We start from the raw sequence: 113,363 nt of genomic DNA, 5'->3' as shown, positions 1-113,363 counted from the left end.
GCTGGGGCGACGAGTTCGAACGGCTGACCGGCCGGCTGTTGGCAGGTTTCGACGCCGCGGCGCGGCAACCCGTCGGCGCCACCGGAAAGGACGCGAGATGAACACCCCGAACATCGACGTGGGGTTGGCGCGGACCTCCGACTGGGCGTTCACCTCGGCGCTGGTGGTTCTGGTCGTCGCGCTACTGCTGTTGGCCGTCGAACTCGCCTACGCCCGCAGCCGGCGAGACGAGCGTCAGCTGGTCAGCGCGGGAGTCGCTGCCGACAGCACCACACCCGGCGTCGTGTTGGACGCGCCCCGACGGCCGTTCGACGAACGCATCGGCCGGGGCGGTCTGGCCCTGGTTTACGTCGGGATCGGGCTGCTGCTGGCCTGCATCGTGCTGCGTGGCCTGGCCACCGCGCGGGTGCCGTGGGGCAACATGTACGAGTTCATCAACCTGACCTGCTTCTGCGGCTTGATCGCGGGCGCGGTGGTGTTGCGCCGGCCGCAGTACCGCCCGCTGTGGGTCTTCCTGTTGCTGCCGGTGCTGATCCTGCTGGCGGTGTCCGGACACTGGCTGTACGCCAACGCCGCGCCGGTCATGCCGGCGCTGCAGTCGTATTGGCTGCCGATCCACGTGTCGGTGGTCAGCCTGGGCTCGGGGGTGTTTCTGGTAGCCGGCGTGGCCAGCATCCTGTTCTTACTGCAGACCTCGCGGTTCGGCGATCCGCAAACCGCGGGCGGATTGGCTCGCATGGTGCAGCGGCTGCCCGACGCGCAGACCCTGGACCGCATCGCCTACCGGACGACGATCTTCGGGTTTCCGGTCTTCGGCTTCGGGGTGATCTTCGGCGCAATCTGGGCCGAGGAAGCGTGGGGCCGGTATTGGGGCTGGGATCCCAAGGAAACTGTGGCCTTCATCGCCTGGGTGGTCTACGCCGCCTACCTGCATGCCAGGTCGACGGCGGGTTGGCGGGACAGAAAAGCCGCCTGGATCAACGTGGTCGGCTTCGTGGCGATGGTATTCAACCTGTTCTTCGTCAATTTGGTGACCGTCGGCCTGCACTCCTATGCCGGCGTGGGCTGACCTGCACCGCAGAGGTGTCGGGCGGCGCTGCGATATGTTCGTTAACAGGGCAAGTTGTTAAGAGTTATCCGAGCGGTAACAAGCGACCCGAGTACTGCAACGAGGGGAAGTTCACGTGTCTGAGCATCCAACCCCGGGCTCCGGAACGCCTCGAAGCCCCGAAGACCATCCGACAACGGAGTTGCCGCCCCAGCCCCACGCGGGTGAGCCGGACCCCAAGACCAGCGCGGCCGAGACGAAGGCCTTTGCGGGGTTCCGCACGGAGCGCCGCTTCAGCGAGAACCAAACGGTGGGCGGGATGGCCCCGGAAACCCGCGTCGAGCCGCGGGCGTGGGCGGCCACCCCGGCCAAAGGACTTCCCCGGGTGGTCGATTCACCCTCCTACGGCGGCTATCAGCCGGGGCAGGCCGGGCGAGCACCTGAGACGACGGGCAACACTGCGTTTCGCCAAGGGGGCACACCTGCGCACCACCCGCCGTCGCCGTATCCGGAGCTGTCCACCAGCACGCTGTTACGGCAGGTCAAGCCGCCGCCGTCGGAAGGCTGGCGGCGGTGGCTCTACGTTTTGTCGGGCCAGTTGATCAACGTCGGGGAAAGCCCGCGGGTCAATCGCTACAACGACCTGATCGTGCAGGTCAACCGGCCGTTGCGGGGCTGCTACCGCATCGCGATGCTGTCGTTGAAGGGCGGCGTCGGCAAAACCACCATCACTGCCACGTTGGGCGCCACGTTCGCGTCGATCCGTGGCGACCGGGTGGTGGCCGTGGACGCCAACCCCGACCGCGGCACGCTGAGCCAGAAGGTGCCGCTGGAGACGCCAGCCACCGTCCGGCACCTGCTGCGCGACGCCGAGGGCATCCAGCGCTACAGCGATGTCCGCAGCTACACCTCCCAGGGGCCCAGCAGGCTGGAAGTCTTGGCGTCGGAAAGCGATCCGGCCATGTCGGAGGCGTTCAGCGCCGACGACTACACCCAGACGCTGGAGATTCTGGAGCGGTATTACGGCCTGGTGCTCACCGACTGCGGGACGGGGCTTTTGCACTCGGCGATGGCGGCGGTGCTGTCCAAGGCGGACACGCTGATCGTGGTCAGCTCGGGATCGATCGACGGGGCGCGGAGCGCCTCGGCCACACTGGACTGGCTCGATGCGCACGGGCACGAGGATTTGGTGCGCAACGCTATCGCCGTCATCAACGCGGTCCGGCCCCGCTCCGGCAAGGTGGACATGCAAAAGGTGGTCGACCACTTTTCCCGGCGTTGCCGCGCGGTGCGGTTAGTGCCGTTCGACCCGCATCTGGAGGAGGGCGCCGAGATCAGCCTGGAGCGGCTGAAGCGGGAAACGCGCGAGGCGTTGATCGAGCTGGCAGCTGTTGTCGCCGATGGATTCCCCAACGACGAGCGGCGGAATACCGCCTTTATCTAGCGCTTGATCTAACGCGGGTTGTTATCGCCGTGGCTTAACCGCCACAGGAATTCCGGATCATCGTCGGGTCCGATGACGCGCGTCTTCGGCCGGTTCACCTGCGAACGTGCAGCCCGCCAGCCGATGTAGATCAGCGTCCCCAAAACCAGGACGAGGAGCAGGTAGAGCACTCAACACCTCCTTGGACCGAATATACCCGCGCCGTAGGCTCGAGCTGTGGCAGAAGGTCGAAGCTCCGCGGGCCGCGCTGTCGTCGACATCGTGCTGTACGCGGCGGCAAGGCTGATTCTGGTCCTCGTGCTCGCGGCTGGCATCTACGGGATGGCGCGGCTGCTCGGCGTGCACGACTTCCCGGTGGTCATCGCGGTGCTATTCGCGCTGGTGATCGCGATGCCGCTGGGCATCTGGCTGTTCAGCCCGCTGCGTCGACGGGCCACCGCCGGGCTGGAGGCGGCCACCGAGCGCCGTCGCCGCGACCGCGACCAGCTGCGGGCGCGGCTACGCGGCGAAGAGCCATCCGGCGACTGATCAGAGTCAACTGGCGACGGCCAATGCCACCGCGACGGCGATCGACCAGATCAGCATCGCCAGTCCGGTATCCCGCAGCACCGGAATCAGCTCGGCGCCCACCCGGCCCGATCGCACCGGCGCCACCGCCCGCAGCGCCACCGGCGTGGCGATCATGCCCAGCAGACACCACGGGGTGGCTGCTGCCAACACCAGCGTCAGCGCCGCGGCGAGCGCCAGCAACAGCTGGTAGAGCGCCCGGGTGCGGACTGCGCCGAGTCGCACCGCCAGCGTGATCTTGCCGGACTGCGCGTCGGTCGGGATGTCCCGCAGGTTGTTGGCCACCAGTACCGCCGACGACAGCGCGCCCGTCGCCACCGCCAGCGTCAATCCCACCCAGTCCACCCGCAACGCCTGGGTGTACTGAGTGCCCAACACGGCAATCAGTCCGAAGAACACGAACACCGCTGCTTCGCCAAAACCCGCATAGCCGTAGGGTTTCGAGCCGCCGGTGTACAGCCAGGCGCCGGCGATGCAGGCCAGTCCGACCGCGACCAGCCATAGCGCGCTCGCAAAAGCCAGCACCAGCCCGGCGATTGCGCCGACGGTCAGGCTCACCACGGCCACCGCCAGGACCGACCGCGGCGTTGCGAGCCGCGACCCCACCAGCCGCACCGGGCCGGCCCGGTCGTCGTCGGTGCCGCGAATGCCGTCGGAGTAGTCGTTGGCGAAGTTGACCCCGATAACAAAAGCGCAGGCAACCAATAACGCCAGCAGCGCCTTCCACCACACCGCGGCGTGTAACCACGCCGCAGCCCCAGTGCCCGTGACAACGGGGGCGACCGCGTTGGGAAGCGTGCGCGGTCTAGCGCCGGCGATCCACTGCGTAAGGCTGGCCACCCATCGATCGTTCCATGCGCTGTATGACAATGAGCAGGTGCTCGGAGTGATCGGCGGCAGCGGCTTCTATACGTTCTTCGGATCCGACGCGCGCCGCGTCAACCTCGACACCCCGTTCGGTGAGCCCAGCGCCCCGGTCACGGTCGGCACGGTCGGTGAGCACGAGGTCGCTTTCCTGCCTCGTCACGGGGCCAACCATCAGTATTCGGCGCACACCGTGCCGTATCGGGCCAACATGTGGGCGCTGCGCGCGCTGGGTGTGCGACGAGTCTTTGCGCCGTGTGCGGTCGGAAGCCTGACCACTGACCTCGGGCCCGGCTCGGTGGTGGTGCCCGATCAACTGGTCGACCGCACCCGCGGTCGCGCCGACACGTACTTCGACTCCGGCGGGGCACACGTGGCTTTCGCCGACCCGTACTGCCCGGCGCTGCGCGCCGCGGTCACTGGGCTGCCCGGCGTGGTCGACGGCGGCACCATGGTGGTGATTCAAGGGCCGCGGTTTTCCACCCGCGCGGAAAGCCAGTGGTTCGCCGGCGCCGGGTTCACTCTGATCAACATGACCGGCTATCCGGAGGCTGTGCTCGCTCGTGAGCTCGAAATATGCTATGCCCCAATCGCTTTGGTGACCGATCTGGATGCCGGCATCGAGGTGGGCGGGGGAGTGACGGCTATCAACGTGTTCAGTGAGTTTGAGAAGAACATCGAGCCGTTCAAGAAGCTGGTGTATGAGGCAATCAGTCAGGTCGACGGCGAGCGCACCTGCACGCAGTGCCTGTCGCAGAGCGGCGTCGAGCTGCCATTCGAACTGCCGTAAGAATCCGCTAGCTCGTGTCGTCGGACGCCCGAAAGATCTTGGGTCCTTTGATGCGTGGCGAGTCGTCGCCGCGGTAGATCCGCGGCGTTTCCTCGACGGCAACCGGCCGGGCAGTAGTGAGTGGCTGTCGTTGGCGCAGCCGACCGGTGCCGATCGCCACGGCCAGGATGCACAGAGCCAGCCCGCACAGCACGACGTCGAACGTGCTGGTGATCTGTTGTGCCAGATTGCTGCCGTAAACCGGGTTTGCGTCGACGGGACCGGCCAGCCGGGGAGCCAGTGCCACGCCTATCACGATCCGAGAAGCCGTGAGCACGACCAGAACTCCGCATAGTGATGCGATCACGGCCACCGGCAGCCTGCGGTTGACCAAGTTGAGATAGAGCCACACCGCAAGCACCGCGGTGACCAGATCGAATGCGGCCATCGCCGCGCTGTCGTAGGGCGAGTAGGGCAGGTTCAACACGACGGACACAACGATGTCGGTGAGTCGCATCAACACTGAGCCGATGCACCATACGATGATCAGCAGCAAGCCTTTTCGCGCAGTCCGCCGCCAAATACTTTGAGCGATCTGCTGGTCGGTCAGGATGCGCAGCAATGTCAGCGGTGCAACTATCGCTGCCGCGGCCGCCCACGCCAGATAGCCCTCGAATCCCACTCCGGCGGTCGAGGTGTTTTGTGCAATACCGTGAAACCCGTCGATGTCGCGGCCGATCGGCAGGCTCCACACGATCAGCCCAGCAACTAGCGTCGATGCTCCCAGCCCAACCACTGCCAGTCGAGAATCCGTGCTGCGCTGCAGAATCCATCGAGAAGCCACCACGACGGTGATCAACGCCACGACGCCATACACGATGGCCGTCGCGATGATTGCGAGGTTCTGTTTGCCAAAACTCGACGAGCCCGTGGGCAGCGCGGCTTTGATCCGCCAGAACAGGTTGAATACCACGCTCAACAGGGCGAGGGCTATCGATGCGTAGCCGACCAGCGGCGCGGAACGCAGCCAACCCTGCAACCTGTCGTCGTCGACAGTGCCGGTGATCGGCGGCTGCGCGCTCAACGCTGCGCCGGCGACGCCAAGCCATGCCCCCGGCCCCACACCGCCCGGCACCGTCGCGCTCCCGCCGTGTCGCACGGTCTGGACCACGTCGAAAACCACAAAGCCCAGCACCAGCAGCAGGTAGGGGACGTTGAGGGCGACCCGTACCGCAGGACCGACGCGTCGGCCGCCGGCGATAGCTGCCAGCGACAGGACGGTGCACGCGATCAGCAGCGCGAAGACAGCGCCGCGGCTATCGGGGACGGTGAGGCCGAAATACAGGTTCCACGGGAAAACCAGCGCAAGGAGCAACAGAACGGCGGCGGTCACCTCGCAGCTGATGTTCCACCGGCGGATCGACTTACGGCTCACCAGCGATCGCGGTGGTTGCTCAGCCGGTATGCGCGCAATCCTTGGTCCGCCGCTGTGACGGGCAGCAGGCGTGTCGTCGCGGCCGTTGCTCACGGAATCGACAGTACTTCGAAGCACGTTAGACGGTGTGGCCAGCTAACGGCGGACGTGCAGGTCCTAGAGCATCCCCGGTCAGATGTCGCAGGGATGGCATACGCTGGCTAACTCGGCGGGAGCGCAAGCCGGGCTTCGATCGTTGAACCTTTGTCGGCCGAACGGTTGGTGCCGCAGTGTCAGGAGAGGAGACCCGCGATGGACGTAGCTCTAGGCGTCGCGGTGGACGGTCCGGTTGCCCGCCTGACACTCGTCGGCGCGGGGGCCGATAGCGATGTGGTGATCGACGAGTCGGTGGTCGATGTGGGGGCAGACCCGATCGACAAGCTGGCCGAGACGGTGGTCGGCACGCATCGGCTACTGGCGGCAGAAGACCATCGGCTGATCGGGACTCGGCTGTGGTGGTCGGATCAGCGTCAAGCTGGTGAATTGCGCCAGACGCTCGACGACTCCGGTGTCGAGAATGTGACCTTATTGCCGGAGGCTGAGGCGGAGACGTCGCTGATCGCGTCCTCGGGTGCCGATCCTGACGCCGACGAGGTTGGAGCCACCTCATCGTTGCCGTCGGAGCTGTCCGACGATCCTGCGTTTGCGACGGCGCGGGCCGCTGCCGTGGCCGCGGGCTCGGCGACGATGACCCAAGCGGCCATACCAGCGCAAGACTCGACGATGCTGGCACCGGCAGCCGCGATGGCCGATGCGGCCACGCCCACCGACGCGACGACGATCAACGAGCCGCCGGTGGAGATGACGGGTTCTGGTCCGCAGCTGGCTTACTCGATGACTGACGACGACTCCGAGTTGCTGTCGATGGACTACGCCGGAGACGACGACGAGTACGACGACTACGACTACGACCAAACCGAGGCGATGGGCGTGGCAGCGCCGGTCGGCCGTGCCTTGCTGATCGGCAGTTCCGTCGGCGGAATCTTGGTCGCGGGATGTGCTGCGCTGGCCGTCGCGGTGACGATCGGTGTCCGCCCAACCGCGGCCAATCCGGCGCAGCCGCACGTGCAACCGCAGCAGCAGCAACAGAAGCCGGTGCCGGGAAACTTCATGCCGGTGTTGCCGGCGCCTAACGCGCCGAGTCCCCCAGTGCAGCCGCCGGCAGTCAGTCCCGGCGGTTCCCCGCAGGGCGTCTCGGGGCCTGCGTCGGCTCCGGCGGCGCCGCCGCCTGCGCCGGCTGCGCCTCCTGCGGTTGACCAAGCGCCGCCTGCCGCCCCGCCGGCACCCGGGTTCAACCCGGTTCCCATCCCGATCCCGATTCCGCTTCCCATTCATGTGCCGCAGGGACCGATCGGCATCGGCGGTAACCAAGGCGGCGGAAGTCAGAACGGCGGAAGTCAAAATGGCGGCGGTCAAAATGGCGGCGGCCAGAACGGCGGCGGTCAAAACAGCGGCGGCCAAAACGGTGGCGTTCAGAACGGTGGGGGTCAGAGCGGTGGTGGCCAAAACGGTGGTGGCCAAAACGGGGGCGGTCAGAACGGCGGTAGCCAAAATGGCGGCGGTCAGAACGGTGGCAGCCAAAATGGGGGCAGCCAGAACGGTGGCAGCGGGACTGGCGGCAACGAAAGCGGCTCCGGCGGTGCGGGTTCGGGCGGCGCCGGGTCTGGTAACACCGGCGGCGAGAGCGGCTCAGGTAGCACCGGGTCCGGCGGCACAGGATCGGGTAGCACCGGGTCCGGCGGCACAGGATCGGGTAGCACCGGATCTGGCGGCGCGGGATCAGGCAACACTGGCTCTGGCTCAGGCAACACCGGTGGCGGCAGCGGTTCGGGTAACACCGGTTCCGGCTCGGGTAGCACTGGCGGCGGAAGCGGTTCCGGCAGCACCGGCGGCGGTGGCTTCGGGTCCGGCGGCGAGAGCGGTTCCGGGAGTATCGGTGGCGGAAGCGGCTCTTCCAGCGGCGGCTCGGCGGGTTCCGGTGGCGGTGGGTTCGGGTCCGGTGGCGGAAGCGGGTCTTCCGGCGGTGGTTCGGGCAGCACCGGCGGCGGTGGCTTCGGGTCTGGCGGGTCCGGCTCAGGTAGCAGCAGCACCGGCGGCGGCGGGTTCGGATCGGGTGATTCCGGTGGCTTCGGCTCTGGCGGCGGTTCCGGCGGCTTCGGCTCCGGCGGCGGGTTCGGCTCTGGCGGCAGTAGCTCGGGGGGCTTCGGCTCTGGTGGAGGCTTCGGCTCGGGTGGTTCCGGATCGAGCAGCAGCGGTTCCGGTAGCGCAAGCACCGGTGGCTGACCCAGCTCGCGCACCCAAATTTTGGTGCTCTGACACCCTCTAGGGTCGCGATACGATACTTTCGCCGACCGAATATGACTCGGTTCGGACGCCAAAGTCGGCCAAAGTATTGGGGCTCTCATGGGTGAGTTGAAGGTAGATCCAGCCGCGGTGCACGCGTCGGGCGTCGAGTTGCACCAGGTAGCGCAGGCCTTGCACTCCGAACTATCCGCAGCCGACGAGCAGATCGCCGCATCGCACGCCGGCTGGGTCGGCCAGTCCGCCCAAGCGCTGGCGGCAAAGGCCGCTGAATGGCGCGAGGCGACCCAAACCCACCACAGCAATCTCACGACCCACGGTCACAACTTTGTACAAACCGCACGCGCCTACCGCGGCGTGGACGACGAGGCTGCCGACCAGGTAGAGGACGCCGGGTCGGCCATCGGCCCTGCAGCGGCTGACCCGCGCTAATCCCATGAGCTTGTCGATCGCCGACATCGATCGGTGGGACTCGGATGCGATCAACGCAGTCAGTCAGGCGAGCACCAACCGTGCCCAATCGACCACACAGGCAAGCGGCGCACTGGGCGGATTATCCGCATTCGATTCCTGGCAAGGTCCGGCGTCCACCGCCGCGCTGGCACGAACCCAGCTCCACGCCACCGGACTCGACACTCACGGCCAGGATGCCTCTGGAATCGCGAATGCCACCCGAGTTGCCGCCAACGAGGTCAACCAGATCAAGACCGAGCTGAGTTCACTTCGCGCTAGCGCTGCCAGTTGGGGAATTCGGATCGATCCGGAGACCAGTAGGGCGATTCCGCCGCCCAATCTCGACTCGCTGAGCGACGAGACCAAGCGGCTCGTGCAGAGCATGACGAAGAGCACGCAGGCCACGATCGATAGCTTGCGTACCGCCGCCGACAACGCAGACGGGCTGCTGGCCAGGGCCGTCAAGAACAGCAAGCACGAGGTGAAGATCCCGGTCAAGTCGGGTGACTGGGACGACCCTGACTATCGGAAGAAGTACAAGAAGGATTTCGGCGAAAACAAAGACAAAGATGCGAAGGACAAAAAGCCGAAGAAGCCGGAAGTAACGGTCGCCGAGGCGAAGACCAGAAAAGTTGGGGCAGTCGTCGACAAGGATCTCCTGAAGGGAGAGCACAAATTCGGCGAAAACGGACCCACCGTGAAGGGCAACGTCGGCATGGACGCCTTCACCGCCCAGGCGGGCGCCAACGCAAAAGCTTCGACGAACGGTATCTCGGCCGGTGCGAACGCCAACGCGACATTGGTCGGGGCAGAGGCAAAGGGTTCGGCTGACTGGGGTATCGCCCACGGCGACCTCGGTGGGCGCGCAGCCGTCGAAGCCAACGCCGAAGCCAAGGCATCCATCGGTAAAGGCGGAGTAAACGCCGGTGCTGAGGCATTCGTCGGTGGACGCCTCACCGGCGACGCCAACGTCGATGTGGGTGGCGTGGGTGTTGGGGCTCACGGTGAGCTGCAGGCCGGGATCGGCGTATCGGCCGACATCGATGCCGGCATCAAAGACGGGAAGCTGAAAATCGGCGGCTCGGTCGGTGCCTGTCTGGGCGTCGGTGGTAAGGGTTCGTTCAACGTCGAGATCGATCCGGGTAAGGTCACCAACACCATCAAGGACGGTGTCAAAAACGTCGGCAAGTGGTTCGGGTTTTAGGGGGTGACGTGGCAAGCGAGGGTTTCGAACTGACGGGATCCGTTCCAGATGGCTGGATTTCGGTCGAACCGAGCGTGGTGAACGAAGACGCCGCCTCCATCGTGCTGGTGAGAAAGGCGGATCTCGACAAGCCGTTCACGACCAACATCACCGTCGCGGAGCAGGCGATCAACGCCGGCGACGATTTGTCGCTGTTGGCTGCGGGCTATCGACAGAGCCTGGAGGGCCAAGCGGAGAGCATAGCTGTCCTGCGAGAAGGTCTGATTTCCGATGCACCGCCGCGCCAATACGCCCAGGAGCTTCGATTTACCGTCAACCTCGGCGGACGCCACGTGGACATCATGCAGTCTCAGTTTTTGTTCGAGGTTCCTACCGAGGAACCGGCGATACTTCTGCTGCTGCAACTTCTGTACAGCGCGCCCGTCGACGTCTATGACGTCGCGAAATCCGCGGTGATGGAATTCATGGACTCGATCAGTGCCGAAGTCGCCGGCACCGCGGCCGCTGCTCGGGAGCAGGCGCCGCCGGATCCGAATCAGCCTGGCGAGGTGTCGAAGGAGCAGCTTGAAATTCGGGTGAAGCAGCTTCTTGAGCAGTTCGTCGAAAAGAAGGTAGACGGGTTGGTGTGTAACGGCGGCCTGCCCGCACAGGTCGGTGCGATCCAGCGGTGCGCGTTGTCCGTCGGTGAGGACAAGCTCGGTGTCACCGTCAGTGTCGTCGACGTCGATGGCGGCGACGTCAAGTTCGACATTCAGGTCGATGAGCGGCCGATGGTGTGATGCTTAGCCGCCGGCGAGAACCCACGAGATTAGATAGGAACAGTTGAGCATGACGTCAATGAATGATTCGTATCGACGACGGGCTATCGCGGCCGCGATACTGACCGCAGCGACCCTTACGGGCGCATGCTCCACACATGCGGAAATCCATAAAGCACCGGCGCTGTCGAAGGACAAGTTGGCTGCCACCGTCAAGCAGAAGGAAGAGGCGCATGCGGGGGCGAAGGCCGATTCAGTCGTTTGCAATGGCGACCTTCCAGCCAAGGTGGGCGCGACACAGCGGTGCGTGCTGACGGTAGGCGACAGCAAGTTGGGCGTGACTGTGACGACTACCGCCGTCGAGGGTGACGACATCAAATTTGATATGCAGAACGACGAAAAACCCATGAATTGAGTTGTGTCGGATGGAATGTGGGGTGCTGGGCTGCCCAGGATGATTCTGACCGGCGCTGTGGTTGACTAGTCCGCATGGGACTTCGCGATCGCATACAGGGCATAACGAGGCCGGCCGACGACGTCATGCCCGTCGCCCCGGATGAGCTGCGTGTACGCCTGCTTCGGCTCAACGAACCTGCTGTCCCTTGGCATGTGATCGACGGCGCTCCTGAGGGCGTCGATGTAATGGTCGAGTGGAAGACCACTGACCCGTACTGGCAAAGCATCCTCAATGAAGTCGAAGTCAACGGAACCTTCAAGACCTTCTTGCGGTTCCACACGGACGTACACGAGGTCCGGTCGAGGGATCGTTGCTTTCGCTGGGAGCGATCCTTAGACGTCAACACGAACGACCAAGTTCATCAGGCGTGGGAAAACGGCCAGCTGCGCAGTACGGCCGAAGGTACCGTGAACGGTCAGCATTATCGGTTCGACACCAAAGAATTTAAGGACGTCCTCAAGAAGGCGGTCACCGAGGCTGGTTGGATATATCGGGCTGTCGTCGTGCGCAAGCTTTGACTGCGACGCTTGCGCCCGACGCTGTGATTGACTAGTCCGCATGGGATTTCGCGACCGTATGCGGGGGATCACCAGGCCCGATCCTGATGTCTTGGCTGTCGACCCGGAAGAGCTTCGCCTACGGCTAATGGGGTTGAATCAACCCTCCGCCGCATGGCAAGTACGCGACGGTGCGCCCGAGAAAGTCGACCTGGTGGCGGAGTGGAAGACAACTGACCCGCACTGGCAGGAAATCTTCGCCAAAGTCAGGCTCAACGAAACGTTCACTACCCAACTACGGTTCCGCCCTGACGCACACGAGGTTCGGTCGAAAGACCGCTGCTTTAGCGGAGATTGGTACACAGATTCCGACGGAAACTCCTCTTACCGCGAGGGCTGGAAGACCGGCCAGATGCACGACGCATCCGAACGCACGGTGAACGGCCAGCATTACCGTTTCGATACCAGAGACTTCAAAGACGTCCTGAAGAAGACCGTCCTCGAAGCTGGCTGGATCTACCGGGCTGTCGTCCTACGCAAGCTCTGACTGGGACGCTTGCGCCCGACGCTGTGATTGACTAGTCCGCATGGGATTTCGCGACCGTATCCGGGGGATCACCAGGCCCGATCCTGATGTCTTGGCTGTCGACCCGGAAGAGCTCCGGCTGCGGTTAATGGCGCTGAACCAGGCTACGTCCCCATGGCACGTGCGAGATGGTGCTGCCGAGAAGGTCGACCTGGTAGCGGAGTGGAAGACCACCGACCCCTACTGGAAGGACATCTTGACCGAAGTCGGGGTCAATGACACTTTCGCAATCCATCTACGGTTTCACCCCGACGCGAACGAGGTGCGATCAAGGGACCGTTGCTTAGGTTGGGAGACAACTACAGATAGTGATGGGTTCTCCAGCTCTCGGCAGACCTGGAAAGAAGGTTAGTTGCATGAGAAGGCCGAGGGCAAGGTGAACGGCCAGCTTTTCCGGTTCGACACCAAGGATTTCAAGAACACGTTGAAGGAGACGATCATCGGCGCGGGCTGGATCTACCGCGCCATCGTCGTACGGCGGCTTTGATGATTGTCACCCGTCGGTCAGGTGGTCGAGCAGTTCGTCGATCCGCTTCTGATCGGCCACCATTGAGGCCGATGCGGCATCTGTGGCGTTACGAAGCGCTTCGTTGAGACGCTGCTCGACGGTCTCTGCACCCAACCGCAGCAGGCCATCGCGGATCGCGACGCCGGTTAACTGACGATGCCCGTTGAGGGTGACCTCGACTGTCTCGGAGTCGTCGGCGGCTATGAATGTCGCACTGTTCATCTTGTGTAGCTGGTCGTCCATGATCGACACCAACCGCCGCGCATCCGTCAGCGGTGCGGCTACTTCGGGATGAATGTCGTCCGTCACGTCGTGTCAGAGTAGCTGCTGGCCCGCAAGCGCGGCGCCTAGTTGTATGAGGCCATGAGGTTGGTGACGCCTGCAGTGACCCGGGAGGCCGGTGGCTGCCCTCTAGCTGCGCTGTGCGGCCGGTGGTAGTTGTAGTGGATGTTCCATATGCCGAGGGCGGCAACTCGCTCTTGATCTGATGTCCACGGACGTGCGTAGAGGAACTCTTCGACGAGAATTCGGTTGTAGCGCTCCACTTTTCCGTTATGGCGTGAGGCCAGCGCTTTGGCGCAAGGGAATTAGGTGAACCACCTGTCGAGCGCATCCGGTAATCCCGCGGTTGAGCCGTCCGCCACCCAGGCGACGTAGCCATCGGGTCGGACCAGCACCGCATCCGGCGCCGCCACCTCGCCGATGACCGGGAGCTCCCACGCTCCGCTGTAATGCACGTCGAACATCGTCACTTGGTCCGACCAGGGCGTGGTGTCGAAGTCCCATGGTTGGCCACCGAACTTCAGCAGGACGCCATGGGCCTGGTGCAGGAGGGTGAACAGCCGAGTGGGACGGGAGGGGGTCTGCAGGTCTAGGTCTGGCACGCGGCGGCCGAGCAGCGGGTGTCCGTCGCCGAGGTCGTAATGGATATCCAGGCCGCACATCATGGCGGCAATCCGGGTACGGGGTTCGCGCATGGTGAGCAGCTCGGCCATGGTGTCCCGGAGGGCATCGATGCGTTCCCCAGGTCCATTGAGCGCGGTTTGGGCCATGGTGTTGTGCAGCACGCGCCCGGCGACGGGATGCCGTTCAGCGTGATAGCTGTCGAGGAGTCCTCCAAGCGCTGCGTTACGCGTGACCCGCGCGAGTTTCCAGCCCAGGTTAACCGCGTCCTGGATCCCGGTGTTGAGGCCTTGCCCACCGATCGGGAAATGGATGTGCGCCGCGTCGCCGGCCAACAGCACGCGCCCGGCTCGGTAGGCCACGGCTTGGCGGGTTGCGTCGGTGAACCGGGAAATCCATGTGGCACTGCGTAATCCATAATCTGTCCCGCGTGCAGCAATGAGCGCCTCGCTGACGTCGGCTAGGGTGGGTTCGGCGGTGTTTCCGACCTGCGGTTCGGTCACCATCACCCGCACGGTCTCTTCGCCGTCGAAGGTGAAGAACGAGTGGAACCCGCCGTGTCGATGCAGACCCCAAGGCGGCTCGTCGGTCAGGCGAACGTCGGCGACCAGGCAACTGGTCGAGGGCTCCCATCCGGGGAAGTCGATACCGGCCCTTTTCCGGACCACGCTGCGGCCCCCGTCGCACCCGACCAGGTATCCGGCCCGCAGCGTGGTCCCGTCCGACACGATGGCGTTGACGCCGGAGTCATCTTGGGTGAAGCCGGTGACCTCACAGCCGTAGTGAACGGGCACACCCAGTTCGGCGATCCAGTCGGCAAGGATCGTTTCGACGCGGTACTGCAACAGTCCGAGCCCGTAATTGTGCCGGGTCGGCAGATCGGAGACGTCGTAGAACAGCCCTGCGTAGTGGCTGTTTTGGCCGATGGTGCCCTCGTCGAGGAATCGATCGGCAATGCCGCGCTGATCGAGCACCTCAATCGTGCGCGGCGTCATGCCGCCTGCACGCGAACCCACCAGGTCACGACCGGTTCGACGCTCCATCACGGCAACGTCAGCTCCCGCTAGCGCCAGTTCGCCGGCCAGCATCAGACCCGTCGGACCCGCACCTGCGATCACTACCTGGTGCTCTGCCATCCCGCCTCCATCTGGTAAACAATGTTTACCACGGCAAGTTAGGGGTCACGCGACCGCTCTGTCAACAAACCCGCTCTACGCTGGCCTGCGATGGTCAAGCGTGGATTAACTCGTGACGCGTTGGTGGTGCTCGCTCACAAATACGTGGGCGCCAACGGGTTGGATGCGCTGACGATGCGGCGGCTGGCGGCAACTGCCGAAGTCACTCCGGGAGCGTTGTACAAGCACTTTCGGGATCGCAAAGACCTGCAGCGGGCGATGGCTGATGCGATTTACGCCACCATCGACCTCTCCGACATCGACACCGCAGTCCCATCAGTCAAACAGGTGAAGACCTGCTGCGGGCGTATGCGTCGTGCGATGCTGGCATTTCGGGACGGCGGACGCATCATCGCCGGCTCCTATGCCCCCTTGGCCGCGACGCTCAACCTGTCGGCAACGCTGATGGCCCTGCTGCAAGCGGTCACCGCACCCGAATACAGTCCAGGCCAGCTTGCAGCCCTATTACGCTCCTACACAACCGGATTCGTGATCGATGAACAGGCCTTCCTTGAGCTCAAAGGCACAGACGAGTGGGACTCGCTGGTACAGCAGATCGCCGACAGCGGCCACCGTCGGCCTGCCGAGGCCGATGACCTCATCGCAATACTGACCGGCGACCGCGACCGGCGATTTAACACCGGACTCGACATGATCCTCACTGGACTCGTCCGAGCCAACCCAGCCTCGCCAAACTAACCGAGGGCCGCGCGCCTATCCGTTCGATAAGGCATATCCCGGTCTGCGGCCGGGAGCGACGCGCTGCCGTCAACAACCCCTGCCCCGCAACACCTAGTCCATCAGCTGCCGTATCGGCGCGCCAACGCCTGACGGTCCACTTTGCCGATGCCGCGCAGTGGCAACGTGTCGACGACATACAGCTCGCGTGGCGCCGCTGTTACGTCCAGCGTGCCGGCCACGTGGGCCCGCAGCGCCTCCAATGTCGGTGCGGCACAACCATCGGACACGACCACCGCGGCGACCACCCGTTGGCCCAGCCGATCGTCGGCGACTCCGAACACTGCACAGTCGGCGACCGCAGGATGCGTGCGCAGCGCCGCCTCCACGGGCTGCGGCAACACGGTCAGCCCGCCGGTGCTGATCGCCTCGTCAGCCCGGCCCAGCACCCGCAGCGCACCCGAATCATCCAGTGCGCCAATGTCGTCGGTGCGAAACCAGCCGCGCTCGGCGAACGGGTCGGGATCCGGTGGGTTGCGATAGCCGTTGGCCAGCGTCGCGCCGCCGATCATGATGCGACCATCAGGTTCCACTCGCAGCCGTACCCCGTCGAGGGGTATACCGTCGTAAACACACCCGCCGGCGGTCTCGCTCATCCCGTAGGTGCGGACCACGGCGATGCCCGCGGCAGCAGCTGACTCCAGCACCGGTGCCGGCGCAGGCCCGCCACCGATCAGAACAGCATCCAAGGCAGCGAGCCCGGCGCTGGCCGCCGGATCGGTCAACGCTTTGGCCAGCTGCGCGGCGACCAGTGACGTGTAACGCCGTCCCGTGCCGAGACGCTCGACGGCAGAGGGTAATTGGGCAACATCGAATCCAGTGGAGACGTCGAGCTCGACCGGTTCTGTCCCGGCCACCAGGCTGCGGATCAGCACCTGCACGCCGGCAATGTGATACGGCGGCAACGCCAGCAGCCAGCGGCCGGGGCCGCCCAGGCGCGCATGGGTAGCCGACGCGCTGGCAGTCAGCGCCGCAGCGGTCAGCAGCGCGCCCTTGGGCGCACCGGTGGTTCCCGACGTCGTCACCACCAAAGCGACGCCGTCGTCGATCTGCTCGCCGACCCCCAGCCCCGGCGCCTCGGAAGCCGAAGCGGGTACCGACAGCAACGCGGAATCACGGCCAGCCAGAACAGCTTCCAGCGCCGGCATCAGCGTGCGCACTGCAGAACCCGGCGGGACGGCAAGTGCGCGCAGGACGGCTATTCGCGCTCCTCGCGGACGTCGTCGAACGGCCACCCCTTGGCGGCCAAGCGTTCCCGCACCCGCTCGATATCCTCTGGGGCCGGCAAGTTGTCGGTGAACTGGGTGATCACCACGCCGATGTCGATCTGATCGAAATCGCCACGCTGCATCAGTTCACTGGCCACCGCTTTGACCTCGTCGTTGGTCAACCGCCGGGACAGCAGTGCCAGCAACGGGATGTAATCGGTTTGCGGCACGCCGTCGGGATACCCCGCGCGCAACCAGGTGACGATCGAACTGAGGAATCGGTTCACACTGCGTCAACTCCCCCGCTACGCATAACTGGGCAACGAATTCGAGCTTACGTGGGTTTGGCGCCGAGAATGAACCAGCCGGTGTGGTGGCCGATGAAGTCGCGCGCGATGAACAACACGCCGATCACGACCGCCGCCAGCACGACGGCGTACATCGTCCAGCTGAGCGCGACCAGCGCGGGACGTTTCCGGGTGACGGCGTCGCCGCTGATCCCGGCGCCGGCGGCGCCGAGCCGCACGCCGAGCGCAAACATTGCCGGCAGCGCAGCGCCGACCAGCAATCCGAAGACCAGGATCTTCAGGGTCGCGGCATAGTTGAACCAGGTGCTCACGACGCGTACAGGCTCGGGGAAGGGGTGCGGTTGGCGGCATCCAGTTCGTGGACCTGCCCGTTGACGTGGGGAGCCTGCCCGTTGGGGGAATCCAGCCCAGCCGTGAGGTTGCCGGCCCATTCACTGTTGACGTTGGTGTGGTCGACGCGCACCTTGCGCGACTGCAGCCAGATGGCCAGCGATACCGCGGACAGCAGGGTGAAGCCGACGATCACGCCCAGGTACCCGCCGATGCTGTGCACCAGCAGGTAGGTGACGGCGCCGACGATGCCCGCCGACGGCAGCGTCACTCCCCACGCGGTGGCCATCCGGCCGGCCACGCCCCAGCGCACCTCGGCGCCGGGTTTGCCGACACCACTGCCCAGCACGGAACCGGTGACCACCTGGGTGGTGGACAGCGCGTACCCGAAGTGGGCGGACAGCAAGATGATTGCGGCCGAAGATGATTCGGCCGACATGCCTTGCGGCGGCTTGATCTCGACCAAGCCCTTACCCAGGGTCCGGATGATCCGCCAGCCGCCGAAGTAGGTTCCCGCGGCCATCGCCAGCGCACAGCACACGATGACCCACAGCGGCGGCAGGGTGGCACTCTTGCTGACGGCGCCGTAGGACATCAGCGCCAGGAAGATCACACCCATCGTCTTCTGCGCGTCGTTGGTGCCGTGGGCCAGCGATACCAGGCCCGCCGAGAACACCTGGCCGCGACGGAAGCTGCGTTCGCTGCGCTTCTCCGGAACGCGGCGGACCAGACGGTAAACCAGCCAGGTGCCGACTGCTCCGACCACCGTGGCCAACACCGACGCCACCACCGCCGGGATCACGACGCGGGAGACGACCCCGGTCCAGATCACCCCGTGCCCGCCGACCGCAGCGATCATGGCCCCGACAATGCCGCCGACCAGCGCGTGCGAGGAGCTGGACGGTATCCCGAGCAGCCACGTCAGCAGATTCCACACAATCCCACCGACCAGACCCGCGAACACCAGTTCCAAGGTCACCAGGTGAGCGTCGACCAGATCCTTGGCGATCGTTGCCGCGACGGCGGTCGACAAAAACGCGCCGACCAGGTTCAACACCGCCGATAGAGTCACCGCGGCCTTAGGCGTCAGTGCTCCGCTGGCGATAGACGTCGCCATCGCGTTGCCGGTGTCGTGAAACCCATTGGTGAAGTCGAACGCGAGTGCCGTGATCACCACGATGATCAGGAGGAACAACTCAAGGTGCACGGGGCCAATTCTGCTTTCCGGGGGGTTCGAATGTCGAACAAGTCAGCCTCTGAAACGCGGGTGATTCTGACTAGTTGCCAGATGTTTGCCCGCGGTTAACCTTCGGTTCCGCGACGTTCACCTCGGGTGTCGCGGCGCAGCGGATGATCGCCGGGTATTTCGACAAAGATCAGTGTCACGCCGTCGGGATCGGTGACGTGCATCTCGTGCAGCCCCCAGGATTCGCGACGGGCTTCCCGGGCGATCGGAACGCCCCTGTTCTCGAGCTCGGCCTGCGTGGCGCGGACGTCGCGCACCTGCAGCCACAGCGCCCCGGGAAACGGCCCGGCCGCTTGGTCCGGCGCGCCGTGGCCGGCCAGCTCGATCAACGACTGACCGGCGTAAAACACCGTGCCCGCGCCGTATTCGCGGGCAATCGCCAACCCGATCTGGTCTCGGTAGAAGCTCAGCGACCGCTGATAGTCCGCCGGCCGGAACAACATCCGGCTGGCCAGTATCTCCATGTCATCGTGTCTATCACGTCGATCCGGTGTCACGCCGTTTCATCAGCGTGGTGACCCCGAATGGGCTTGCGATGTCGAGCGCCTTGATCGCCAGCGCCATGCGCGGCGCAATTCGGACCGGTCGGCTGCGCGCGGCGGTGATCATCCAGTCGCCCGCCTCATCGGCAGTCAGGCCCGGTCGGTTGGCAAAGGCTTTTGTCGGCGCCACCATCGGAGTGTGCACCAGCGGGTAGTACAGCGTGGTCGACTGCACGCCCTTGGGGCTCCACTCCGTCTCGATCACCCGGCTCACCGAAGACAGCGCCGCCTTCGACGCGTTGTACACCGAGAACAACGGTGACGCCTCGCTGAACACGCCCCAGGTGGCGACGTTGATGATGTGGCCGTCGCCGCGCTCGAGCATTCCGGGCGCGATCCCGCGGATCAGCCGCAGCGGCGAGTAGTAGTTGAGCACCATGGTCCGCTCGACGTCGTGCCAGCGTTCCAGCGACTCGGCCAGCGGGCGGCGGATGGACCGGCCGGCGTTGTTGACCAGGATGTCCACTCCGCCGAGCCGCTGCTCGACGTCGGCGACCAGCGCGTCGACGGCGTCCATGTCGGACAGGTCGCACGGGATCGCCAGGGCTGAGCCGCCCGCTTTGGTGATGCGTTCGACGACGGCGTCGAGGAGTTCTTTGCGGCGGGCGACGGCGACCACGGTGGCGCCGCGCCGGGCGAACTTTTCCGCGGCGCTCTCGCCGATCCCTGACGATGCGCCGGTGAGCAGCACCCGCTTGCCGTCAAGTTCCACCGCCTTGGCCGCCGGCTGGTAGAGCCGCAGTTGCGGCGCGATGGGCGGCCGCATGGCGGTCAGGGCGATCTGCTCGGTGATACGACGTATCGGACTCTTGCTCACGTCGCGAGTCTAAGTGGCGGCCGTCGGTCAGAAATATCGCGGGAAGCGACTCCAATCGGGTGGGCGCTTTTCCAAAAAGGCGTCGCGGCCTTCGACGGCCTCGTCGGTCATGTAGGCCAAGCGGGTGGCTTCGCCGGCGAACAGTTGCTGGCCCACCAAGCCGTCGTCGAGCAAGTTGAACGCGTATTTGAGCATCCGTTGTGCCTGAGGCGATTTCGCGTTGATCTCGGCCGCCCACTGCACGCCGGTGGCTTCCAATTCGGCGTGGTCGACGACGGCGTTGACCGCGCCCATCGCATGCATCTGCTCGGCGGTGTAGTCGCGGCCCAGGAAGAAGATCTCGCGGGCGAACTTCTGGCCCACCTGCCGGGCGAGATAGGCGCTGCCGTAGCCCCCGTCGAAGCTGCCGACGTCGGCGTCGGTTTGCTTGAACCGGGCATGCTCGCGGCTGGCCAGGGTGAGGTCGCACACCACGTGCAGGCTGTGCCCGCCGCCGGCCGCCCACCCGCTGACCAGGCAGATGACGACTTTGGGCATGAACCGGATCAGCCGTTGCACTTCGAGGATGTGCAGTCGTCCGGCGCGGGCCGCGTCGACGGTGTCGGCGGTCTCACCCGAGGCGTACTGGTAGCCGCTGCGTCCGCGGATGCGCTGATCCCCGCCGGAGCAGAACGCCCAGCCGCCGTCTTTGGGTGACGGCCCGTTCCCGGTCAACAACACCACGCCGACGTCCGGGGACATCCGGGCGTGATCCAAGACGCGGTAGAGCTCGTCGACGGTATGCGGCCGAAACGCGTTGCGTACCTCCGGCCGGTCGAACGCCACCCGCACGGTGGCGTCATTGACGTGGCGGTGATAGGTGATATCGGTCAGCTCGGTGAAGCCGTCGACTGGACGCCAAACATCTGGGTCAAACGGATTGTCGCTCAAGGCTGTTGGGCTCCTAGTAGGTCCAGGCGAAACACCGGGCAAATCCCGGCCAGCGCCTCGAATTCTTCCGGGCGGCCGTCGGTGACCAGTCCGGAGCGCTTCAGGAAGCCGACGCCAGTGGGCACCTCGATCGGCCAGATCCGCAGCAGCGGCCGTGCCTCGTCGGCGGAAAGCTCGACGACGCGTACTCGTTCACGCCGCCGACCGCGGGCCACCGTGGCTTCGGCGGCGGCGCGGACGTTCGCCACCCAATCGGCTCCCGGGAATCCGCCGACGATGTAGTCCTTGCCGTCGACGGTCATCGGGGTGACCGGCGTCGAACGGGGCTGTCCCGATTTGCGTCCCGGCACCGTCAACACCACCGGGCTCTCGCCGCCGAATCGCAAACCCAGCCGCGACATCCGGATGAACAGCTTGTTCATCGGCTTGAGCCACCACGGCGGCTTGACCGGTTCGCCACTGCCCATAGGCAGCGACGTTACCTCTGGACGGGCTGCGACGTACCGACGGCATCCAGCCTTTCCAGCGCGTCGGTATCCAGGGTGACCGCTGCCGCGCCGAGGTTCTCCGCAAGGTGCGTGATCGAGCGGGTGCCCGGAATCAGCAACGTGTTCGGCGCATGAGCCAGCAGCCACGCCAACCCGACCTGGGCCCCCGTGACACCGAGTTCGCCGGCGACGTCGGCGACCACTGCATTGTCAGTGACTTTGGGAAAACCAGGGAGCGACGATCCCAGGGGGAAGTACGGCACCCACGCGATACGTTCGGCGACGCACAAGTCGAGCGCGGCCTCTTGGGAGCGGTCGAGAAGGCTGTAGGGGTTCTGCACGCACACGATCCCCGCGGGCAGCGCCCGCTGCACCGCGTCCACCGGCACGGCGCTGATACCGATGGCGCCGATCTTGCCCTCGTCGCGCATGGCGATCATCTCGGCGAGTTGGTCGTCGAGGCCGACGATTTGGTCACCTTCAGGCTCTAGGCCGGGACCGAGGTCGAGCCGTCGCAGATTGACCACCGGCACGCATTCGAGGCCGAGTTGGCGCAGGTCGTCTTCGACCGCGGCGCGCAGCTCGGCGGGCTTTTGGGCGGCGGCCAGGGGGATCGGCTGTTCGCCGGACCATCGCGCACCGACTTTGCTCACGATGACGAGGTCGTCGGGGTAGGGCGCCAGGGCCGCGCGGATCCGGCGGTTCACTTCGCCCGGGCCATAGAACGACGCGGTGTCGATGTGGTTGACGCCGAGTTCGACCGCGCGGCGTAGCACCGCGGCTGCATCGGCTTCGGAGACGGCCTCGAACAGTTGCATTGCGCCGTAGCCGACGCGGGCGACCCGCGCCGTGCCGATGCTGCCGATACCGCCGGGCTGTGGGTTGTCCGTCATGGTGCTCCCTCGTGTCAAACTGGAAGAAATGCGGAGGACCCTCCGCTTGCATCAGACTAGCAGAAACGGAGGAGCCTCCGCTTGGCCGAACCAGTGCGGTCCGACGCGCGCCGGAACCGGGAGAAGTTGCTCGAGGTGGCGACCGCGGCGTTCTCCGCCGGCGAGGGGCGACCGGTGTCGCTTGAGTCGATCGCGCGCGACGCCGGCGTCGGGATAGGCACGCTGTACCGCCATTTCCCAAATCGCGAGGTTCTCGTCGAGGCGATTTACCGTGCCGAGCTCGCCGAAGTCGCGACAGCGGCCGAACAGCTGCTCAAGCGGCATCCGCCCAAAACTGCGCTGCGCCGCTGGATGGACCGCTACGCAAGTTTTGTGGCCGCCAAGCGTGGGATGGCCGAGTCGCTACACGCGATCTTTGACTCCGGGGCGATGACGCCCAGCCAGACTCGCGACAGCATCGTCGGTGCGGTCGAGTTGCTGTTGCAGGCCGGCGGCAGCGACGGCAGCCTGCGCTCCGACGTACACGCCGATGACGTGGTGTCCAGTCTGATCGGCATCTTTCTGGCCACCGGTTCGCCGGAGCAGACCAGCCGCATGCTCGACCTGCTGGTGGCCGGGATCGCGCAACGTTAGCCGACGGCTCGGCCGGCGCCCTCCCAGAACTGCGCGCGCACCGCCTTCTTGTCGGGCTTGCCCAATCCAGTCAACGGCAGCGCCTCGACGACCACCACCCGCTTGGGCGATTGCACCGACCCCTTGCGGTCCTTGACCGCGGCCTGGATTTCGGCGGTCATCGCCGCGACCGCGTCGTCGTCAGACGGTGCGTCGGAGCGCAGCACCACCACCGCGGTGACGGCCTCGCCCCACTTGTCGTCGGGCGACCCGACCACGCATACCTGCGCGATGGCCGGGTGCTCGGCGACCACGTCTTCGACCTCCCGCGGGAAGACGTTGAAGCCGCCGGTGACGATCATGTCTTTGACGCGGTCGACGATGTAGTAGAAGCCGTCCTCGTCCTCGCGGGCCATGTCGCCGGTGTGCAGCCAACCGTCGCGGAACGTGTCGGCCGTCGCCTCCGGCAGGTTCCAGTAACCGCCAGCCAAAAGCGGTCCGCTGACACAGATTTCGCCCACTTCGCCTTGCGGCACCGGGTTGCCGTCCAGGTCGAGCAGCGCAGTGCGGGCAAACAGCGTCGGCCGGCCGCAGGACGTCAGCCGCTTCTCGTCGTGATCGGCCTTGCCCAGGTAGGTGATCACCATCGGTGCTTCGGATTGCCCATAGTATTGCGCGAAGATCGGCCCGAACCGCCGAATCGCCTCGGCCAGCCGCACCGGGTTGATCGCCGAGGCGCCGTAGTAGACGGTCTCCAGCGACGACAGGTCGCGGGTGTGCGAATCCGGGTGGTCCATCAGCGCGTACAGCATCGACGGCACCAGCATGGTCGCCGTGATCCGTTGCTCCTCAATGATTCTGAGCACTTCGGCGGGATCGAACTTGCCCAGCACGATCATCTCGCCGCCCTTGACCACCGTCGGGATGAAAAACGCCGCACCGGCATGCGAGAGCGGGGTGCACATCAAAAACCGTGGATGGTCGGGCCATTCCCATTCGGCCAGCTGCACCGACGTCATCGTGCTGATCGACTGCGCGGTGCCCATCACACCTTTGGGCTTGCCGGTGGTGCCGCCGGTGTAGGTCAACCCGATCACCTGGTCCGGCGGCAGGTCGGCGGCCACCAACGGACGTGGCTCGTATTTGTCCGCCTCGGCCGACAAGTCGACGGCCACGTGCTTCAACGCATCCGGCACCGGGCCGATGGTCAGAATCTGCTTGAGGGAGTCCACCCGCTCCAGCAGACCGACCGCGCGCTCGACGAACATCGGGTTGGGGTCGATGATCAGCGAGCTGATGCCCGCGTCGGACAGCACATAGGCGTGGTCGTCCAGCGAACCCAGCGGGTGCAGCGCGGTGCGCCGGTAGCCCCGGGCCTGGCCGGCGCCGATGATCATCAACACCTCGGGCCGGTTGAGTGACAGCAATCCGACCGCGGCGCCGGTGCCGGCGCCCAGTGCCTCGAAGGCCTGGATGTACTGGCTGACCTTGCCGGCCAGCTGGCCGCCGGTCAGCGTGGTGTCGCCGAGGAACAGCACCGGCTTGTCGCGATGGCGCTTGAGCGCGCCCACCAGCAGGTGGCCATTGTGGGTCGGGTTGCGCAGCAGCTCGTCCGTCATGACCCCAAGACTAGAACGTGTTACAGAACGGCGGCGGCCCGTCCTCCAGCCTGATATCACATACGCCATCATGTTCGAGGAGGGCCGCATGGTCGGCGCGGCAGCCGGTCGTCGGCGTTCTGTCCATTAATATCGCCGCGTATGGCCGTCGCTGACCTCGTCCTCACCGGCACGGTGCTCACCGTCGATGAGAAGCGGCCCACCGCAGAGGCGGTAGCTGTCGCGGACGGTCGAATCATCGCCGTCGGCAGCCGGGCGGACGTCGATGGGCTCATCGGCCCCGACACCCAAACCATCGACGTCGGCGACGGCTGCGTAATGCCGGGATTCGTCGAGGCGCATGGACATCCGCTGATGGAGGCCGTCGCGCTGTCCGACCGCCTCGTCGACATCCGGCCGGTCACGATTCGCGACGCCGACGCTGTGGTCGAGGCGATCCGCCGGGAGACCGCCCAGCGCGGTGCGACCGGCGCCTACCTGAACGGGTGGGATCCGTTGCTGCAGCCCGGACTGCCGGAGCCCACGCTGGCTTGGCTCGACGACATCGCGCCCACCGGGCCGCTGGTGATCATGCACAACTCCGGACACAAAGCGTTTTTCAACTCGCACGCCGCGCAACGTGCCGGTCTGACACGGGATACCCCGGATCCCAAGGGCGCCAAGTACGGTCGCGACACCGACGGCGAGCTTGATGGCACCGCCGAGGAAACCGGCGCGGTTTTCCCACTGCTCGGCGGCGCCATCGAACCCGGCGACTACCCGGGCATGCTGCTGGCCGAGTGCGCCCGGCTCAACCGCGCTGGGCTGACCACCTGCTCGGAGATGGCGTTCGATCCGGCGTTTCGGCCCGTGGTCGACCAAATGCGCGGGAACCTCACGGTGCGGTTGCGCATGTACGAGATCTCCAATCCGCAGATGTCTACCGATGCCGCGCCCGGCGACGGCGACGACATGGTGCGCCAAGTCGGCATCAAGATCTGGGTGGACGGTTCGCCGTGGATCGGCAATATCGATCTGTCGTTTCCCTACCTGGACACCGATGCCACCCGCACCATCGGGGTGGTACCCGGGTCGTGCGGGCATGCAAACTACACCCGCGAACAGCTTGCCGAAATCGTCGGCGCCTACTTTCCGTTGGGCTGGCCGATGGCCTGTCACGTGCAGGGCGACGCAGGAATCGACACCATCCTCGATGTGTACGAGGAAGCGCTGCAACGCAATCCGCGCGACGACCATCGGCTGCGGCTCGAACACGTCGGCGCCATCCGCACCGACCAGCTGCAACGAGCCGCCGCCCTCGGTGTCACCTGCAGCATCTTCGTCGATCAGATCCATTACTGGGGCGACGTCATCGTCGACGGCCTGTTCGGTCCGGAACGTGGATCACGTTGGATGCCAGCCGGTTCCGCAGTGGCCACCGGTATGCGCATCTCGCTGCACAACGACCCGCCGGTCACTCCCGAAGAGCCACTGCGCAACATCAGCGTGGCCGCGACCCGGATGGCGCCGAGCGGCCGAGTGCTCGCTCCCGAAGAGCGGTTGACGGTCGAGCAGGCGATCCGCGCACAGACCATCGACGCCGCCTGGCAGCTGTTCGCCGACGACGTCATCGGCTCACTGGAGGTCGGCAAGTACGCCGACATGGTGGTGCTGTCGGCCGACCCGCGCAGCGTGCCGGCTGAGCAGATCGCCGACCTCGACGTGCGGGCAACATTTCTGGCCGGCCGCCAGGTCTACCGCCAGTGATACCCGCGCTCGACGACATTCTCGACCGCCTGCATGTCGTCGCGCTGCCGATGCGAGTCCGCTTCCGCGGCATCACCACTCGGGAAGTCGCGTTGATCGACGGCCCCAACGGGTGGGGCGAGTTCGGCGCCTTTCCCGAATACGAACCCGACGAGGCCGCGCACTGGCTGGCCGCCGCCATCGAATCGGCCTACCGACAACCGCCCCCGCCGCGACGGGACCGCATCCCGATCAACGCCACCGTCCCCGCCGTCGACGCCGCCCAAGTCCCCGACGTGCTGCAGCGGTTTCCGGGCGCGACCACCGCCAAGGTCAAGGTCGCCGAACCCGGGCAGACACTGGCCGACGACGTTGCCCGCGTCAACGCCGTCCGCACACTGATTCCCACCGTGCGGATCGACGCCAACGGCGGCTGGACCGTCGCGCAGGCCATACAGGCCGCGCTCGCGTTGACCGCCGACGGGCCGTTGGAATACCTCGAGCAGCCCTGCAGAACCGTCGACGAGCTCGCCGAGCTCCGGCGACGCATCGACGTGCCGATCGCCGCCGACGAAAGCATCCGCAAGGCCGACGACCCGCTCAACGTGGTCCGCGCCAACGCCGCCGACATCGCGGTACTGAAAGTCGCTCCGCTGGGCGGAGTTTCGGCGCTGCTGGACATCGCGGGCCAGATCGACATCCCCGTCGTGGTTTCCAGCGCGCTGGATTCGGCGGTCGGGATCGGCATCGGACTCACCGCCGCCGCCGCGCTACCCGACCTGCGGCATGCCTGCGGGCTGGGCACCGGCGGCCTGTTCGTCGAAGACGTCGCCGAACCGATAACGCCGACGGCCGGCTATCTGCCGGTCGCGGCGGTCACCCCGGATCCGGCGCGGATCCAAGCGCTGGCGGCGTCGCCGGAGCGACGGCAGTGGTGGATCGACCGCCTGAGGACCTGCTACCGAATTTTGGGGTAGTCGCCTACTCTAGGCCGCCGCACCCGGCCGGCGGCACGCTCGAGATCATGACCGGATTTCGCGTGGGCATTCAAGACGGCATCACCGCGGCCCGACCGACGGCCGACGCCTTCACCAGGGCCAACTATCTCAGCGCGGTGGCCAGTCGGGCCGACTCGTTCTGGGTGCCCGATCACCTCAACGCGCTGTTTCCCCGAGCGCTGTGGCAGCCGAAGTACGCCGGCGCCACCAAGATCATGCCGAAGATAGATGCCTTCCTGGAACCCTGGACGATGCTCGGGCATATCGCCGCCCGCAACCGCATCGGCCGCATTCGGCTCGGCACCTCGGTGACCGACACCGGCCGGCGCAATCCGGCCGTCACCGCGCAAGCCGCCGCGACGTTGCATCACCTCACCAGCGGTCGGGCCATCCTGGGCATCGGCACCGGCGAGCGGGAAGGCAATGAGCCCTACGGAGTGGACTGGTCCAAGCCGGTCGCCCGGTTCGAGGAGGCGATAGCGACCATCCGGGCGCTGTGGGACTCGAACGGTGAACTGGTCAACCGGGATTCGCCATACTTCCCGCTGCGCAACGCGCTCTTCGAGCTGCCGCAGTACCGCGGTACCTGGCCGCCGATCTGGATCGCCGCACACGGGCCGCGCATGTTGCGCGCCGTCGGCCGGTACGCCGACGGGTTCTATCCCGCCGCGCCGCACCAACCGCAGGAGTACGCGCGACGGCTGGACGTGGTCCGCGCAGCAGCGTCCGACGCGGGACGCGACCCGATGTCGATCGTTCCGGCCATGTGGATGGGCGTCGTCACGGGCCGCAGCGCCGAAGAAGTGGACCAGGCCCTCGAATCCGAAATGATCAAAGCGTGGGCGCTGAACGCCACCGACGAACTCTTCGCCCAGCACGGCGCGCAGCATCCACTGGGGGTCGGCTTCGGCGGCGGCCAGGACCTGTTGCCGCACGACTGGGACGAGCAAACGGCGCTGTCCTACCTCAAGGGCATTCCGCCGGAAGTCCTGCGCGACACGGTGCTGGCCGGCACCCCCAGCGAGGTCATCGATCAGGTGGCGGAGTGGCGGGACTGCGGTGTTCGCTACATCGTGCTGGCGAACTTCAGCGCGTTCCAGCGCAGCCTGCGCAACGGCTTGGCCGCCAGCGTGCCGTTCTACAAGATCGCGCGAGGGCTCAAGAAGCTGTAGCCGTGTCCTAATCTGTGGGATACTGGACCTAGACGCCACCATGTCGGTGCTGAACACTGACAGCTATGACACGCACCGTGGTGTTTTTCAGCTTCTCCGGGATGCAGACGCTGGATCTCGTCGGCCCGCTGGAAGTGTTCGCGACGGCCTCGACAAAGCTCGCGGCACTGGGCCGCGACGGATACCAGCCGGTCGTGGTGTCGGTCGATGGTCAGCCGGTGACGACGAGCTCCGGGCTCACCGTTGCGACGGTCGAACTCCCCGACCCCGGCCAACCAGTCGATACCGTGGTGCTGCCCGGCGGCGCCGGCGTTCACAAGGCCCGGGCCAACCCCAAGGTCGTCGAGTGGATCCGCGCGGTTGCCACCCGCAGCCGGCGGGTGGCCAGCGTCTGCACCGGCGCCTTCTTGGCCGCGCAAGCTGGGCTGCTGGACGACTGCGTCGCCACCACGCACTGGGGGTCGGCCGAGCGGCTGGCAAACGAATTCCCGTCGATCGTCGTCGATCCCGACCCGATCTTCGTGCGCAGTTCCGACAAGGTGTGGACGGCGGCCGGTGTCACCGCGGGCATCGACCTGGCGCTGTCACTGGTCGAAGACGATCACGGCACCGAGATGGCGCAGACGGTGGCCCGCTGGCTGGTGCTCTACCTGCGGCGGCCCGGTGGACAGACGCAGTTCGCCGCGCCGGTGTGGATGCCGCGCGCCCGGCGACAGCCGATCCGTGACGTTCAGGAGGCCATCGAGGCCGAGCCGGGCGGCGTGCATAGCATTGCGGAGCTGGCCCGCCGAATCGATATGAGCCCAAGGCATTTCACTCGGGTGTTCACCACGGAGGTCGGCGAATCGCCGGGGGCGTATGTTGAACGTGTCCGCACGGAGGCCGCCCGCCGGCAACTCGAGGAAACCGACGACACCGTGGCGGCCATCGCGGCGCGCTGCGGCTTTGGATCCGCAGAGAGCATGCGCCGCAACTTCGTTCGCCGAGTCGGCATCTCGCCGGATCACTATCGCAAGACGTTCGCCTAACCGATAGGAGCAACATGACGTCAACCCACGAAGAGACCGTGGCGTCCGCCGAAACCACCGACCAGTTCGTCGGACGGATGGCCGGCGCGATCGACGGCGCCTGCCTGGCGGTTCTGTTGAGCATCGGCCACCAAACCCGGCTGCTCGACGTGCTGGCCGACCTCCCAGCGGCCACCAGCGCCGAGATCGCCGATGCCGCCGGGCTCAACGAACGCTATGTGCGCGAATGGCTGGGCGGCGCTGCGGCCGGGGGAATCGTCGACTATCAGGCTGCTGATGCGACGTATGTCCTGCCGCCCCATCGGGCCGCCGTGCTGACCAAGGCCGCGGGGCCGCACAACCTGGCCCGGATGGCGCAAATGATTCCGATGATGGGTGAGGTCGAGCAGAAGATCGTCGGCTGCTTCCAAAACGGCGGCGGTTTGCCCTACAGCGAATACCCGCGATTCCACGCACTGATGGCCGAGGAGAGCGGCGCCAGGTTCGACGCGGCGTTGATCGACGTGGTCGTGCCGTTGGTCGACGGCCTGCCGGAACGGTTACGCGACGGTGCCGACGTGGCCGACTTCGCCTGCGGCAGCGGCCATGCCGTCAATGTGATGGCGCAGGCGTTTCCGGCGAGCCGGTTCACCGGCGTGGACTTCTCTGCGGAAGGTGTTGCCGCGGCGAACGACGAAGCCAAGCGCCTGGGCCTGTCGAACGCCGCCTTCGAGCGTCGTGATCTGACCGAGCTCGACCTCGCTGATGCCTACGACGTCATCACGGTGTTCGACGCGATCCACGACCAGGCCCACCCGGCGCCGGTGTTGGCCAACATTTATCGCGCGCTGCGGCCCGGGGGAGTGTTCCTGATGGCCGACGTCAACGCGTCGAGCCAACTCGAAGACAACATCGGCGTCCCGTTCGCCCCGTTCCTCTACACGATTTCGACGATGCACTGCATGACGGTGTCGCTGGCCCATGGCGGCGTCGGGCTCGGCACCGCGTGGGGGCAACAGCTGGCTAAAGCGATGCTCGCCGACGCCGGATTCAGTGACGTGCGGACCGCGGAGATCGACGACGACCCGCTCAACATCTACTACATCGCACGGAAGTAGGAACCCATGCAGATCGCTATTGTGCTCTATCCCGGTTTCACCGCACTGGATTTCATCGGTCCCTACGAAGTGCTGCGCTGGCTGCCCAAAGCCGAGGTGCGCTTCGTCTGGCACGAGCCGGGCCCGATCACCGCGGACTCCGGTGTGCTCGTCGTCGGCGCCACGCATTCATTCGCCGAAACCCCGTCTCCCGACGTGGTTTTGGTGCCGGGCGGCATGACCTCCGTCGAACACGCTCGCGACGAGGAGCTGTTGAGCTGGCTGCGCACGGCACACGAGACGACGACCTGGACGACGTCGGTGTGCTCCGGCTCGATCATCCTGGCCGCCGCCGGACTGCTGGCCGGCCAGCGGGCGACGTCGCACTGGATGGCGCTCAGCGCGTTGAAGGCCTTCGGGGCCACTCCCGTCGACGACGAGCGGATCGTGCCCGTCGGCAAGGTGGTCACCTGCGCGGGGGTCTCGGCGGGCATCGACCTGGCGCTGTGGCTGGCCGGGCAACTCGGCGGCGAGCGCCGCGCCAAGGCCATCCAGCTGTCGATGGAATACGACCCGCAGCCGCCGTTCGACTCCGGGCACATGTCCAAGGCGTCGGCGTCGACCAAGGCCGCAGCGAGCGCGCTGATGGCCACCGAGCTGGTCAAACCGGCGCAGCTCAAGGCCGCCACGCTGCTGATGTGGGACCGCGCGCTGACCACGGCGCGCGCGGCCCGCAAACGGAAGCTTGTACCGTCCATGAGGTGACAAACCTTGCTTACGACGACCGCGGCAGCGGTGAGCCGGTCCTGTTCATCGCCGGCAGCGGCGGGGCGGGACGCGGCTGGCACCTGCATCAGGTCCCCGCGTTCCTGGCGGCCGGCTACCGCGTCATCACCTTCGACAACCGCGGAATCGGCGCGACGGAGAACGCCAGCGGCTTCACCACCCAGACCATGGTCGCCGACACGGCGGCGCTGATCGAGAGCCTCAATGTGGCCCCGGCGCGCATCGTCGGGGTGTCGATGGGCGCCTACATCGCTCAGGAGCTGATGGTGTCCCGGCCCGATCTGGTCAGCAAGGCGGTGCTGATGGCCACCCGCGGCCGGCTGGACCGCGCCCGGCAATTCTTCCGGACCGCCGAGGAGGACCTGATCAAGTCGGAGACCCGGCTGCCACCGATCTACGACGCCAAAGTCCGTATGCTGGAAAGCTTTTCACCCAAAACACTCAACGATGACAAGGCCGTGGCCGAGTGGATCGACATCTTCACCATGTGGCCGATCAAGTCCACCCCGGGCCTGCGTTGTCAGCTCGACGTCTCGCCGCGGAACAACCGGCTGCCGGCCTACCAGAGCATCACCGCGCCGGTACTGGTGATCGGATTCGCCGACGACATCGTGACGCCGCCGCATCTGGGCCGTGAGGTCGCCGATGCCATCCCTAACGGCCGCTACCTGCAGATCCCCGATGCGGGTCATCTGGGGTTCCTGGAGCGGCCGGAGACCGTCAACGCCGCGATTCTGCAGTTCCTCGCCGGCATGGCCGCCTAGATAGCCTGGACAGGTGAACCCCTCGACGGCACAGGCCCGCGTCGTCGTCGACGAACTGATCCGCGGCGGAGTCCGCGACGTGGTGCTGTGCCCGGGCTCCCGCAACGCCCCCCTGGCCTTCGCGCTGCAGGACGCCGACCAGGCCGGCCGGCTGCGATTGCATGTCCGCATCGACGAGCGCACCGCCGGCTATCTGGCCATTGGGCTGGCCGTCGCCGGGGACGCGCCGGTCTGCGTCGCGATGACGTCGGGCACCGCGGTGGCCAACCTCGGGCCCGCGGTGGTGGAGGCCAACTACGCGCGGGTGCCGCTGATCGTGCTGTCGGCCAACCGGCCCTACGAGCTTCTCGGCACCGGCGCCAACCAGACCATGGAGCAGCTGGGCTACTTCGGCACCCAGGTCCGCGCCACCATCAGCCTCGGGTTGGCCGAGGATGCACCCGAGCAGATGGATGCCCTCAACGCGACCTGGCGGTCGGCCACCTGCCGAGTCTTGGTGGCCGCCACCGGCGCTCGCACCGCCAATGCCGGACCGGTCCAGTTCGACATTCCGCTGCGCGAGCCGCTGGTTCCCGATCGCGGTTCGGCCCCCACGCCGCCCGGGCGACCCGACGGCAAACCCTGGACGCACACTCCGCCGGTCAGTTTCGACCAGCCGCTGGACATCGACCTGAGCGCCGACACCGTCGTCATCGCCGGGCACGGCGCCGGCGTCCACCCCAACCTGGCGGCGCTGCCGACCGTCGCCGAACCGACGGCGCCGCCGGCGGCCAACCCGCTGCATCCGCTGGCCTTGCGGCTACTGCACCCCCAGCAGGTGATCATGCTGGGCCGGCCCACCCTGCACCGGCCGGTGTCGGCGCTGCTGGCTGACCCGTCGGTGCCGGTCTACGCGCTGACCACCGGCCCGCGCTGGCCCGATGTGTCGGGCAACTCGCAGGCCAACGGCACCCGGGCGGTCACCACCGGCGAGCCGAGTCCGGCCTGGCTGCAGCGCTGCGCCGAGCTCAACCGGCACGCGGTGGACGCGGTGCGCGGTCAACTCGCCGCGCACCCGCTGACCACCGGTTTGCATGTGGCCGCCGCCGTCGCCGACGCGTTGCGGCCCGGCGACCAGTTGGTGCTGGGCGCCTCCAATCCGGTGCGCGACGCGGCGCTGGTCGGGCTGGGGGACGCGGAGCGTCACAAATACGTCAAAGTGCGGTCCAACCGCGGCGTCGCCGGCATCGACGGCACGGTGTCCACCGCGATCGGCGCCGCGCTGGCCCACGAGCGCGCCGGTGGGCGCACCGTCGCGCTGATCGGCGACCTGACCTTCGTGCACGACAGCTCCGGGCTGCTGATCGGGCCCACCGAGCCGGTGCCGCGGCAGCTGACCATCGTGGTGTCCAACGACAACGGCGGCGGCATCTTCGAACTGCTCGAGCAGGGCGACCCGCGGTTTTCCGACGTGTCGTCTCGCATTTTCGGCACCCCGCACGACGTCGACGTCGGCGCGCTGTGTCGCGCCTATCACGTCGACTCTCGCCAGATTGAGGTCGACCAGCTCGGCGCGGCTCTCGACGAGCCGGCCGCCGGCCTGCGGGTGCTGGAAGTCAAGGCTGACCGGTCGTCGCTGCGGCAGCTGCATGCCGCCATCAAGGCTGCCTTGTGAAGCGTCTAAAGACGTTGGCGCACATCCTGATCCACGGCCGCGCCGACGCCGCCCCGGACACCCGGGCCCGACGCCTGCTGCGCTGGATGCGAATCGCCGTCCTGGTCGCGGTCGTGCTGGTCACCTTGCAGTCGGTGTTGTTGGTGGCCGGCGCGTTGCGCAATGACCTGTCGATCCAAAACGACATGGGCGTGGCGCAGGCCGAGGTGCTCAGCGCCGGGCCCCGGCGCTCCACCATCGAGTTCGTCACGCCCGACCGGATCACCTATCGTCCCGAACTCGGGGTGCTCTACCCGTCGGAATTGGCCACCGGCATGCGGATTTACGTCGAATACGACAAGAGGAACCCGAATCTGGTGCGAGTGCAGCACCGCACCGCGATGCTGGCGATCATCCCAGCCGGCTCGATTGCGGTGGTGGGCTGGCTGATCGCGGCCGCCGCACTCGCTGGTCTGGCGCTGCTGGAGAAGCGGCTGGACCCTCAGCCGAACAGCTTGTCGAGCCAGTCTGGATCCTGAATATCGACAACACTTTTGGTGTTCAGGTTGTAAACCGTGGGGGTGCCGGGTTCGGGTGTCGCCGCATTGAGGCGTGCCTTGTTGGCGGCATTGACCGCACCGGTATCGACGGTGTTGTCGCCGGCCGCGATCCGCTGCGCCACCGGCTCGGGCACTCCGCTTGCACGGGCCATCGCCGCAATGTCGTTGTTGTCGGGGCCGTCGGTGCTTTGGTGGCGGTAAAGGTCTTGCACGAACGCCTGATACGCGGTTGGTGACGTCGTCGGGTCGGCTGCGGCAAACAGCGCAGTGGTCATGCGTGCGGACGCGTCATTGTGGTGTTTGTCGTCGAGGAAGGTCAGCCAGCGATACGTGACCGCCAGCCGACCGTTGCCGATCTCGCTGGCAATCCGGTCACCATCCGTCGACTCCAACTCCGCGCAGTGCGGGCATTGCGGTTCGCAGAAGATCTCCAACTGCACTGGCGCGACAACAGACCCGACCATGATTCCGTCGCCGTCGCTGGTGCGCGGAACGTCGGCGTGCGCGGTGCCGACTGTGACCAACCACACCGCCGTCGTCAATACGCCAAGCCAGCGCCGCCGCATCCGTTAACCCCCTTGCACCAGATTTCGCACACCGTATGCTCGTCGGCAACCTTATCGACAGCCGGCGCTGCCACGGTAATGGTGTGCGCGTCGCCATCGTCGCAGAGTCGTTTCTCCCGCACGTCAACGGTGTCAGCAACTCGGTGGTCCGCATCCTCGAGCATTTGCGCCGCACCGGTCACGAAGCCCTGGTCATCGCCCCCGATACGCCACCCGGGCAGCCGCCCGCCGAGCGGATTCACGACGGCATCCGGGTGCACCGGGCGCCGTCGCGGATGTTTCCGAAAGTGACGTCGCTGCCGCTGGGGGTTCCGCTGCCACGGATGCTGCGCGTCCTGCGGGGGTTCGAGCCCGACCTGGTGCACCTGGCGTCACCGGCGCTGCTCGGCTACGGCGGGCTGCGTGCGGCGCGCCGCCTGGAAGTGCCGACGGTGGCGGTATTCCAAACCGATGTCGCGGGTTTCGCCTCGGCCTATGGAGTTGGTGCGGCGTCGCGGGCGGTGTGGGCGTGGACCCGTCACCTGCACCGGCTCGCCGACCGGACGCTGGCGCCGTCTACTTCTGCCATGGAAGACCTTGTTGCCCAGGGCATCCCGCGGGTACACCGCTGGGCCCGGGGAGTCGACGTGACCGGGTTTGTGCCGTCGGCACGGGACGAGGGGTTGCGCCGGCGGTGGTCGCCCGAGGGTAAGCCGATCGTCGGCTTCGTCGGCCGGCTGGCCCCGGAGAAGCACGTCGAGCGGTTGGCGGATCTGGCGCTCGACAGCGGTGTCCAGCTGGTCATCGTCGGCGACGGGGTCGATCGGCCCAAGCTGCAATCCGCTATGCCGACTGCGGTTTTCACCGGCGCGCTGTACGGCGAGGAGCTCGTCGCGGCGTACGCCAGTATGGACGTCTTCGTGCATCCCGGCGAGCACGAGACGTTCGGGCAAACCGTGCAGGAAGCGCTGGCGTCGGGGCTGCCGGTGATCGCCCCCGACGCCGGCGGCCCGCGCGACCTGGTCGCCCCCTGCCGAACCGGACTACTGCTGCCCGTCGACGAATTCGAGGTCAGGCTGCCCGCGGCCGTCGCGCATCTGCTCGACGAGCGGCCCCGCTATTCGCTGGCCGCCCGCCGCAGTGTGCTCGATCGTTCCTGGCCGGCCATCTGCGACGAGCTGCTCGAGCACTACGAGGCGGTGCTGGGGACGCGACGAGCAGCGGCGGCCTGACCGGGTAGCGTCGGGCCGGTGAGCCGCGCCACCCTGGACAAGGATCCCCGTGAAGTCGCGTCGATGTTCGACGGTGTTGCCCGCCGCTACGACCTGACCAACACGGTGTTGTCGGCCGGGCAGGACCGCTACTGGCGGCGGGCCACCCGCTCGGCGCTGCGGCTCGCGGCCGGGGAGAAGGTGTTGGACCTGGCCGCCGGTACCGCGGTGTCGACGGTGGAGTTGGCCCGCTCTGGCGCGTGGTGCGTGGCCGCGGACTTCTCGGTCGGAATGCTGTTGGCCGGGGGCGCGCGCCGAGTGCCGAAGGTCGCCGGTGATGCGACCCGACTGCCGTTCGCCGACAACGTGTTCGACGCGGTCACGATCAGCTTTGGGCTGCGCAATATCGCCGACCGCGAGGCGGCCTTGCGGGAGATGGCCCGCGTCACCCGGCCCGGTGGCCGGCTGGTGGTGTGCGAGTTCTCGACGCCCACCAATCGCATGTTCGCCGTGGCGTACAAGGAGTACCTGATGCGGGCGCTGCCGCGAGTGGCTCAGGCGGTGTCGAGCAATCCCGAGGCGTATGTGTACCTGGCCGAGTCGATTCGCGCCTGGCCCGACCAGGCGGCGCTGTCGCACGACATTTCGCGCGCCGGATGGTCGGCGGTGCGCTGGCGCAACCTGACCGGTGGGATCGTCGCCCTACACGCCGGCCACAAGCCGCTGCACTGACAGCGCGAACGTTACGCAGTTGAGGGCGAGGATGCCTGCGGCAAGCCCGAATTGAGCCGAGATGTCGTGGGCGAGTACGTGGGTGTACATCGCGCAGACGAAGAAGATGACCAGCCCCGCCGCTGCGGCCACACCGATCCCCGGAATCCACAGCCCGACAATAAGTCCCACGGTGCCGAGCACCTTGAGCGTCCCGATCGGGAACGTCAGCCATGACACCGGCACTCCGGCCGCCTGCATGCCGGGAATGATCGGGGCGAAATGCACCAGTGCGCTCACCCCGGAAAATCCGTTGACGGCGATCGCCGCCAGGGCCACGACAAGGTACGCGGTGTTCACCGAGGTCAGCTTCCCGGCAGCGGATCGAACCGGAAGACCGCGCAGCGGCCGGCCAGCGCCTCGACCTCGTCGGGGGTGCCGTCGTGGATCAGCCCGGAGCGTTTCATGAAGCCCACACCGACGGGCACTTCGGCGTGAAACACCCGTAGCACCGGGCGCGCATCCTGCGGGTCCAGTTCGACGATCTGCACCTGCCGCGAATTGCGACCGCGGGTCAACGTTCCGGTGCCTGCAGCGCGGGCGTTGCCGGCCCAGTCGGCGCCGGGAAAGGCCACCCCGTGCAGTCGGCCGCCGAAGGTAAACGGTGTCATCGGCGTGCTGCGCGGCTGGCCCGACTTGCGGCCCGGCACCGTCAACACCGTCACCGGTCCTGCTGTGATGCCGAGCTTTTGGATGGCGAGCATCACCTTGTTCATCGGCTTGAGCCAACCGGGCAGCTTTGCTTCGGACATCACCTAGGTATATCAACGTGCCTGATATATGTCAACGGGGTTGCGATATGCACCCCTTTGCGCGAGCGTGCGTGTTCGCGGCCGCACGCCGGGCGTGTCGGCCGGGAACACGCACGCTCGCGCCAGAAGTCAGCTGAAGGGCTTTCGGCGATCGGCCAGCCGCGACAGCACGCCGCCGGCTCGCCACAGCCGGGCCACCGCGTCGGCATCGTCGTCGGTGACCAGGTTGCCCATCACCCGTACGGCGATGCTCATCAGCCGCGTCGAGCGCATTGCCAGCGGCCCGGTCGCCGGCAAGAACCGCGGGAACGTCAGCAGCAACGCCAACCGGCGCGCCACCGAAAACCCGCGACCGTAATGAGTCTGCAGCACCTGCGGCCAGACCCGTGACAGGTCACCGGTCCCCAGCAGCTCGGCGGCCAGCCGACCGGTTTCCAGCCCGTAGTCGATGCCTTCGCCGTTGAGCGGGTTGACGCAGGCCGCCGCGTCGCCGATCAGCATCCAGTTCGGCCCGGCCACCCCCGACACCGCGCCGCCCATCGGCAGCAGCGCCGACGACACCGCGCGCGGCTGGCCGTCAAACTCCCACTCGTCGCGGCGCAGGTCGGTGTAATAGGACATCAGCGGCCGCAGCGCCAGATCGGCCTGCCGCTTGGACGTCGACAGCGCACCCACGCCGATGTTCACTTCGCCGTTGCCCAGCGGGAAAATCCAGCCGTAGCCGGGCAGCACCGCCCCGTCGGGGGAGCGCAGTTCCAAATGCGAGGTCAGCCACGGCTCCTCGCTGCGCGGAGTGGCCAGATACCCGCGGGCGGCGATGCCGTAGACGGTCTCCTGATGCCACCGCCGGCCCAGCACCCGGCCCAGCGTCGAGCGGGCGCCGTCGGCCACCACCAACTCCCGGCATCCCACCTGTGTGCCGTCGCCCAGCACCACCGACGCTACCCGGCCCACCGAGTCGTGGTGTACGCCAACAGCTTTGACGCCCAACAGCATTCGCGCACCGGACTCCTCGGCGACCTTGCGGATCCGGTCGTCGAGCTCGACCCGGGCCACCGCACTGCCGGTCGCGGGGAACGACGGGCCCGGCCAGTCCACCTCCACCTCGCCGCCGAAGCCGCTCATCCGCAAGCCGCGATGCCGGATGCGGGCGTCCAGCCAGTCGCCCAGACCCAGCCGTTCCAGCTCGGCGACCGCGCGGGGGGTCAGCCCGTCACCGCAGGCCTTGTCGCGCGGGAAGCTCGCGGAGTCGATGACCAGCACGTCGCGACCCGCGCGGGCCGCCCAGGCCGCCGCCGCCGATCCGGCCGGTCCGGCGCCCACGACCACCACGTCGGCGTTGCTGCCCATGCTCACCAGTATGTTGGTCGCGTGAGGACTCCGGCGAGTGTGGTGGCGGGTGTGGACTTCGGCGACGCCGCGTTCGCCGCCGATGTGCGTGCGGGCGTCGACCGCATCGAGCAGCTGATGGAGACCGAGCTACGCGGCTCCGACGGCTTGATGACCGAGGCCGTGCTGCACCTGTTCGAGGCGGGCGGCAAACGGTTCCGCCCGCTGTTCACGGTGCTTTCCGCCCAGCTCGGGCCGCAGCCGGACGCCCACGAAGTGACGATCGCCGGCGCGGTCATCGAACTGGTGCACCTGGCCACGCTGTATCACGACGACGTGATGGATGAAGCGCAAGTGCGCCGCGGAGCTGCCAGTGCCAACGCGCGGTGGAGCAACAACATCGCGATCCTGGCCGGCGACTACCTGTTTGCGACGGCCTCGCGGCTGGTGTCGCGGCTGGGCCCGGACGCGGTGCGGGTGATCGCCGAGACCTTCGCCCAACTGGTGACCGGGCAGATGCGCGAGACCCGCGGCGCTGCGGGCGGCACGGACCCGATCGAGCACTACCTGAAGGTGGTGCACGAGAAGACGGCTTGCCTGATCGGCGCAGCGGGCCGGTTCGGTGCCATGTTCTCCGGCGCCGGCGACGATCAAATCGAGCGGCTGGACCGGCTCGGCGGCATCGTCGGCACCGCGTTTCAGATCTCCGACGACATCATCGACATCGACAGCGATCCCGACGAGTCGGGCAAACTGCCCGGCACCGACCTGCGTGAAGGCGTGCACACCTTGCCGGTGCTTTACGCGCTGCGCGATACCGGACCCGACGCCGACCGGCTGCGCGAGCTGCTGGTCGGCCCGGTCGAGGACGACGCGGTGCTGGCGGAGGCGCTTTCGCTGCTGCGCGGCTCGCGGGGCATGGCCCAGGCCAAGGACACCGTGGCGCGCTATGCGGCGCAGGCCCGCGAGGAGCTGGCCGAGCTGCCCGAGCTGCCCAGCCGGCATGCGCTGGCCACGCTGGTCGACTACACGATCAACCGACACGGCTAGTTTGCGGAACCCGGCGGCTCGCCCCGGGCGTTTAATGACTAGGACCCGGGTGTTCGTAGGAGGAAGCTCATGACCTGGCATCCGCATCAGAACACGTTCAAGACGTTCGCGCTGCTGGTGGGCATGTCGACGCTGATCGTGTTGGTCGGCGCGATGTTCGGTAGGACGGCGTTGTGGCTGGCGGTGCTGTTCGCCGTCGGCATGAACGCTTACACCTATTTCAACAGCGACAAGTTGGCACTGCGGGCGATGCACGCCCAGCCGGTCTCCGAGCTGCACGAACCGGCGATGTACCGGATCGTGCGCGAGCTGGCCACTGCCGCACATCAGCCGATGCCGCGGCTCTACATCAGCGATACCGCCGCGCCCAATGCGTTCGCCACCGGACGCAATCCGCGCAACGCCGCGGTGTGTTGCACCACCGGCATCCTGAACCTGCTCAACGAGCGCGAGTTGCGCGCCGTGCTGGGCCACGAGCTCTCCCACGTCTACAACCGCGACATCCTGATCTCCTGTGTGGCCGGTGCGTTGGCGTCGGTGATCACCGCGCTGTCCTACATCGCCATGTTCTTCGGCGGCAGTAGCCGCGACGGCGGCAATCCCGGTGCGCTGCTGTTGGTTTCGTTCCTGGGGCCGATCGCGGCGACGGTGGTGCGACTGGCGGTGTCCCGGTCGCGGGAGTACCAGGCCGACGAATCGGGCGCGGTGTTGACCGGTGACCCGTTAGCGTTGGCGTCGGCGCTGCGCAAGATCTCCGGCGGTGTGCAGGCTGCCCCGCTGCCACCGGAGCCGCAGCTGGCCGCCCAGGCCCACCTGATGATCGCCAGCCCGTTCCGGGCGGGCGAGCGAATCGGGTCGCTGTTCTCGACGCACCCGCCGATCGCCGACCGGATCCGCCGGCTGGAGTCGATGGCGCGCGGTTAGGCCTCAGTCGCTGACCGAAGGATTAGCACCTTCTCCAAGTTGACATCGCATGTGATATCACCTGGGTATGAACCGTTACACCTATCGGGCTGAATGGGCACCCGAGCAATCGGAATACGTCGGGCGTTGCATCGAACTGCCCTGGTTATCGGAGCGCGCGCCGACGATGCAGCAAGCGATTGCCGCCGTCGAGCAGGCCGTCGACAACGACATCGCCGAGCGGAACGCACAGGGTGGCAGCATCCCGAGTCCACTCACCGAACGGCGATACAGCGGCAAATTCGTGGTCAGGACGTCGCCGGCATTGCATGCCCGGCTCACCATCGAAGCCGCCGAGCAGAACGTCTCGATGAATCAGTGGGTGGTGCAAAAGCTCGCCGACCGGCAGCAGCGCGGCCTCCTGGACTGGTGATAGCTACAGCATTCCGACGACGCGCACCGTCCCACCGGTGGCGTGATGCTGTCGCCGCCAATCCTCGATCGCTTGATGCGCGGCATGGTCGAGGTAGTGGGCCAGCAGCTCGACGGTGACCACGGTGCCCGCCGGAATCGACGCCAGGGCGGCGGTGAGTCGGGGCAGCGACATGAAGGTGCAGATGCCTTCTACAACCACGCGCCAGTTCTCGCCGTCGTGTTCGGTAGCGATTTTCGCCCGGATCACCCGCCAGCCCGTCAATGCGACGGCCAGCAGCAGACCGATCGCCACGCCGTGCAGCACGTTGAGGAAGACAACAGCAAGCGTGGTCACCAGGTAGATGGCGAAATCGCCGTTGCGGCGCGCGATTTGGATCTGAGCCGGCTGCAGCAGCCGGATCCCGATGACAATGAGCAGGCCGGCCAGCGCTGCACTGGGGATCTTTTGGACCAGCGCCGCGAACGGCAGGGCGAACAGCAGAATCCAGAAGCTGTGCAAAATCGCCGACGCGCTGGATTTCGCGCCGGCATTGATATTGGCCGTACTCCGCACAATCACACCGGCGATCGGCAGCCCGCCCATCGCGCCGGACGCGATGTTGGCGGTGCCCTGCCCAATCAACTCCCGGTTGAGATCGCTGCGCGGCCCGTCGTGCAATCGGTCGACCGCCACGGCCGTCAGCAGGCTCTGAACGCTGGCGATCAGAGCGACGGTGAGCACCGCGGTGGCGAAAGCTCCCCAGTTGCCCTTGGGAATCCCCGGCAACGTCAGCGCATCCAGCAGCGACCCATCCAAGGTGATTCGGCGGACGTTGAACGGCAACACCAGCGAGATGACCGTCACACCGACGATGGCAGCAAGCGGGCCCGGCACATGCGAGATCGGTTTCGGCACCCAGCGCCAGACCACCAACGTGACGATCACGAGAATGCCCAGAATCAGACCGCGGCCATGCGCGCCGAGCAATTGGGCGGGCAGACCGACGAGGTTGTGCCACGAGGTGCTTTTGGATTCTCCGCCCAGAAGCACGTGGGCTTGCTGCAACGCGATCGTGATGCCGATGCCGGCCAGCATCGCGTGCACGACGACCGGCGAGATCGCCAGCGCCGCTCGGGCAACCCGGCTCAGGCCGAGCAGCACCTGCAGCACACCGGCGGCCACTGTGATCAAACACGTTACTGCCCAGCCGAATTGGGCGACGAGGTCGGCGACGACGACGGTCAGACCCGCTGCCGGGCCGCTGACCTGCAGCGGTGAGCCGCCCATGATCCCGACGACGATGCCGCCGACAATTGCGGCGATCAGCCCGGCGAGCACCGGCGCATCGGAGGCAATCGCAATGCCCAGCGAGAGGGGGAGGGCGACCAGGAACACCACGAGTGATGCCGGCAGGTCATACCGCAGCATCGATCGCAGCCGATCGCTGCGCACCGCCGCTTGGTCAACGTCGTTGTCGGCCAGTGCTTCGATGTGCTGAATCGGTCGCTCCTTTGTCGGATCGCGGTCCATGGATGTGGAGCGTAACGACCTGCCGGTTAACACTTGAATATCTGAGGTTGCGACGACGTAAACTCTTGCCGCACATAACCTTTACCGATACTCTGCCGGGCCCTCAACGCCCAATTGCTCAGTCCGAGGCTATTTATCGGGCGAAGGGGTGGTCAAACCCGTTCGCCGGATACATAGAGAACACAAATTTGGGCGACCGCTGGCCTCTGGGATATATGCCCCAAAAATTGGATTCATCTATATCGAATTCGGTATAGTGGGTGAGGCGGTCAATGGTGAACCGTGAAAAGTGGTGATCCCGATGTCAGAAATCCAAACAGCAGATATCCGCGAGGCCGGATGGCCGATGACCCTGGCCGGACTGGTCTACGAGACCCGGGCGGGTGCCGGGATGACGCAGGCCCAGTTGGCTGCGGCGCTGGAAACCAGCCAGTCAGCGGTCGCGGCGTGGGAGAACGGTAGCCGCGCGCCGACGGTCGAGGCATTGGAGCGAGTGGCTCGAGCATGCGGCAAGCGCCTGCATATCAGCATCGACGTCGACTGACGCACCGGCACTAGGGCCTAGAACCCGGCGCCGTGCACCTCGTGCCCAGGTGCCTCGGCGATCAAGCCCCGGTAGGCCTGCTCGACGTTGGAGCCGTGGTTGATCACGCCGTCGACCTCACGGGCGATCGGCATGTTCAACCCGTACTTGTCGGAAAACTCCATGATCACGCTGGCGGCTTTGACGCCCTCGGCGACTTGATTCATCGACGCGATGATCTCGTCAATGGGCTTGCCGGCGCCGAGTTGCTCGCCGACGTGGCGGTTGCGGCTGCGCTGGCTGGTGCAGGTGACGATCAGATCGCCCATGCCGGCCAGGCCGGCGAAGGTGTCCCGTTGGCCGCCGGCCGCCTCGCCCAGCTTGGACATCTCACGCACCGAGCGGGCCATCACCATGGCGCGGGTGTTCTCGCCGATGCCCAACGAATAGCCCATCCCCACCGCGATGGCATAGACGTTCTTCAACGCACCGGCCATCTCGACGCCGACCACGTCATCGGTCGTATACGTGCGAAACCGCCTGGTGCGGAACAGTTGTGCCAGGCGAGCAGCCAGATGCTGATCGGGCATCGCCAGCACCGCGGCGGCCGCGTATCCCTCGGCCACCTCGCGGGCGATGTTGGGGCCGGCCAAGATGCCGGCCGGGTGGCCGGGCAGTACTTCGTCGACGATCTGCGACATCCGCATATTCGTGCCTTGCTCGAGGCCCTTGACCAGTGATACCACCGGCACCCACGGCCGCAGCTCGGCGGCCAGTTCGGTGAGCACCCCGCGGAACCCGTGCGACGGCACTCCCATGACGACGACGTCGGCGCTGTTGGCGGCCTCGGAGAAGTCGGTGGTGGCACGCAGGTTCTCGCTGAGGTCCACGCTGTCGCCGAGATAGCGGGTGTTGCGGTGGTTGTCGTTGATGTCCTTGGCGGTGTCCTCCGAGCGCACCCATTGCAGCGTCGGTGCCCGGCGTGCGCAGATGGACGCGACGGTGGTGCCCCAGGAGCCGCCACCCAAGACGACGACATTCGGTTCGCGCAGAGCAGGTGCCATGGCGATCAGCGTATTGCCGCACCGGCGGATTGGTGGCGGTTCGCGAAATCGGCGGGCGCAGTGCCGCCGATTTAGAGGTGGCCCCAGCCGCGAACGCCGTCCCAGCCGGCGCACACGCCGTTCGAGCATCCGTTGAAAGTGCCGCCCTCAAAGGGATTCCAGCCGCCACACCCATTCCAGCCGGGACCGCCGCCGCAGCCCCCGCCGCCGCCCTGCCCGTCGGGGCCGCCGCCGCCCTGCGTGCCGCCGGGCTCGGCCAGCACAACCTGATCGCCGCCGGGAGCCGGAGCAGTCGCGATCAGCACGGCCGTCGGCCCAGCGCCGACTACCGCCGCGGCAGCTGCCGCCAGGACCATCGATCTGATGCAGTTCCGTGTGATTGGCATTGCTCCATACTGCGTTGGCAACCGGGCGGACGCCAACCGGAAACGCCGGGCGTCGGCGTCGTTGCCAACCCGTTACCCGGCCAGCGCTGCGGTTTCCTCGGCGCGGCCGAACACCATCGCTTCCTCGACCCGGTCGAACTGGTAGTCGAGCGCGTCGGCGAAGTAGTTCTGGCGGACATTCCACGGCCGCTTGGTGCCCGACTTCGGCAGCGCATGCAGTGAGCGCAGCACATAGCCGGCCTGAATGTCCCACGACGGCTTTTCCGGCATCGGCTCCCCGCCCAGATGCGGATACGCATGGGTGTACCCGTGAGCCTTCATGTGCGCCAACAGCTTTGCGGTCGAGCGGGCGGTGATGTCGGCACGCAACGTCCACGAGGCGTTGGTGTAGCCCACACACCAGAACAGGTTGGGGACGTCTTCGAGCATGTGCGCCTTGTACACGAAGCGGTCCTGGGGTTTGATTTCAGCGCCGTCGATGGACACCGTGACACCGCCGAGCGCCTGCAACTGCAGGCCGGTGGCGGTGACGATGATGTCGGCGTCCAAATGACCACCGGACTTCAAAACTATTCCGGTGGAATCGAAGTGGTCGATATGGTCGGTGACCACCTCGGCACGTCCCTCGCCGATCGCGACGTAGAGGTCGGCGTCGGGAATCAGGCACAGCCGCTGGTCCCACGGGTTGTAGCGCGGCTTGAAGTGGGTGTCGACGTCGTAGCCCTTGGGCAGGTTGCTGATCGCGATGCGGCGGATCCACCACTTCATAAAGCCCGGCGTCTTGCGGGCCAAGAACCAGATCAGGCCTTCGAACAGCGCGTTGCGCAACCGGATAATCAGGTGAGCCAACCTGCGCGGCAACAGCTTTCGCAGGCCATCAGCGAACCAGCTGTACTTCGACGCGGAGAACATGTATGTCGGTGAGCGCTGCAGCATCGTGACTTTCGACGCCTTCTCGGTCAGCGACGGGATCAGCGAAATCGCCGTCGCACCACTGCCGATCACCACCATCTTCTTGCCGGTGTAGTCGAGGTCCTCCGGCCAGTGCTGCGGATGCACGACGGTGCCGCCGAACTGCTCGAGGCCGGGGAAATCGGGGGTGTAGGCCTCGTCGTAGTTGTAGTAGCCGGAGCCGAAGAACACGAACCGGCCGCGGTAGGTCGTCGGCACGCCGTCCTGCTCGGCAGTGACGGTCCAGGTGTCGGTCGAGGAGTCCCAGTCGGCCGAGCGAACATAGCTGTTGAACCGGATGTGGGAATCGATGCCGTACTTGTGCGCGGTTGCTTTCAGGTAGTCACGGATGTCGTCGCCGTCGGCCACGCCTTCTTTGCGGGTCCACGGCTCGTAGGGGAAGCACAGCGTGAAGATGCTGCTGTCCGAGCGCACGCCGGGGTAGCGGAACAGGTCCCACGTGCCGCCGATCTGCTCGCGGCGCTCCAGGATGACGTAGCGCAGACCGGGGTTGCGTTCGGTGAGTCGGTAGGCCGCGCCCAGCCCGGAAATGCCGGCGCCGATGATGACGACGTCGAAGTATCCGGTGTCCTCTGGCGTTGCGGTCATCGCGAACCTCACTTCTGGTGACGGTGTGGTCTTGGTCACCAGGGTAGGCACCCACCGGTTGATTGGGCCAGAGCCGGCTATCGGTAGTTGACGAACTGCAACGCGACGTCGAGGTCGGCCTCTTTCAACATGGCGATGACGGCCTGCAGGTCGTCGCGTTTCTTGCTGGACACCCGGACCTCGTCGCCCTGAATCTGGGACTTGACGTTCTTGGGGCCTTCGTCGCGGATCAGCTTGGTGATCTTCTTGGCGTTCTCGCTGGAAATGCCCTGCTTGAGGGTGCCGGTGATCTTGTAGGTCTTGCCGGAGGCCTGCGGCTCGCCGGCGTCGAAGGCCTTGAGGCTGATGTCGCGGCGGATCAGCTTTTCTTTGAAGACGTCGACGGCGGCTTTGACGCGCTCCTCGGTGGACGACGTCAGCTCGATCGCTTCGTCGCCCTTCCACGCGATCTTGGTGTCGGTGCCGCGGAAGTCGAACCGGGTGGCCAGTTCCTTGGCAGCCTGGTTGAGGGCGTTGTCGACCTCTTGGTGCTCGATCTTGCTGACGACATCGAACGATGAATCCGCCATTGGATCCGTTCCCCTTCCATCGGTATTAGCCGTTTGTACTCCGGGTACATCCTCGTTGTACTCTGCTACCCGTAATAAATACGGCAGGTTGCCCGAGCGGCCAATGGGAGCGGACTGTAAATCCGTCGGCGTAAGCCTACCCAGGTTCGAATCCTGGACCTGCCACCACACTCACGGCGGCGCGCCTGTCGCCTACCATCGGCGCATGCGTGGCTCAAAGATCCTGATCACCGGTGCGACCGGCCAGGTCGCCGCTCCCGTCGCCCGAGCCCTGGCCGTCGATAACGAGGTTTGGGGTATCGCCCGGTTCACCGACACCGCGGCTCGTGAAGGTTTGGCGGCGGCCGGAATCCGGTGTGAGACGGTCAATCTGGCCGCGGGGGAGTTCGACGGTCTGCCCTCCGATTTTGATTACGTGCTCAACTTGGCGGTGGCCAAGAGCGGCAAGTGGGACAAGGATCTTGCGGCCAATGCGGAGTCGGTTGGACTGTTGATGGCGCACTGCCGGAGCGCCAAGGCGTTTCTGCACTGTTCGTCGGCGGCCGTCTACGACCCGCCCGACGACGAACCCCGCACCGAGCGCACCGCTCTGGGCGACAACCACAAGTCTTTGTTTCCTACCTATTCCATTTCCAAGATCGCCGGCGAGGCCGTCGCCCGGTCGATGGCGCAGGTGCTCGGCATACCCACCACGATCGCTCGCCTCAACGTTCCGTACGGCGATAACGGCGGTTGGCCGTACTACCACATGGAGATGATGCTGGCCGGCATGCCGATCCCGGTCCCGCCGGGCGGGCCGGCGCGCTACAACCCGATCCACGAGGACGACATCATCGCGACCATCCCGAAGCTGCTCGAGGTGGCCTCGGTCCCGGCGACCACGGTCAACTGGTGCGGCGATCAAGCGGTCAGCCTCCAGGAGTGGTGCAGCTATCTCGGCGGGCTGGTCGGCAAGGAACCGGTCTTCGACGAAAGCGAGCAGGCGCTGCGCGGTAATCCGACTGACGTGGCCCGGATGCACGAACTCGTCGGCGCCGCGACGGTTGACTGGCGCGACGGGATGCGCCGGATGGTGGCCAAGTTTCACCCGGAGTTGGTTGGCCCGCTGGCCGACTAATCGCCCACGGCCACGGTGCATTTGAGCCACGTTAGTCCCAGGGCGCTCATCAGCCTCAGAAGTCGCTGGCCGAAAGGATTAGTACCTCCTCCAGTTTGATATCGCATGTGATATCGAGTTTGGACCGCATGTCATCCGTGGGATTTGGTGCAGGCGTGGCTGCTGTGACCTGGGAGCTTCCGCACCTGGGTCGGTGGGAGTGATGCAGGTCACGCTTGGCCCGTTTGCTGATTTCCCCCGGGGCGCCTGCCAGTCGGTTTGAATTCCTCTGACTGGGCAGCTGTTTGCGGCCGCCGCGGTCAAAATAGCCAGAGAGGAACTCGTGAGAACCCTCGCAGCGATAGTGCTGGCCATCGGTGCGTTGGCCGCGCCCCCGGCGGCTTACGCCGATGATGCCACCTACGGCAACGGCCACCCCTGCCCGCGCGGCTGGGTGGCCGCTGGTCCGACGGGTCCAAACGGGCTGGGACCGTGCAAGCCGTACGTCAACGAACACCCCTGCCCGCCGCGGCTGCCCGATGGGTCATGCTTCTTGTGCTGCGGCCCCTGAGATAGGTATCCGCCAATTCAGATGCTGGTGTCGAGGACGCTGTTGGACGTCGCCGTGAACCGCTATTCATCGGGCGACGCGCCGTGGCCATATGGTTTCATGGCACCGGTTGGGGGGCTAGTGCAATCGGGGATGGGCGGTACCTGAAATGAATCGTCGCGACATGATGCTGACGATGGGCTTCGGCGCACTGGCGGCCGCAATCCCGCTGCCAGCGGCTCGGGCCGACCGCCAGGGGAACTACATTTTCCAGGACGAGTTCGACGGCCCTGCGGGTTCAGCGCCCGACAAGTCGAAGTGGACGGTGGCCAAAGCCCGCGAGTCGATGAAAGACCCGACGTATTGGGAACGACCGGAAAACGTCGGCCAGTACCGCGACGATCGCAAAAACGTTTTCCTGGACGGCAAATCCAACCTCGTTCTGCGCGCCGCCAAAGACGGCAATACCTACTACAGCGGCAAAGTGCAAAGTCCGTGGCGCGGCGGCATCGGCCACACCTGGGAAGCCCGGATCAAACTCAACTGCCTAACCGCCGGGTGCTGGCCGGCCTTCTGGTTAGGCAACGACAACAACGGCGAAATCGACGTCATGGAGTGGTACGGCAACGGCAGCTGGCCCTCGGCAACCACCGTCCACACCAAAGCCAACGGCGCCGAATGGGCGACGCACAACATCGCGCTGGACAGCGGCTGGCACAACTGGCGATGCCAGTGGGATGACGCCGGGATGCGGTTCTACCAGGACTACGTCGACGGCGCGCAGCCATATTTCACCGTGCCGGCCAATTCGATTGCCGACTGGCCATTCAATGACCCTGGCTACCAAGTCTTTCCGGTGCTCAACCTGGCGGTCGCCGGTTCGGGCGGCGGCGATCCCGGGCCCGGTAGCTATCCGGCCGAGATGCTCATCGACTGGGTGCGGGTCTGGTAGGGCTAGCGCACACCGTCGTTGGCGCCGAGATCGATCGCCTCGGTGACGACGGCCCGGTCGATCTGGCGCAGGGCGTGCAAGGCGGTGAGCAGTCGCTGGGCGGGTGGTTCACCGTTCAACTGGCAGGCGAGAGTCTCTGCGGCGTCGACGAAGTCGGTGGCGGGAACGACGGGCGTCTCAAAGTCGCGGGTGTCCAGCACGTCGATGTTGCGGCGAACCTGCGCGGCGGCCGAGGTGATCGCGTCGGCCAGCTCACCGCCGGCCTCGTAGCGGTCGCTGCTGCGGGCCAGGCTTCGTCCGTAGTGGTCGCACGCGTTGAGCACCCGCAGCCCGCGGCGGATGCTGCGCCGCCCGTTGAGCCCGGCGACCCCGGCCAGCAGCGGTTTGGCGGTCACCCGGAACTGCTGCAGATCGCGGTCGAGTTGGCGGGCCTTCTCGGTCGGGCTCGCGACGGCGCCGTCGCCGAGCAGCGTCGCAACCGAGGTGTCGATCAACTCGGCCAGCGTCGTCAAAAACGCGTGGGCGTCGTCGCGCACCGCCGCGCGGGTATGCGTCGGCAAGACCAGGATCGCGACTGCGACGCCGATGACGGCGCCGATTGCGGTCTCTTCGATCCGCAGCACCAGTAGGTGAAAAGTGAACTGTCCCAGCAGGCCATACAGCAACGCCAACATCGTGGTGATCCAGAACGTCATCAGGCTGTAGGCGATCTTCATGAAATACAAGGAGCAGAACAGGCATACGAAGATCAAGACCAGCGACGCCACACCATTGCCGGAGACCAGGGTGGCCACCAGCACACCGCTGGGCACCCCGAGCGCGGTGCCCAGCAGCCGCTGCCAACCCTTGGTCAGGGTTTCGCCCCACGAGTTGGTGCCGGCGAACACCACGAATGCGGCGATCACCGCCCAATACCAGCGATCCGGTGAGACCAACTCACCCGCGATGATCGCCAACGACGCGGCGACGCCGGCCTGGACGGCTTGCCGGGTCGTGGGCCGCAGACCGGTGACGGGTTGTTCGTCGGTGACTGCGGGGGCCGGCGGCGGCTCTGTCGTGCTCTCGGTGACCGCTTGGTCGACCAGCGCGCGCACCTCGGCGGCTGCGGTGGCGGTGGCGGTGATCGCCAGGGCCAACCGGCGCACGGCGGCGTCGTCGGCGTATTGGTCAAGCAGCTGCTGAGCCATCTTCGCGACCCGGTGCAACTCGCCGGGCTGCGGGACGCGGATGGCCCTGGCGAGTTGGGCGAGCGTGGCGGCCAAGCCGGCGCGGGCCGCATCAGGGATGTCGGCGTCCGCGGCTCGTGCGCCGGCCGTCGCGACCCGTTCGACGGTGAGCTCGGCGTCGAACAACCACAGCGCCAGGTGTTCGCCGGTGACTCCGGCCCACACCGCGGCCGGGTTGACTTTGTCTTCGATCTGGCCTTGCACCATCAACGCGGTCTCGTTGAGCCGCGCGGTGCGGACCCGCAGCCGACGGCGGCGCCGCTCGTCGAACCGGCCGGCCTGCAGCGCCTCGCCGGTGGTGTCGACGACGATGGCCATCCGCGCCCGCAGTGAGCGCATGCTGGCCCGCAGCACGTGTTCGGGTCGATCGGGCAGCACGTACACGCCGAGGACCAGACTGCAGAGGGTGCCCACCACGATGGCGCCGATCAGCCACGGCAACTCGGTGGTGCGGGCATGCAGGAACAACGTGAAGAAGTACGACATGAACGCGACCATCCCGAGCGCCCGCCCCCGCGGACCGAACCGGCGGACGTAGACCGCGCCGAACACGACCAGCACGAACACGGCGTCGCTGACCACCTTGTACGGCGCGAGCAGCGTGCCGGCCGAGACAGCGATCGCCGCGGGCAGCGGCAGCAGCAGCATGGTGATCTTCTGCCGGCGCGGGTCGGGCTCGTTGACCGATCGCGCCGAAATCATCGTGATCAGCACACCCAGCAGCGCCACAGTGACGGGTTGGCCGGTCGCCCTGGTCAGCAGGTAGAGGATGGCCAGCGCGCAGGCCAGCGCGGCGGTGGTGCGGCCGGCCATCCGCAGCCGCAGCAGGCCGGGATCGGTGCCGATCACCCAGTTCTGCGCGCGTTCGTAGCGTGCGGTGATCCGGGTGTCGTCCACGCCGTCGATTATTGTTCGACCCGTGACGGCGCTGACGCGGGCCAAGCTGGCGGATGGCCGTGACCTGCTGTTCTTCGCGTTGCCTGGCCATGTTCCGGCACCGGTTGCCGATCAGCGGCCACTGCCGAAGCGTGACGGGCTGCACTCGCAGTTGCGCTTCGACCGTTCGACCGGGCAATGGGTGATCGTCGCCGCGCTGCGCCAAGACCGCACCTACAAACCGCCGCCCGATCAATGCCCGCTGTGTCCGGGGCCGACCGGGCTCACCAGTGAGGTGCCTGCGCCGGATTACGACGTCGTCGTCTTCGAAAACCGGTTCCCGAGCCTGTCCGGAGCCGGCGAGTCGGCGCTGGCGGTGCCGGAGGGGTTCGTGCCGGTGCCGGGCCGCGGCCGCTGCGAGGTGATCTGCTATTCCAGCAACCACACCGGTTCATTCGCCGCCCTGGAACCGCCGCACGCCCGCCTGGTTGTCGAGGCGTGGCGACACCGCACCGCCGATCTGATGGCGCTACCCGGGGTCGAGCAGGTGTTCTGCTTCGAGAACCGCGGTGAGGAGATCGGCGTGACGCTGAACCATCCGCACGGTCAGATTTATGGCTATCCCTATCTGACCCCGCGCACCGCCACCATGCTGGGCCAGGCTGGTGAGCATCGAAAACAATACGGCGGCAATCTTTTTGCCGACCTGCTTGAGCGTGAGGTTGCCGACGGGAGTCGCATTGTCGCGCGCACCGACCTGTTCACGGCCTTCGTGCCGTTCGCCGCGCGCTGGCCGGTGGAGGTGCACATCTACCCGAACAGGTTCGTGCACAACCTCGTCGAGCTCGATGCGGCCGAGCTGGACGGGTTCGCGCAGATCTACCTCGACCTGCTTCGGCGGTTTGATCGGATGTATTCCGCTCCGCTGCCGTACATGTCGGCGCTGCATCAGTACACCGACGCCCAGCGGGAGGGCTACTTTCACGTCGAGCTGATGTCGATTCGTCGCAGCGCCACCGCGCTCAAGTATTTGGCGGCCTCCGAGTCGGCCATGGATGCGTTCATCAGCGACGTGACGCCGGAGAGTGTGGCCCAACGGTTGCGAGAACTCGCGTGACCGTCCGGTATTCCGCACCGGGCCGCATCAACCTGATCGGCGAGCACACCGACTACAACCTCGGTTTCGCGCTGCCGATCGCGTTGCCGCAGCGCACCACGGTGAGGTTCGTGCCCGAGGACACCGATGCGATCACCGTGTGCAGCGACGGCATCGACGGCTCGGTGCGGATCCCGCTCGACACCGCGCCCGGCGAGGTGACCGACTGGGCCGGTTATGTGGCCGGGGTGATGTGGGCGCTGCGTAGCACCGGCCACCCGGTGCCCGGTGGCGCAATGTCGATCACCAGTGACGTCCCGATCGGGTCGGGCCTGTCGTCGTCGGCGGCACTGGAATGCGCTGCGCTGGGCGCGATCCTGTCCGCCGCCGGTCACAACATCGACCGCAAGGAGCAGGCCCGGTTGGCGCAGCGCGCGGAAAACGACTATGTCGGTGTCCCAACGGGTTTGCTGGACCAGTTGGCGTCGCTGTTCGGTGCACCGTCGACGGCGCTGCTGATCGATTTTCGTGAACTCACCGTGACGCCGGTGGCCTTTGATCCCGGCGCTTCCGGTGTGGCGCTGCTGCTGATCGATTCCCGGGCCCGCCACACGCACGCGGGCGGGGAATATGCTGCCCGTCGCGCATCCTGCGAACGCGTTGCCGCCCAGTTGCACGTAGCGTCGCTGCGTGACGTTGTGGACATTTCGGCGCTGAACGGCGTTGGCGACCCGATTGATGCCCGTCGCGCCCGCCATGTGCTGACCGAAAACCAGCGCGTCTTCGATTTCGTTGCCGCCCTGAGTGTTTCCGACTTCGTCGAAGCCGGCCGTCTTTTCACTGCCTCCCACCTCTCCATGCGTGACGACTTCGGCATCACCACCGCGCACATTGATCTCATCGCCGAGAGCACGATAGGAGCGGGTGCGCTGGGTGCCCGGATGACCGGCGGTGGCTTTGGCGGCTGTGTCATCGCGCTGGTGCCGGCTGATCGGGTTGAGGCGGTTACCGCAGCGGTGCGGCGGGCGGTTGACGACGCCGGATACCCGCAGCCGCTGATCACCGAGACTCACGCTGCGCACGGTGCTGGCGCGTGTATATGACTCATGCTACGGAGGCGCTACGGTCGTAGCATGTCTGAAGTAGCTTCCCGTGAGCTGCGCAACGACACGGCGGGCGTGCTTCGCCGCGTACGAGCGGGAGAGAATGTCACCATCACGGTCAATGGTCGCGCCGTCGCGCTGCTCACAGCAGTCCGACCGCAGCATCGGCGTTGGCTGAACAAGATCGAGTTCCTGACGAGATTGCGCCGCGCACAAGCTGATCCAGGTCTGCGCGACGATCTCGCGGCGCTCGCCGGCGACACGACCGGCGATCTCGGTACGCTCGCATGAGCAATACCCTCGAGGCTGGTCTGCTCGAGACATCAGGTGTTCACTCTTGCCGAACTCAACGGCGTCGCTGACCTCACTGTCGTCCGGGTCTGACCGGACACCGCGTTGCGCCGTGGCGAGGCTCTGCGCGAGCATGAGGAATGGTCGGCTATGTGGACGTACGAGCCTATGCCGAGCTCAACGACTTCCTGGTCGCCGAGTCGCGCGGTGCCACCGTGCGTCGGCCGTTCCGCTCCCATCAGACGGTCAAGGACGTGCTGGAGGCGATGGGCATTCCGCACACCGAGGTCGACCTGATCCTGGTCAATGGTGATCCCCAGGGCTTTGGCTTCCGCCCAACAGCCGGCGACCGCATTGCCGCGTATCCGATGTTCGAGGCCCTCGATGTGGGGTCGACGGCACGGTTGCGGCCGGTGCCGCTGCGTGATCCGCGCTTTGTCGTCGACGTCAACCTCGGCCGGCTCGCCCGGCTGCTGCGGGTGCTCGGCTTTGACGTGTGGTGGTCGCATGACGCCGACGACCAGACCCTGGCCGATATCAGCTTGCGGCAGCGGCGGATTCTGCTGACTCGCGATCGCGGACTGCTGAAGCGCCGCGCGATCACCCATGGTCTGTTCGTGCACGCAGAGCAACCCGAAGAACAGACGCTCGAGGTGATCCGGCGGCTGGACCTACGCCAACGGCTGGCGCCGCTGACCCGCTGTGTGCGGTGCAACGGCACGCTGGTCAGCGTCTCCAAAGACGAGGTGATCGAACACCTCAAACCGTTGACCCGCCGCTACTACGACGAATTCCGTCGCTGCACAGACTGCGGCCAAATCTATTGGCCGGGTTCACATCACGCAGGCTTGCTTGCTTTCGTCGAACGACTGCAGGACCAGTTGTGGGAATCGCAATCAGTGGCGCCGGCGCGGCTGGGGACGGCGCTCGATATCCCAGCCGATGGTGAACCCATGGCGCAGAACAAGGTCGGTGAGGACGTCGGTCCGCTCGGCAAGCGGCCAGGACTCGGTGGAGAACGCGTCGAGGGCGAAGAATGCGTAGTTGATCGATGTCTCCGGCGTGGTGCGCGGCCGATACACGAGGGCGTCGAGGTCGGTCCACCAGCGACCGACGGCGTCGGCGAGTCGGTGGCAGGTGGTCCATACCTCGGGATGCTGGCCGGTGCTGATCTGGTCGTCGACGTCGAGGATGTCGAGGTTGTTCTCGGTGCGCAGATCGAACACTCGCAGATGGCGGGCGGCGACCAGTCGCACCAGGTGCTGCGCGACATGGTCTGCGGGAATCATCAGTCCGGTGGCCCGGTAGCGCTCACGGAATGCGCCGACGGAAGTGCTTGCGGCATAACGTGTCCGGAATGCGCCGGACTCCGGATCGAACCGGAAGCGTGGGGTGGGAAAGCCGGTCCATGTCCAGCCCTTGGGCGCCATGCCTTCGACCCGCCACAGCTCGGTACCGGCCTCGACGCGCCGGCGCCGCAGACCGACTGGTCGAGCACCGGGCAAGAGCGTCCGGTAACCCGCGGGAAGGTCAGGCACCGACGGCGGCGAGCATCCGCCATGCGGTCTCGGCGGTCGGAGGGCGACGCAGCGCCTCGGCGATCGACAACCCACCGAGTTCGTCGTGGGTCAAGCGCATGATGCGATCCGCAGCCAGCGCGTCTGACGTGAACCGAGCCAACAAGTCCAGGATCCGTGGCAGATCGAGTCGCTGCCGGTCGCCGTCGAATTGCCAGACGGGAAACCAGGTTTGGTTGCCGACCGCGGCCCCGAGAAGTTTGCCGCGGCTGCGCAGCCTGTGCACGGCCTGTGGCGAACGCAGTCCCAGCCGAGCCTGGACTTTCGGAGTCGGCAACGATCCTTCGACGAATTCGCGAACCACGGCTCCGCGGCGCTCCTCATTCAAGCTGCGGGCAGCGATGCGTTCCAAGGCTCCGTGGGGTGCAGTCGGCGCGGTCAGGATGGCGTCGAGGACCTCGACGAATTCGGCGTCTTTGCGTGCACGTTCGGCGACCTGGCGGAGCAGTGGGGCAACGGCAGTGGTCATGGATCCATGGTACCACCGACGTCGGCAATTGAAACAATCGAAACAGAGGCGGGGCTCGCTGGCGGTCTGCGCCATGATGGGTACATGGCCGAACGTGATCGCGACGAAGCGGGGCGTCCCCGCAGTGCTCGACCCCGCGATGCGCTGGGCCGGCCGCTTCCCTATGGCAGTGACGGCATTCCTCGCATTCCCGACGACCTCGAGCTGAGCCCGGCGGAAACCCTGACCTATGCGCAGCAGCTGCTGGATCAGGGCATGGCGTTCCACGCCCACGAGGTGCTTGAGGCGGCTTGGAAGAACGGGCCTGACGACGAGCGAACCCTCTGGCAAGGCCTGGCCCAGCTCGCGGTCGGCCTCACCCACGTCCAGCGCGGCAACCCCAAGGGTGCCATCAGCCTGCTGCGCAGCGCGTCGGGTCGTCTTTCGCGTAGTGACGGCCGCTACGACATCGACGTCGGTGGCTTGACGGATTTCGCCGATGCGCTGGTCAGCGACCTCGCCGCCGGCATCGAGGTCACCGCGGATCGGCTACGACCCTGCCTCACAGAAAGCTCACGTACCGTCGGCGACGAGTAGTGCTGGTGAGGAGGAGCGACGGTGGCGAGAAGCGACAACGACACATGGGACATCACCGAAAGTGTGGGCGCGACGGCGCTCGGTGTGGCGGCGGCGCGGGCCGCGGAAACCGAGAGCGAGAACCCGCTGATCGACGATCCGTTCGCGCGGGTCTTCCTCGACGCCGCCGGCGAAGGCATGTGGACCTGGTTCGCGGCGCCCAACCTGCCCGATGAGGTCATCGAAGCTGCCCCGGAACTGCCGCTGCGTATGCAGTCGATGCTCAACTACATGGCTTCCCGCACAGCGTTTTTCGACCGGTTCTTCATCGATGCGGCCAACGCCGGCGTGCGCCAGGCGGTGATTTTGGCGGCCGGGCTGGATTCGCGGTCGTGGCGGCTGCCGTGGCCGGACGGGATGACGGTTTACGAACTCGACCAGCCCAAGGTGCTGGAGTTCAAGTCGTCGACACTTTGGCAAACCGGCGCCAAGCCGTCCGCCGGGCTGGTCAATGTCAATGTTGACCTGCGACAGGACTGGCCAAAAGAACTGCAGCAGGCGGGGTTTGACCCCGGGGCGCCGAGCGTGTGGTCAGCGGAGGGGTTGCTGCCGTTTCTGCCGGCCGCCGCGCAGGACCTGTTGTTTGAGCGGGTTCAGGAGCTGAGCGCGCCCGGCAGCCGGATCGCGGTGGAGGCACCGGGCCCGGGCTTCAACGATCCGGACGCCCACGCCAAGCAGCGCAACCAGATGCAGCGGATCCGCGACATCATCGCCAAGCTGGACGAGTCCCGCGAGATTCCCGACGTCCAGGACCTGTGGTACATGGAGGATCGCACCGACGTCGGCGAATGGCTGCGTGGCCACGGCTGGGAGGTCGACGCGGTGGCGGCTGAGAAGCTGATGGCCGGCTACGGTCGACCGCCGGCCGATGTCGAGGACTCCTCGCCGCGCAGTGTGTTTGTGTCGGCGCAGCGGGTGTAGTTCGCCGGTGCGCTTCAGCTGCGGCAACACCTACTGCAACATTGGTAACGAAATCCGGAGGATATGACCCTCTTCTGATGTGATGGCGCATGCGATATCAACTTTGGACGAGGGGTCATGGTCGAGGCGCCAGCTAGCGCACCTTGGCTCGCGTCCGACCCGCTTACGTGCCCACTCCTCGGCGAACTTGCGCACCGCAGTCGCATCCACCATCCAATCTCTTGCGGCTTGTCAAGGGTAAGAGCGGTATCTGGTATGCAGAGGTCGCACGGCGACGCTACTGGCGTGGCATAGTCGGCGCACTTCGCTAGGTCCGGGGCGCGACGGCGCTAAATCATCTCGTTGCGGGTGAGCCAGCGCATCACCGGCCAGCCGACGAATACCGGTAGCCAGCAGGTCAATACGCGATACAGCAGCACCGACGGCACACCGACCGCGGCAGGCACGCCGAAGGCGGCCAGTCCACCGATCAGCGCCGCTTCCACGGCGCCCACCCCGCCGGGTGTGGGCGCGGCTGAGGCCAGGGTGCCGCCGACCATCGTCACAACCGTGACGGCGACGAAGGTGGTGCCACCGCCGAAGGCTTCGACACTGGCCCACAGCGCCAACGCCGCACCGAGAGTCGTTCCGGCAGCACCTAATACGATCAACGCCAGTCGTTTCGGTTCGCGAGACAGCGCGGCGAGGTCGCTGCTCACCTCGGTCAGCTTGGGCCGCATCTCGGTGGCCAGCCAGCGCCGCAGCCTGGGGACGGCCAGGAATACGCCCACCGCGCCCAGCGCCACGCCCGCGATCAGGTACAGCACGGTGGCACTCGGCACGAAGTGCGACAAATCGGTCGAGGCGCCCGCCGCGGTGCTGAACAAGATCAGCAACGCGATGTGGACGATCACCTGGACCGACTGCTGCAGCGCCACTGCCGCGGTGGCCCGCACCGCGTTGAGTCCACCCTTCTGCAAAAACCGGGTGCTCAGCGCCAGCCCACCCACGCCGGCCGGGGTAGTGGTGGCCGCAAAGGTGTTGGCCACCTGCATAATCGACAGATTCTTGAAGCTCACCAGCCCATCGGCACAGGCCCATAATGCTGCTGCCGCGCCGATATACGTCAACGCCGACACCGCCAGCCCCAGCAGTGCCCACCACCAGTTCGCCCGGCCCAGTTCGGAAAAGAACGTCGGCACGGTGCTGATAAACGGATAAGCCACATAGACCAGCGCCACCAGCAACACCAGTTGGATGAGCTGGCTGCGAGTGAACCGGGTAATGGTCGCGGCCTGGATCTGATCGGCCCCGGTCTGGCTCATCACCTCCGCGCGGGCCTGAGCGATGACAGCGCGTGGGTCCGTCACCGCGTCCCGGATACGTCGGGGCACAGCGGTTTTGGTGAGTCGACGCGACGCGGTCAGCACGGTGTCCTTACCGAACGCCTCGATGGCCGCGCCCACCGCCGACGGCGCGTCGTAGCGCGCCGAGGTGGTCACTAACAGCTGGGCGATGTCGGACTGCAACTGGACGTCGGTGGCGCCGTATTCGGCGTGGCGGTACCCGCCGAACAGCACGGCGCCCTCGTCGACCGTGATCTCGCTGCCACGTAAGTCACCGTGCGCGATCTGGTGATCGTGCAGGCTGCGCAGCGCCGTCCACACCCGGGCAACCGGAGTCGTCGCGCACTCGTCGATCGAAACGCCACGAGCGGGCTTGTGCGCGTACAACGTCCAGCCGCGGTCGAGCGCACCGACCGCGATCGTCGACGTGTTGGCAAGTCCTACATCGCCGATGGCAATCGACAGCAGCGCGCGGTGCTCGACGGCACGTTGCAACGAGGCGTGCAACGGCGCGGTCTCGCTGCGGCGCAGCCGGAACTTGCGCCAGAGTTGGCGCAGCGCGCCGCCGCTGCGTTGATGCGGGCCGTACAGCTCGATCACCGCCGGATGCTCGGCGGCGGCGGACAGGATCAGCGGCCCGCGCCCGGCCGGCTGCAGCACAGTGAGTCCGGAGACGACAAAGCCGCGCCCGGCCAGAGCGCGCACCGCACCGTCGAGCGGCACCTCCAGCGCCGGCGTCCCCGAAACCAGCACCACCAGCGCGCCGACCCACCACCCCACCGCCAGTCCCAGCAACGAGCGGGCCGGCACGATGGCGCTGACCACTAGATGGATCGGTACGAAGGCCAGCAGCAGTGCCCACCACCAGCGTCGCCACCGGGCGGGCAGCCAGGGACCGGACACGGTGAGCATCGCGGCGAGCATCGCGATCCAGCGCGGGTCGTCGAGGAACTGCGACAGCACCGTGGACAGCCGGTCCCTGAGGTCGAAGTGCCAGCGCGGTGCCGCGATGCCTTTGCTGTTGATCGACAGCGGCAGGATGGCCAGCAGCCCGGCGGCCGCGTAGGCGCCGAGCAGCGTCCACTGCCGGGCGACGATCAGCCCGATCAGGATCATGAACGGCAACGCCAGGATCGCGATGCCGTAAGCCAGGTACACCAGATTGGACTGAGTGGGGGAGAGCAACCCGATGATCTGCGAGACAGATTTCTCCAGCGTCATCCACTGCCTGCGGGTGATCAACGAGCTTGCGATCACGACCGCGAGGAACAGCCCCGCCAACACCAGCCGCAGGATGTCGTTGGTGCGACGGGTCAGCGGTTGCAGCAAGCTGCCGGACACGGTGATGTCGCGCCCGTCGACTCGCATATTGCAATGGTCCTATGGTTCGACGCCGCCGCTGGTGGCGGCTCGCGTGTCATACAATTTAGAATATTCGTATGACGATGATCAGCTTTCGGGTCGACGACGCGGACGCGGCCGAAATTGACCAGTGGGCCCGGCGGCTGCAAGTGGATCGATCTGAGCTCGTTCGCGATGCGCTACGGCGCCACTTGGCTCAGCTTGCGGCCGACCAGGACGTCGCTGCGTATGCCGAACTGCCCGTGACGGATGAGGAGCGGGCGCTCGCCGAGATCGCCGACTGGGGCCCGGCGGAGGACTGGGCTGACTGGGCCGATGCAGCGCGGTGAACTGTGGTTCGCTGCCACCCCTGGTGGTGACCGGCCCGTGCTCGTCCTCACCAGGGATCCGGTCGCAGACCGGATCGGCGCGGTCGTGGTTGCTGCGCTGACGCGGACCCGACGGGGGCTGGTGTCGGAGCTGGAACTGACCGCTGCCCAGGATCGAGTGCCCAGCGATTGCGTCGTCAACTTCGACAACATTCACACGCTGCCGCGCGCCGCGTTCCGCCGCAAGATCACGCGGCTGTCGCCGGCACGTCTTCACCAGATGTGCCGGACGCTGCGGGCAAGCACCGGATGCTGAAACGGCCGCGCGAAGGCGCGCGTTTGCAGTAAGAGACTGCTATGCGGTCAGGACTGGCATTCGTCGCTGTGGTCTGCATGGCGATGTGGGTTGCACCCGTCGCTGACGCCGAAGAGGCCGCTTTCGTCACGCACCCGGTGGAGCACGTCGACACGCTGATCGGCACCGGGACCGGTGGCGAATGGGTCGGGGAGATCAACAACTTCCCCGGTGCTTCGGTGCCGTTCGGGATGGTGCAGTACTCGCCGGACACCACCGACACCTACGCCGGCTATAACCACGCCAACGATCACTCCACCGGGTTCAGCATGACGCACGCCTCGGTGGGCTGCGCGGCGTTCGGCGACATCCCGATGCTGCCGACCACCACCCCGATCGGCGCGCAACCGTGGCACGCGTGGGAGCGGATCGCCCATGACGACACCGAAGTGGGTATGCCCGGCCACTACACCGTGCGCTTCCCCGACACCGGGGTGACCGCCGAACTCACCGCCACTACCCGCACCGGCATAGGCCGGTTCCGCTATCCCGACGACGGCCGGCCCGCGCTGTTTCAGGTGCGCCCCGGCGGATCGATCGCGGGCGACTCTGCGGCCAGCATCGCGATCGGCGGGGACAACACCACGATCACCGGATCGGCGACCACCGGGGGATTCTGCGGTGCGAAAAACAGCTACACCGTGTACTTCGCGATGACGTTCAGCCGGCCGTTCACCTCCTACGGCACCTGGGACGGCGACTCGGTGTCGGCCGGTGCCCGCCGCGCAGATTCGAAACACAGCGGGGGATACGTGCAGTTTCCGGCCGGCTCGGTGCTCGACGTGCGGACCGCGCTGTCCTACGTCAGTGTCGAAGGGGCGCAGGCGAACCTGGCCGCCGAGGGCGGAGCGAGCTTCGACGACGCGCGCGCTGCCGCGTCCGCCGAATGGAACGCGGTGCTGTCGCGCATCGCTGTGGCCGGGGGCAATGACGGCGACATCACCACCTTCTACACCGCGCTGTACCGATCGTTCTTGCACCCCAACACTTTTAACGACGTCGACGGCCGCTACCTCGGATTCGACGGCGTCATCCACAATGTTGCCAAGGGCCGCACCCAGTACGCCAACTTCTCCGATTGGGATACCTACCGCTGCCTGGCTGCGTTGCAGGCGCTGCTGTTCCCGCAGCGAGCCAGCGACATGGCCCAATCGCTGGTGAACGACGCCGAGCAGAGCGGGTCGTTTCCGCGTTGGGCGCTGGCGAATTCGTCGACCGGCATCATGACCGGAGACAACCCGGTTCCGCTCATCGTCAACCTCTATACCTACGGCGCAACGGATTTCGACGTGAAAGCGGCGCTGTACTTCATGGTGAAGGCGGCGACCGACGGCGGTGTCGGCCGGCACGGTTACGTGGAGCGGCCGGGGATCGCCAGCTACCTCACGCATGGCTACGCGCCGCAGACGCAGGCGTTCGGCGCCGGTCATGACATCGCCGGCGCGTCGATCACGATGGAGTGGTCGGTGGACGACTTCACCATCTCCCGATTCGCCGGCGCGCTCGGCTACACCACGATCGCCGCCGAATTCGGCAATCGGGCGCAGTATTGGCGGAACGTGTTCAATCCGGCCGCCGGGTCCATCTCGCCGCGCAGCGCCGACGGCGCTTTCCCCGACGGCCCCGGGTTCGTCGAACCCGCCCCGGAGGCGTTCGGCCAGGCCGGGTTCGACGAGGGCAACGCCGAGCAATACCTGTGGCTGGTGCCGCAGAATGTCGGCGGACTGGTGACCGCGCTCGGCGGCCGGCAGGCGGCGGCCGACCGGCTGGACCGCTTCACGACCGAACTCAATGTCGGCCCCAACAAGCCCTATCTGTGGATCGGCAACGAGCCGGACTTCGGGGTGCCGTGGCTCTACAACTACATGGGTCAACCGTGGAAGACCCAACAGACCGTCGACCGGGTGCGCCGCGAACTGTTCGGCCCTACACCCGACGGCGAGCCGGGCAACGACGACCTGGGAGCGGAGTCCAGCTGGTACGTGTGGGCGGCCCTCGGTCTGTACCCGGCCACGCCCGGAACGCCGATCCTCACCGTGAACACGCCACTGTTCGACCGCGCCGAGATCGCGCTGCCCGCAGGGCAATTCATCCGCATCTCGGCGCCCGGTGCATCGACCGGCTTGACGTACATCAACGGCCTGGCCATCGACGGACAGCCCACCGACCAGACCTACCTGCCGGAGTCGATCATCCACACCGGCGGCGACCTCGCGTTCTCGCTCTCGCCGATCCCCAACCTCCTGTGGGGCAGCGCCGAATCCGCCGCGCCGCCGTCGTTCGGTGCGGGCAGCTAAGGAGCATGACGGTGGCTCCGCCGGGCCGTATCGTCAGTGTGTGCTGACCGGGTTACTGCTCGCGCTCTGCTGCTCGGTGTGCTACGGCACGGCGACGGTGCTGCAGGCGATGGCGACACGATCGGTGGAAGCCGGCAGCGGCTCGGGTGTCGACGCGGTGTTGCTGTTGCGCGCCGTGCGGCAGTGGCGCTATCTCGCCGGCTTTGGCCTTGACGGCCTCGGCTTTGTACTCCAGGTGGTGGCGCTGCGCTTGGTGCCGATCTATATCGTCGCCGCGGCGATAGCCGCCTCGCTGGCGGTCACCGCCATCGTGGCCGCGTGGCTGCTGTCGGCGCGCCTGTCATCAGTCGAGTGGACAGCCGTGGCCGCGGTCTGTCTGGGCCTGGCGATGCTGGGGCTCGCTGCCGGACCGGAGGGTTCCTCGCACGGCCCAGCCGGACTCGCCTGGGCGCTGCTGGGTGTGGTCGCCGCGGTATTCGTCGCCGGCGGGGTGGGAGGCCGGTTGAGCGACCGCCCGCGTGCACTGGTCCTGGGGCTTGGCGCCGGAACCGGTTTCGGTGTCGTCGAGGTCGGGGTTCGCCTGGTCGATCCGATCGATCCCACCGCAGCCACGTTCTACACCAACCCGGCCCTGTACGCGGTGCTCGCCGGCGGGACCGCCGGGTTTCTGTTGCTGACGTCTGCGCTGAACCGCGGATCGGTGACGACGGCTGTGGCGGGAATGGTCGTGGGAGAAACGATCGGGCCGGCGCTCATCGGAGTGGTATGGCTCGGTGACCGGACTCGCGGTGGGCTCGGCTGGATGGTGTTCGCCGGGTTCGCCATAGCAGTCGCCGGAACACTGGTGCTGGCCCGCTTCGGCGAAGCGCCTGAAGCTGAACCTACGGAGAATCTGCCGGCGCAGCCGGCGTGAGATATCCGCGCCCTGATGGTCGCGTAACAACCGGCTCATCGCGGCGGCTGGACGACGCTCACCTGGCTGCTGTTGGGCGGGTGAACGACCGTGATGCCGACGTCGGTGCAGGCTTGGACACCGGGACGTGGCTGGGGGTCGGGGGGCCAATTCTGTTGCCCGGCAACGTCGAACAACGCCGCCGAGTTGGGTTTTGCGCCCCCAGTTCCGAAACCTCGGTGCCGGCCGCCGCGTCGACGGTGACGACACCCTGAGACACCAGGCGTCAAGGACGTCAAGCGCAACTCGTCAACCACGTCAAGGTCATCTGCGCGGGCCAATCGTGATATCGTCAGATATCACTTCCTGGAGGTGCCGATGAGCGATGTGCTGATCCGTGACATTCCCGACGATGTCCTTGCCGGCCTGGACGTGCTGGCCGGCCGGGTCGGTTTGTCACGAAGCGAGTACATCCGGCGAAAGCTCGCGCAAGAGGCGCGGGCGGCCCGAGTGCCGGTAACGGTCGAACATCTCCGGCAATTCGCGAACACTTTTAGTGATCTCGGTGATCCCGAGTTGATGGCTCGGGCGTGGGAGTGAGCAGCGCCGGCTGGCTCATCGACAAATCGGCGCTCGTTCGTCTTGGCAAGACTGTCGACGCAGAAATGTGGAGCAACCGCGTCGAGCGTGGACTGGTACGCATCAGCAACGTGACGCGGTTAGAGATCGGGTACGCCGCGCGGACGGGTGATGCAGCCCGCCGCGACTTTCGCCAACCGCCGCTGGTGGCGTTGCCGGTTGAATACCTCACGCCGTCGATCGAAGATCGAGCCCTAGAAGTTCAGCTACTGCTCGCTGACAAAGGGATGCACCGTGGGCCCTCGATACCCGACCTGATCATTGCCGCGACTGCCGAGCTCGCAGGCTTGATCGTCCTACACGTCGACAAGGATTTCGACGTCATCGCAAATGTCACAGGGCAATCAATGGAGCGACTGACTACCTGATCGGGCTCGCCGCGAATGGCTACTGAAACGCCTGTAGCGCAACAGTTTACGCGGCTCTAGCACTGCAGGTGTGGTGGTCGGCGTCGATGAGCGCCACAAGCGGGCCGGCATCGCTCGGGTTACATCGGAGTATGGCCGCCGGCGAGCAAGTCGGAGAATGCATGGTCACTTGGCCATGCACGATTGGCGCCGCCGTGAATAACGCGCAGCACGTCGTTGAAGTCCTCGTGCGGGTCGGCGGTCAGGACTGCGTCCGCGCGCTGGGCTGCAGCCTGGCGAATGAATTCCGACAACGAGACACCGGTCACCGAAGCCGCCCGTTGCAGCCTCTTTTCGAGCTCGGGGTTCTGTCGGAGTGACTTCACGACGTCAGTGTGTCACGGTCGGTGCACCCTGTGATACGCACGCGGGCCGCCCCGAAGCTCCATCCGCCGCGGTGCCGGCGGGCTGAGCAGCCGAACTTGTCGGTGGTCCGCGCTACCTTGATGTCGGCTTCAGGAGACGCCGCCGGTGTCGGGCGTCTTACGGGGGAGGCATCGGGCATGAGGAGGTAGCTATGGCGCATTCAGTCGTTTTGCTCGGCGACCACGACACAGTGCAGCACCGCGACGAGTTGACCGCGTTTGCGGCGCAGCAGAATTGCATGATCGCCGACGCTTTCGGGTTCCCGGAGGGTGCGGCTTCGTCGACCGATGATCTGACCGAGGTCGACGCGGTGGTGTCGGCGCTGGGTTGCGCGATCGCCGGCCGGATCGACGTCTGGGTGCCCTTCCTGTGCCCAGACCTCGGGCGCGAGCAGCACTGGCGACGGCTGGGTCTGGTGCTGCAACGCCACGGCCTCAACCTCCGGTTCGGTCGGCAACTCGAATCGTTCCCGACCACCGGCGGGTACAGCGAAATCGACTTCGCGCTGCGACGTGAAGTTCAGGTGGTCGACGAGCTCGACCATGCAGCACTGGCGGCCGTGGGAGCCGAAAGCCTCGGGCGGGAAATCGAACTGGCGCTGGTCGCCGCAGGTGCCTCGACTCCCGCGACGCCTGCTCCGCGTCGAGCTCCGTCGGGCGCCGGCGCCGAGGCGAGTTCGGACACCGAAAGCGGTTCGGCACCAATCCTTCCGCCACCGACGACGCCGTGGTCGCAGCGCCAGCCGATGCTCAAGCGCTACGTCCGGTGGCTGGTGCACGGCTGCGGTGTCACCCAGGCGGCCACGGCGCGGGTGCTGAACTCGACGGGCCAGCGCACACCCAAAGGCCGGCCCTGGCAGCCGGCGACGGTGTCGGCGCTACTCAACGGCCGCTACGACCACGGTGCCAAGGCCTGCCGGTGATCGACCCTGCCCCTGAAGGAGGTAAGCGCATGAAACCTAATGCCGCACAATTGGACCGGGTTTGCGGAGTGCTGCTGGGAACCGCCGCCGGCGACGCGTTGGGCGCACCGTTCGAGTTCGGCGACCCGCTGGGGCCCGAGGTGAAGGTCGCGATCGATGACGAGGTCAGTCAGCGTTCGATCTGGGAAACCGGTGAATGGACCGATGACACCTCGATGGCGATCGCGATCGCCGAGGTCGCGGAAACCGGTGTGGATCTGCGGGATGAGGCCGCCCAAGACGCGATCGTGCACCGCTGGTATCAGTGGGCGAACCAGCCGGGCACCAAAGACGTCGGCATCCAAACGCGTGCGGTATTGAGTGCGGTGGGCCGGCAGGGACTCTCGGCGGCGGCCGCCCGCGAGGCGTCGGCGGCGGAGCACCAGCGGGAGGGCAGGAGCGCGGGCAACGGCTCATTGATGCGGACGGCCCCGGTGGCGTTGGCCTACCTGAACGACGAGGACGGTTTGGTGGAGGCGGCGCGCGCCATCAGCGCGTTGACTCACCATGAGCCCGACAACGGAGATGCGTGTGTGTTGTGGTGCTGCGCGATCCGCCACGCTGTGCTGACCGGTGAGTTGAACGTGCGAATTGGGTTGGATCACCTCGATGCGGCAGCGCAGGCCAGGTGGTCGGCGCTGCTCGACGCCGCCGAGCGATCACAACCGGCGGATTTCACCAAGAACGGCTGGGTGGTCGAGGCGCTGCAGGGGGCGTGGTCGGCGATCTCGACGACACCGGCGCCGCAAGAGGATCCGGCTGCCGGGGTATTCCGCGCCGATCATCTGCGGTTGGCGCTGGAAGCGGCGGTACGCGGTGGGCGGGACACCGATACTGTCGCCGCGATCGCCGGTGGGTTGCTCGGCGCGGTGTGGGGTGCCTCGGCGGTGCCCGCACAGTGGCGGCGCCGACTGCACGGGTGGCCGGGGTGGAACGCGCGCAAGCTGGTCGCTGTCGCGACCGCCATCGCGCTCGGTGGCCAACCGGACACCTTCGACTACGGCTACGCGACGATCCCGGAGCAGGGACCGCTCTTCCAACATCCGCATGATGACCAGGTGTGGGTTGCCGGGGTACGGGCGCTGAAGTCCTTGCCCGACGACGTCGGTGCGGTCGTATCACTGTGCCGGGTCGGCGATTTCGACCTGCCCGACACGGCCGAACACCTTGACGTGCGGCTCATCGATCAGGCCGGCGAAAACCCGAACCTCGACTTCGTGCTGTACGACACCGTGCGCGCGATCGAACAATTCCGCGCCGAGGGCAAGACCGTGCTGTTCCACTGCGTGCAAGCGGTCAGCCGTACGCCAACCATCGCTGCCCTCTACGGCGCGCGTCGCAAGGGCATCGCCATCGAAGACGCGCTCAACGACGTCACGTCCTTGCTCCCGGGAGCGTGGCCGAACGACGAGTTCCGACGAGCCTTGCGGCGGCTGCACCCGGAGCTGAACGCCGCTTCATAGAGGTACGGCTGTGCCGCACCGCGCGGAAGTCAACCGGCGTTACGTCGAGGAGCTCACTGCGGACAGTGCCGCGTCGTAGTTGGGCTCCTGGGCGATCTCTGGGACCAGTTCCGAGTAAACGACCTTGCCGTCGGTGCCGATGACCACAACGGCGCGCGCGAGCAGGCCGGCCATCGGCCCGTCGACCAGGGTGACGCCATAGTCGTCGCCGAAGCTGTCGCGGAACGCCGACGCTGACTTGACGTTCTCGATGCCCTCGGCGCCGCAGAACCGCGCCTGCGCGAACGGGAGGTCGTTGGAGACGCACAGCACCGAGGCACCGCTGCCGGCGGCGCGCTCGTTGAAGGTCCGCACGCTGGTCGCACAGACCGGGGTGTCGATGGACGGAAAGATGTTGAGCAGCAGGGCCTTATCGCGGAACTGGTCGCTGCTGACTGCGCCGAGGTCGGTGCCGGTCAAGGTGAAGTCGGGAGCCTGAGAGCCGACGGCCGGGAGCTCGCCAACCGTATTGATCGCATTTCCACGCAAAGTTATCTGTGCCATGAGCCATAGTCTGCCAAGCGCCGGACGCCAGCGTCGATTGGGGTGCCCGGCGAAGCTTGGAAGACGTCTGTTTCCAGCTCAAAAGGAACCACGTGGGTGGACCACAGTCGTGCTGGGCCAGTGAGAAATCCGCTGCTGCAGTCCGAATTCGGCCACGCTTGTCGGGCCGGTGTACTAAGCTGAAGTTGCTTCACGAGTTGCCGTCGCCAAGCTCCGACTGGACGGTACGCCAACCCCACGCTCGTGGGTGGCTCGGATGACGAAGCGGTCGACACCGACCGGTGCCGGCAAGAGCGCCTCCCTTCGGCCGGAGGCCCGATGTTTCGGGAGTATTGAAATGCCTTGGAATTGTCTTTCCGGGTCATACGGTCACCGACACCGCGTGCACTGGATCCACGAGGCGCCGTTCACAACGAGGGGTGCGTCGAAGTCGATGGCGAGCGTACGAGCAGCGGTGAACGACTGCGTGCCGACGCCTCAGAACCAGGCGGAAGCGAAATGACCGGGCAGAAGCTAAGCGCAACCGACAAAGCCCTGCGTGACCGGATTGTTGAGTTGTCCGTGCACATTCCATGCGGCGGTCTGCGCGGTCCCGTGTGCGGCAGGTGGCAGTCATGCAGTGACGAGGATTCGCCTGAGCGATGGGAAGGTAACGACGTTTCCCGTGAAAGGGACCTGTGCATTATCTGCTTCAGGGCCACGGCCGGCGGCAGATCGCGGTGGTCCTGGCTGGCATGCCCGGACTGCCGCCGGGTCAACGAGTCGGTCGCCAGGCTGGAGTCGGAGTATGGCGATCGCCCATTCGCCCTTGGCCGGCACAGCCTGATGAACGGGATCGGCGTCCGCGGCGGCGCGCCACCGGAGGTTCAAAAGGAGCAAACCGCTCAACTGCTGGAATTCGTCAAAGGCGATGGGCGTCTGCGAGAGTGGCGCGAGCGCGAATACCCGCGGCTGGCGAGCCGGTTCGACCCGCTCGCCGACGTCCCGCTGCGGGTTTGGCAGGCCGAATGGCCGCCGAGCCTCGAGGCATCCGTGGATGCTTTCGCGCGCCTGCTCGGACATGCACCGGACCCGCCGCCATGGACCTGACTTGTGGCAAGCCATTGCCATGGTCTTTCGGAGTCATGAATAGTCACCGGCACATTGTGCGATCGTGCCACAAGGATTATCGAAGACACTTCTGAAATCGATACACCACAGGGTAATTCATGAGTCCGGATAGAAACGTTATCGTCCCTTTGCGGCGTGCCCCGGCCTATGCCGCGAATACGTGGGGTCCGTATTACGACACGCTGCATCCTCCCCGCTGGGTGCATTTCATCGTCGACTGGAAAGTCGCGCCGAAGTGGATCGACGATGCCGTGAGACTGTGGCAGCAGCGCCAAGAACGCCGTCGTGCGTATGAAGCGGCTCATGGCAGCGACCCGGTGATGTGGCCGACTCAGCATCCCGGTGTTGTCCTGCGCGGGATCCCGGCCTGTCTTGGATGCCACTGGCTGGGTGAGTCAGGCTATTACCGCCACGACCACGCGTTCCTATATCCGGCCGACCTTGCGCGCCGCCATGAGGCCTCCAACGGGGCATTCCGTGGTGGCGGAGCTGACCGTTTGATGCCTACTGCTCGGCCGACCCCTAGCCCGCCACCGGTCACGACTCCTCCGATTCCACGTCGCGTTCCGCCGTTACCGCTGCGCATCGCCGACAGGTATGCGACCGGCAGAAGGCGATCTTGGAAATGAACGCACCGAGTATGCACCGACCTTTGCCATCCGCGATTAAGACGCATTCCCGATAGGAGGCAGCGCATGAATACCGACGACACCACGACAGCATTGGGTTCTGCCGAATGGGGTTTCACCACACTCGCGTACGTATGGGACGCTAGGACGCGAGCGATCATTGCCGGCGCCGATAGGCTTGAGGCGCTTTCCGAAGATGAGCGGGTGCGCTCCCTAACCGCGCTGAGCCAACGGGTGAGTGCCCTCGCTCGCGGTCTCGACGACGGTTGGTTCGTAGGCACGGCCTTTTTCATGGTCGAGGACTTGTATAAGTCCTACTTTCGCCAGTTTCGATGGTCACCCGGCGTCCACGACTACGTTGCCGCTACCGCAGGTGCATTCATGCAGGAACTGACTCGACGCGGATTTGTGCTCCACTACGTCATCGATAACACGCAGTCTGAGGCCAGCCTGGCCGAGGTGTCCGCCTGGCTGCCACTTGTTTTCAAGGTGGCGGGTCTAGTGGTGACGGGCCCACAACTGATGGCGCTGGACCTCATGGAGCGGGTAGACCATCGAAGCCGAGACGTCGACGCGATTCCGCTTTACCGCACAGAGGGCCACTATCTCGCAGATCGGCTGATCGAACGTTGCCATCAGGAACGCCGGTCCTCGGTCTATCTGAACCTGGACCTCGACGACGACGCCCCGGCACTTTCTATGGATGTGGCGCTGTCACAGCGCAATACGCGCGGGACGATTCTTGTCTTCCGCGACCAGGCCCCCATCATCGGCTCGGTTGCACAGATCGTTGCGCCGCCGGGAGTGACCCTTCCGCTAGGGGACCCTTCATGATTTGCGATGGGATACGCGCCCACCAAAGGCAAAATGATGAGCGATGAGCGCGGCCGGATTGTAGGGCCTCCGCCGCCACCGCCTCGCGATTACATTCCGGGCGAGGAGCGCAAGTGGCTCATCATGATGGGTAAGGGGCAATTCTTACAGACGAAGAGAGGTCAGCTTGGCCAGGACAAGGGCAGGCCACAACGATGCGTTGGGCTCGGAGAGAGTGACGTCGCCAAACGCCAGAAAGCGCAGCGATGAGCGCTGATCGTGGCTGGCTCGGCAGCCCACAACCCAGCAAGGAGGTACGCGTGGCCGATTCCGCGTGTGAGGGCTATGACATCATCGGCGACGTCCACGGATGCGCTACCCAGCTCGAAGAGTTACTCATCGAACTCGGCTACCAACCAGCCGACGGGACCGGCGAATATCGCCACCCTCGTCGCCAAGCCATCTTTGTGGGTGATGTCATCGACCGAGGAGACGAACAACTGCGTGTGCTGCAGCTCGTCAAACGCATGGTCGACGCGGGGAGCGCGCGAATTGTCATGGGCAACCATGAATTCAACGCCATCGCCTATCACACCGAGTGGCCGCATGGCAGCGGAAAGTTCCTCCGCGCACACGATGACCCGGAGAACCGGTGGTCAGAGAAGAACACCAAGCAGCACCAGGCTTTCCTCGACCAAGTTGTCGGCGCTGAACGGGGTAGCTACCTCGAGTGGTTTAAGACGATGCCGCTGTGGCTGGATCTCGGCGGCCTGCGCGTCGTGCACGCATGTTGGCATGACGACTCAATTGGGCTCGTAGAGCAGCGATGCGGTTCACATGCTCCATTCACCGAGGTGGCATACTTCGTGGCGGCCAGCATCCCGGAGGACCCGCTGTACCGTGCGGTCGAGACGCTGCTCAAGGGTCCGGAAATCAGTCTGGTCGACCATGGCCAACCCGAGTACTACGACAAGGATGGCTTCCCGCGCGGCAACGCGCGAGTGCGGTGGTGGAATAACAGCGCCCGTACGCTGCGCGACATCGCTGAAATGGAAGGCAAATTCACCACCGCCTCCGGCGGCCCCTACCCGCGGTTGCCTGAAGTTGAACTGGCCGACGGCGATCACTCCTATGTCTACACCGGGCGAGTACCTGTCGTTTATGGCCACTATTGGCGGCAAGGTTCCCCGAAACACCGGCATGACTGGACGGATTACACCGCCTGCGTGGACTTCAGCGCCGTCAAGGGCGGATCACTGACCGCTTACCGGTGGTCTGGCGAAAAGCAGATCCGCCCCGACCATTACGTGCAGCGAGGCGGCCGATGATGACGGTTTCGAGTGGACTGTTTCTGAACCCGGGTTTGAGGATCGGTCGGTGCCGTTTTACATGCTCACACCACAGGATGTCTCCGAGTACGCCGACGCCTACCGCGACGAAATCAACGCTCACCCGGACAACGACCTCGGCGGTTGGTGAGGTGGTCAGGAGGGTCCGGCGCCCGGTGATCGCTACTGGTACAACGACATCTCCCGCAACTATGACGAGCTTGCAGAGGCTACCGAAAAAGCCGTCGACCACAATCAGTGGGCAGTAGACGATGTGGCCATCGACCTTTCGGTCCCAACAGAGGAAATGACTGACCGATACGGGATGCTTTGGCTATGACTTACCAGCGCAAATACACCAGAGAGCAGCTCATCGCTTCGGCTCGCGAAAAGGGGTTGTATCCCAACGAAGGGGCCACCGAAGAGGAGGTCGAAGGGTTGCGTGCCCGGCAGGACGAGGCCTGCCGCAAACTCGACCTTAAATACGCTCATCTCAAGGGAGAAAAAGAGCGCGCCGTCGAAATTGAGCGGATCGCTGCCAGGCGTGCCGTCCGTCCATGACGCAATCATGGCTTAACTGGCGTTGACACAGCCCTCCTCTCACCTAATAGGTGAGGGAGGTTGGTGCGGTCCGGCGCATTGTTTCTCATCGCGAGCAGGTCGAGTTGGCGGCGTTGTGGCGGCCAGAGTTGCGGCAGCTGATCCGCCCGCTCGTTACTGCGGTTCACGACTCGCATCCAAACCTGGCGCTGTTTGTGCGGCTGTTTGGCTGCGCGCACCCCCACGGACTGTTCTTTGCACGGCTTGCCGAGGTGGCGCAGAAGACACTCCGTGGCGGTACTACGGAACCACCGATCAGTTATAAGCGGTGCTTCCCTCGATGGGACGCGTTGTACTGACGATTTTCGCGACGCAGTGATCGGAGTCCAAGCCTTGGCCTCGACACCAGGCCAGGGCACCGGACGAGTCGGCGAAGGTGACGCCTGCAACGGTGACCCAGAAGTTCGGCGCCGAGAAGGTCGACCAGTCGCCCGACCACAGTAGTCGGACCCCGGGATACCGCTGCCGTAACCGGAGGTGCTCCTGCAGTGTCATCGCGTTATCCCATACGATGCCGTCGTCCACGACCCCGGGGCGCTTGGAACTGAGTTGCGGGACCCAACGATTGGCAAGTACGGCCTTGACGAAGGGTAGGTCTGAGTTTGAAAGTCGCTGCAGCTCTTGCAAGCTGGCTGCCTCGGGATCTACTGGTGCGGAGGCTGACGTCCGCGGAGCGCGGACTGATGGTGGGGACGGCGGTTGCGTTTCGTAGATTGTGCGTTCCGGCAGAGTGTAGGTGGCCTGTGGCGGATTGGAGGCCGTGGAAGCAGTGCTTTCCCCAGACTCGGATCTTTGGCTAACGAGAAGACCGATGACGACGCCGATGGCACCGAGGAGTAATGCCGAAGCGACTGCGACAACAATCGGCAACACCAATGGCCCCGAGCGTTCGCGCCGTTCCTCTGTAGACGCCGCAACCGTAGGACCGGTTGTCGGACCGCTCGATTGGGGATCAAACCACTCAGAGCCGGCACCAGCATCCGCGTTGCCGGCGGACGACATCGTATCGGTCTGCGAGGTGCCGCGTCCGTTCATTTGGAGTGCCCGTTGGGCGGCGCGTCCCAGCGCGCCCGCGCTGCCGTAGCGGTCGTCGGGTTCCTTTGCCATGCCACGCGCGATGACGTCGTCAAGAGACGCGGGCACGCGGGAAGCGACGTTGCTTGGGCGTGGCGGCGGGGCGCCGAGATGTGCCGCCATTGCCCGCTCAAGGCTATGACCTGGAAAGGGAGTATCTCCTGTCAGCGCCTCGTACAGGACGCAGGCCAGAGAATAGACATCGGCCGCCGGTGTGGTCGGCTGGTCGTTGAATCGTTCCGGTGCCATGTAGTCGAGACTGCCGATGTGGTAACCGGCCATCGTCAGATGGGTATCGCCCTTGGCCTCGGCGATACCAAAGTCGAGCAGGCAGGCGAAATCGCCCGGTGTGACGATTATGTTTTGAGGCTTGACGTCGCGATGGATCAGCCCCTCGCCATGTGCCGCGTCCAAAGCTGCAGCAATCTGGTTGATGATGGCTACTGCTCGTTGGGGCTCCAGAGGTCCCTTTTTGAGCAACTCGTGCAATGTTTGCCCTTTGACCAGGCGCATATCAATGTAGAGGTTGCCGTCGATTTCTCCCCAGTCATGAATTGGGATGACGTGTGGCTCTTGGAGAATCGCCGCCGCGTGTGACTCGCGCTGGAATCGCGTCCGGAAACCTTCGTCTTGTGAGTACTGTTCGGCAAGGATCTTTAGGGCGACGGTCCTTCGCTTGTCGGTGTCGTAGGCCTCGTAGACCTCGCCCATCCCGCCTCTGCCGAGCAAGCGATTTAGTCGGTACTTGCCGAACGGGCGCCCGACCCGTGAACTGACCGTAGTCACCTACATCTCCTTTGACACGACGCAGTATGCATCGCGGTGCCGACATCCGCGTCATGTTTGCTACAGATGCGACTCAGAGCTGCTGAATGCCGCATCCGAGTCACATTTCGTACTACATACCTGTAAGTCGGCTGGCAGCAGAATTGACGGAGCCGTTATATCCGGGCACGCAGTCGGAGCTCAGCGCGCATGCAAATCGGTTGCACGTTGGGCTATCTCGGTCGGTAATCGGCGAGGGTGCCGCTAGGCGTCCTGGCCATAGCCGTACGGATGTACCGGAAACGGACGCGAGGTCGACGCGGTCGTGCTTACATAACGTGCGACCGGTCTGTCGGTGCCGAAGCCTAAGCTGCTGCTGCGCTTGACACATTGCCGGCGTCTGTAGGGCACCAATACCAGGAGTACGCGTTGGACGGGCTTGACCATCACTCGGTTGTAGGGGATGCGCTGGGAATTCTCATCCAGGGCTTGACGTCGCTCGTTGAGCCAGCCTTGGCGGATGCGCAGCCGCCTCCCATTGAGTGGACCGAGCTACTTCAGCGGAATGTTCTCGCTGATGGGCGGCGGGTGAACGCGTACCCAAGCCGGAAGGTGCCCTTGTGCATCGCGCTATGACAAAACACCGCCGTTACTCGTTTAACGCGCAGCTATCGGGGCAGAGCAGAACCACGCGCGACTACGTGATGTGCACAACCGGTGCGCCCACAAAGATATTCACTTCCGCCACGGGATCAACACGTCCGAATTGTTGCGTGTCACAAGCGCCGGCTCGATGGCAAGGAGTTCCTGAGCAATGACGTCCGTCGCGCCGTCTTTTGGCTATCACCCAGACCCTGAACGGACAGACATCGCATTCGGCCAAGATCAGTTCAAGCGTGCGCTGATACTCAGCGGCCCAGTCCGTGAGCTCGTGACTCGTGTTGCGGAATGCAGAGTCCTTTGGCGGCCCGAAGTCGAGCTTCCTGAGGGAATCTACTGGTTCGAAGGGATCGACCACGGAGCACTTCTTCTGCAGGTGGTCGCTGGCGCGCCGCCGGGCGGTGCGACAACCACCGCGGTCGACCAGCTCGACGAAGATCACCCGCTGACGGCTGCGTGGGGATGGGCCGAGAAGCTCTGGCAGGACGCAGCGGCGGTCCCCGCCCCACTTTTCGAAATCAACGAAGCCGCCGTAACCCACCCGGGCGACGACGATGTGGTGATCCGAGACCGCAAGTTTCTCAGGAAAAGCTGGTCATACACGGTGCTGGTGGATGGGCGTCAGCAAGACATCGTGGAGTCACGGCTCAAGCCACGCCCGCAGCTTGATGATCCGCGGGAATGGGTGACCCGTGACCCGACCCCAGCGCGCCAATTCGGCGCCACACTCACCCGGGCAAAGTTGCAGGGCAAGTTTGCCGACACCCTGTTCTCATTCCGGGCCACCCGGACGACATTCCGGCCGTACCAATTCAAACCGGTGATCAAACTCCTGCAAACCGGCAAGGCACGCCTATTGATCGCCGACGAAGTCGGACTCGGTAAGACGATCGAGGCGGGTCTGATTTGGACGGAACTCGAGGCGCGCCGAGAAGCCGACCGGGTGCTGGTCGTATGCCCTGCGAGCCTTGTCGGCAAGTGGAAAGAGGAGATGGAAGACCGCTTCGAGTTCGAGCTGGCCGAACTCGACACCAACAGCCTGCGGGACTTCTTGCAGCGTCACCGCCAGAACCGGCTGCCGCGCCGGCAGGCCTACATCTGCAGCCTCGAACGGCTGCGCACGTGGGACGGACTCGATGAGGTAAACGACCTACCGCCGACGTTTGATCTGATCATCGTCGATGAAGCCCACTCGATGCGCAATCAAGACACCAAGAGCTATGCGCTAGGCACCCGGCTTGCTGAGTGGGCCGACAGCCTAGTCTTTCTCACCGCAACACCCATCAATCTTCGCCAAGAAGACCTGCTCAACCTACTGGAATTACTTGCGCCAGAAGACTACGGCGACATAGCCGACCTCCAACTCCGGCTGGAACCGAACCGCATCATCAACGCGGTCGCGGCTCGGCTGGGCAAAAAGGGGGCCAACGGTCGCGAACTGGTTGCCAAACTCGACGAGCTGCGGGCGACCAGCCTCGGTGGAGCTTTGATGAGTCGCGCTGACTTCCGGTTGCTGACCGAAGTGCTCTCTCAAGACGACCTGACACCGCGCGACATCGTCGATGCGAAACGCTATTTGGCGGATCTCAACACGCTCTCGACGGTCATCACCCGCACCAAGAAGGTCGAGGTCGACGACCGCAAAGCCAAAAGAACACTAGACAGACAGGAAATCTCCTGGGTCCAGGCAGAAGTCGACTTCTACGACGAATACTTGCAGTGGTGCAGCAACAGGGCCGCCGAGATCGGCAGACCCTTGCACTTCGCCATGCAGATGCCTCTGCGCCTCGCCAGCGCATGCCTGCCGATGGCCCGCCGTGCGGTGCTTGAGCCTCAAAGTTTCGGTGAAATTTCCGACGCCGACTCGGGTGAAACCGCGGGCCGGCTCGAACCGCATCCAGCCCTGGTGGCAGCGGCGCAGCGGCTACCTGAGAACGTCGACACCAAGTTCGATCTTCTCCGAGAGGTGCTGCATGGCCTGCATGGCGGGCGCCGGCAGGCGCTGGTATTCACCCACTCGCGGCCGACCCTCGCCTACCTCATGCATCGCCTTGAGCGAGAATTCTGTGTCGCGGTGATGCACGGCGGTGTCAGCCGCGAACAACGTCGTCGTATCATGGCCGATTTTCGCAACGGCGCATACGATTTCGTCTTGGCCAACCGTGTCGCCAGTGAAGGCCTTGACTTCGAGTTCTGCTCCGCAGTCATCAACTACGACCTGCCGTGGAACCCGATGGAGGTCGAACAACGGATCGGCCGCATCGACCGCATCGGCCAAACCGAAGAGACGATCTTGGTGGTCAACTTCGTCAACGAGCACACCATCGACGAACGCATCCTGTCCCGCCTGCTCGACCGCATCGGAATTTTCGAGTCTTCGATCGGCGCACTCGAACCGATTATTGCCGCGAATGCACCCAAAGCCCTGGAAGCCGGCTTCGACTTCACCCTGAGCGAGGAGCAGCGGGAGCAGAAGCTGCACGAGGTCGAGATGGCCATCGAGGAACAGCGCGCCGGCGTTGAGGATGTGTCTGATGCATCAAGCGCACTGCTCGTCACCAATGATGTCGACGTCGCTGGGCTCGAAGACGATCTGATTCGAACCGGACGCTACATTGGCCAGCAGGAGCTCGCACAACTGCTCGACGACTGGGCACTAGTCGACGGGGCTCCGGGAATCCACTTCGCCGAAGACAAGCGGACCGCGGAGTTGCGCGGCAACCCCACGATGGCGAACCGCATCGACGCGCTTGCGAAGTCAGCTCAACGCACCCCTGCGGAGATCAACGCGATCGCATCCCAGCTGCGCAATGAACTGCCCATATCCCTGGCCCTTGACCAGGAGCTGGCCCGAACCGGCGGTGGGATGCTTCTGACCGCGACGAGTCCGCTCACCATGGCGGCTGTCGCGGTTCCGGGGCATCGGCAAGCACGATTCGCATCGCTTCGGCTCGCGGCAACCAGCAACGATGTCGTACCCGGTGTCTATGTTGTCGTCATGGTCAAGGCGGTATCGGCATCGCGTGGGGGCGACGAGATCTGGGGTGCCGCAGTCACCGAAAACGGCCGGGACGCAGGGGATGCGCCCGTCAACGCGCTGCTGGCCGCATTGGCCCAAGGGAAGCTCGTCGACGCCCCACCACGCGCAATCGATCGAATCGACAGACTCGCGGAACGTGCACAGAACCAACTGCATTGCCGTCACTCGGATGAGCAAGCTAAGCGCGATAGCGAGTTCGACGCACTTCGGCGAGCCAGAGCCGTCACGCTAGCCGAACAGCATCAACGCCGAGTTGACGCAATCGACAGGCGCATCGCAACCGCTACGGCTCGTGGACGCGGTGACCGCTCGATCGCGCTATTCCAGAGCCAACGACGTAGGGCGCAAGAGCGATTCGACCGGCTGTCGACAGAGCTAGAACGTGAAGTTCAACCCGAGATCCGGCTGGAGCCACTCGCGGCTTGCGTGATCGAGATCGTGTCCTAACGGAGAAAGTATGAGTACGTCGCAGAGGAATTCCGAGCTCGAAGATGAGCGCACGGCTGACAAGCAATACTTCAAGAAACTGCGCGAAAAGGCCAGCCGACCGGTGACTGTTGATGGACCCCGCAACCTGATGTGGACGGGCGATGGACGGCCGCCGAAGCGCCGCTTGCCCGTTGAAGGACTTATCGGTCGCGTCGCCCTGCAGGCCCCGGACGATTGGGTACTCGATGGAGCGGCCGACTTCTACATCGGAGAGCAGCGAGCTGAGCTCGACGGTGTTGACGTCTTCAGCTGGACGGCACCCATTGCGTGCACCTTCTATCGCGGCAACAACCACCACAAGTTGTGCGACGAGGTAGCAGTCGTTAGGACTTTTATTCGCCAAAAGGGCCAAATCGTCGATTTCGCAGACGATGTCGTGCGCGATGACGCTCCCGCTCAACCGTTCCGCAAGCGGGGCCTCACCATACCTGCGCCACCGAGTCGACCGACTCTACCCCCACGCGATGTGCCGATACCCGCACAGACGGAGCGGGTTGACGCCGAAGCGGATGCTCGACAGCAGCCCCCGGAAGCTCAACACCGGCACGCGGACACTAGTGGTCCACCGGTGCGGGCTGAGTCTGCGTTACGTGCCCAAATGCACGCCCCTAGGACGAAGGGACTTGCGCCTGTGCTTGCCACACTGCAGCCCGACCAGTATGAACTCGTGACCGTCCCAGCGATGGACAGCATGATCATCGAGGGCAAGCCCGGCACTGGGAAAACGATCATCGCATCGCATCGAGCCGCCTATCTGGTCAACGAGGACACTCCTCTCGAGAACACGCTGGACGGCAACGTCCTACTCATCGGTCCGACGACGGGATACTCCGAGCACGTTCGTGGCGTCATCAACCGCTTAGCCGGTGACTCGCAACGGATCAGGGTGCTGTCGCTGCCCGAGCTGTGGCAGCAGATACTCGGCCTGAAGTGGCTGCCTAAGGGCGACATCTCAACAACGTGGCGCGATGTGGACTGGCAGCTAGGGCGCTTCGCGCGCCGAGCAATTTTGCGTCTCAAAGAGGCGAACGGCGCTACGCCGTCTGCTGAGCAGGTGTACGAGTATCTGCGCAGCAACAGCGGTGTGATCACGACGGACCAGGATTGGGTTACTTATTTCCGTGGCCTTCCCGCGTTCAATCATGCCGTGACGACTCTGGCCCATTCACCGCTACTCGCGTTTATTCAGTGGGAGGTGGGCGCGCCGGCTGATCTGAAGGGCGTCGAGCATATCGTCATTGACGAAGCGCAGGACGTGACACCGCTCGGTTGGCTCCTGCTGGACGAGATCAACGAAGCAGATACGTGGACGATCCTGGGCGACTTTCATCAACGCCGGTCAGACCACACGCCGCCGAACTGGGCGCAGATCCTTGAGCTGATCGCCATCGACGAATACACCCCGGTGCGTGCGCTGACGCAGGGATACCGTTCCACGCGGCCAATTTTGGAGTTCGCAAGTCGCCTGCTGCCGCGCGGTGATCGGGCGGTTGCCGCATTTCAAGAGGAAGGCCACGCTCCTACTGTCGAGAAGGTGCGGGCGACGGAACTCGGCAATGCTGTTGTCACGCAGGTTGAGCGCCTCCTGGCCGCGTACCCGGTGGGAACTGTAGCCGTCATTGGTCCTGACACCGGCGCGGTCAGAAGGAGTCTCCGTTCTCAGGGATGGGCCGGGTCGTTGCACGACGTGAGCCCGTGGGAGCGAGATGGCCGAGAGGTCACGGTAGTTGATCCTGACTCGGCCCGCGGGGTGGAGTTTGACGCCGTGGTTGTGGTGGAGCCGGCCGACTTCAAGCAGAACTACGGGCACCAGGGACCGTTGTATACGGCTCTAACGAGGCCGAACCGCGAACTTGTGGTGGTGCATTCAAAGCCGCTGCCAGACGGGCTGCGGCGAAGGTAGGCAGCGGTGGGTCCTCAATCAAACACGCGGTTAACTACAGGTCTCGGCCAGCGTGCAGAACTTAATCTAGCGCTAACCGTATCTGGTCAACAACTTTCGCGATCGAATACCGATCGCGCACCTTGTTGTTCTTGTGTGGTAAAGAGATTCACTCGACGATTTAGCAACACTAACGGACCTGGCGCCGTCTCATACCCAATCCCCGACGATCGCATCTCAGCTTGCGGTCGTTCACGCGGCTTCCGTAGAGCGATAGACGATTCGGATTCGCGGCGCCGTGCTCCTACCAGTTTCTCGGTGGGTTGGGTCTGTCCTCGCGGTCACGAGGGGTTGTCGTGAAAATCGTCGATGGCCGACTGCGGATCGCCGCGAGCGACGTGGCGAACTTTAGTGCCTGCCGGCATCTGACCCGGCTCACGCGGGCTGTCGCCCATGGATTGGTCAGTGCGCCGAAACTTGACGACCTCGGCGCTGAGGTCCTCGAACAGCGGGGGCTCGAACACGAGCGGCAAGTTCTCGAAAGCTTCCGAGCTAAAGGATGGACAATCGATTGGACCAGTGAGGGTGACCGCGAGCGCGGATCCGCTGCGACGGTCGCGGCGATGCGCCGCGGAGTCGACGTCATCTATCAAGGAACCTTGCTGGTCGACGATCGTCTCGGCCTGCCCGACTTCCTGGTCCGCGCAGATCTGCTCGGCTCAACCGGCTCCGGCTATGAGGTCATCGACGCCAAGCTCGCTCGATCGGCGAAGGCCCGCGCCGTCCTGCAGACCGCGTTCTATTCCGAGCTGGTGGGCGAGGTGCACGGGCACCTGCCCGAGTTCATGCATTTGGCGCTCGGAACCCAGGACCTGCTTCGCCTCCGAGTGGCCGACTACGCGGCCTACGCACACCAAGTGCGACGGCTCCTCGCCGACTTCACCGCCGGCGACGCACACTACCCACCGGAAGACACCTACCCCGAGCCCGTCGAGCACTGTGCCATCTGCCGCTGGCGCCTGGTGTGCCAACAACAACGGCGCGACGACGACGACCTCTCGCTAATCGCGGGCATCACGGCGCGGCAACGGAAGGTGCTGAGAGAGAACGGAATCGAGACCCGGCGTGGCTTCGCCGCCCTCGAGGAGGTTCCGATATTTGATCGGGTAAATCGACACAGCATGACCAAGGCCCATGCCCAAGCGCGGCTGCAAGTGGCGGGTGAGGATGCGAACTGGCTGCTGTGGGAGTTTGCCGAGCCCGAGCGCGACGGCGACGGCGCGCTGGCCGCGAACCGGGGCTTGACCGCGCTGCCTGTTCCGTCTCGCGGCGATCTGTTTTTCGACATCGAGGGCGCGCGCTACTACTCGGAGGACGGCAAGGAATACGGCCTGCAGTACCTGTTCGGGATCGTCGACACGGCCGACACCGACGGTCAGCCTCGCTACCACGGGTTTTGGTCCTTCGACAGGTCCAACGAGAAACGTGCGTTCGAGCAGATCGTCGACTTCATCGTCGAACGCCGGCGCCGCCACCCAGATCTGCACGTCTACCACTACAACCACTATGAGCCGACGGCTCTCGATCACCTCGCCGAGCTGCACGACACTCGCGAAGACGTCATCGGGCGGCTGATGGGGCGGTTCGCGACACGGGAAGCAGAAGTCGACGACCTGCTCCGCGGTCGGGTGTTCGTCGACCTGTACCGCGTTGTCCGGCAAGGTATCCGGGCGTCGGTCGAGAGTTACTCTATCAAACGCTTGGAGCCGCTCTACGGGTTCGAACGGCAGGTCGAACTCCACGACGTCAATGAAATCATGGTCGGATTCGACCTCGCGCTCGACGAGCATGCGGCCGGAGACGATCGCGATGCTCAGACCCTCATCGAGCGTTACAACGAAGACGATTGCCGCTCAACGCTTGCGCTGCGCGACTGGCTGGAGGAACGCCGGGCAGATCTGGCGGCAGCCCTCACTGAGGAGATTCCACGTCCGGTACCGCCCGAGCAAAAAGAAGTTGCTGTTGACACCGAGGTCGAGGCCCTGCGTAGCGCTCTGCTTGCAGGGGTGCCGGAGCAGGGTCGGACTGACGAGCAGAAAGCACGGGCGTTGCTGGCCGACCTACTGGAGTGGCACCGCCGGGATGCCAAGCCCGGGTGGTGGCGGTTCTTCCACCTCTGCGGCCTGACCGACGAGGAACTGCTGGGTGAGCCCGACGCCATCGCGGGCTTGCAGCTCGAAGGAATCATCGGGCAAGTCAAACAGTCCGACATCGTGCGGTACCGCTTCCCGGCTCAGGAACACCCCTTCAGGAAGGGCGACCTGGCCTGCGACCCGCGGGCCGACAAGCAATGGACCATCTGCCAAATCGACGATGCAGCAGGCACTCTAGATCTCCGACGAGGCAAGAAGAATGCGAACCCCCATCCCGTCGTTCTGGTGGAGACCGGCCCGATCCCGACGGACAACCATCGGGCGCGGCTTCGCGATCTGGCCGCGAAGGTCGCCGCGCTGGGCGAAACCGATTGGGCACGAGGGGCGGAATTCGACCTACTGCTTCAACGACCGCCCCAACTGGGCAGCGGCCCCGGCGCCAGCATGCGACTGCCTGACGAGGACGCCGTCGAGGCTGGCCGGCGTCTCGCTTTGGCCCTCAAGGACACTCACCTTCCGATTCAGGGGCCGCCGGGAAGCGGAAAGACCTACACGGCGGCCAAGCAGGTCAGCGATCTGGTTGGGGCGGGGCGGCGGGTGGGCATCACCGCGAACTCACACGCGGTAATTCGCCATCTGCTCAACGAGATTCACGAACAGAACGAACTCGGCGGGACGCTGCTGATCGCGCAGAAGCCGGACCAGGAAGCGGTCTTCGCCAGCAGTCACGCCACCCTGTACAAAGATGCGTCGAAACTGCGCACCGCGATCGATTCTGGAGACGCCAAGGTCATCGGTGGAACAACGTGGCTGTGGACGCAAGAAGGCTTCCGCGACAGCGTCGATGTGCTGATGGTCGACGAGGCAAGTCAGATGTCGCTGGCCAATGTGTTGGCCGCGGCGCACGCCGCGCCCAACCTGATCCTGCTTGGGGACCCACAGCAACTCGGCCAACCGAGCGCCGCGGCCCACCCTCCCGCCACCGGGGTGTCCGCGCTCGAGCGGGTGCTCGACGACAAGGCCACGATGCCCGAAGGCCGGGGACTGTTCATCGAACACACCAGGCGGATGCATCCGGACGTGTGTGCGTTCACCTCCGAGATGTTCTACGAGAATCTCCTTAAGCCGCTGAAGGAGCTGCGCAACCAGACCGTCCTGGGCGACGGGTCATTAAGCGGCACCGGTCTTCGCGTCGTCGACGTCGTCCACCAGGGCAACGACAACTGCGCGCCGGAGGAGGCCCAAGTGGTGGCCGAGATGGTCGCTGAGCTGCACACCAAGCAGTGGCGCAACGCCGACGGTGAGGTCGCGGTGATCGGCGTCGGCGGGGTTTTGATCGTCACGCCCTTCAATGCCCAGGTCCGCGAGATCGAAGCGGCGCTGGAGGGTCGCGGGATCGCCGGTGTGCCGGTCGGCACGGTCGACAAGTTCCAAGGGCAAGAGGCACCGGTGGTCATCTACTCGATGGCGTCGTCGACGGCGGAGGACGCACCGAGGGGCATGGAGTTTCTCTACGACCTGCGGCGACTTAATGTTGCGACGTCGCGGGCACGGTGCCTCGCCATCCTCGTCTCGAGCCCGGAGCTGGTTCGGGTGTTCTGCCGCACGCCGCGTCAGATCGTGCTGGCAAATGCGATATGCCGCTTCCGCGAGATGGCGGAGTGAATCCTATCGGCGTCGTCTGAAAACTGATCACGTGTCGAGCGGCGTGCGGCGCTGCTGAGCGTTCCGCGACGTTGTCGTCCACTGAGCTATTGTCATGTTTCTGCCCGGCGACTACCGCACCACCGCCACATCCGGTAGCCAGCTCATGAAACACCGCTCCCACCAGCCACGAACGATGTGTTGCCGGTTACCAAGCCCACGCCGACACTGACCACCGGGGGCGACTCCACACGAAACCGCGACCTACCAAACCGGAGCCGCGGTGCGAGGGCCCAGGTGTCGTCCAGGCCGCATATCGCGCGGTGGTTTCGCGTGATAGCCAGACCCGACGGCCCCGGTCGATTCGACGGGCGAATCAGCCGGACGTGCCGCCTGGCAATATGAAATCTGCAGCGACCTCGAGTAGCTGTTCCAGGTTCCCTTTCTCTCTGACGTCGTCGTCGAGAACTAAGGCGTAGGACCAGCGCTGACCTTCGACACGATTCATTGCTTCGACCCAACTCTTCGCTGCTCGCGATTTGAGTTGCGCGGGGGAGCCCGTCGGTGACCAAAAGATGTCGCCTTTGATCTCCAGCACTCCGCTCACCCCGTCAACCGTTCGGTAGAGGAAGTCAGGTTCGAACCAGTCGATTGGAGTTGGGATCCTGATCCTTGCCGGATCGTTCCGGCACCACCAGTCAATCGATTTCGACTGGTCGAGGATCCTCGCAGCCAGGTACTCACCTTCCGAATCGAACCGCGCTGCGGCATGTACGCACTTTTTCCACCCCGCAATGGGTACGCGAACGGAGGATTTCGCCCAATCGAACGACCCGCTCACTAGCGGTGTCGTGAAGTCCTCTGATACGCGCGTTTGGCAACTGGCGAGCGGGACTTCTATCGTCGGTCCTTCGACACTCTTGAGAGTGACCTCCATGGCGCGGCGACGACGCTCGATCTCGTCGGCAATGTACTTCGCGAGGCGAACCGGATCGATTGGCAAGGGTTCCGTCGCGCTCGCGCCGTGGGAGACCAGGAACTTTCTAATGAGTTCCTCGACCTTCCGAGTATCTTTGAACGCATTTAGGCTCCGCAACTCCGCGATAGTGTGGGCGGCGGAGATACGGACAAGATCGTTCAGAACGAACCTGAAACCCTCTGTCAACCCCGCGGTTTCGAGATCCTTAAGGTCGACAGCCGTAACGGAACTTTGGCCGAGGGACCCGCCGGTATCCAGTTCGAACTCCAAAGGCACTGCAACCGGGACGAGGTGGACCTTGGGCATCGCTAAGACGACTTCTTTGACAGCTTCGATGATATAGGGCACCGTCGCAATCGGTGGCTCGTCTGCCTCGGTGCCCGACTTGTCGTTTATCTGGATCGGCGATGTGCCGGCTGTCTCGGAATCCCCGAACTCCTTTGTGGCCTGATCGAGTATCGCTTGGAGGGATTCCTTTCCACAGCACAACACATCCAGTGTGTCCAGGTCTGGGTCGCCGATGCGATTTCCCGCTGGCAAGCGGAGGCCCCGCCCGATCGTCTGCAGCGCTCCCTGAAACGTTGCCATCTTCCGAAGGGGCGCAATCACATAGACGTTCGTAACATCCCATCCCTCGGTGAGTCGGAAGACATTTATCACGACCCGGATGAGGTTTCCCGGACTGTCGATTGCGACTAGTCGCCGAATTTCCTTTTCGGTGAGCTTACGCTCAGAATGAGTGACGAGGACTTGTTCGTCGGAGAGGCCGCGTTTCTGCTTGAGCCACATCCCGATGTCGTCGGCGTGCTTCGTGTCGGTGGCGCAGATCAGCGCGACCGGCTCGATCGCGGGGAAGGTTGGATCGTCCTGCCTGACAGCATCGATAGCCAATCTCTTCCGCTCCAGACGCTCGAGCGCAAAATCGAGCGTGTAGTGATCCCATTGCTCCTCGGTCAGGTGGTCGTCCTTGGGCGCGACCAATAATTTCACGGCTTTGGTATAACGCTCCTCGCGCAGGCATGCGGCGAGGTCGTAGGAGTGGACGATAGATACGCCCGGCGCAGGAGTACGAGGAGTTGCCGTGAGGCCGAAGTAGATTCGTGGATTCAAATCGCGCACAGCTTGGGTCCAGGATGCGAGCTCCTTGCTCGGATCGCCGAGGTGATGCGACTCATCGACGAACACGATCAGGTCATCTGCCTTCGTGAGGTACTCGCCAATGCTTTCGCCGCGGAACTCGCCCGCCCTAGAGAATCGCTTGTCATCGCCGCTGATGCTTTGCGGCGACAAAATAAAGATATTGAGTCCCTGCTGTTCGGGCTTAAAGCTGTCGAGGTTCGCGCGGATGCAGAGGTTGGGCTCACTGACGAGGTCGGGATCGATCAGTAGGTATTTTGGATGTTGTTGACTTGACTCGCGTTCCAATTTCTCAAGGATCGCGGTGCGTGGAGCGAGAACTAGGAAATTCCTCGACTGACCGGAAAGATATAGGTATGCGATGAGCGCACCCATCAGCCGCGTTTTGCCCACACCGGTCGCCAGATTAAACACGAGCTGCGGTGGCAGCGAATCGATGCGGTAGCCGGCATCACCGATCTGTTCGTAGAGTCGCATCGGTTCCATACGGCAGATGTCATCGTCCAACCCTCGGATGAGGTCATGGATCTTGTCGAAGGAGTCCTTTTGCGGCTTACGCAGGTGGGCCAAGCGGCGTACGGTCTCTGCCGCGTCGTCCACCCGATAGGTGCGCAGTCGGGACAACTTAGACCACCAGGTCCATTGGAACCCGTCGGTAAGATACGTCGGGTGGCGCGACTTGCGGATCGAAATCTTCGGTAGACATGAAGTAGTACACCGTAATTCGCGTGCCACTCGACTGTGACACGATGTCACAGCTAAGATCTGATGTCAGATATGTATCGGGTGGAATCACCACGCAGCGCCGCGCGCCGTCGGCTGAGATGCCGAGTCCTGGCTCGCCATTGAGTGGCAGGTATCCCTCGGCGGTCACTAGGGCTTGAACGAATTCGACTGATTCACTGTAAGACTCGAGATTAATCGTCGGAATGTCTTCGTTCTTACACTGCGAGAGCAACCACTCTCCGACTCGGCCCACGCGGAAACCCCCGCCTCCCTCGTAAGGTACATAAAGGTCCTTGCGGAGCTTAGTTGCTGTATCCGTCTCTTCGAGGCCGAAATCCCTCCCGTCGATGACGGTTTGCAGGCGCGGAAGTACACATCCTTCCAGTAGCTCTTCTTCTCGGTCGGACGTGCCGCGGACATGAACGAAGCGTCGGTCCCGCTTCATGCATACCGCTGCCATATCCGCGGTCGACACGAAGCACTCCAGCACTACGTCGCCGGGTTCGGTAAAAACCGAAAGCAACCTTTCGAGAAGGGGCTCAGGCTTTGCGGTGGTCGTGTATTTGGAGATGAATCCCAATTCGACGAGTTTCTTCAGGTGCTTGGTGGCGTCTTGGGTATAGCCAGCGAACGCGACTTTATCCTTATCTCGGCCGGGCCACCACGTGACCTGATTATGCACCTCAACGGCGCCACCAAGCTCGCTCTCGTACGATTTGATGCGGGGAATGGCGTTGCCCTTGACACCGAGATCGACCTTGTCCTCCAGGTATGCCTTTAGAAGCGTGTAGTCGGGGAACTCCCAATACCGGCCTTCGCCAGGTCTCTTGGGCGTGTCGATATAAGGACTACCCCCGTCGGCCAGCAGAAGGGTCGACGATGGCTTGCCGACAATCAGCGGTGCGACGTCCGCGGTGACGATGCGCAACTTTCCGTCGGGTTTCATTGGGGAGAAGAGCCATGGGATCTCTGACGGCACAACAGATTCCCCGATTTCGACGACTTTGATTTCGAGATCTGCCTGTGCGACGTTGCCTTCGCTATCTTCGACCTCTACTACGATTGGGAAGTTGCCGATCGTCTCGGGCGTTCCCCATATCACGCCAGTCAATGGGGACACCCGCCACAACCCGGGCGGCAGGTTCCCTTCCACGAGGCGCCAGCGATACGGCGCTACGTAGGTATCGAAATCCGTTGTCTCTCGCCTTGTTCGAGCTCCCTTGTGCTGGGCACGCCATGCAAGCCTAGGGTCGTCGTCGGGGTTTGTGTAGTCTTCGGGCGTCTGTCTGAGACCCACGGCGTCGACAAAGGCCTTGTCGAAGGCGTAGACGAGGATGCATTCGTGAGTTGAGGTGAACTCCTTCATGCCCTTCTGATTTCTCGGCGCGTAACTGCGCTGCCAGACAATCGTCGCTACATGGTTATCCCGTGCGAGGATCTCGTCAGCCACGAGTCGGGCATAGGGCGCTTCCGCATCGGCTACCTGTATTGCGACGAAGCCGTCTCGGCGCAGCAGAGGCGCGATCGCACGAACGTGGGCACGGAAGGTCGATAGCCAGGACGAGTACCGAGCGGCGGAGTCTCCTTGGAATGCCGCCGTTGCGTCATCCACCTCAATACGGGGTGGGTCCATGTAAACCAACCGAACTTGGCGCCCGTATTGACGGTCAAGAGCCGCGAGGGCGTCGATTCGATCGCCGGCGACAAGCAGATTCGACTTGTAGCCCTCAGTTTGACCGACCGTCTTGAGATCGACGATCGGATATCGACGCTTTGTGGGCTCAGCGGCGGTCAGCTCCCACACGCCGTCCTTGCGTTGGATTGGTCGCGTCGATTCGTGCTTGCCTGGCCACACAAGTTCGATTTGAGTCGGCACATCATCGACTCCCATGCGGGCTGTCCTCCCTCCGTGAACGGAAACGCTATGAAACCCTAGTGACCCGTCACGCCAATCCACCGTCTCCAGCCACCCGGGTCAGGCCTTTGTGAGAGAAGGTCGCCGACAGCGACCCATGGTTGGCGTCCATCGAATGGTGCCTTCGGGTTGCGGTTGGTACGCATGGTCTCGACGAGGTCGAAGCACTTTGACGCCATTGAGGAAGGAGCATCCCGGAATCCAAGTATGAAGACTCGACGCCGAATCTGCGGCACGCCGAAATCCGCGGCATTGAACAGGCCGACCAGGACGCCGTAGCGCAGTCCTGGGAGAGGTCTCCGTAACCGCCGCACCAGGTCATTCAGGTACTTCGCGTTCGACTCCGATAGCAGTCCGGGAACGTTCTCGAAGAGGAACACTTCCGGCGACAATCGCCCTACGAGATCGGGAAGATGCCCCAGGAGGTCCCGTTCGTCCGTCTCGCCTCGGCGATGGCCTGAGGCAGACCAGGGCTGGCAGGGCGGTCCGCCGGATAGCATTCCGATCTCACCGTAGGAACTGAAATCGTGGGAGCGAACGTCATCGATCGTGATGGCGGACGAAGACCACGGCCTATGCTTCGCAAGCAGGGGCGCACAGTCCCTTGACTTTTCGATCAATGCGGCATGCTTGAGGCCGATCGCCGCAGCCCCTTCGGCAAGTCCTCCGGTACCGGCGCAGATCTCAACCACGGTCCTGTTTTCCGGTCCCCTGGTCTCAGCGATTCCGCGAAAAAGCGCCTTGGCTAGCGGGGGCGGTACCGCATCCCCGAGTCCCGCGATGAGTTGGCGGTCGGTTAGCCCAGTACCGCGCACAATTGCCGGATCGAATCCTTGGAGAAGGGCAATTTCTTCCACGCTGAAACGCCTATACCGTTCGCCGCGTGGACCGAGCACGTGTGCTTCCTGTGGATATTTCCGCCAGTCCCGGCGAACCGTCGACGCGGGCTTACTCCAGTCTTGCGGGCGGTGCTTAGGATCCAATGCGACCGACGCGCTCCAGTGGCAGGGAGGTAACGACCTGAGATCTGCATCCATGGCTGTATGACGCCCCGGCTCAGTCGCTCCGTTCCCTCCATCGAAGTCCATCGCCAGTTGTGCCCGATCCTGCGACTTCGGTTCGGCGCCCAGGCTGCGAAGTAGTTTGCGCAGGTCGACGATGTGATAGAGCCGGTAGCCGTTGATGGGGTGACGTCGCGCGACGAGCTTTCCAGCGCGGTCCCAGTTGCGGAGTGTCTGCTCAGTCACGTTGAGAATCTCAGCTGCCTGACCAATCGTTACCAGGTCTCTGCCTGCAGTGGTTGGCGCAGCCATGGCCAAACCGTAGCAAACCTTGTAAAACCCTCAAGCGCATCGCTAGCGCGTGTCGTCGGCTAGCGACGCCAAAATTTGCTCAAGTGCCTGACCCGGCTTCCGCCTCAATTGGCACTCCCACACGACGAAAACCTGCCATCCCATACTGCGCAAAGCCGTGACGTTGCGACGGTCGCGGTCCTGATTCTCCTTGAATTTGCGCGACCAAAACTCAGGATTGGATTTCGGCAGGTCGCGGTAGCAGCGAGGGCATCGGTGCCAATAGCATCCATTTACAAAGATAGCGATGCGTCGGCCTGGGTATGCGATGTCGGGATTACCCGGGACTTTCTTCCAGTGGAGCCGGTATCCGGGAAAGCGCGCCTCCCGGAGAAGCCGCCGCACGTGAAGTTCGGGCCGGGTGTTCCTAGATGGGTTGGCCCTCATCACGGCACTTGTGGACGGATATGTTGGCGGCGGCCTTCGGTCGAGCATCGGCGAGTCCTACGCGATCGCGAATCAATGATCGCCACCGTATCGCGTCTGAGCCGTCCTTGTCTCTTCCCATGGCCTGGCCGACGTCCAGGCTAGTGATAGCCATAGGCATCGGCTGTGCCCGGTTATATCGAGGAATTCGTTCGGCGTCGTCTCGACTACGCGTCCAACATTGTGTTTCTCGAGGAGTTCGATCAGGTCGGCGTCTGACAATAACTACAGGTCCGCGTGTCTGCGCTCGACAGTTTGCTTGGCAGGACCAAGCTGTCGTCTCGCATCGGCATCGCTGAGCTTGAACAGTGCAACGTTTAGGAAGTTTGAAGACACAAGCCGAGGACCAGACCGCCGGGAGCGAGTGTTACCGGGAACCGACCGCAGCGCGTCAATTTACTACATCGTCGGTGTTGAAACGCCCGACTTGCTCAAGGTGTGCAGACCGGTGTGTGCGGACTTTAAGGCAACATCTTCAAAGCACACCGACACGATCTGAGCCATTAACCGCGCGCACAGGTACCAACCTAAGCGGCAGGCGGTAAACACCCGCGTGGTAAGCCTCCTGACTTCACATGGTCATTAGATCGTATGCGCGACGAAAGTACTCGCGTTGGTCCCACAGCCAGCGCGCGACGTTGTAGCCCGACGACCTGCGTTTAGAGTCGATCCAAGGGGTCACCATGCGCGGCGGAAACAGCGCGTTCCAATACGCGTCCCGCGGATTGTCCATGCTGAATTGCGTTGAAGGCTTCAGATTCTCACCTTTGCCGATCTCGGTCATGTGTCAACCCTTCGCGTCAGGCCGGCGAAATTTGAAGCGCATTGGCGCCTACCGGCGCCGGTTGCCCCGCCCGTTCGGACCGCCCACGATGGCCAGGTACGCACGATGTCTGCCGTACGCAGTTGGGCGCCTCGTACAACAGAACCGGTCACGAGTCACCGCCAGTTAACGGGCACAGTCGCCGCAGCGCCGCGCGGAATCCTGGGTTTGGGTTGGCGCCCGGCAGCACCGCGGCCACATCATGCACCGCCTGATCGATGTCGACGCCCTGTCTGCGTGCCCCGTAGAGGGCGGCGACCGCGGGGGTGCGGCTGTATGCCTGGACGCAATGGACGAACACCGTCCGGCCTTCATCTCGCAGCTGCTCTATCGCACGTACCGTGTCGAGCAGCACGAACTCAAGATGATCGTTCTCACCCTGGTCGTCTATGAGGCGAACATCAAGTTGTTGCACGCCGTCGGGCAAATGCAAGTCATTGACCCGGCACAGCGACACGATCGCGTCCACTTCCGAGGGCAAGTTTCCAAGAGCGGCAATTCCCCCGATCCACACCTTCTCGTCGTACGGATGCCGCACGATTTTGCGGCCCTCGGGAAACCCGCCGTAGGTGTAGTCGAAAGTGTCGGGCCGGCCTTTACGGATGATCTGGCTGGCAAGCTGGATCAGGCCACGTGTAGTCAGGCCCGGCCAGCCCTGCAACTTCAACCGCCAGCGGGAGGGCACCGCGGATGCGCCGTATGCGGCACCCAGCAAGCCGCCAGCGATGGCCGCCACGGTGTCAGTGTCGTGGCCGCCGCGTACCGCCGCTTCCAGCGCGAGCCGCAGATGATCGGCACGAAAAACCTCCGAGGCGGGATCATCCGCCGGGATAGGCGTGCTCACGATCGCCGACCATGCGGCCTGGAGGGCAGCCACCACCCAGCCGTTGTTGGCGGTGAAAGCTGACGGCTTGGACGTCTCGGCTTCGTCCAGGCGGGACGCCCACTGGTCGCGGCGGTCGTTGCCGATGTGGGGCAGGCCGATTCGCGCGTCAAGCTGTCCGGTGAGGATGGGGTGGCGGATTGCGGTGCACCACAGTACGCAGGCGTCACCGGCGTCGGGGTCGTAGTGCGTCAGTTCGCTGATCGCACGGGCCGCCTCGACTAGCGCCATCTCGTCGTCGAGGTAGGCGAGGGCCACCGGCGCGGTACGCATCAGCGAGCCGTTGCCGGCGGTGTGGCCGGTGCGTTTGTGCAGGGCCGCGGATTCTGCGCGCGCGGTTCGTGCTGAGATTCCGCGCCGGCCAGCGGCGGAAAGGACCGAGCTTGTCTGCGCACCAATGTCTTTGGCGGTTTTCGCCCACCAGTGCCAGCGCTCCACGATGTAGTCCTGGGCCTTGTCGACACGCAGGTCGGCGCCCGTCGCCGCGATCTCGGCGGTCGCGATGGCCATCGACGTGTCGTCGGTCCACTCGCCGGGCTTGAAAGGCCCCAGTCCGCCACCGATCATGTCGACTGGGACATCCGGAGCGAGTGGCGGCCCGAATTCGTAGCCAGCGCCAAGGGCATCCCCGGCGGCAGTGCCCAGCAGTGCACCGCAAGCCCGATCACGTTGTGCAGCAGTCATGTTCATTGTTAGCCTCCTTAATGCGCAAACGCGCATAGCAGAACTGGTTGAAGATTGCAGTACGGGTGTGACGTGTTTGTGTGTGCCGGTCGAAATGGTGCGGCTGCAGAACCGCGCAAGCGGTCAGCCTGGTCAGACGAACCCTTGGTCGACCAGCACCGAGCCTTCGGTGGTGATTAGGTGGGCTTGGCCGGAGCCTCCGACGAGGCCGCACCAGCTCTTGACCTCAAGCGCTCCGCGTTGCAGCTCGATGTGGAACCCGTACTTGCCCGGCAGCGGAAACCACACCCGCTGCCCTGGCAGTTCGTGCAAGATCTCAACCGGCGGGTATCGCAACACGGTGCGCAAGTCGCCGTCGTAAAGGCGTCCGTGGATGCGTCCGTCGATGAGCTCGGCAAGCCGCGCGTCGAGCGCTCGAATCTGCTGCCGCGTCAGTGGGCTGCGCGGCGGGCGCAACAACTCCCGCAGTGCGGGGGTGTGGTTGTGCGCGACTGCCACGTCGAACGCGGTACGCCCCTTTGAATCCGGAAGGGACCGCAGCGAGCCTCGGTCAAGTAGTTCTGCGATAACGTCGGTCGGTGCCCCGTGCCAGGCGGCCTGGTGTAGGACGGTGAACCACGCCGTGCCGCCTGGCCGCCACTGATTGATGACCAGCCACTTCCACTTGCGGTCCAGCACTTTCAACGCGGCCGGCCAGTTGCCGGCTTTCGCGGCGTCGGCGAGTTGGTGCCCGGCGCGGGCCAAATCGTCGGCCATAACCGAGGTGTCCAAGACGCCCTGCCATGGACGGGCACCATCGATGATCTCGTTGTAGGACGTCATGGGGACCTCCCGTGTTTCGGGCCTCCCCGCAGGAGGCGCTCTTGCCGGCATCGGTCGATGTCGGCCGCTTCGTCATCCGAGCCACCCACGAGCGTGGGGTTGGCGCGCCGTCTAGTCGGAGCTTGGCAACGGCGTCTCGTGAAGCAAGGTCAGTGTAAAGCGATGTACCGACAATGTTTGGTGCATGCGCTCTTCCCGCCGCTCCCTTCCACTAGTTGCCGAGCCGATACTGCGCTGTCGCAGTAACTTCTGTAAGCACACAGTAGCACATCCAACAGTGGGGGTCTGCAGCCAAGCAGCGTAGGCTGCGGGTATGCAGATGCCCGGCGAGCGAGCGCGAGCGTCGAACGATGAGGTCAGCGGCACCTTCGCTGAGCGGGCGAAGTCAGCGCGACTCCGTGCGGGGCTGACGCAGCAGCAACTGTCTGACCGTCTGAAGAACGAAGCCGACGTTGTGCTCGACACGTCCGCGATCACCCGGATCGAATCCGGGCAGCGGGAGCCGCGACTCGGCGAGGCGCTTGCTATCGCGCAAGTGCTGGAATTCGGGCTGAACAACCTTGTGCAGCGCGCGGACTTGGACTTTTACATGAGCGACGTCGAGCGGTTGATGGATGAAAGCCGAGCGGCACTGGTGAAGATGGCCCAGTCGGTCGACCCAGTCATCGACTTCGTACGACGAAATCCAGGCAGCCTGGGCGACGGCCGCCTTGAGGACAGATTCCGCGAAGTGGTCGAGTGGTTCCATCAACGCGTCTCAAGTGATGACTCCTGGTCTGAAGAGCTGGGCCCCGTGAACTTCGCCGTCATGTCAAATCGAACCGATGAGAAACTGAAGCGCCAACTACTGCGGGCAGTCTGCGAAGGAATTTTGGTCAGAGCAGAGGAGCTTCAACCGGCGTACGAGCAATGGTACGAGGGCGATTTCAGCGCAGGCAGCCCTGAGCGCAAGGGCGCGTCGACGACGAGCGAGGCACATCCGGGATGGAAACGTGTCGAGTCTCGTGTCCGTGCCGAACAGTGGGAGAAACGCTTCCGTCAACTCCGTGACTACGTGCGTCGCAATGGTGACGCGCGTGTCCCGCGGTCGTACACCACCAACGACGGCGGCCGACTCGGCGAATGGGTCGCGGAGCAACGCAAGCGCTTCGCGCGGGGGATGCTCGATGCCGATCGCTCACGGAAGCTTGAGGAGTTGGCGGGCTGGACGTGGGGTTCGCGAGCCGGGTGGTCCCAAGCGAAAGCGACGACACAGGGCGGGGAGTGACGCCCTAGTTAGCTGAGGCGAAGCGAATTTCCGAAGTTCCCCCGCCGGGGGTATGCAACTTTGGGTTACCCCCGTCGGGGGATATGCGAGCTTTCGGCTACCCCGGTCGGGGGATATGCAGCTTTGGGTGACCCCGCTCGGGGGATATGCGAGCTCTCGGGTACCCCCGCCGGGGGTCAACAACCATGCGACTACGCTGGCGCCTCCGGAGTTTCGGTTAGCTGTCAGCTTCTGTCGGTGCATGGAGGCAGACTCCTAGTCATGTCCGAGGTGGAAATGTCGTCGGCGGCGATCGCGTTGGCTAGCGAGCACCCCGATGTTCGTCGTGCCGTCGAACTCGTGGGGCAGATTCTCGCGGGGTCGGTAACGTCGCGCACGACGCTGGATGGGTTTTTGCACGCAACTCTCGGCCGGTCCGGGTCGGATTTGGTCTGCGACTCACGCAAGCTCTCCTCGATCGGGCACGTGACCGTGGGCTTAGCCGTCGCGGCGCTGATCGACCGCTTCGATCCTCAGATCGGTCCGGGTGATGACGACGAACCTCCCACCTGGGGACACGTGAAGATCGGTGAGCAACACCTAGCACCACCCTCGGCCTTGTCGGCCTACTTCGCCGCCGGCAAGCTCGCCCCTGCACCGCTGGTGGTGCGACTCAGCGAGCAAGCAGGATTCAGGGACGAGCCTCGATTGCAGGTCTACACCTCGCCTGCAGACCGAGCGGACGGCGTTGCAGCGCTCGAGGCGATCATGGCCGACGCGGAGGGCGCCAAGAACTTGTTCCGCGGCAACGCACTCTCCGCGACCGAACACAATGGACTGGTCCTTGAAGTTACGGAGCTTCCCGCTCTGACACGTTCGAATGTTATTGTGCCCGACTCGGTGTGGTCGGAGATCGATCTGAATGTCGCTGCAGTGACCACTCACCGCGAGTTAATGACCCAACTGGGGTTGGGTGTGCGTCGCGGGGTGCTGCTGGCCGGTCCGCCCGGTGTTGGCAAGACCGTGATTTCCCAGGTGATCGCGCGAGAAATGCTCGGCGCGTTTACCGTGATCGTCGTCGACGCCCGCGCCGGGAAGTCCGCCTTGTCCGGGGTGTACAAGGAAGCTCACTCGCTCGGACCGACCTTGATCGTGTTGGAGGATCTCGACTTGATTGCCGGTGATCGCCGCAACAGCTTTGACACCCGCGCGTTGTCGGAGTTCCTGGCCGTGATGGATACCGACCCGTCCGCGCCGATTCTGACCTTGGCGTCCACCAACGACCTCACCGCGCTGGATGCCGCTTCCATCCGTACCGCACGGTTCGACTCGATCATCGAGGTCGGCTACCCGGACCGCGATGCCGCTGCCAAGATCCTGTCCGCTTACCTGCGAGGCGTTCCCGGCGGCGAGAACGTCGACGCTTGGGCAGTGGCTGCCCGCTTCGGTAGCGAGATCAGTGGGGCGGACATCCGCGAGATCGTGCGCCGCACCGTTCTTGCCGACGGTGCGATCACCGAAGCTGGTTTGATCGCCACGGTGCAATCCGGGCGCTTCAAACCCAAACTTCCACAAGGTAACTACCTGTAACCAAGGTGCTCCACACACTTGTAAGGCTCCGAAGTAACGAGTGCCGAGGCGGCGGCTAACCCGCGACCAGATGAAGATGACTAGCATCCACGGATGTGGATGGCTGAGCCGCGATCCTGTATGCCGGGCATACGGCGTTCCCCGCATCCACATCAACACCCTGTGGGGTTCGCTCATCATTGGCGCCCGCACCCAAATGTGGTTTCCGTGGAAGGTGCGCAACCGATCGGCCGAAGGCGGGCGCTCCCACTATTCCGACCACATCTGGTCGCCCATCGTCTGGCACCCCGAAAGCGAATGAAGACGGGATCGTCCGCTCGACGACCCGCTCCCCTCAGCGGCGAGGCCGCATATCGACTGTCCCGAGGCCCTAATAGGTGGCGGCGTTACGCCGAGGCGCGACTGCCCAGGAGCCGGTGACGCCGAAATACACGCGGGCTCAAGGAGATCCGTGCACTGGCCGAACAATTCGCGCCGAGGGTGATCTTGCTGCGGCACCGGCGTGGCGCTTACCCTCACTCCTCGGTTTCCGTCGGTGAGCCGCCGCCGACCAAGGTGCCCGTCTTTGGCGTCGGACTGAATGGATCAACCCAACTTCGGAGACGTGCCAACTCACCTGCAAAGGCGATGGAGGCGATCGAACCGCTCTTGGTCGCGGCGAAGGCCTGGCCGCCGACCGCTCGAGCCGCTGCATCGATGGCGTCATCCTCGGTATCGATGTCGGCCGACATCCTCGCTTGTTGCGCAGCCTTCCTTGCCGGGTCGCTGCCATCACCGCTCATGAATCCGGCTCTTGCGAGTACAGCCACTGAACTGGCGGGGCCGCTGCCACTGAGGCGCAGCTCGCCCGGGTCGTTCAGGTGCGCGAGATCACGGAGCACATGCACCGTATGCGCGGCGACTTGGTTCGGTTCCTCCCGCGGAACTTGTACGGCCGCGCCATCGTCGTCGCTCCATGACAGCGCACCGAGACTTAACCACAGGCGATCGGCGGCATCGCACCGGAATTCGACGAGAGGCGGCATCACCGCAGACCTCCGCGAGATAGTGAAGACGTCCCGGGGGTGCAACATCCCCGCGAGGTACGCCGCGACGAAGGTCTGGAACGATCGCCACTGATCGTCGGAGGTGAACTCACTCATGAACGCCTTCCGTCCGTTCTTCCTCATTGAGGGCCTGACCGCGCTCCATCATGATGCGCCGATTTCGCTCCTCTCCAGGGAATCTTCAGACCACGGCGGCTGCGCGTCGCCGATCCAACCCTTTCAGCGCTCACAAAGCGCTCCGAGTTCGCGCATTGGCCTGCGATCTTCGCGGTCCCCCGCGCTTTGCCGCTGGCCGCCTACCAATCACCATCGGCGACAACTGTGCCGGGCGCCCCTTTCAGGGTGACCACCTTCGTGGGATCGACGGGAACGAACGGCTTTTCGTGATGCCCGAGTACGTCGCCGACACTCTTGACGTTCGCCAGCTCCTGGGCCGCGGCCAGGTCCTGGGCGTCGGCGTCGTAGTAGTCGAACCAAGGCAGCCCGGCCTCGACATAGGCGTCCCGATCGACGGGGGTCGGGGGTGGCACCTCTCCAGTGATGGCAGCCCACTGCGCGGCCGAGCACAAGTGGACGAACACCCGCCGGGCACCGCTCTCGTCGTAGTCAGCGAGCTGGCGGTCGTCGGCGTACACCTCCTGGCGCATCCGACCGCCGGCACCCAGACCCATGCTCGCCGAGGGCGCCGGGAGCGGGCCGCCGTCCGTCGCCAGGCCATCGCAGCACGCAGTCCGCGCTGCCTGGGCGGCGTGCCACGCCGCAAGCGCCTGTTCGGTCAGACCCACGGCCCGTAACTGGACTCCACCACGGGTCTCCTCACCGGTGACCTGCCCTTCGACTGTGGCGCCCAAACCGAGCGGCACGGCAACGAACTGACGGATGAACCCATCGCCCGCGTTGATACCGTCCAGCCACGGCTGGCGGGGCAGCGCAACGTAATTCTGCGGGTCCTTGACAAGGTGCTCGATCCACGGCAAGCCGCTGACCGCGCATACCTTGCCGACGCCAACCTGCAAAGCAGTGGGCTCGGAGGCGTTGAACGACAGCCACATTGCTTCGCGCTGGTAGATCGGCAGCATGACCCCGCCACGAGAAAGCCACTCCGCTGGTGCGGTGTCGGGGTAGTCCGCGACTCGCCGCAACGGAAACCGGCCCAGACCCGGCGGCAGCGGATGCAAACCCGTCTCGGGGATCCGCAGCGTCCGCTGAAAATTCACCGTCACCGGACCTAACACGAGCTGGTCCCTGACGATCTCTACCGGCGCGCTGTGCGTCATGACTACCTCCATCTCGACGTGTTGCCAATATCTGTAACACCCGGCACCGACACGTCACGGCGCGCGCCGACCCGGGCGGCCCGTCCGCACGACCTGATTCGGCTGCGCTACTGGCAGTATGTGCATGAGTGGTAGCGTTAGGAGTGCAGTTAGGAGGTACCTGATGGACAGCGCTGTGGTGCATCCCTCGTCTGCTGTCGCGGACGCGTGGGAGGCGGCATACAAGGAGTCCGTGTTGACGCCGGCATGGGCTCAGGCTCGTCACCTGGTTGGGTCGGTGGGGGTGCGCTACACCACCGCCGCTCTGGGGCTGCGAGATGCCCGCACCGTTCGCAACTGGGTCGACCGTCGGGCCGAGCCCCGCGAGCATGACGTCGCCAGCCGACTTGCCGTGTTGTTTCGGGTGGTCAAGGCGATCGAATCCATCTATAGCCCGACGGTAGCGGCTGCATTTCTCAGGTCGTCCAATCCTCAACTCGACGACGAAGCACCATTGGTTGTGCTCGCCACCCAGCCCGTCGATGAAGGCGAACAGGCGGTGCTCGCGGCAGCACGAGCATTTCTCGAAGGGTGACCAGTCTGCTTCCTGTGCCGTTGCCTGGTTCGGGCGCGGTCCGGGTGCACCCTGCGCCCGAGGCGCTTCCGCAGCTGCGGCATGAGGGTCCCGGGCGCAACAGGTTTGATGATCCGCACGGAAGTTTCTTGATGCGGTATACCGCGGAGAACCTTCGGGGCTGCCTCGTCGAGACTATGGCGCGGTTCCGGCCGAATTCGGCTGCTGACGAACTTCTCGCTGCGGTGGAGTTCGTTGGCGCAGACGCTGACCCATCGATGCCAACGGTTTCGGCCGTCGCGGACTGGCTTGCCAAACAGCGTCTCGGCCAAGTAACTCTGGTGACACCGCAGCCGCTTCTAGTCGACATCGAAGCCGCTGACCTCTTGGTCGAGCTGGACGCCCACCCGCTGGTGCGTGAGGCGATCGAGAATTCCCCGCTTCGCGACGGTCCTGACTCGGTTCATCTCGACGCGGGACTTATTCGGCTGGGCGGAGATGTCGGCCGCCCCATCACGCAGGCCGTCTCGCGCGCACTGCATGAGCTGCATCCGGAGGTAGACGGTATTGCCTACTGGTCGAGGATCGATTCCAGCGAGCGATGCTGGGCAATCTACGGTCACGTACCGGTAGATGTATCGATCACAGATTTGTCCGCCGAGAACCCGCTCCATTGTTCCGCGGTGCGAGCGGCGGCGGCTTTACTGAAAGTCCCACTGCCGCCTGCCTGGCGCTAGTGCCTCACCTCGAGCCAGCTACCTGGTGTGTCGCTGAAAGTCGCTCTGAGGCGGGCATTTCGCATGGTGGTTTGGTCGCGTGACTGGTGGGACGGATGTGGTGCCGACGGCGGCCGACCGCAGCATCAGCTCCCCGCCGGAACAAACACATCCTTCATCTCGCGCAACCACGACGTCAACGGCAGCGCCTCAAAACCAAGCATCTCCGGGGTGAAGTGGCGTTCGGTGCCGTGCAAGCTGTTGCCGCTTTTCAGCAGCTCTTCGATGAAGGGAACCTCGTGGTGACAGTAGGTGAGGATGTACTCGGCGGCGTCGTCGCGGCGGTAGTACTTGCGCAGCCCGGCGCCGAGTTCGCGCAGAAACGCCTCGTCGCTGCCGTCGTAGCTAATCGGCACACCCCACGCCTCGCTCATCATCTGCGGGATTGTGCTGAACCTGACCAAGTCGTCGATGCCGTTCTCCAGATGAACGGTCTCGCCAACCTCGGTCAGCGACGGATCCAGCAGCAGCTCAGCAACGCAACGGCCGATGTCGCGGGTGGCAATGAAATTCATCGGCCGGTCGGCGGCCATCACGAAGGTCTGCTTGTCGCGGATGGGCTCCAGCAGAAACCCCGAGAAGTCCTCGAAGAACCACCCCGGCACATTGGCGTAGACCACCGGCACGCCGGCACCCGTTAACACCTTGCGCGCCCGCAGATGCTGCACATTGGTCTTCTCGCCGTCGAAGCCCGGCAACGGGGTGACTTCCGATTCGTCGCGCAGCCCGGGCGGGTCACCGATCAACCGGATGAGCCGCACCAGCCTCCCCGATGCCTCGATCGCCTCGGCCACATTGGCCATCGCGGCCTGCTCGTCCAGGAAATCCGGAGTGACAACGAAGGCCGCATCGATTCCCTCGAATGCCGCGACCATGTCATCGGCGTTCAAATAGTCGGCGATCATGACCTCGGCACCCGGGTGCATCGTCGCCAGCTCGTCGGCCATCTCTGGCCGGCTCGAGACCACGCGGATTTTGGCCGTCGGGTGGCGCTCGGCGAGCCACTGCGCGCAGGGGCCACCAATGTGCCCGGCAGCACCGAAGACCAGGAACGACGGGTCAGACGGCAACGTCATGCTGACTTCCTTTGTAGTGTCGAATGATTCGGTGATCAGCTGAGGATGACGTTCTCCTCCTGGACGTACATCGTCACTCCGCCGGTCGCGAAGTTGGCGACATCGGCGCCGGCGGCGCGCATCTCCGACGAGGTCAGCCCGGCCTTGAGCGACTCGGCGGTCTCGAAGCCCAGCCGGGCCACCATGTAATACGGCGGCTCGGAGCGATCCAGCGACCGGCACGTGCCGGTGGTAAAGCTCACCAGCCCCGGCACTTTCAACGCCAGCGACGTGTGGGTAGCGGCGTAATAGTCGTCGAATGCGGCCGGGTTTGTGGGCTGGCCGTAGCAGACGGACACGACATGCATCAGTGCTCCTCGGGGTTAACGGGCTGCTTGGCCACCAACGTCAACACGTCGTAGGTCGCCACCGGCGAGTCATCCTGGTTGGTGACCACGGCATCCCACCGGACTTCGCCGTAGTCGGCGGAGATTCGCGGGGTGAGCTGTTTGGCGGTCAGCGTGACGGTCAACGCGTCGCCCGCCTTGACCGGGGTGAGGAACCGCAGCCCGTCGACCCCGAAGTTGGCCAGCACCGGGCCGGGGTTGGGCTCGACGAACAGGCCCGCCGCCAGCGACACCACCAGGTAGCCGTGCGCGACGATACCGCCGAACAACGGATTGGCCGCTGCCGCTTCGGGATCGGTGTGCGCGTAGAACGTATCGCCGGTGAACTCGGCGAAATGCTCGATGTCCTCCAGCGTCACCGTGCGCGGGCCACCAACGATGGTGTCGCCGATCCGCAACTCCTCCAAGTGTTTCCGGAATGGATGGACGTCGCCGACGTCGCGAGCGGCACCAGCCGTCCACCGCCCGGTGATGGCGGTCAGCATCTCGGGGGAGGCCTGCACGGCGCTGCGCTGCATGTGGTGCAGCACGCCGCGGATCCCGCCGAGTTCCTCACCGCCGCCGGCGCGCCCGGGCCCGCCGTGCACCAGGGTCGGCAGCGGCGACCCGTGTCCGGTGGACTCCTTGGCGTCGTCGCGGTCCAACACCAGCATCCGGCCGTGATACGGCGCGATGCCCAGCACCACCCGGCGCGCCACCTCGGGGTCGTGGGTGACCACCGACCCGACCAGGCTGCCGCGGCCGCGGGCGGCCAGCGCGACCGCCTCGTCGGCATCGCGGTAACCGATGACGGTGCTGACCGGGCCGAACGCCTCCACGTCGTGCAGCGCGGCGGCGGCACCGTTGTCAGCGCGCAACAGCAGCGGCGGCATGAAGGCGCCGCGATCGGCGTCGGCGCCCTCAACCGCGAAGTTGTCCGGATCGCCGCTGACCACGGTGGCGGCATCGGTCAGGCTCTTTAACGAGCGCAGCACTTCCTCACGCTGGGCGATGCTGGCCAGCGGGCCCATCGTCACGCCCTCGGCATCCGGCTTGCCAACCACCACCGTCGCCAACCGGTCCTTGGCGGCCGCCACTACGTCGTCGACCAAATCCCGGGGCACCAGGGCGCGGCGGATCGCGGTGCACTTCTGCCCGGCCTTGGCGGTCATCTCGGTCACGAGTTGCTTGATGTAGAGCGCGAATTCGGGGGTATCTGGCGTGGCGTCAGGTCCCAGGATCGCGCAATTCAGCGAATCGGCTTCGGCGTTGAACCGCACTCCGGCGCCGACGACGTTCGGGTGCGCGCGCAGCGCCGCCGCCGTGCTCGCCGAGCCGGTGAACGCGACGAGGTCCTGCTCGTCGAGTTGGTCGAGCAATCCGTGCGGGCTGGCGCACACCAACTGCAGCGAGCCTTCCGGCAGTAGCCCGGTGTCGATGATGTGGCGCACCACCAGTTCGGTCAGATACGCCGTCTGGTGGGCGGGTTTGACGATGGTGGGGACACCGGCCAGGAACGCCGGCGCCAGCTTCTCCAACATGCCCCAGACCGGGAAGTTGAACGCGTTGATCTGCACCGCGACCCCGAGCCGCGAGGTGTAGATGTGCTGGGCGCTGAATGTGCCTGCCCGGCCGATGCTTTCGGTCGGGCCATCCAAATAGATGGTGTCGTTGGGCAGCTCGCGGGTGCCCTTGCTCGCGTAGCTGAGCAACGTGCCGATACCGCCGTCGACGTCGATGGCCGAGTCACGCGCCGTCGCGCCCGTCGCAAACGACAGCGGATAGAACTGCTCCTTGTCGGCCATCAACTGCTTGCCGAGCTGCTTGAGCAGGGCGGCCCGTTGATGGAAGGTGAGCTCCCGCAACGACGGCCCGCCCACGCGCCTGCCGTAATCGACGACCGCGGCGAAATCGAGGCCCTGCGTCGAAAACCGCGCCACCGCCTCGCCGGTCGCAGCGTCGGCAAGGGTGACGCCGTCATCCGGCGCGGTGCTCCACTGCCCGTTCACATAACTCTGCAACAACGCCGCCATCCGACCGCCATCCTTTCCCAACCGTCCGTTCGTTCGGTTATCAGCCTGGCAGCCGGAGCGGGTCGGCGTCAAGGGGCGCGGCAACCGCGCCGGAACCCGAAAGCGTCAGCGGTGGCCGGAGGACGGCACCCGCAGGCCGTCGAACAGCGCCTTGACGACGGCGTCGGCTAGCTCGTCGGCGCCCAGGCCACGCGTCGGCTTGTACCACTCGACGAGCGAGTTGACCGTGCCGAAAATCAGTCGGCTGGTCAGCGCGGGGTCGACGTCGGGACGCACGCTGCCCTCCTCGGCGGCCTCCTGCACCAGCTGCTCGACGATCTGATCGAACTCGCGACGACGGGCCAACGCGCGGCGCTCCACGGTGGTGTTGCCGCGGATGCGCAGCAGCAGTGTCACGTACGGAAGCTGCTCTACCAGCACATGAATGCTGCGCCGGACCAGATTCTCGAGTCGATCGATCGCCGGCCCGGTGGTGGTGTCGGGTTCGCGGGTGGCCGCGAACAGCGCATCGAGTGCCCGGTTGACCGACAGCCGCAGCAGCTCGGCCTTGCCGGGCACATGGTGATAGATCGACGACTTGGTGATCCCGAGCCGGCTGGCCAGATGCTCCATGCTGGTGCCGTCGTAGCCGCGTTGGTTGAACACCGTCACGGCGACGGCCAGCAGCGAGTCCAGGTCGTAGCCCGGGCGTCCGACCTGGCCGACGGGTCGCGAACGTGGCGCAGCCATACCGCACATCATCGCACTGCGGAAGCCGGTCACGGCGCCGATCGACGACCCTGGCTTGATAACCGACCGAAAGGTCGGTTATTGTTGGCAGCTGTGACGGTCTTCGACACGCTTCGGGTGCACGCGACCGACGACCGCGTCGTCGTCGAACTGCATCGACCGCGACAGCGCAACGCCATCAACGCCGCGATGGTCGCCGAACTGCACCGCGTCTGCGCCGATCTGGAACGCGATCCGCGGCTGCTGATCATCACCGGGTCCGGGACCGATTTCGCCGCCGGCGCCGACATCGCCGAACTGCGGATGCGGCGCCGCGATGACGCGCTGGCCGGGATCAACCGCGCCGTGTTCGATCGGATCGCCGCGCTGGCGATGCCGACTATCGCCGCCGTCGAGGGCAACGCGTTGGGCGGCGGCGCCGAACTGACGTATGCCTGCGACCTCCGAATCGCCGGGGCGGGCGTCCGGTTCGGCAACCCGGAACCCGGGCTGGGCATCTTGGCCGCGGCCGGCGCCAGCTATCGGCTCGCCGACCTGGTCGGCATGTCGATCGCCAAGCAGGTCATCCTGGGCGGTCGGCTGCTCGATGCCCAGTCCGCCCTACGCCACGGCCTGGTGTGTGAGGTCGTCGAGGCGGGCTTGGCGCTGTCGGCCGCCCATGCGCTGGCCGACCGCATCGGGCGCTCCTCGGCGCTGGCGCTGCGCCTGTCGAAAGCCGTGCTCGACGCCGCGTCGCCGCATCCGCTGCTCGACGACTTCGCGCAGGCGCTGTTATTCGATAGTCCGGACAAGGCCGAGCGGATGACCCGGTTTCTGGAAAAGAGTCACGCATGAGTGGCGCGGTGGCAGTGATCGGCGGCGGACGGATGGGTGCCGGGATCGCGCAGGTATTCGCCGCCGCCGGGGCAACGGTCACGATCGTCGAAGCCAACGCCGACGCCGCCCAAGCCGCGCGAGAGCGGGTGGCCCGCGGCCTGGCCAAGGCGGCGGAAAAGGGTTTGGAGCAGCCCGATACGGCTTTGGACCGGCTGCGCACCGTCACCGCGCTCACGGACCTGCCATCCGACGCCGGGCTGGTGATCGAGGCGGTGCCCGAACGCGTCGAGGACAAGATCGCGGTGCTGAGCGCCGCCGAGAAGGCCGTCGGCCGTGATGCGGTGCTGGCCAGCAACACCAGTTCGCTGTCCATCGGAGATCTCGGTGTCGCGCTGGAGCACCCGCGCCGCTTCCTGGGCATGCACTTCTTCAACCCGGTACCGGCGTCCAGCCTCGTCGAAGTGGTGCGCGGGCCCGCCACCGACGACGCGACGATCGAGTCGGCCCGGCAGCGGGTGCAGGTGCTAAGCAAAACCGCTGTGGTGGTCAACGATTCACCGGGCTTTGCGACCAGTCGGCTGGGCGTGGCGCTCGGTCTGGAAGCCATCCGCATGCTCGACGAGGGGGTGGCCGACGCCGCGACGATCGACTGCGCCATGGAACTGGGCTACCGCCACGCAATGGGGCCGCTGCGCTCCACCGACCTGGTCGGCCTGGATGTGCGGCTGGCCATCGCCGAGCACCTACACGCCACCCTGGGCGAGCGGTTCCACCCGCCGCAACTATTGCGGGACAAAGTCGCCCGCGGCGAGCTCGGCCGCAAATCCGGCCAGGGCTTCTACTCGTGGCCGCACACCGAAGGAGGACAGCCCCGATGACCACCGTCACCTACACCGTCGACGACGGCGTCGCCAGCATCGTGTTGGACCGGCCCGCCGCGTCCAACGCTCTGAATGGCGCAATGAAAGAGGAACTGCTGGAGGCGCTGTCCAAGGTCGGCGCTGACGCCAGCGTCCGGGCCGTGGCCCTCACCGCGTCCGGGAAGAACTTCTGTGTCGGCCAAGACCTTGGCGAGCACGTCGAGGCGCTGCGGGCCGACCCCAGCCACGCCATGGACACCGTTGCGCAGCACTACAACCCGATCATGCTGGCGCTAAACGCCATCGAGGTTCCGGTCGTCGCCGGCATCGACGGAGCCTGCGTGGGCGCCGGTCTCGGCATCGCGCTCGGCGCCGACATCCGCATCGCCGGGCAGCGCAGCAAGTTCGGCACCGCGTTCTGCGGCATCGGATTGGCCGCCGACTCAGGGCTGAGCGCCACCCTCACCAGCTTGATCGGCGCAAGCCGGGCGACCGGGCTGTTTCTCCTCGGCGACACCATCGACGCCGACACCGCACACGCCTGGGGGCTGATCCACCGCGTGGTGCCCGACGCCGAGGTCGCCGCCGAAACCGCCGCGCTGGCAAGACAACTCGCGGCCGGGCCGACCGCCGCGTTCAAAGCCGTCAAACACCTGATCGCCGACAACGCCAGCGCCGATCTTGCCGACGTGCTCAGCCGCGAAGCCCGCGCCCAGGCGCTGCTGGGCGCCAGCACCGATCACCGCGCCGCCGTCGAAGCATTCCTCGACAAACGGCGTCCGACCTTCGCCGGACAGTGATGACCGACACCTTCGACGAGATCATCGCTGCGGGGCAGCGGGTGGAGCCGCGCGATCAGATGCCCGACGGCTACCGCCACACCCTGATCCGCCAGATCGCCCAGCACGCGCATTCGGAGATCATCGGCATGCAACCCGAGGGCAATTGGCTGACCCGGGCGCCGTCGCTGCGGCGTAAGGCGATCCTGTTGGCCAAGGTGCAAGACGAAGCCGGCCACGGCCTTTACCTGTACTCCGCCGCGGAAACCCTCGGCGCCGACCGCGGCGACCTAACCGCGAAACTCATTGCCGGTCAGCAGAAATACTCGTCGATCTTCAACTATCCGACGCTGAGCTACGCCGATATCGGCGTGATCGGCTGGCTGGTCGACGGCGCCGCGATCTGCAACCAGGTGCCGCTGTGCCGCAGCTCCTATGGACCGTATGCCCGCGCGATGATCCGGATCTGTAAGGAGGAGTCGTTTCACCAGCGGCAGGGCTACGAACTGCTGCTGACGATGATGCGCGGCACCGACGAGCAACGCGCGATGGTGCAGGACGCCGTCGACCGGTGGTGGTGGCCGGCGCTGATGATGTTCGGCCCGCCCGACGACCAATCACCCAACACCGCCCAGTCGATGGCCTGGGGCATCAAACGCCACACCAACGATGAACTGCGCCAGCGATTCGTCGACATGACTGTCCCGCAGGGCGAGGTCCTCGGCGTCGGCTTTCCCGACCCCGAGCTGGCGTGGAACGAACAGCGTGGCTGCTATGACTTCGGCACACCCGATTGGTCGGAGTTCCTGGCCGTTGTCCACGGCAACGGCCCGTGCAACCAGGAACGGATCGCCACCCGCAAAGCCGCCCACGAGCAGGGCCGCTGGGTCCGGCAGGCCGCCACCGCCTTCGCCGACAAGGGGAAACATAATGAGCGACAAGCAAGTTGACCCGGCCTGGCCGCTGTATGAGGTGTTCGTCCGCGGCAAGCGCGGCCTCAACCACGTCCACGTGGGATCGCTGCACGCCGCCGACGACGAGATGGCGCTGCGACACGCGCGCGACGTCTACACCCGACGCAACGAGGGCGTCAGCATCTGGGTGGTGCGCTCCGCGGCGATCACCGCGTCGAGTCCCAGCGAAAAAGACCCGTACTTCGCGCCCAGCGGCGACAAGGTCTACCGCCACCCCACCTTCTACGACATCCCCGACACCGTCGCGTACATGTGAGGCCAGGACCCGCCATGATTGACCACGACTCGGCCTACACCGGCCTCGTCGACATCGACGCCGCCGACCAGTGGGCATTCGGGACCAGCTTCGACGACCCGCTGGCCGGGGTGGACACCCGCCTGGCCGACGGCATCGACGGCGCGGCTCTGGCCAGCTACTGCCTGATGCTCGGCGACGACGCGCTGATCACCGCGCAGCGGCTGACCCAATGGCTCACTCGGGCACCGGAACTCGAAGAGGAGGTGGCGCTGGCCAACATCGGCCTGGACCTGCTCGGGCAGGCCCGGCTGCTGCTCGCCCGCGCTGCCGCCGCCGAGCCGGAGGTGGTGCCCGCCCTACCCGAGGGATCGCCCATTCCCGCCGAGGACGCGCTCGCGTTTTTCCGCGACGAACCGCAGTTCCGCAACGTGCGACTGACCGAACTCGACAACGGCGACTTCGCCGTCACCATCACCCGCCTGCTGGTGTTCGCCACCTACCGACTCGCCCTGCTGCAGCGGTTGTGCAGTTCGCGTGATCCGGTGCTGGCCGCGGTGGCGGCCAAGGGCGTCAAAGAAGTCACCTACCACCGCGACTACGCCGCTCGCTGGCTGATCACCCTGGCCTGCGGCACAACCGAATCCCGGCGCCGCATCGAGGCAGCGCTCGCCGCGGTCTGGCCCTACGTCGGCGAACTGTTCATCAGTCACCCGATCGAAACGCGCCTGGCCGCGGTCGGCGCCGGCGTCGACCCGGCCGACCTGCGCACCGAATTCGATGCGGTGATCCGGCAGGTATTTCACGCCGCCGAACTCCCGATCCCATCGCCGGCAACTGAGGGCGGTCGGAGCGGGCGCGACGGCTGGCACACCGAAGCGATGGGGCCGCTGCTCACCGACATGCAATCCGTTGCCCGGGCACATCCGTTGGGGCAATGGTGATCCCGCTTGACCGGGCGCGACGGGTGGCCGCTGAGGTCACCGATCCGGAGATGCCGATCCTGACGCTCGCCGACCTCGGGGTGCTGCGCGACGTGTCCAGCGACGAGCACGGCCGGGTAGTCGTCACCATCACGCCCACCTACTCCGGCTGCCCGGCCATGGCCACCATCCGCGCCGACCTGCAGCAGGCACTGGCCAGGGCCGGGTTCGACGACGCGCAGATCCGCACCGCGCTGAGTCCGGCCTGGAGCACCGATTGGATCAGCGACGACGGGCGCCGCAAGCTCGCCGCCTACGGCATCGCCCCACCCGGGCCCGCGCCCAGTCACAGCGGCCCGATCATGCTCACCCTGGCTCCGCGCCGCCGGGCGGTTCGTTGCCCGCGATGCGGATCGGTCGACACCGACATGACGTCGGAATTCGCTGCGACACCATGCAAGTCGCTGCATCGTTGTCGGTCTTGCGCCGAGCCGTTCGAGCGGGTGAAGGAGATCTGACATGACCACCCGCACCCAACCATTTCACCCGCTGTCGGTAGCCGCCGTGCAGCACCTTTGCCACGACGCCGTCGCTGTCACATTTGCCGTGCCCGACGAGTTGCGACCGGCCTTCGCGTTCCGGCCCGGCCAGTCCGTGACTTTGCGAAAGCGGTTGGGCAGCATCGAGGAACGACGCAGCTATTCGGTCTGCGCACCGGCGGGGGAGCCGCTACGGATCGGGGTCCGGGAAGTAGCAGGCGGGGCGTTTTCCCCGTGGTTGGTCCGTGACTTGCGTCCCGGCGACACGGTAGAGGTGCAGACACCGGCGGGCAGCTTCGCCGCCGAACCCGGCGGCGGCGCCCGGCACGTGCTGATCGCCGCGGGATCCGGTATCACTCCGATCCTCTCGATCGCCGCAAGCGTGCTGCACCAACCGGATTCGCACGTGACCTTGTTCTACGGGAATCGGCACGCCAACTCGGTGATGTTCGCCGAGGAACTCGCCGACCTCAAGGACAGCTATCGCGCACGATTCGAATTGATCCACGTGCTCTCCCGCGAACCCCGCGGCGTCGACCTGTTCAGCGGCCGGCTCGACGCCTCCCGCATCCGGGCGCTGCTGCAGACCCTGGTTCCGATCGATGCCGTCGACCACTTCTGGCTGTGCGGGCCGCACGGCATGGTCGTCGACGCCCAACAAGTGCTACGCGACCTCGGCGTCCCCGACGACCGGGTGCACCGGGAACTGTTCTTCGTCGAAGACGTTGCCCCGCCACCGGCCCACCACCTCGAGGCCACCGCCGACGGGCCCACCAGCGACGTCACCATCATCCTGGACGGGCGCTCCAGCACGCTGCGCTTGCCGCGGCGCAGCACGGTGCTCGACGCCGCGCAGCGGTCCCGCGACGACTTGCCGTTTGCGTGCAAGGGCGGGGTGTGCGGCACCTGCCGCGCCAAGGTCACCGCCGGCAGTGTTGATATGCGCCGCAACTACGCGCTCGAAACCGCTGAAGTGGACGCGGGTTTCGTGTTGACCTGCCAATCGCTTCCATGCAGCGACGCCGTCACCATCGACTTCGACGCCTGACCGAGGAGTCACATCATGACCGAGATCGTCGACCGCCCCGCGGCGTGTAGCACCCGATCGCCCGATGAGCTCGAGCCAATCGAGACCGCATCCCGCGACGAGATCTCCGCACTGCAGCTGCGGCGGCTGAAATGGTCACTGCAGCATGCCTATGACAACGTGCCGCACTACCGGGCAGCGTTCGACGCCCGCGGCGTACACCCCAGCGACCTCAAAGAGCTCGGCGACCTCGCGCTGTTTCCGTTCACCACCAAGGCCGATCTGCGGGCCAACTATCCGTTCGGCATGTTCGCGGTGCCACAGTCCCAGGTGGCGCGATTGCACGCGTCGTCCGGCACCACCGGGCAACCCACCGTCGTCGGCTACACCGCCGCCGACATCGACACCTGGGCCAACCTGGTCGCCCGCTCGCTGCGCGCCGGCGGCGTGCGCTCCACCGACAAGGTCCACATCGCCTACGGCTACGGGCTTTTCACCGGCGGGATCGGCGCCCACTACGGCGCCGAACGGCTCGGCTGCACCGTCATCCCGATGTCGGGCGGCATGACCGAACGCCAAGTCCAGTTGATCGCTGACTTCCAGCCCGACGCCATCATGGTCACCCCGTCCTACATGCTGACCATCGTCGACGCGATGGAGGCGGCGGGCATCGACCCGCGCACCACGTCGCTGCACATCGGGGTGTTCGGTGCCGAACCATGGACCGACGAGATGCGCGTCGAACTCGAACAGCGCGTCGGGATCGACGCCGTCGACATCTATGGTCTCTCCGAGGTGATGGGACCCGGCGTCGCCCAGGAATGCGTGGACACCAGAGACGGCCTGCACATCTGGGAAGACCACTTCTACCCGGAGATCATCGACCCGGTCACCCAAGAAGTGTTGGCCGACGGCAGCGACGGGGAACTCGTGTTCACGTCGCTGACCAAGGAGGCGTTTCCGGTCATCCGGTATCGCACCCGTGATCTGACCGCGCTGCTGCCCGGCACCGCCCGCTCGATGCGCCGGATGCGCAAGATCACCGGCCGCAGCGACGACATGATGATCCTGCGCGGCGTGAACGTATTCCCCAGCCAGATCGAGGAATTGATTCTCCAGCAGCCGGGTTTGGCGCCGCAGTTTCAGTGTGTGCTCGACCGTCCGGGCCGGCTCGAGCAGTTGACCGTGCGGGTGGAGCATCGCCGCGGTGTTGGGGTTGAACTCCGCCAGCTTGCCGCGGACGCGCTGGCGCAGCAGATCAAGAATCGCATCGGCGTCAGCGTGATCGTGAGTGTGGTAGCGGCCGGCTCGATCGAACGGTCAGCGGGCAAGGCGCACCGGATCGTCTCTCCGGCGAGTGGCCAGTTATGACACGCAAATTGCGAAATAGCGTGTCATAACTGGCCGTTCGACGGACCGAGTGACAGGAGGGCAGCCTCGTCGGCGGTCAGAATTCCCGCGTCGGCCAGTCGCGCCACAAAGCGTGGCAGCCGCGGGTTGCGCTGAGCAGCACGGGCCAGTAGGCGGCGCGCCTCGGCGCGTCGCCCCCACCGGGCATGCAACACCGCCGACCAAAACATCGCCTCGGGATTCGCGCCCAGCACGTCATCGGCAGCTGCGAGTACCCGTGCAGCCGCGGCCAGTTCGGCATCGTGCTCACCGAGAACGGCTCCTAGCGGATTGAACACCACCCGCGACACTTCGTCGTATGCAACGGCCAGATCAATGAGTCGAGCGAGTTCGCCGATCGGGTCGGGGTGGTCGTCCACCCGCACGTCACGCAGCACACCATCCCATGGGGTGTCG

The 113,363-nt window shown here is 65.3% G+C and carries 111 protein-coding genes, 1 tRNA gene, 3 pseudogenes and 2 riboswitches (2 of these 117 running past the window's edge); of the genes and pseudogenes, 70 read left to right on the top strand and 45 right to left on the bottom strand.

Going from position 1 to position 113,363, the window contains the following annotated elements; translation table 11 throughout:
• The 3 genes from resB to AC5Y49_RS16315 form a co-directional block, all read left to right on the top strand.
• Positions 1-101: the 3' end of a cytochrome c biogenesis protein ResB gene (gene resB / locus AC5Y49_RS16325; protein WP_499888747.1), read on the top strand. 1,549 nt of this gene lie to the left of the window's left edge; only the last 101 of its 1,650 coding nucleotides appear in the window; its start codon lies beyond the left edge, outside the window; the stop codon is at positions 99-101.
• On the top strand, positions 98-1,069 hold the full coding sequence (ccsB, locus tag AC5Y49_RS16320; RefSeq protein ID WP_499888745.1) for a c-type cytochrome biogenesis protein CcsB: 972 nt from the start codon (positions 98-100) through the stop codon (positions 1,067-1,069). The genes resB and ccsB overlap by 4 nt, the downstream gene beginning before the upstream one ends.
• A gap of 115 nt (positions 1,070-1,184) precedes the next feature.
• Entirely contained in the window at positions 1,185-2,492 is a 1,308-nt protein-coding gene (locus AC5Y49_RS16315) for a MinD/ParA family ATP-binding protein (protein WP_499888743.1), read from the top strand.
• An 8-nt stretch (positions 2,493-2,500) separates the two neighbouring features.
• On the opposite strand, the gene AC5Y49_RS16310 is transcribed toward AC5Y49_RS16315, so the two are convergent.
• The gene (locus AC5Y49_RS16310) at positions 2,501-2,662 is read right to left on the bottom strand and encodes a hypothetical protein (protein ID WP_139797963.1); all 162 of its coding nucleotides are present in this window, start codon (positions 2,660-2,662) and stop codon (positions 2,501-2,503) included.
• Between the two features lie 46 nt (positions 2,663-2,708).
• Between AC5Y49_RS16310 and AC5Y49_RS16305 the strand changes: the two genes are divergently transcribed.
• Positions 2,709-3,020, top strand: coding sequence for a DUF4229 domain-containing protein (locus AC5Y49_RS16305; RefSeq protein WP_499888741.1), 312 nt, complete (start codon positions 2,709-2,711; stop codon positions 3,018-3,020).
• Between the two features lie 6 nt (positions 3,021-3,026).
• On the opposite strand, the gene AC5Y49_RS16300 is transcribed toward AC5Y49_RS16305, so the two are convergent.
• Positions 3,027-3,899, bottom strand: coding sequence for a 1,4-dihydroxy-2-naphthoate polyprenyltransferase (locus tag AC5Y49_RS16300; protein WP_499888739.1), 873 nt, complete (start codon positions 3,897-3,899; stop codon positions 3,027-3,029).
• Positions 3,900-3,936: 37 nt separating this feature from the next.
• On the opposite strand from AC5Y49_RS16300, the gene AC5Y49_RS16295 reads away from it, so the two are divergent.
• Positions 3,937-4,713 (top strand): S-methyl-5'-thioadenosine phosphorylase, encoded by a 777-nt coding sequence (locus AC5Y49_RS16295; protein WP_499888737.1) that lies wholly within the window; start codon positions 3,937-3,939, stop codon positions 4,711-4,713.
• A gap of 7 nt (positions 4,714-4,720) precedes the next feature.
• Here the strand turns inward: AC5Y49_RS16295 and AC5Y49_RS16290 are convergent, their stop codons facing one another.
• Entirely contained in the window at positions 4,721-6,166 is a 1,446-nt protein-coding gene (locus AC5Y49_RS16290; RefSeq protein ID WP_499888849.1) for a DUF7937 domain-containing protein, read from the bottom strand.
• Positions 6,167-6,418: 252 nt separating this feature from the next.
• Between AC5Y49_RS16290 and AC5Y49_RS16285 the strand changes: the two genes are divergently transcribed.
• The 8 genes from AC5Y49_RS16285 (at position 6,419) to AC5Y49_RS16250 (ending at position 12,909) form a co-directional block, all read left to right on the top strand.
• Entirely contained in the window at positions 6,419-8,449 is a 2,031-nt protein-coding gene (locus AC5Y49_RS16285; protein WP_499888735.1) for a DUF7159 family protein, read from the top strand.
• A gap of 120 nt (positions 8,450-8,569) precedes the next feature.
• Positions 8,570-8,899 (top strand): WXG100 family type VII secretion target, encoded by a 330-nt coding sequence (locus tag AC5Y49_RS16280; protein WP_499888733.1) that lies wholly within the window; start codon positions 8,570-8,572, stop codon positions 8,897-8,899.
• A 4-nt stretch (positions 8,900-8,903) separates the two neighbouring features.
• Positions 8,904-10,124: an Rv0964c family protein gene (locus AC5Y49_RS16275; protein ID WP_499888731.1), complete on the top strand. Its 1,221-nt coding sequence runs from the start codon at positions 8,904-8,906 to the stop codon at positions 10,122-10,124.
• 8 nt (positions 10,125-10,132) lie between these two features.
• Entirely contained in the window at positions 10,133-10,903 is a 771-nt protein-coding gene (locus AC5Y49_RS16270; RefSeq protein ID WP_499888729.1) for a DUF4333 domain-containing protein, read from the top strand.
• A gap of 58 nt (positions 10,904-10,961) precedes the next feature.
• Positions 10,962-11,297 carry a DUF4333 domain-containing protein gene (locus AC5Y49_RS16265; protein WP_499888728.1) on the top strand — a complete coding sequence of 112 codons (336 nt, stop codon included), beginning with the start codon at positions 10,962-10,964 and terminating at the stop codon, positions 11,295-11,297.
• Between the two features lie 74 nt (positions 11,298-11,371).
• Positions 11,372-11,857: a hypothetical protein gene (locus AC5Y49_RS16260; protein WP_499888726.1), complete on the top strand. Its 486-nt coding sequence runs from the start codon at positions 11,372-11,374 to the stop codon at positions 11,855-11,857.
• 40 nt (positions 11,858-11,897) lie between these two features.
• Complete coding sequence (locus AC5Y49_RS16255) at positions 11,898-12,383, top strand: hypothetical protein (protein WP_499888725.1); 486 nt, start codon at positions 11,898-11,900, stop codon at positions 12,381-12,383.
• 391 nt (positions 12,384-12,774) lie between these two features.
• Positions 12,775-12,909 carry a hypothetical protein gene (locus tag AC5Y49_RS16250; RefSeq protein ID WP_499888723.1) on the top strand — a complete coding sequence of 45 codons (135 nt, stop codon included), beginning with the start codon at positions 12,775-12,777 and terminating at the stop codon, positions 12,907-12,909.
• 6 nt (positions 12,910-12,915) lie between these two features.
• Here AC5Y49_RS16250 and AC5Y49_RS16245 read toward each other — a convergent pair whose 3' ends face one another.
• The 3 genes and pseudogenes from AC5Y49_RS16245 to AC5Y49_RS16235 all read right to left on the bottom strand — a co-directional run bounded on the left by AC5Y49_RS16245 (position 12,916) and on the right by AC5Y49_RS16235 (position 14,969).
• Complete coding sequence (locus AC5Y49_RS16245; RefSeq protein ID WP_499888722.1) at positions 12,916-13,239, bottom strand: YbaB/EbfC family nucleoid-associated protein; 324 nt, start codon at positions 13,237-13,239, stop codon at positions 12,916-12,918.
• Positions 13,240-13,277: 38 nt separating this feature from the next.
• Positions 13,278-13,490: pseudogene (locus AC5Y49_RS16240) on the bottom strand (integrase core domain-containing protein); the annotation flags it as partial.
• 27 nt (positions 13,491-13,517) lie between these two features.
• Positions 13,518-14,969 (bottom strand): FAD-dependent monooxygenase, encoded by a 1,452-nt coding sequence (locus AC5Y49_RS16235; protein ID WP_499888721.1) that lies wholly within the window; start codon positions 14,967-14,969, stop codon positions 13,518-13,520.
• A 90-nt stretch (positions 14,970-15,059) separates the two neighbouring features.
• On the opposite strand from AC5Y49_RS16235, the gene AC5Y49_RS16230 reads away from it, so the two are divergent.
• Positions 15,060-15,707, top strand: coding sequence for a TetR/AcrR family transcriptional regulator (locus tag AC5Y49_RS16230; RefSeq protein ID WP_499888720.1), 648 nt, complete (start codon positions 15,060-15,062; stop codon positions 15,705-15,707).
• A gap of 101 nt (positions 15,708-15,808) precedes the next feature.
• On the opposite strand, the gene menE is transcribed toward AC5Y49_RS16230, so the two are convergent.
• From menE to AC5Y49_RS16185, 9 genes are all read right to left on the bottom strand, one after another.
• The gene (gene menE / locus AC5Y49_RS16225) at positions 15,809-16,894 is read right to left on the bottom strand and encodes an o-succinylbenzoate--CoA ligase (RefSeq protein ID WP_499888848.1); all 1,086 of its coding nucleotides are present in this window, start codon (positions 16,892-16,894) and stop codon (positions 15,809-15,811) included.
• 50 nt (positions 16,895-16,944) lie between these two features.
• A complete protein-coding gene (locus AC5Y49_RS16220) occupies positions 16,945-17,241 on the bottom strand; it encodes a DUF3349 domain-containing protein (protein WP_499888719.1) in 297 nt (98 codons plus the stop codon).
• Between the two features lie 47 nt (positions 17,242-17,288).
• Entirely contained in the window at positions 17,289-17,573 is a 285-nt protein-coding gene (locus tag AC5Y49_RS16215) for a hypothetical protein (protein WP_499888718.1), read from the bottom strand.
• Positions 17,570-18,799 (bottom strand): inorganic phosphate transporter, encoded by a 1,230-nt coding sequence (locus AC5Y49_RS16210; RefSeq protein WP_499888716.1) that lies wholly within the window; start codon positions 18,797-18,799, stop codon positions 17,570-17,572. Before AC5Y49_RS16210 ends, AC5Y49_RS16215 begins: the two co-directional genes overlap by 4 nt.
• 95 nt (positions 18,800-18,894) lie before the next feature.
• A complete protein-coding gene (locus AC5Y49_RS16205) occupies positions 18,895-19,302 on the bottom strand; it encodes a VOC family protein (protein ID WP_499888714.1) in 408 nt (135 codons plus the stop codon).
• A gap of 13 nt (positions 19,303-19,315) precedes the next feature.
• The gene (locus AC5Y49_RS16200) at positions 19,316-20,197 is read right to left on the bottom strand and encodes an SDR family oxidoreductase (RefSeq protein ID WP_499888711.1); all 882 of its coding nucleotides are present in this window, start codon (positions 20,195-20,197) and stop codon (positions 19,316-19,318) included.
• Between the two features lie 27 nt (positions 20,198-20,224).
• Entirely contained in the window at positions 20,225-21,127 is a 903-nt protein-coding gene (locus AC5Y49_RS16195) for a 1,4-dihydroxy-2-naphthoyl-CoA synthase (RefSeq protein WP_499888709.1), read from the bottom strand.
• Positions 21,124-21,594 carry a nitroreductase family deazaflavin-dependent oxidoreductase gene (locus AC5Y49_RS16190; RefSeq protein ID WP_499888706.1) on the bottom strand — a complete coding sequence of 157 codons (471 nt, stop codon included), beginning with the start codon at positions 21,592-21,594 and terminating at the stop codon, positions 21,124-21,126. Before AC5Y49_RS16190 ends, AC5Y49_RS16195 begins: the two co-directional genes overlap by 4 nt.
• 11 nt (positions 21,595-21,605) lie before the next feature.
• A complete protein-coding gene (locus AC5Y49_RS16185) occupies positions 21,606-22,508 on the bottom strand; it encodes an aldo/keto reductase (RefSeq protein ID WP_499888703.1) in 903 nt (300 codons plus the stop codon).
• An 81-nt stretch (positions 22,509-22,589) separates the two neighbouring features.
• Between AC5Y49_RS16185 and AC5Y49_RS16180 the strand changes: the two genes are divergently transcribed.
• Positions 22,590-23,141, top strand: coding sequence for a TetR/AcrR family transcriptional regulator (locus AC5Y49_RS16180; RefSeq protein ID WP_499888702.1), 552 nt, complete (start codon positions 22,590-22,592; stop codon positions 23,139-23,141).
• Here AC5Y49_RS16180 and fadD8 read toward each other — a convergent pair.
• A complete protein-coding gene (fadD8, locus tag AC5Y49_RS16175; RefSeq protein ID WP_499888700.1) occupies positions 23,138-24,739 on the bottom strand; it encodes a fatty-acid--CoA ligase FadD8 in 1,602 nt (533 codons plus the stop codon). The genes AC5Y49_RS16180 and fadD8 overlap by 4 nt on opposite strands.
• A 141-nt stretch (positions 24,740-24,880) precedes the next feature.
• Here fadD8 and AC5Y49_RS16170 point away from each other — a divergent pair, with 141 nt between their 5' ends.
• The 9 genes from AC5Y49_RS16170 (at position 24,881) to AC5Y49_RS16130 (ending at position 34,460) form a co-directional block, all read left to right on the top strand.
• Positions 24,881-26,485, top strand: coding sequence for an amidohydrolase (locus AC5Y49_RS16170; RefSeq protein WP_499888698.1), 1,605 nt, complete (start codon positions 24,881-24,883; stop codon positions 26,483-26,485).
• On the top strand, positions 26,452-27,441 hold the full coding sequence (locus AC5Y49_RS16165) for an o-succinylbenzoate synthase (protein ID WP_499888846.1): 990 nt from the start codon (positions 26,452-26,454) through the stop codon (positions 27,439-27,441). Before AC5Y49_RS16170 ends, AC5Y49_RS16165 begins: the two co-directional genes overlap by 34 nt.
• Before the next feature lie 47 nt (positions 27,442-27,488).
• Positions 27,489-28,634, top strand: a complete 1,146-nt coding sequence (locus AC5Y49_RS16160) for an LLM class flavin-dependent oxidoreductase (RefSeq protein WP_499888696.1) — start codon at positions 27,489-27,491, stop codon at positions 28,632-28,634.
• Between the two features lie 65 nt (positions 28,635-28,699).
• The gene (locus AC5Y49_RS16155; protein WP_499888694.1) at positions 28,700-29,662 is read left to right on the top strand and encodes a GlxA family transcriptional regulator; all 963 of its coding nucleotides are present in this window, start codon (positions 28,700-28,702) and stop codon (positions 29,660-29,662) included.
• A gap of 14 nt (positions 29,663-29,676) precedes the next feature.
• A complete protein-coding gene (locus AC5Y49_RS16150; RefSeq protein WP_499888692.1) occupies positions 29,677-30,759 on the top strand; it encodes a class I SAM-dependent methyltransferase in 1,083 nt (360 codons plus the stop codon).
• A 6-nt stretch (positions 30,760-30,765) separates the two neighbouring features.
• On the top strand, positions 30,766-31,503 hold the full coding sequence (locus tag AC5Y49_RS16145) for a DJ-1/PfpI family protein (protein ID WP_499888690.1): 738 nt from the start codon (positions 30,766-30,768) through the stop codon (positions 31,501-31,503).
• Entirely contained in the window at positions 31,500-32,288 is a 789-nt protein-coding gene (locus AC5Y49_RS16140; RefSeq protein WP_499888688.1) for an alpha/beta fold hydrolase, read from the top strand. Before AC5Y49_RS16145 ends, AC5Y49_RS16140 begins: the two co-directional genes overlap by 4 nt.
• Positions 32,289-32,301: 13 nt before the next feature.
• On the top strand, positions 32,302-33,942 hold the full coding sequence (gene menD / locus AC5Y49_RS16135) for a 2-succinyl-5-enolpyruvyl-6-hydroxy-3-cyclohexene-1-carboxylic-acid synthase (RefSeq protein ID WP_499888685.1): 1,641 nt from the start codon (positions 32,302-32,304) through the stop codon (positions 33,940-33,942).
• Complete coding sequence (locus tag AC5Y49_RS16130) at positions 33,939-34,460, top strand: DUF3592 domain-containing protein (RefSeq protein ID WP_499888682.1); 522 nt, start codon at positions 33,939-33,941, stop codon at positions 34,458-34,460. The genes menD and AC5Y49_RS16130 overlap by 4 nt, the downstream gene beginning before the upstream one ends.
• Here AC5Y49_RS16130 and AC5Y49_RS16125 read toward each other — a convergent pair.
• Positions 34,424-35,047 (bottom strand): DsbA family protein, encoded by a 624-nt coding sequence (locus AC5Y49_RS16125; protein WP_499888681.1) that lies wholly within the window; start codon positions 35,045-35,047, stop codon positions 34,424-34,426. The genes AC5Y49_RS16130 and AC5Y49_RS16125 overlap by 37 nt on opposite strands.
• Positions 35,048-35,130: 83 nt before the next feature.
• Between AC5Y49_RS16125 and AC5Y49_RS16120 the strand changes: the two genes are divergently transcribed.
• Positions 35,131-36,258, top strand: coding sequence for a glycosyltransferase family 4 protein (locus tag AC5Y49_RS16120; RefSeq protein ID WP_499888679.1), 1,128 nt, complete (start codon positions 35,131-35,133; stop codon positions 36,256-36,258).
• Positions 36,259-36,276: 18 nt separating this feature from the next.
• Positions 36,277-36,969, top strand: coding sequence for a demethylmenaquinone methyltransferase (locus tag AC5Y49_RS16115; protein ID WP_499888677.1), 693 nt, complete (start codon positions 36,277-36,279; stop codon positions 36,967-36,969).
• Here the strand turns inward: AC5Y49_RS16115 and AC5Y49_RS16110 are convergent.
• The 3 genes from AC5Y49_RS16110 to menJ form a co-directional block, all read right to left on the bottom strand.
• Positions 36,940-37,308, bottom strand: coding sequence for a DoxX family protein (locus AC5Y49_RS16110; RefSeq protein ID WP_499888675.1), 369 nt, complete (start codon positions 37,306-37,308; stop codon positions 36,940-36,942). The genes AC5Y49_RS16115 and AC5Y49_RS16110 overlap by 30 nt on opposite strands.
• A 5-nt stretch (positions 37,309-37,313) precedes the next feature.
• Positions 37,314-37,760 carry a nitroreductase/quinone reductase family protein gene (locus AC5Y49_RS16105; RefSeq protein WP_499888673.1) on the bottom strand — a complete coding sequence of 149 codons (447 nt, stop codon included), beginning with the start codon at positions 37,758-37,760 and terminating at the stop codon, positions 37,314-37,316.
• Between the two features lie 129 nt (positions 37,761-37,889).
• Positions 37,890-39,110: a menaquinone reductase MenJ gene (gene menJ, locus AC5Y49_RS16100; protein ID WP_499888671.1), complete on the bottom strand. Its 1,221-nt coding sequence runs from the start codon at positions 39,108-39,110 to the stop codon at positions 37,890-37,892.
• Between the two features lie 21 nt (positions 39,111-39,131).
• Between menJ and grcC1 the strand changes: the two genes are divergently transcribed.
• The 3 genes from grcC1 to AC5Y49_RS16085 all read left to right on the top strand — a co-directional run bounded on the left by grcC1 (position 39,132) and on the right by AC5Y49_RS16085 (position 41,475).
• Positions 39,132-40,139, top strand: coding sequence for a nonaprenyl/(2E,6E)-farnesyl/geranylgeranyl diphosphat synthase (gene grcC1 / locus AC5Y49_RS16095; protein ID WP_499888670.1), 1,008 nt, complete (start codon positions 39,132-39,134; stop codon positions 40,137-40,139).
• A gap of 69 nt (positions 40,140-40,208) precedes the next feature.
• Positions 40,209-41,063, top strand: coding sequence for a zinc metalloprotease HtpX (htpX, locus tag AC5Y49_RS16090; RefSeq protein WP_499888668.1), 855 nt, complete (start codon positions 40,209-40,211; stop codon positions 41,061-41,063).
• Positions 41,064-41,130: 67 nt separating this feature from the next.
• Positions 41,131-41,475: a type II toxin-antitoxin system HicB family antitoxin gene (locus AC5Y49_RS16085; RefSeq protein ID WP_499888667.1), complete on the top strand. Its 345-nt coding sequence runs from the start codon at positions 41,131-41,133 to the stop codon at positions 41,473-41,475.
• 3 nt (positions 41,476-41,478) lie between these two features.
• Here the strand turns inward: AC5Y49_RS16085 and AC5Y49_RS16080 are convergent, their stop codons facing one another.
• Entirely contained in the window at positions 41,479-42,885 is a 1,407-nt protein-coding gene (locus AC5Y49_RS16080) for a SulP family inorganic anion transporter (protein ID WP_499888844.1), read from the bottom strand.
• 403 nt (positions 42,886-43,288) lie between these two features.
• Between AC5Y49_RS16080 and AC5Y49_RS16075 the strand changes: the two genes are divergently transcribed.
• Positions 43,289-43,531 carry a helix-turn-helix transcriptional regulator gene (locus tag AC5Y49_RS16075; protein WP_065014947.1) on the top strand — a complete coding sequence of 81 codons (243 nt, stop codon included), beginning with the start codon at positions 43,289-43,291 and terminating at the stop codon, positions 43,529-43,531.
• Positions 43,532-43,548: 17 nt separating this feature from the next.
• Here AC5Y49_RS16075 and AC5Y49_RS16070 read toward each other — a convergent pair whose 3' ends face one another.
• From AC5Y49_RS16070 to AC5Y49_RS16055, 4 genes are all read right to left on the bottom strand, one after another.
• Positions 43,549-44,574: an NAD(P)H-dependent glycerol-3-phosphate dehydrogenase gene (locus AC5Y49_RS16070; protein ID WP_499888662.1), complete on the bottom strand. Its 1,026-nt coding sequence runs from the start codon at positions 44,572-44,574 to the stop codon at positions 43,549-43,551.
• A gap of 71 nt (positions 44,575-44,645) precedes the next feature.
• Complete coding sequence (locus tag AC5Y49_RS16065) at positions 44,646-44,960, bottom strand: hypothetical protein (protein WP_499888659.1); 315 nt, start codon at positions 44,958-44,960, stop codon at positions 44,646-44,648.
• A gap of 72 nt (positions 44,961-45,032) precedes the next feature.
• The gene (locus AC5Y49_RS16060) at positions 45,033-46,520 is read right to left on the bottom strand and encodes a flavin-containing monooxygenase (protein WP_499888657.1); all 1,488 of its coding nucleotides are present in this window, start codon (positions 46,518-46,520) and stop codon (positions 45,033-45,035) included.
• Between the two features lie 77 nt (positions 46,521-46,597).
• Positions 46,598-47,089, bottom strand: a complete 492-nt coding sequence (locus AC5Y49_RS16055) for a YajQ family cyclic di-GMP-binding protein (RefSeq protein WP_499888654.1) — start codon at positions 47,087-47,089, stop codon at positions 46,598-46,600.
• An 82-nt stretch (positions 47,090-47,171) separates the two neighbouring features.
• On the opposite strand from AC5Y49_RS16055, the gene AC5Y49_RS16050 reads away from it, so the two are divergent.
• The 4 genes from AC5Y49_RS16050 to AC5Y49_RS16035 all read left to right on the top strand — a co-directional run bounded on the left by AC5Y49_RS16050 (position 47,172) and on the right by AC5Y49_RS16035 (position 49,687).
• A tRNA-Tyr gene (locus tag AC5Y49_RS16050) sits at positions 47,172-47,257 on the top strand.
• A gap of 37 nt (positions 47,258-47,294) precedes the next feature.
• The gene (locus tag AC5Y49_RS16045) at positions 47,295-48,206 is read left to right on the top strand and encodes an NAD-dependent epimerase/dehydratase family protein (protein ID WP_499888652.1); all 912 of its coding nucleotides are present in this window, start codon (positions 47,295-47,297) and stop codon (positions 48,204-48,206) included.
• A gap of 322 nt (positions 48,207-48,528) precedes the next feature.
• Positions 48,529-48,756, top strand: coding sequence for a hypothetical protein (locus AC5Y49_RS16040; protein WP_499888650.1), 228 nt, complete (start codon positions 48,529-48,531; stop codon positions 48,754-48,756).
• 148 nt (positions 48,757-48,904) lie between these two features.
• Entirely contained in the window at positions 48,905-49,687 is a 783-nt protein-coding gene (locus AC5Y49_RS16035) for a glycoside hydrolase family 16 protein (RefSeq protein ID WP_499888648.1), read from the top strand.
• A 2-nt stretch (positions 49,688-49,689) separates the two neighbouring features.
• Here the strand turns inward: AC5Y49_RS16035 and AC5Y49_RS16030 are convergent, their stop codons facing one another.
• A complete protein-coding gene (locus AC5Y49_RS16030) occupies positions 49,690-51,762 on the bottom strand; it encodes an FUSC family protein (protein ID WP_499888843.1) in 2,073 nt (690 codons plus the stop codon).
• Between the two features lie 70 nt (positions 51,763-51,832).
• Here AC5Y49_RS16030 and galT point away from each other — a divergent pair, with 70 nt between their 5' ends.
• The 4 genes and pseudogenes from galT to AC5Y49_RS16010 form a co-directional block, all read left to right on the top strand.
• Positions 51,833-52,906, top strand: a complete 1,074-nt coding sequence (galT, locus tag AC5Y49_RS16025) for a galactose-1-phosphate uridylyltransferase (RefSeq protein ID WP_499888647.1) — start codon at positions 51,833-51,835, stop codon at positions 52,904-52,906.
• A complete protein-coding gene (locus tag AC5Y49_RS16020) occupies positions 52,903-53,988 on the top strand; it encodes a galactokinase (RefSeq protein WP_499888645.1) in 1,086 nt (361 codons plus the stop codon). Before galT ends, AC5Y49_RS16020 begins: the two co-directional genes overlap by 4 nt.
• Positions 53,989-54,018: 30 nt before the next feature.
• Positions 54,019-54,279, top strand: coding sequence for a type II toxin-antitoxin system Phd/YefM family antitoxin (locus tag AC5Y49_RS16015; RefSeq protein ID WP_499888643.1), 261 nt, complete (start codon positions 54,019-54,021; stop codon positions 54,277-54,279).
• Positions 54,280-54,419: 140 nt separating this feature from the next.
• A pseudogene (locus AC5Y49_RS16010) lies at positions 54,420-55,172 on the top strand (Mut7-C RNAse domain-containing protein); the annotation flags it as partial.
• A gap of 637 nt (positions 55,173-55,809) precedes the next feature.
• On the opposite strand, the gene AC5Y49_RS16005 reads toward AC5Y49_RS16010, so the two are convergent.
• Complete coding sequence (locus AC5Y49_RS16005; protein WP_499888641.1) at positions 55,810-56,325, bottom strand: hypothetical protein; 516 nt, start codon at positions 56,323-56,325, stop codon at positions 55,810-55,812.
• A gap of 84 nt (positions 56,326-56,409) precedes the next feature.
• Here AC5Y49_RS16005 and AC5Y49_RS16000 point away from each other — a divergent pair, with 84 nt between their 5' ends.
• Together AC5Y49_RS16000 and AC5Y49_RS15995 are read left to right on the top strand one after the other, a co-directional pair.
• Positions 56,410-56,901, top strand: coding sequence for a DUF309 domain-containing protein (locus tag AC5Y49_RS16000; RefSeq protein ID WP_499888639.1), 492 nt, complete (start codon positions 56,410-56,412; stop codon positions 56,899-56,901).
• Between the two features lie 21 nt (positions 56,902-56,922).
• Positions 56,923-57,861, top strand: a complete 939-nt coding sequence (locus AC5Y49_RS15995; RefSeq protein WP_499888637.1) for a class I SAM-dependent methyltransferase — start codon at positions 56,923-56,925, stop codon at positions 57,859-57,861.
• 329 nt (positions 57,862-58,190) lie between these two features.
• Here AC5Y49_RS15995 and AC5Y49_RS15990 read toward each other — a convergent pair whose 3' ends face one another.
• Positions 58,191-60,554: a lysylphosphatidylglycerol synthase transmembrane domain-containing protein gene (locus AC5Y49_RS15990; RefSeq protein ID WP_499888635.1), complete on the bottom strand. Its 2,364-nt coding sequence runs from the start codon at positions 60,552-60,554 to the stop codon at positions 58,191-58,193.
• Between the two features lie 77 nt (positions 60,555-60,631).
• On the opposite strand from AC5Y49_RS15990, the gene AC5Y49_RS15985 reads away from it, so the two are divergent.
• The 7 genes and pseudogenes from AC5Y49_RS15985 (at position 60,632) to AC5Y49_RS15955 (ending at position 65,407) form a co-directional block, all read left to right on the top strand.
• A complete protein-coding gene (locus tag AC5Y49_RS15985; RefSeq protein ID WP_499888841.1) occupies positions 60,632-60,877 on the top strand; it encodes a ribbon-helix-helix domain-containing protein in 246 nt (81 codons plus the stop codon).
• Positions 60,864-61,172: a type II toxin-antitoxin system PemK/MazF family toxin gene (locus tag AC5Y49_RS15980; RefSeq protein ID WP_499888633.1), complete on the top strand. Its 309-nt coding sequence runs from the start codon at positions 60,864-60,866 to the stop codon at positions 61,170-61,172. The genes AC5Y49_RS15985 and AC5Y49_RS15980 overlap by 14 nt, the downstream gene beginning before the upstream one ends.
• Before the next feature lie 41 nt (positions 61,173-61,213).
• Positions 61,214-63,505, top strand: a pseudogene (locus AC5Y49_RS15975) (GH92 family glycosyl hydrolase); the annotation flags it as partial.
• A 43-nt stretch (positions 63,506-63,548) separates the two neighbouring features.
• Positions 63,549-64,421, top strand: coding sequence for a DMT family transporter (locus tag AC5Y49_RS15970; RefSeq protein WP_499888631.1), 873 nt, complete (start codon positions 63,549-63,551; stop codon positions 64,419-64,421).
• A gap of 80 nt (positions 64,422-64,501) precedes the next feature.
• Positions 64,502-64,675: a hypothetical protein gene (locus AC5Y49_RS15965; protein WP_499888628.1), complete on the top strand. Its 174-nt coding sequence runs from the start codon at positions 64,502-64,504 to the stop codon at positions 64,673-64,675.
• A gap of 103 nt (positions 64,676-64,778) precedes the next feature.
• Positions 64,779-65,000 carry a type II toxin-antitoxin system VapB family antitoxin gene (gene vapB, locus AC5Y49_RS15960; RefSeq protein WP_499888626.1) on the top strand — a complete coding sequence of 74 codons (222 nt, stop codon included), beginning with the start codon at positions 64,779-64,781 and terminating at the stop codon, positions 64,998-65,000.
• Positions 64,997-65,407: a PIN domain nuclease gene (locus AC5Y49_RS15955; protein WP_499888839.1), complete on the top strand. Its 411-nt coding sequence runs from the start codon at positions 64,997-64,999 to the stop codon at positions 65,405-65,407. Before vapB ends, AC5Y49_RS15955 begins: the two co-directional genes overlap by 4 nt.
• Before the next feature lie 119 nt (positions 65,408-65,526).
• Here AC5Y49_RS15955 and AC5Y49_RS15950 read toward each other — a convergent pair whose 3' ends face one another.
• Positions 65,527-65,772, bottom strand: a complete 246-nt coding sequence (locus tag AC5Y49_RS15950) for a type II toxin -antitoxin system TacA 1-like antitoxin (protein WP_499888624.1) — start codon at positions 65,770-65,772, stop codon at positions 65,527-65,529.
• Between the two features lie 191 nt (positions 65,773-65,963).
• On the opposite strand from AC5Y49_RS15950, the gene AC5Y49_RS15945 reads away from it, so the two are divergent.
• Positions 65,964-66,734, top strand: a complete 771-nt coding sequence (locus tag AC5Y49_RS15945) for a hypothetical protein (RefSeq protein WP_499888622.1) — start codon at positions 65,964-65,966, stop codon at positions 66,732-66,734.
• Positions 66,735-66,763: 29 nt separating this feature from the next.
• Entirely contained in the window at positions 66,764-68,236 is a 1,473-nt protein-coding gene (locus AC5Y49_RS15940) for an ADP-ribosylglycohydrolase family protein (protein ID WP_499888620.1), read from the top strand.
• Positions 68,237-68,275: 39 nt separating this feature from the next.
• Here AC5Y49_RS15940 and tpx read toward each other — a convergent pair whose 3' ends face one another.
• Positions 68,276-68,779: a thiol peroxidase gene (gene tpx / locus AC5Y49_RS15935; RefSeq protein WP_499888619.1), complete on the bottom strand. Its 504-nt coding sequence runs from the start codon at positions 68,777-68,779 to the stop codon at positions 68,276-68,278.
• Positions 68,780-68,967: 188 nt separating this feature from the next.
• Positions 68,968-69,079, top strand: a riboswitch (SAM riboswitch).
• 198 nt (positions 69,080-69,277) lie between these two features.
• Here tpx and AC5Y49_RS15930 point away from each other — a divergent pair.
• The 4 genes from AC5Y49_RS15930 to AC5Y49_RS15915 all read left to right on the top strand — a co-directional run bounded on the left by AC5Y49_RS15930 (position 69,278) and on the right by AC5Y49_RS15915 (position 73,220).
• Positions 69,278-69,868, top strand: a complete 591-nt coding sequence (locus AC5Y49_RS15930) for a hypothetical protein (protein WP_499888617.1) — start codon at positions 69,278-69,280, stop codon at positions 69,866-69,868.
• 716 nt (positions 69,869-70,584) lie between these two features.
• Positions 70,585-71,352, top strand: coding sequence for a hypothetical protein (locus tag AC5Y49_RS15925; protein ID WP_499888615.1), 768 nt, complete (start codon positions 70,585-70,587; stop codon positions 71,350-71,352).
• 299 nt (positions 71,353-71,651) lie between these two features.
• The gene (locus tag AC5Y49_RS15920; protein WP_499888613.1) at positions 71,652-72,659 is read left to right on the top strand and encodes a metallophosphoesterase; all 1,008 of its coding nucleotides are present in this window, start codon (positions 71,652-71,654) and stop codon (positions 72,657-72,659) included.
• 336 nt (positions 72,660-72,995) lie between these two features.
• Positions 72,996-73,220, top strand: coding sequence for a hypothetical protein (locus AC5Y49_RS15915; protein ID WP_499888612.1), 225 nt, complete (start codon positions 72,996-72,998; stop codon positions 73,218-73,220).
• 294 nt (positions 73,221-73,514) lie between these two features.
• On the opposite strand, the gene AC5Y49_RS15910 is transcribed toward AC5Y49_RS15915, so the two are convergent.
• Entirely contained in the window at positions 73,515-75,044 is a 1,530-nt protein-coding gene (locus tag AC5Y49_RS15910) for a serine/threonine-protein kinase (protein WP_499888611.1), read from the bottom strand.
• An 868-nt stretch (positions 75,045-75,912) separates the two neighbouring features.
• Here AC5Y49_RS15910 and AC5Y49_RS15905 point away from each other — a divergent pair.
• The 3 genes from AC5Y49_RS15905 (at position 75,913) to AC5Y49_RS15895 (ending at position 84,987) form a co-directional block, all read left to right on the top strand.
• The gene (locus AC5Y49_RS15905; protein WP_499888609.1) at positions 75,913-79,245 is read left to right on the top strand and encodes a DEAD/DEAH box helicase; all 3,333 of its coding nucleotides are present in this window, start codon (positions 75,913-75,915) and stop codon (positions 79,243-79,245) included.
• Between the two features lie 10 nt (positions 79,246-79,255).
• Entirely contained in the window at positions 79,256-81,190 is a 1,935-nt protein-coding gene (locus AC5Y49_RS15900; protein WP_499888607.1) for an AAA family ATPase, read from the top strand.
• A 335-nt stretch (positions 81,191-81,525) separates the two neighbouring features.
• Positions 81,526-84,987 carry a TM0106 family RecB-like putative nuclease gene (locus AC5Y49_RS15895; RefSeq protein ID WP_499888605.1) on the top strand — a complete coding sequence of 1,154 codons (3,462 nt, stop codon included), beginning with the start codon at positions 81,526-81,528 and terminating at the stop codon, positions 84,985-84,987.
• 355 nt (positions 84,988-85,342) lie between these two features.
• On the opposite strand, the gene AC5Y49_RS15890 is transcribed toward AC5Y49_RS15895, so the two are convergent.
• The 7 genes from AC5Y49_RS15890 to AC5Y49_RS15860 all read right to left on the bottom strand — a co-directional run bounded on the left by AC5Y49_RS15890 (position 85,343) and on the right by AC5Y49_RS15860 (position 94,713).
• The gene (locus AC5Y49_RS15890; RefSeq protein ID WP_499888603.1) at positions 85,343-87,682 is read right to left on the bottom strand and encodes a DEAD/DEAH box helicase; all 2,340 of its coding nucleotides are present in this window, start codon (positions 87,680-87,682) and stop codon (positions 85,343-85,345) included.
• Positions 87,683-87,707: 25 nt separating this feature from the next.
• Complete coding sequence (locus AC5Y49_RS15885; RefSeq protein ID WP_499888601.1) at positions 87,708-89,699, bottom strand: DNA methyltransferase; 1,992 nt, start codon at positions 89,697-89,699, stop codon at positions 87,708-87,710.
• Between the two features lie 41 nt (positions 89,700-89,740).
• Positions 89,741-91,036 carry a DNA cytosine methyltransferase gene (locus tag AC5Y49_RS15880; RefSeq protein WP_499888599.1) on the bottom strand — a complete coding sequence of 432 codons (1,296 nt, stop codon included), beginning with the start codon at positions 91,034-91,036 and terminating at the stop codon, positions 89,741-89,743.
• Positions 91,037-91,078: 42 nt separating this feature from the next.
• Positions 91,079-91,510 (bottom strand): very short patch repair endonuclease, encoded by a 432-nt coding sequence (locus tag AC5Y49_RS15875; RefSeq protein WP_499888597.1) that lies wholly within the window; start codon positions 91,508-91,510, stop codon positions 91,079-91,081.
• Between the two features lie 562 nt (positions 91,511-92,072).
• Positions 92,073-92,285 (bottom strand): hypothetical protein, encoded by a 213-nt coding sequence (locus AC5Y49_RS15870; RefSeq protein WP_499888595.1) that lies wholly within the window; start codon positions 92,283-92,285, stop codon positions 92,073-92,075.
• Positions 92,286-92,433: 148 nt separating this feature from the next.
• Positions 92,434-93,897, bottom strand: coding sequence for an ADP-ribosylglycohydrolase family protein (locus tag AC5Y49_RS15865; RefSeq protein ID WP_499888592.1), 1,464 nt, complete (start codon positions 93,895-93,897; stop codon positions 92,434-92,436).
• 126 nt (positions 93,898-94,023) lie between these two features.
• Positions 94,024-94,713 carry an ankyrin repeat domain-containing protein gene (locus AC5Y49_RS15860; RefSeq protein ID WP_499888588.1) on the bottom strand — a complete coding sequence of 230 codons (690 nt, stop codon included), beginning with the start codon at positions 94,711-94,713 and terminating at the stop codon, positions 94,024-94,026.
• A gap of 32 nt (positions 94,714-94,745) precedes the next feature.
• A riboswitch (SAM riboswitch) is annotated at positions 94,746-94,857 on the bottom strand.
• Positions 94,858-95,026: 169 nt separating this feature from the next.
• Between AC5Y49_RS15860 and AC5Y49_RS15855 the strand changes: the two genes are divergently transcribed.
• The 3 genes from AC5Y49_RS15855 to AC5Y49_RS15845 all read left to right on the top strand — a co-directional run bounded on the left by AC5Y49_RS15855 (position 95,027) and on the right by AC5Y49_RS15845 (position 97,850).
• Complete coding sequence (locus tag AC5Y49_RS15855; RefSeq protein WP_499888584.1) at positions 95,027-95,980, top strand: Helicase associated domain protein; 954 nt, start codon at positions 95,027-95,029, stop codon at positions 95,978-95,980.
• 261 nt (positions 95,981-96,241) lie between these two features.
• Complete coding sequence (locus AC5Y49_RS15850; protein WP_499888577.1) at positions 96,242-97,549, top strand: ATP-binding protein; 1,308 nt, start codon at positions 96,242-96,244, stop codon at positions 97,547-97,549.
• A 70-nt stretch (positions 97,550-97,619) separates the two neighbouring features.
• Complete coding sequence (locus AC5Y49_RS15845; RefSeq protein WP_499888574.1) at positions 97,620-97,850, top strand: hypothetical protein; 231 nt, start codon at positions 97,620-97,622, stop codon at positions 97,848-97,850.
• A 214-nt stretch (positions 97,851-98,064) separates the two neighbouring features.
• On the opposite strand, the gene AC5Y49_RS15840 is transcribed toward AC5Y49_RS15845, so the two are convergent.
• Both AC5Y49_RS15840 and AC5Y49_RS15835 read right to left on the bottom strand, forming a co-directional pair.
• Positions 98,065-98,691: a hypothetical protein gene (locus AC5Y49_RS15840; RefSeq protein ID WP_499888572.1), complete on the bottom strand. Its 627-nt coding sequence runs from the start codon at positions 98,689-98,691 to the stop codon at positions 98,065-98,067.
• 200 nt (positions 98,692-98,891) lie between these two features.
• The gene (locus AC5Y49_RS15835) at positions 98,892-99,872 is read right to left on the bottom strand and encodes a hypothetical protein (RefSeq protein ID WP_499888568.1); all 981 of its coding nucleotides are present in this window, start codon (positions 99,870-99,872) and stop codon (positions 98,892-98,894) included.
• A gap of 163 nt (positions 99,873-100,035) precedes the next feature.
• Here AC5Y49_RS15835 and AC5Y49_RS15830 point away from each other — a divergent pair, with 163 nt between their 5' ends.
• Together AC5Y49_RS15830 and AC5Y49_RS15825 are read left to right on the top strand one after the other, a co-directional pair.
• Complete coding sequence (locus tag AC5Y49_RS15830; protein ID WP_499888566.1) at positions 100,036-100,446, top strand: hypothetical protein; 411 nt, start codon at positions 100,036-100,038, stop codon at positions 100,444-100,446.
• On the top strand, positions 100,443-101,162 hold the full coding sequence (locus AC5Y49_RS15825) for an RES family NAD+ phosphorylase (protein WP_499888564.1): 720 nt from the start codon (positions 100,443-100,445) through the stop codon (positions 101,160-101,162). The genes AC5Y49_RS15830 and AC5Y49_RS15825 overlap by 4 nt, the downstream gene beginning before the upstream one ends.
• 125 nt (positions 101,163-101,287) lie before the next feature.
• On the opposite strand, the gene AC5Y49_RS15820 is transcribed toward AC5Y49_RS15825, so the two are convergent.
• From AC5Y49_RS15820 to AC5Y49_RS15805, 4 genes are all read right to left on the bottom strand, one after another.
• Entirely contained in the window at positions 101,288-102,277 is a 990-nt protein-coding gene (locus AC5Y49_RS15820; RefSeq protein ID WP_499888562.1) for an SDR family oxidoreductase, read from the bottom strand.
• A 35-nt stretch (positions 102,278-102,312) separates the two neighbouring features.
• Positions 102,313-102,624, bottom strand: coding sequence for an EthD family reductase (locus AC5Y49_RS15815; RefSeq protein WP_499888560.1), 312 nt, complete (start codon positions 102,622-102,624; stop codon positions 102,313-102,315).
• Positions 102,624-104,675 carry a phenylacetic acid degradation bifunctional protein PaaZ gene (paaZ, locus tag AC5Y49_RS15810; RefSeq protein ID WP_499888558.1) on the bottom strand — a complete coding sequence of 684 codons (2,052 nt, stop codon included), beginning with the start codon at positions 104,673-104,675 and terminating at the stop codon, positions 102,624-102,626. The genes AC5Y49_RS15815 and paaZ overlap by 1 nt, the downstream gene beginning before the upstream one ends.
• 105 nt (positions 104,676-104,780) lie before the next feature.
• Positions 104,781-105,404, bottom strand: a complete 624-nt coding sequence (locus tag AC5Y49_RS15805; protein ID WP_499888556.1) for a TetR/AcrR family transcriptional regulator — start codon at positions 105,402-105,404, stop codon at positions 104,781-104,783.
• Positions 105,405-105,497: 93 nt separating this feature from the next.
• Between AC5Y49_RS15805 and AC5Y49_RS15800 the strand changes: the two genes are divergently transcribed.
• From AC5Y49_RS15800 to paaK, 9 genes are read left to right on the top strand one after another with little or no spacing between them, the layout of a single operon-like run.
• Positions 105,498-106,238 (top strand): enoyl-CoA hydratase/isomerase family protein, encoded by a 741-nt coding sequence (locus AC5Y49_RS15800; protein ID WP_499888554.1) that lies wholly within the window; start codon positions 105,498-105,500, stop codon positions 106,236-106,238.
• On the top strand, positions 106,235-107,098 hold the full coding sequence (locus tag AC5Y49_RS15795) for a 3-hydroxyacyl-CoA dehydrogenase family protein (protein WP_499888552.1): 864 nt from the start codon (positions 106,235-106,237) through the stop codon (positions 107,096-107,098). The genes AC5Y49_RS15800 and AC5Y49_RS15795 overlap by 4 nt, the downstream gene beginning before the upstream one ends.
• Positions 107,095-107,880 carry an enoyl-CoA hydratase/isomerase family protein gene (locus tag AC5Y49_RS15790; protein WP_499888550.1) on the top strand — a complete coding sequence of 262 codons (786 nt, stop codon included), beginning with the start codon at positions 107,095-107,097 and terminating at the stop codon, positions 107,878-107,880. The genes AC5Y49_RS15795 and AC5Y49_RS15790 overlap by 4 nt, the downstream gene beginning before the upstream one ends.
• Positions 107,880-108,809, top strand: a complete 930-nt coding sequence (gene paaA, locus AC5Y49_RS15785) for a 1,2-phenylacetyl-CoA epoxidase subunit PaaA (RefSeq protein ID WP_499888548.1) — start codon at positions 107,880-107,882, stop codon at positions 108,807-108,809. The genes AC5Y49_RS15790 and paaA overlap by 1 nt, the downstream gene beginning before the upstream one ends.
• Positions 108,790-109,089 carry a 1,2-phenylacetyl-CoA epoxidase subunit PaaB gene (gene paaB / locus AC5Y49_RS15780; RefSeq protein WP_499888545.1) on the top strand — a complete coding sequence of 100 codons (300 nt, stop codon included), beginning with the start codon at positions 108,790-108,792 and terminating at the stop codon, positions 109,087-109,089. Before paaA ends, paaB begins: the two co-directional genes overlap by 20 nt.
• A 14-nt stretch (positions 109,090-109,103) precedes the next feature.
• A complete protein-coding gene (gene paaC / locus AC5Y49_RS15775) occupies positions 109,104-110,012 on the top strand; it encodes a 1,2-phenylacetyl-CoA epoxidase subunit PaaC (protein ID WP_499888543.1) in 909 nt (302 codons plus the stop codon).
• A complete protein-coding gene (gene paaD / locus AC5Y49_RS15770; RefSeq protein ID WP_499888541.1) occupies positions 110,006-110,509 on the top strand; it encodes a 1,2-phenylacetyl-CoA epoxidase subunit PaaD in 504 nt (167 codons plus the stop codon). Before paaC ends, paaD begins: the two co-directional genes overlap by 7 nt.
• A gap of 1 nt (position 110,510) precedes the next feature.
• Positions 110,511-111,578 (top strand): 1,2-phenylacetyl-CoA epoxidase subunit PaaE, encoded by a 1,068-nt coding sequence (gene paaE, locus AC5Y49_RS15765; protein ID WP_499888538.1) that lies wholly within the window; start codon positions 110,511-110,513, stop codon positions 111,576-111,578.
• Between the two features lie 15 nt (positions 111,579-111,593).
• The gene (paaK, locus tag AC5Y49_RS15760; RefSeq protein ID WP_499888536.1) at positions 111,594-112,928 is read left to right on the top strand and encodes a phenylacetate--CoA ligase PaaK; all 1,335 of its coding nucleotides are present in this window, start codon (positions 111,594-111,596) and stop codon (positions 112,926-112,928) included.
• 23 nt (positions 112,929-112,951) lie between these two features.
• On the opposite strand, the gene AC5Y49_RS15755 is transcribed toward paaK, so the two are convergent.
• On the bottom strand, positions 112,952-113,363 hold the 3' end of the coding sequence (locus tag AC5Y49_RS15755; protein WP_499888534.1) for a DUF1028 domain-containing protein. Its footprint extends 518 nt past the window's final position; only the last 412 of its 930 coding nucleotides appear in the window; its start codon lies beyond the right edge, outside the window; its stop codon occupies positions 112,952-112,954.

The sequence above is a fragment of the Mycobacterium sp. NGS62 genome, assembly GCF_059812285.1.
The sequence above is the reverse complement of the archived record's forward strand: the minus strand, read 5'-3'. Positions and strand labels throughout refer to the sequence as shown.

Excerpts from the sequence above, each read along its gene's own strand:
- fadD8 (WP_499888700.1), bottom strand. The coding sequence starts at position 24,739 with ATGACGGACGAGCTGCTGCGCAACCCGACCCACAATGGCCACCTGCTG.
- AC5Y49_RS16160 (WP_499888696.1), top strand. The coding sequence starts at position 27,489 with ATGACCGGATTTCGCGTGGGCATTCAAGACGGCATCACCGCGGCCCGA.
- AC5Y49_RS15815 (WP_499888560.1), bottom strand. The coding sequence starts at position 102,624 with ATGCATGTCGTGTCCGTCTGCTACGGCCAGCCCACAAACCCGGCCGCA.
- AC5Y49_RS16005 (WP_499888641.1), bottom strand. The coding sequence starts at position 56,325 with ATGACCACTGCCGTTGCCCCACTGCTCCGCCAGGTCGCCGAACGTGCA.
- AC5Y49_RS16060 (WP_499888657.1), bottom strand. The coding sequence starts at position 46,520 with ATGACCGCAACGCCAGAGGACACCGGATACTTCGACGTCGTCATCATC.
- AC5Y49_RS16080 (WP_499888844.1), bottom strand. The coding sequence starts at position 42,885 with ATGCTGCGGTATGACCTGCCGGCATCACTCGTGGTGTTCCTGGTCGCC.
- AC5Y49_RS16255 (WP_499888725.1), top strand. The coding sequence starts at position 11,898 with ATGGGATTTCGCGACCGTATGCGGGGGATCACCAGGCCCGATCCTGAT.
- AC5Y49_RS15945 (WP_499888622.1), top strand. The coding sequence starts at position 65,964 with ATGGCGCATTCAGTCGTTTTGCTCGGCGACCACGACACAGTGCAGCAC.
- AC5Y49_RS16045 (WP_499888652.1), top strand. The coding sequence starts at position 47,295 with ATGCGTGGCTCAAAGATCCTGATCACCGGTGCGACCGGCCAGGTCGCC.
- AC5Y49_RS16155 (WP_499888694.1), top strand. The coding sequence starts at position 28,700 with ATGACACGCACCGTGGTGTTTTTCAGCTTCTCCGGGATGCAGACGCTG.
- AC5Y49_RS16190 (WP_499888706.1), bottom strand. The coding sequence starts at position 21,594 with ATGGGCAGTGGCGAACCGGTCAAGCCGCCGTGGTGGCTCAAGCCGATG.
- AC5Y49_RS15795 (WP_499888552.1), top strand. The coding sequence starts at position 106,235 with ATGAGTGGCGCGGTGGCAGTGATCGGCGGCGGACGGATGGGTGCCGGG.
- AC5Y49_RS15940 (WP_499888620.1), top strand. The coding sequence starts at position 66,764 with ATGAAACCTAATGCCGCACAATTGGACCGGGTTTGCGGAGTGCTGCTG.
- AC5Y49_RS15790 (WP_499888550.1), top strand. The coding sequence starts at position 107,095 with ATGACCACCGTCACCTACACCGTCGACGACGGCGTCGCCAGCATCGTG.
- AC5Y49_RS15855 (WP_499888584.1), top strand. The coding sequence starts at position 95,027 with ATGCAGATGCCCGGCGAGCGAGCGCGAGCGTCGAACGATGAGGTCAGC.
- AC5Y49_RS15880 (WP_499888599.1), bottom strand. The coding sequence starts at position 91,036 with ATGGCTGCGCCAACCACTGCAGGCAGAGACCTGGTAACGATTGGTCAG.
- AC5Y49_RS16150 (WP_499888692.1), top strand. The coding sequence starts at position 29,677 with ATGACGTCAACCCACGAAGAGACCGTGGCGTCCGCCGAAACCACCGAC.
- AC5Y49_RS16285 (WP_499888735.1), top strand. The coding sequence starts at position 6,419 with ATGGACGTAGCTCTAGGCGTCGCGGTGGACGGTCCGGTTGCCCGCCTG.
- AC5Y49_RS15985 (WP_499888841.1), top strand. The coding sequence starts at position 60,632 with ATGATCAGCTTTCGGGTCGACGACGCGGACGCGGCCGAAATTGACCAG.
- AC5Y49_RS16065 (WP_499888659.1), bottom strand. The coding sequence starts at position 44,960 with ATGCCAATCACACGGAACTGCATCAGATCGATGGTCCTGGCGGCAGCT.
- AC5Y49_RS15885 (WP_499888601.1), bottom strand. The coding sequence starts at position 89,699 with ATGGGAGTCGATGATGTGCCGACTCAAATCGAACTTGTGTGGCCAGGC.
- AC5Y49_RS16280 (WP_499888733.1), top strand. The coding sequence starts at position 8,570 with ATGGGTGAGTTGAAGGTAGATCCAGCCGCGGTGCACGCGTCGGGCGTC.
- AC5Y49_RS15870 (WP_499888595.1), bottom strand. The coding sequence starts at position 92,285 with ATGACCGAGATCGGCAAAGGTGAGAATCTGAAGCCTTCAACGCAATTC.
- ccsB (WP_499888745.1), top strand. The coding sequence starts at position 98 with ATGAACACCCCGAACATCGACGTGGGGTTGGCGCGGACCTCCGACTGG.
- paaC (WP_499888543.1), top strand. The coding sequence starts at position 109,104 with ATGATTGACCACGACTCGGCCTACACCGGCCTCGTCGACATCGACGCC.
- tpx (WP_499888619.1), bottom strand. The coding sequence starts at position 68,779 with ATGGCACAGATAACTTTGCGTGGAAATGCGATCAATACGGTTGGCGAG.
- AC5Y49_RS15845 (WP_499888574.1), top strand. The coding sequence starts at position 97,620 with ATGAAGATGACTAGCATCCACGGATGTGGATGGCTGAGCCGCGATCCT.
- AC5Y49_RS15850 (WP_499888577.1), top strand. The coding sequence starts at position 96,242 with ATGTCCGAGGTGGAAATGTCGTCGGCGGCGATCGCGTTGGCTAGCGAG.
- AC5Y49_RS15930 (WP_499888617.1), top strand. The coding sequence starts at position 69,278 with ATGACCGGGCAGAAGCTAAGCGCAACCGACAAAGCCCTGCGTGACCGG.
- paaA (WP_499888548.1), top strand. The coding sequence starts at position 107,880 with ATGACCGACACCTTCGACGAGATCATCGCTGCGGGGCAGCGGGTGGAG.
- AC5Y49_RS16260 (WP_499888726.1), top strand. The coding sequence starts at position 11,372 with ATGGGACTTCGCGATCGCATACAGGGCATAACGAGGCCGGCCGACGAC.
- AC5Y49_RS15980 (WP_499888633.1), top strand. The coding sequence starts at position 60,864 with ATGCAGCGCGGTGAACTGTGGTTCGCTGCCACCCCTGGTGGTGACCGG.
- AC5Y49_RS16185 (WP_499888703.1), bottom strand. The coding sequence starts at position 22,508 with ATGACGGACAACCCACAGCCCGGCGGTATCGGCAGCATCGGCACGGCG.
- AC5Y49_RS15990 (WP_499888635.1), bottom strand. The coding sequence starts at position 60,554 with ATGCGAGTCGACGGGCGCGACATCACCGTGTCCGGCAGCTTGCTGCAA.
- AC5Y49_RS16125 (WP_499888681.1), bottom strand. The coding sequence starts at position 35,047 with ATGCGGCGGCGCTGGCTTGGCGTATTGACGACGGCGGTGTGGTTGGTC.
- paaZ (WP_499888558.1), bottom strand. The coding sequence starts at position 104,675 with ATGGCGGCGTTGTTGCAGAGTTATGTGAACGGGCAGTGGAGCACCGCG.
- AC5Y49_RS15865 (WP_499888592.1), bottom strand. The coding sequence starts at position 93,897 with ATGAACATGACTGCTGCACAACGTGATCGGGCTTGCGGTGCACTGCTG.
- AC5Y49_RS16230 (WP_499888720.1), top strand. The coding sequence starts at position 15,060 with ATGGTCAAGCGTGGATTAACTCGTGACGCGTTGGTGGTGCTCGCTCAC.
- AC5Y49_RS15910 (WP_499888611.1), bottom strand. The coding sequence starts at position 75,044 with ATGGGCGAGGTCTACGAGGCCTACGACACCGACAAGCGAAGGACCGTC.
- AC5Y49_RS15830 (WP_499888566.1), top strand. The coding sequence starts at position 100,036 with ATGGACAGCGCTGTGGTGCATCCCTCGTCTGCTGTCGCGGACGCGTGG.
- AC5Y49_RS15835 (WP_499888568.1), bottom strand. The coding sequence starts at position 99,872 with ATGACGCACAGCGCGCCGGTAGAGATCGTCAGGGACCAGCTCGTGTTA.
- paaE (WP_499888538.1), top strand. The coding sequence starts at position 110,511 with ATGACCACCCGCACCCAACCATTTCACCCGCTGTCGGTAGCCGCCGTG.
- AC5Y49_RS15860 (WP_499888588.1), bottom strand. The coding sequence starts at position 94,713 with ATGACGTCCTACAACGAGATCATCGATGGTGCCCGTCCATGGCAGGGC.
- AC5Y49_RS16075 (WP_065014947.1), top strand. The coding sequence starts at position 43,289 with ATGTCAGAAATCCAAACAGCAGATATCCGCGAGGCCGGATGGCCGATG.
- AC5Y49_RS16055 (WP_499888654.1), bottom strand. The coding sequence starts at position 47,089 with ATGGCGGATTCATCGTTCGATGTCGTCAGCAAGATCGAGCACCAAGAG.
- AC5Y49_RS16275 (WP_499888731.1), top strand. The coding sequence starts at position 8,904 with ATGAGCTTGTCGATCGCCGACATCGATCGGTGGGACTCGGATGCGATC.
- AC5Y49_RS15840 (WP_499888572.1), bottom strand. The coding sequence starts at position 98,691 with ATGAGTGAGTTCACCTCCGACGATCAGTGGCGATCGTTCCAGACCTTC.
- paaD (WP_499888541.1), top strand. The coding sequence starts at position 110,006 with ATGGTGATCCCGCTTGACCGGGCGCGACGGGTGGCCGCTGAGGTCACC.
- AC5Y49_RS16015 (WP_499888643.1), top strand. The coding sequence starts at position 54,019 with ATGTCTGAAGTAGCTTCCCGTGAGCTGCGCAACGACACGGCGGGCGTG.
- htpX (WP_499888668.1), top strand. The coding sequence starts at position 40,209 with ATGACCTGGCATCCGCATCAGAACACGTTCAAGACGTTCGCGCTGCTG.
- AC5Y49_RS16235 (WP_499888721.1), bottom strand. The coding sequence starts at position 14,969 with ATGGCAGAGCACCAGGTAGTGATCGCAGGTGCGGGTCCGACGGGTCTG.
- AC5Y49_RS16205 (WP_499888714.1), bottom strand. The coding sequence starts at position 19,302 with ATGGAGATACTGGCCAGCCGGATGTTGTTCCGGCCGGCGGACTATCAG.
- AC5Y49_RS16085 (WP_499888667.1), top strand. The coding sequence starts at position 41,131 with ATGAACCGTTACACCTATCGGGCTGAATGGGCACCCGAGCAATCGGAA.
- AC5Y49_RS16265 (WP_499888728.1), top strand. The coding sequence starts at position 10,962 with ATGAATGATTCGTATCGACGACGGGCTATCGCGGCCGCGATACTGACC.
- vapB (WP_499888626.1), top strand. The coding sequence starts at position 64,779 with ATGAGCGATGTGCTGATCCGTGACATTCCCGACGATGTCCTTGCCGGC.
- AC5Y49_RS16145 (WP_499888690.1), top strand. The coding sequence starts at position 30,766 with ATGCAGATCGCTATTGTGCTCTATCCCGGTTTCACCGCACTGGATTTC.
- AC5Y49_RS15905 (WP_499888609.1), top strand. The coding sequence starts at position 75,913 with ATGACGTCCGTCGCGCCGTCTTTTGGCTATCACCCAGACCCTGAACGG.
- AC5Y49_RS15875 (WP_499888597.1), bottom strand. The coding sequence starts at position 91,510 with ATGCTCGACCGAAGGCCGCCGCCAACATATCCGTCCACAAGTGCCGTG.
- AC5Y49_RS15915 (WP_499888612.1), top strand. The coding sequence starts at position 72,996 with ATGACTTACCAGCGCAAATACACCAGAGAGCAGCTCATCGCTTCGGCT.
- AC5Y49_RS15900 (WP_499888607.1), top strand. The coding sequence starts at position 79,256 with ATGAGTACGTCGCAGAGGAATTCCGAGCTCGAAGATGAGCGCACGGCT.
- AC5Y49_RS15820 (WP_499888562.1), bottom strand. The coding sequence starts at position 102,277 with ATGACGTTGCCGTCTGACCCGTCGTTCCTGGTCTTCGGTGCTGCCGGG.
- paaB (WP_499888545.1), top strand. The coding sequence starts at position 108,790 with ATGAGCGACAAGCAAGTTGACCCGGCCTGGCCGCTGTATGAGGTGTTC.
- AC5Y49_RS15925 (WP_499888615.1), top strand. The coding sequence starts at position 70,585 with ATGAATACCGACGACACCACGACAGCATTGGGTTCTGCCGAATGGGGT.
- paaK (WP_499888536.1), top strand. The coding sequence starts at position 111,594 with ATGACCGAGATCGTCGACCGCCCCGCGGCGTGTAGCACCCGATCGCCC.
- menE (WP_499888848.1), bottom strand. The coding sequence starts at position 16,894 with ATGCCGGCGCTGGAAGCTGTTCTGGCTGGCCGTGATTCCGCGTTGCTG.
- AC5Y49_RS16105 (WP_499888673.1), bottom strand. The coding sequence starts at position 37,760 with ATGTCCGAAGCAAAGCTGCCCGGTTGGCTCAAGCCGATGAACAAGGTG.
- menJ (WP_499888671.1), bottom strand. The coding sequence starts at position 39,110 with ATGGGCAGCAACGCCGACGTGGTGGTCGTGGGCGCCGGACCGGCCGGA.
- AC5Y49_RS16035 (WP_499888648.1), top strand. The coding sequence starts at position 48,905 with ATGAATCGTCGCGACATGATGCTGACGATGGGCTTCGGCGCACTGGCG.
- AC5Y49_RS16170 (WP_499888698.1), top strand. The coding sequence starts at position 24,881 with ATGGCCGTCGCTGACCTCGTCCTCACCGGCACGGTGCTCACCGTCGAT.
- AC5Y49_RS15805 (WP_499888556.1), bottom strand. The coding sequence starts at position 105,404 with ATGGCTGCGCCACGTTCGCGACCCGTCGGCCAGGTCGGACGCCCGGGC.
- AC5Y49_RS16070 (WP_499888662.1), bottom strand. The coding sequence starts at position 44,574 with ATGGCACCTGCTCTGCGCGAACCGAATGTCGTCGTCTTGGGTGGCGGC.
- AC5Y49_RS16000 (WP_499888639.1), top strand. The coding sequence starts at position 56,410 with ATGGCCGAACGTGATCGCGACGAAGCGGGGCGTCCCCGCAGTGCTCGA.